A 115,343-nucleotide genomic window follows, 5' to 3' on the forward strand; every position below is an offset into this window, starting at 1 on the left:
TAGACAAGCTATGCTTGCAGACAGAAAATAGCAAATGGCTCCGTAACGGGAGCCATTTTTGATTCTGAAGAGGGGGTATGTAGTGAATCCCATAAAAATTGTTGAATTCGAACTCTTATAACTCCTTGACACAAGCTCGACTTATGTCTTCATCAATGTAGGCCATCCCAAGTTTGTTGAGATAGTCCATGCGATCGGCAGTACGTAATTCTATGTCAGGGCCTGCAATGTTGTTTTCTTGATAGATCTGACCCAAGTGTTCTATGAATTGCTCTCCCGTACTCATCATTAGTAGGCTCATAGCACCAACGTCTGGTCTTACTTTTTCGCGTTGTTGTTCTGATAGGTTCACCGCTAACACGACTGGTAGTTCTGTACCTGCAAAACGAACACTGCGCTCACGAACGGTTTGTTGAGCCCAGTAATACGCGAGCTCTTTACTCTGAGTTAAAAAGATAGGTTGGACGGATTCTGTGTAGTCGCTTCCGATAGTAGCCATGGTTTTTAAGGCAGCTTCGGTGAGTGATGTATCGCCAGAGCGTTTAAGCCCTTGAGTTTTAATTGAATCAAGTAAGGCAGAAGATGTGCCGTGATACCAAGTCTCACCAGTAGCGAAACCATTTTCTGACAGCAGTGTTTTAGCATCTTGTAGGTGTGTCGGTATTGAAGTCATAGGCACTCTCAATAAATAGGAAAATCATCAAACAGAATGTGATCAGTTTAAACAGAATTTTTCAGGGCAACAGTGGTGTGGAACACAAATCTGAGGCTTTGAGATGAAGCTGGCAGTACTAGCTTCATCCCAAAACCTCCTCCCTCCCGGCACCTAACAGGGAAAAGGGAAGGGGAGATTTTAGAGGGGAAACGCTGTTAACGATTAATCAAATTGATTAGACGTATTCGCTTCACCCGCTGCTTTTAGTGCATTTTCGCCAGCAAAGTATTCTTTGTGGTCGTCACCCATATCTGAACCAGACATGTTTTGGTGTTTAACACATGCGATGCCTTGGCGGATTTCTTTACGTTGAACATTCGCAACGTAACCCAACATGCCTTGGTCGCCGAAGTACTCTTTCGCAAGGTTGTCAGTAGACAGCGCTGCAGTGTGGTAAGTCGGTAGAGTAATCAAGTGGTGGAAAATACCTGCTTCACGTGATGCGTCCGCTTGGAATGTACGAATCTTGTCGTCAGCACTTGCAGACAGTTCAGTTTCGTCGTATTCCGCGCTCATTAGGTTCGCACGATCGTAAGCTGATACATCTTTACCTTCAGCAACCAATGCATCGTAAGCTTGCTGACGGAAGTTTAGCGTCCAGTTGAATGATGGAGAGTTGTTGTAAACTAGTTTCGCGTTAGGGTGAACTTCGCGAACGCCGTCCATCATCTCTTTGATTTGACCGATGTGTGGTTTCTCAGTTTCAATCCAAAGTAGGTCAGCACCTGCGTTGATTGCTTCGATACAGTCAAATACACAGCGGTCTTCACCAGTACCTTGGCGGAATTGGTATAAGCCTGAAGGTAGACGCTTAGGTCGAACTAGCTTGCCGTCACGGTTGAAGCAAACATCACCTTCAGCCATATCAGCAACATCAACCTCTTCAACATCTAGGTATGAGTTGTAGACATCACCTTGGTCGCCAGGCTCTTTTACTACAGCGATTTCTTTTGTTAGACCAGCACCTTGTGAATCGGTACGAGCAACAATGATGCCGTTATCGATGCCTAATTCAAGGAATGCGTAACGAAGTGCGCGAAGTTTTGCGTGGAAGTCAGCGTGTGGAACCGTTACTTTGCCGTCTTGGTGACCACATTGTTTCTCATCGGCTACTTGGTTTTCGATTTGTAGACAACAAGCGCCTGCTTCAATCATCTGCTTAGCCATTAGGTAAGTCGCTTCTGCGTTACCGAAACCAGCATCGATATCGGCAATGATTGGCACCACGTGTGTTACGTGATTGTCGATTTTGTCTTGGATAAGGTCTTGTTGGTTAACGTCGCCCGCTTCACGTGCAGCGTCCAGCTCACGGAATAAACCACCCAGTTCACGAGCATCAGCTTGGCGCAGGAATGTGTATAGTTCTTCTACTAGGCCTGCAACTGATGTTTTCTCATGCATTGATTGGTCTGGAAGTGGACCGAAGTCTGAGCGAAGTGCCGCAACCATCCAACCTGAAAGGTAAAGGTAGCGGCGATCTGTCTTGCCATCAAAGTGCTTCTTAATAGAAATCAGCTTTTGTTGACCGATAAAACCATGCCAGCAACCTAAAGACTGAGTGTATTGAGAGCTGTCTTTATCGTAAGCCTCCATATCCGCACGCATGATATCTGCCGTGTATTGCGCGATATCCAGACCTGTTTTGAATTTGTTTTGAGCTCGCATACGAGCAGCAGATTCAGGGTTAATTGCATCCCATGGAGCACCTGCAGCGCTTTTTGCAACTTCAATCTTTTCGATATCTTGTGTAATTTGCGACATAACTATTCCTTAGTTTCACGTGGGGTATGGTTGCCAAATTGGCTTGGATTAAAACTTTGCTATGGACAAAGAATAACCACGCATGTGATAATTTTGTTAATTTATAGTTATTATATTCGGTATTTTTCTTATGAATATTGCTCGTATAGACCTTAATTTACTTGTGTATTTAGACATGTTGCTACGTGAAAGAAACGTTACACGAGCGGCAAATCAATTGGGAATAACTCAACCAGCCATGAGTAATGGCCTTCGTCGATTACGTGATCTGTTTGAAGACCCACTGTTGGTGAGAACCAGTGAAGGAATGGTTCCTACCGAGCGAGCGCAAAAGTTGCAGCCGCTGGTTCGCAACATCTTGGCGAATGTAGAAAAGACGCTACAGCCCACCACTGAGTTTAGGGCTGAAGATAGCGAACGTGTGTTCCGTATCATGGCGAGTGATTATGCTGAATCAACCCTTATTCAGCCGCTATTAAAAAAACTGAGTGAGATAGCGCCGAAAATACGACTGGATATAATGACGCCAAGTGATGTGAGCTATCAGGATGTAGAACAAGGTACTGTTGATATTATTATCAACCGTTTTGATGATATTCCACAGTCCTTCCATCAGATGAGCCTTTGGCACGACGGGTTTTCTTGCCTATTTAGCTGTGACAATCCAATAGCCGACAACTTTGATATTTTATCTTATTTAAAGGCGCAACACATTTGGGTAAGTAAGACGGGTATGGGAACTGGAGTCGGGATCAATCCAAGTGAAGCGCAAAAGCTCGGTTGGATAGATGAAGCATTAATGCGCATTGGTAAAACCCGCAATATCACGGTGTTTACCCGACATTATCTATCTGCGATTCTCTTTGCTCAGCAGAAAAACCTTATCCTTACTATTCCAACTAAAGCCGCGCAATTGCAGCGCAACAATCCTAATTTATTAATCAAACCAGCCCCATTTGCGATTGAACCTTTCGAGGTGAAAATGGCGTGGAGCCCATTGTTACAAACCAATCCAGACCACCAGTGGATGCGTCGCTTGATTAAAAGTGTCGCCAATGAAATAGAAAGCGGTGTGACGGAGTAACATAGTTTGCAGGGTATTTTTTATATGAATATTCAGTATAACAGGCATAAATTAGCTAAATTTACACCTGTTAAGTAAGTTTAAACTAGTTATTTAAATTTAAGTCAGTTAAGTAAATATATTGAGTAGTCATCAGTTAGCTTGAGAGAGATTTTATGAGCAGTCGTATTCAACAGGGAAGCTTGAACATTGATAGCACCCTCTACCAATTAATTAATGAGCAGGTCATTCCTGGAACAGGCATTATCGCTGAAGACTTTTGGCAATCTTTTGCAGCGATCCTTAAAGATCTGGCACCAAAAAATCGTGCTTTGCTTATCAAGCGTGAAGATCTTCAACATCAGATTGATGCTTGGCACCAAGAGCGTGCTGGTCAAACACTCGACGCAGCAGAGTACAAACAGTTCTTGCAGCAGATTGGCTACCTAGTGCCGGAAGGTGAAGACTTCCAAGTTACCACTGCAAGTGTAGAGCCTGAAATCGCAACACAAGCTGGGCCGCAGCTTGTGGTGCCTATCATGAACGCGCGATTTGCACTTAACGCAGCAAACGCGCGCTGGGGCAGTTTATACGATGCGCTCTACGGCACAGATGTCATCAGTGAATGCGATGGTGCAGAGAAAGGTGGAAGCTTTAACCCTGTTCGTGGCGCTAAAGTAGTGAGCTATGCTCGCGGCTTCCTTGATGACGCCGCACCGTTGAATGGTGTTTCTCATAAAGACGTGACTAAGTACAGTATCAGCAATGTGAACATTGGCAACATGCTGACAGCAACGTTAGATAACGGCGAAGAAGTCACTCTAATTGATCGCAATCAGTTTATAGGTTACCAAGGAGACGCAAGCGCGCCTTCTTGCATTCTGCTGAAGCACAATAATCTCCATATCGAAATTCAGATCGATCCGAGTGCGCCAATTGGCAGCGTTGATGTGGCTGGAATTAAAGATGTGTTGGTGGAATCGGCTCTCACCACCATTATGGATTGCGAAGACTCTGTCGCTGCGGTTGATGGTGAAGACAAAGCACTGGCTTACCGTAACTGGTTAGGTTTAATGAAAGGTGATTTACAAGAGTCGCTTGAGAAAAACGGCAAAACTATCGTTCGTAACCTCAACCCAGATCGTCAGTATACCAGCGTGACGGGTGGCGAGATCTCGCTGAAAGGCCGTAGCATGTTGTTCATTCGCAATGTGGGCCACCTAATGACCAACCCTGCGATTATTGATGCGGAAGGTAATGAAGTGCCTGAAGGCATTATGGATGGCATGGTGACATCGCTCATCGCAATGCACGATTTAAAGGGTAATAGCCCGTATCAAAACTCAACCGCGAACAGCATTAATATTGTAAAACCTAAGATGCACGGCCCTGAAGAAGTGGCTTTCACCAATGAGTTGTTTGGTCGAATTGAAGATGCATTAGGTTTAGATCGCTTTACGATTAAAGTCGGCATTATGGACGAAGAGCGTCGTACCTCTGTGAACTTGAAAGAGTGTATTCGCGCAGCCAAAGATCGTGTCGTGTTCATCAACACAGGTTTCCTAGACCGAACGGGTGATGAAATCCACACCAGTATGGAAGCAGGACCATTCGCTCCGAAAACACAACTGAAAACCATGACTTGGATTGGCGCATACGAAGATCAAAATGTTGATCTTGGCTTAGCTTGTGGCCTGCAAGGTAAAGCTCAAATCGGTAAAGGTATGTGGCCAGAGCCAGATAATATGGCGAAGATGATGGACGCGAAAATCGGACATCCACAAGCGGGCGCGAATACGGCTTGGGTACCATCGCCAACGGCTGCGACTTTGCATGCTTTGCACTATCACAAAGTGAGCGTACCAAGCCGCCAGAAAGAGCTTAGTGAGCGAGTGAGAGCCAATGTAGACGATATTTTGACTATTCCGCTACTAGGCAATCAAAAGCTGACCGCGAAAGATATCCAAAATGAATTGGACAACAATACGCAAGGTATTCTTGGTTACGTAGTTCGTTGGATTGACCAAGGAGTAGGTTGTTCGAAAGTGCCAGATATTAACGATGTAGGGCTAATGGAAGACCGAGCGACGCTGCGTATTTCAAGCCAACACATCGCTAACTGGTTACGCCATGGTATTTGCGATGAAGTCCAAGTAATGAAAACCATGAAACGTATGGCGGCCGTCGTTGACGAGCAAAATGCAGGCGATCCGAGTTACCGCAATATGGCACCAGATTTTGAAAACAGCATTGCTTTCTCAGCAGCTTGCCAGTTGGTATTTGAAGGTTGTGCTCAGCCAAGTGGTTACACCGAGCCTGTATTGCATGCTATGCGACTGAAGTTAAAAGCACTTGCATAAAACAAGGCTGCTAAATTGTTAGATAGCTAGAAAACAAAATAGCAAAGCAACGTAACCGTGTTACAGAATAACTAAATAACAACGTCACTTAATAATAAAACCACTAAGAAAAGAAACATCCATTTAAACCGAGCCCAAGGTGCCGCGCTTTATAGCGCGGCTTTTTTTTGAGTGTTCACGGGGAATGGAAAGGGAAGAAAAGAACTGACTTAGTGATGAAACGTATTACTACTAACCTCATTTTCCACCAAAGCATAGATACTTAATATCCATGTACTCGTCGATGCCTTCTTTAGCGCCTTCGCGGCCAATACCTGACTGCTTAACCCCACCGAAAGGTGCAACCTCTGTTGAGATGAGGCCGTCATTAATGCCAACCATACCGTATTCAAGTGCTTCTGCTACCTTCCACACACGGTGGATATTCTGGCTGTAGAAGTAAGACGCTAAACCATAGATCGTATCGTTCGCCATTTCGATCAGCTCTTCATCGCTATCGAACTTCATAACAGGAGCGACAGGGCCAAAAATCTCTTGTTGAACGATGTCCATGTCGTGCTTCACGTCTTTAAGAATGACAGGTTGAATGAACAAGCCCGCAAGCTCTTGCGTTGGGGTTACAGGCTGGGCACCTTGTTCAATGGCGCGGTCAATCAAACCTTGGATGTTCTGTTTCGCTCTTTCACTGATCACAGGGCCAATGTTGATGCCTTCGTCTAAGCCGTTGCCAATTTTGAGTTGCTGCACCGCTTGGTCGAATTTAGCCACAAACTCATCGTGTACTTTGCTGTGAATATAGAATCGATTAGCACAAACACAGGTTTGGCCTGCATTACGGAATTTCGAAGCCATTGCGCCTTGAACCGCAGCATCGATATCGGCATCGTCAAACACAATAAACGGAGCATTACCGCCAAGCTCCATCGAGGTGCGTTTGATTCCTTTTGCAGCTTGAGCCATTAAGATACTGCCGACACGGGTAGAGCCTGTAAAAGAGATCTTTTTGATCAATGGGTGTGAGGTGAATAGCTCGCCAATCTGTTCTGGGCTGTCACCCAATACAACTTGAAGCAGATTTTTAGGAATACCCGCTTGGTAGGCCAGTTCAACAACAGCAAATGCTGAAAGTGGCGTTTCGTCAGAAGGCTTAACAATAAAACTACAGCCAGCCGCCAGTGCAGGCGCGGCTTTACGTGTGATCATCGCTATCGGGAAATTCCACGGTGTGATGGCACACGCCACTCCGATCGGCTGCTTGATCGTCACTAAGTGTTTTCCTGCGACTGTGCTTGGAATTGAATCACCATAGGTACGCTTTGCTTCTTCAGCGAACCATTCGATAAAGCTTGCACCATAAACCACTTCGCCCGTTGCTTCTTCCAACGGCTTGCCTTGTTCGATCGTCATTAAGTGAGCAAGGTCGTCCTTGTTTTCAAGGATCAGTTGATGCCAAGCTTTCAGTATCGCAGCGCGAGATTTAGCCGGAATTTTTGCCCACTCTTTCTGTGCAATATGAGATCGCTCGATAGCTCTGTCTAATTCTGTCTCAGATGATATAGGAGCATGTCCAATAAGCTCACCCGTTGCTGGGTTGGTTACTGCTACTGCTTTATCCGCTTCAGTCACCATAAAAGAGAGTAAGCGCTGGTTATTAATTTCTAGCATGTGATTCCTTCTTGATGATTACTAACACGTATTGATGCGGTTATTGAGTTGATGTCTATGGCAGTGCTGATGATTCGTTTTAGCCTACCAATGTTATTCTTGCGCCCAGTTGTCTGCTTCTATCTTCGCCAATGCTTTCGCGGCTTTTTGAAGAGCAGGTAGGAACTTGATCGCTTCGTCTGGTTTCACTCGAATCACTGGTGCTTGGATTGCCAAACCGAGATTGGATTGACCGGTTGGTGATGGAATGAGTACTGCGATACACACCAAACCCGGTAGAAACTCTTCGTCATCAATCGCAAAGCCTTGGATCTTAGCTTGTTCGATGTCTTGCTCTAACACTGAGTAGTCGGTGATGGTTTTCACTGTGTACTGAGTCAGTGGCACGTTTTCGATCAGTCTTCTGCGCTGTGATTTCGACATGTGAGCCAAAAACAATTTGCCTGTCGCTGAGCAGTGCACAGGAACGCGAGAGCCAGGTTGCAAATGGAAGCGAAGTGGCGCTTCGGTTTCTGCGCGGTCAAGGTAGATGATCTCACCGCTTGATAGTGCGGTTAGGTTGCAGCTCTCTCCGACTTCTGCTCGAAGGTTTTCAAGAATCGTGCGCCTCGCGCTGTGCATGGTGCTGTTGAACAGTAAGTTTTCAGCCAACTTTCTGAGTCGAATGCCAGAGCTGTAATGCTTTTCGTCGCCATCTCTTTGAATGATACCCGCGGATTCTAATTGTTGCAGCATGCGGTGTAGGGTGGGTTTCGGTAGTCCTGTTTCTTCGACGAGCCCTTGAAGAGAAATAAACTCGTCTTTTTGCGCTATCACCTCTAATAGTGCAAAAAGTCGGAGAGTGGGCGTATCTCCTTGAACTTGTGGTGTTTCTGTTTGCATACAGTGATTCATCCTTGCGATATGTCTATGTGTAAGAGTGTACATATCAAATCAATATTCTTCAATTATCTGAATAAAATTTGACCTTTTTTATTATTTAAATAATATAAATACAAATTATGGAACAATTAATCTCAATAAGTGGAATTTTAAAATGAAAGCAATTGAACGGATTATTGATAAGGCGCACTTAGATCGTAAGCGTGTGGTTTTGAGTGAAGCTGAAGACCCTCGTGTACTCAAAGCGGCACGATTAGCGATAGATAAACAGCTCGCTTATATCACGCTGGTGGGCGACGAAAAGGCGGTTATCGAAGCCGCTCAGCTGCATTATATTAACCTTGCGGGTATTCATATTGTTTCACCACAAACATCAGCACTTAAAGCCGTGTTGGCTGAACGGCTCTATGAGTTAAGAAAAGCCAAGGGCATGACTTATGAAGATGCATTGGAGAAGGTCACAGACCCACTGATTTTTGCCAACTTGATGGTAAGGGAAGGACTGGTTGACGGCACGGTTAATGGAGCGGTTTATACCACATCAGATGTGGTGAGAGCCGCGCTGCAGATCATTGGGTCTGCACCAGACAGTGAATTGGTCTCGAGCTTTTTTCTGATGATGTTGTGTGAACCTTTCCATAATCTTAAAGGTGGCATGATTTTCAGTGATTGTGGTTTGGTGATTAACCCTAATGAAACTGAACTTGCATCGATTGCAGTGGCGGCATCAAACAGTGCACAAACGCTGTTGATGGAAGAACCGAAAGTCGCAATGCTCTCCTTTTCGACCAACGGCAGTGCCAAACACGAATCGGTCGATAAGGTTCGTAATGCCGCTCAACTCGTGAAACAACGTTGTCCCGGTATTGCGGTTGACCAAGATGTTCAGCTTGATGCAGCGATTGTCACCGAAATAGCGGCTAAAAAGTTGCCAGATTCAGAGGTCAAAGGCCAATCGAACGTGTTGGTATTCCCCAATTTAGAAGCTGGTAATATTGGTTATAAGCTTGCGGAAAGGTTGGGTGGGGCAGTTGCGATTGGTCCGTTGTTGCAAGGGCTGAATCAGCCTGCCAATGACTTATCCAGAGGGTGCAGCGCCGAAGATATCTTCAATGTAATTGCAGTGACTGCCGTGCAAGCACAACAAGGTAAAACGGCAAATCCAATGACGGGTGTTGAAGCTGATGCTCAAGAAGCTCCAGAAGATCAAAACGCTACAGAAGATCAAGAAGCTAAAGAAAGAGAAGAATCAGAATTTGAGTTTAGATACTAAGACTCAATACCTAAAGCTCGCTACATACTAAGTAAAAAAACTAATTAGGATTACCAATGGAGTTACCTGTTTTACTCGCCATTCTTACCACTATTGCGGTAGGTACCTACTTCCAAACGGTCACGGGTTTTGGCCTCGGTATCATCGTGATTGGTTTAACGGTCAGCCTTAATTTGGTTTCCTTACCAGTTATAGCCGCTGTGGTCAGTATTGTGACCTTGTTCAATTGCTTGGTTGCGTTGATGGGTAAGCCATTGCTTGGGGAACTCAAGATTTTGGTGGTGTTAGTTATCGGTATTATCCCCGGCGTGTCTATGGGGGTGTTCTTGCTAGACGAGTTGAGCGATTCGGCCACGAATATTCTCCGAGGACTATTGGGTGCGATGGTGTTATTCGCAGGTTTGAGCTTTATGTTCAAACCTAAAACCAGAAAGGACCGTTCGGCAACGGTATCTTTCTTGTTATCTGGTTTTAGTTCTGGGCTCGCGGGTGGGTTATTCGGTATGGCAGGCCCACCGATTGTTTACCATCTCTATCGACAACCTTTTACGCTCGATCTGGTGCGAAGCACACTGCTGATGGTGTTCGCGTGTACGTCGATGTCACGTACTGTCAATGTCTATGCGGCAGGCGACATGGAACCGAGCATACTATGGTTATCAGCGATCGCGGTTCCCTTGGTGGCGCTTGTCACGATGTTTGCTCGACGTTTTCCACCGCCGTTGTCCAATGATCAACTCAGAAAGTTAGTGTTTATTGTGTTGATGTTGATTGGTGGGTACTTGATGGCGGTCTCTGCATGGTCGTTGTTTTTGGCTTAGAACGTTTTCTTTATCAAAATTATCTTTGAACGAGGAGGGCTTGATTCTCGTTTAATGCTTGATGACACCCTCCTCACTGGCACGTCAGCGCTTTAGCATCTCGAAGATACTTCTAGATAACCCAAACAAGCAGCTCTCCTGCACATCTAAAGTGATGTTACTTCGGTAGTACGGGCTTAAATCGACACTCATTCCCACACCATGAATCTCGATATGGTTTTTGTTTGATTCACGCTCAATCACTTGTTTGAGATGGTTATCCAAATAGAATTGATCATTGGCGGTGCTGGTGGCGGTATCCATCGGGCAGCCGTCTGAGAACACGATTAAAACCTTTCTTTGTGCATTGTGCTGTTGCAACCGCTGGCTAGCGAACTGAACCGCTTCGCCATCAATCCCTTCTTTAAAGATGTCGGCTTTGCGAAGGCTCGCAATGCCAAGGCGAGACCGTCTCCAATGGGTATCAAAATCCTTAAACACGATATGGCGAACTTCGTTTAAACGGCCTGGGTGTTTCGGCTGACCTTGCTTGAGCCACTGTCGATAGACCTTGCCACCATTCCAGTTGTTGGTGGTGAAGCCAATGATCTCAAATGGGATATCAGCCAATCCTACGGATTTGAGAATCGTATCCATCAACAAACTTAGCTTGTGACTGTGTTTCTGCATTGAACCTGAGCAGTCCATCAAAAACGTGATGGCACATTGATGAGATGCGCCGATGTCAGGTTGATAAAAGACAGTGCGATCCAATGGCGACGTGATGAGCTTGGTTATGGTTGTGGCGTTAACAATGCCTTCTTCTAAATGATCCTGACGTCGGTTCGTTTGTGGAGTGGCAACAAAGCGAGTGAGCATCGCGGCTAAACGGCGAGTGTTGACTTGTCTCGCCATGATGTCATCAGTGAGCTTTTGCCTCAGATCGAGTAACAGAGCGTGCCTGACGAGTTTATCTGCGGCGACCACGTGGTCAAATTCTGAATTAAAGACCTGATAATTGGCGCCCGACAGTTCGAATACCTTGCTACTGCCTGTGATGTCGGTATCGACGTCTTCATCTTGAATGTCGCCATCAACAATCAATGCAAGCTGAGCAAGGATCTTAATGTCTTCTTCAACCGTAGGTGTCGGCGAGTTATTACTCTCTTGTTCTTGGTTGATAAGCTCTTGTGCTAAAGAGGCTAGCTCATTGGCGCAGTGTGCAAACTGTTGTTGGTCGCTTCTATGTTGCTTTAAGCGCCTCAGGCTGTGCCCAAAAGTAGGCACGATGCCGGCACGTGTCGATTCAATGGTTTCAGCAATCGGTTCCGAAACGGGAACACCGGTTAAGCGAGTGTGGATAACCTGCATCAATGTGAAGAGCAGAATGCCAATGCGAGATTCAGTAAAACCATTCTGATGATATTGGTCGCTCCAATACGCAAAGTTGAATTGAATACTGTTGGTTACACCTTTTAGATAAGATGGAACTTGAGATTCAATTCGCACCTGTTCGCAGAAGTCGTAAAGCAGACGTTCGACTTCGTTTTTCGGTCGCAATGAGTAATGAAGTTCAGCATCAGAAAGCAAGAGTCGTAGTGCTGATGAATCGATCTTACCTTGCATCGAAAGCTTGCTGTTTTTCAGCTCATGACTAGATACAAAGGTCAGATCGTTGGTGTGCGCGGACTGGTAATAACAAGGGATATTGCCTTTATAGAGACGCTCTCCTCGATAATTCAGGCTCAACTCGCCACTGATCGCTCTGGCGACAGACACACCAAGGTCGAGGATCTTTTTCTGCTGGGAAGAGACATTGGCCATGGTTTACGACTCCGAGTGCGAATAGTTTTGAGTATGTGTTTCCAAGGCTTCCCCAAAGCAACGGAAATAGTATTCGCTTACCAACTCTTTCTCTTCGTCTTCGCAGCGATTTAAGAATGACAGCCTAAATGCGGTGGCTACATCGTCGAATATTTGGATGTTTTCGGCCCAAGTGAGTACCGTTCGTGGCGACATCACCGTTGAAAGGTCGCCAGCCCGAAACCCGTTGCGAGTTAACCCTGCCGTTGCGATCATTTTCTCAACCAGTTGTCGGCCACTTTCATTATTCAGATCTGGAAGCTTGGATAACACGATCTTGGTTTCATGTTGTGGGTCTAAATAGTTGAGCGTGGCAATGATGTTCCAACGATCTAACTGGCTGTGGTTAAGCACTTGAGTACCCGAATACAAACCCGAAAAGTTCCCCAAACCGAGCGTGTTACAAGTAGCAAACAGGCGGAAAGAGGGGTGAGGAGTGATCACTCGGTTTTGTTCCAAAGAGGTGTATTTTCCGTCTTGCTCTAACAGTTGTTGAATCACAAACATCACATCTGGTCGTCCTGCATCGTATTCGTCTAATACCAATGCGATGGGCTGTTGAATGCTCTGTGGAAGAATGCCTTCTTTAAACTCTGTCACTTGCATTCCATCTTTAATAACGATGCTGTCTTTACCAATGAAATCCAATCGACTTAAGTGTCCGTCTAGGTTGATCCTCAAACACGGCCAATTTAATCTCGCGGCGATTTGTTCAATGTGAGAAGACTTGCCCGTTCCGTGTGTACCTTGTATCAACGTACGGCGATTAGAGGTGAACCCCGCCAATATCGCCAGCGTCACTTCAGGATCAAAACAGTAGTTAGGATCGACTTTTGGCACATACTCTCCCACATGTTCAAACGCCATCACCGTTAGGTTGCTGTCGATGCCAAAGCACTCTCTAACACTTACCTGTCGCGTTGGTGTCAATTCCGACTCTTTCATCATTCTTCCCTCTATATAACCCATTACTTGTCGATGTTATTGCGCTATGTCGTCGATTATTAACAGCTCCAGTTAAGTTAACGGCACTTTTTGTACTAAAAACTATCAATAATGTGATCCAGTTTTGTTAATTAGAATGAATTGTTCCAATTTAATATAAAAAGTTGACGCACAAAAAATCTACAACTAAGGTGAAAGTGAATTCAAAAAAGAGACAAATCATTCCGAAAAATGAAATTTTGGTTAACTCAAGGAGAATGGAAGAATGAGTGAGCAAGAAAAACGTACGGTTGTTTCCGGCACAGTAACAATGACACCATCAGAAGCGTTCGTTGAAACTATGGTTGCTAATGATGTTACCGACATGTTCGGCATCATGGGGTCAGCATTTATGGACGCAATGGATATCTTTGCTCCTGCTGGCATTCGATTGGTCCCAGTAGTACACGAGCAAGGTGCTGCTCACATGGCAGATGGTTACTCTCGTGTATCGGGTCGCCACGGTGTGGTTATCGGGCAAAATGGCCCGGGTATCAGTAACTGTGTGACTGCGATTGCAGCGGCGTTCTGGGCACATAGCCCGGTCGTCATTGTGACGCCAGAGACAGGCACTAAAACAATGGGCTTAGGTGGTTTCCAAGAGTGTAACCAGCTTCCAATGTTCCAAGAGTTTACTAAGTATCAAGGACACGTAACGCACCCAGACCGTATGGCGGAATACACAGGCCGATGCTTCGACCGTGCGATGAGCGAAATGGGTCCGACTCAACTGAATATTCCTCGTGACTACTTCTACGGTGAAACTCAAACTGAGATCCCCAAACCCGCGCGTTTAGACCGTGGTCCGGGTGGTGAAAAATCTTTGAATGAAGCGGCAGACCTGATTGCAGAAGCGAAATTCCCAGTCATCATCTCTGGTGGTGGCGTGGTAATGGCTGACGCAGTTCAAGAGTGTGCAGCATTAGCAGAAAGGCTGGGTGCGCCGGTTGTGAACAGCTACCTACACAATGACTCGTTCCCTGCTAGTCACCCATTATGGTGTGGCCCTCTAGGCTACCAAGGTTCGAAAGCAGCAATGAAATTGATGGCTCAAGCGGATGTGGTTATCGCTTTGGGTACACGTCTTGGTCCATTTGGTACTTTGCCTCAACATGGTATGGACTACTGGCCGAAGAACGCGAAAATCATTCAGATTGATGCAGACAACAAGATGCTTGGCCTTGTTAAGAAGATCTCTGTTGGTATCTGCGGCGACGCGAAAGCAGCTGCGGTTGCTCTATCTGAAAGATTAGAAGGCCGTGCACTGTTGTGTGATGACAACAAAGGCGCTCGTCAAGACACCGTCGCTACAGAGAAAGCACTTTGGGAAAAAGAGCTTGATGAGTGGACACACGAACGTGACTCTTTCAGCTTGGATATGATTGAAGAAAACTCACATGAGACTCCGTTCTCTGGTGGTGAATACCTACACCCACGCCAAGTACTGCGAGAGCTAGAAAAAGCGATGCCAGAAGACGTAATGGTCTCGACGGATATCGGTAACATCAACTCAGTGGCAAACAGCTACTTACGCTTTGAAAAACCACGTAGCTTCTTTGCTGCAATGAGTTTCGGTAACTGTGGTTACGCATTCCCGACCATCATTGGTGCGAAAGCAGCGGCACCTCATCGCCCCGCTATCTCTTATGCAGGCGACGGTGCGTGGGGCATGAGCCTGATGGAAACCATGACATGTGTTCGCCATAACATTCCAGTGACAGCCGTGGTATTCCACAACCGTCAATGGGGTGCAGAGAAGAAGAACCAAGTCGACTTCTACAACCGACGCTTTGTTGCTGGTGAACTGGATAACCAAAGCTTTGCAGAAATCGCACGAGCAATGGGTGCTGAAGGCATCACGGTTGATAAGCTAGAAGATGTAGGTCCGACTCTACAAAAAGCCATCGACATGCAAATGAACGAAGGCAAAACAACCATCATTGAAATCATGTGTACTCAGGAATTGGGCGACCCGTTCCGCCGAGATGCACTATCAACGCCGGTTCGTTTCCTAGATAAATACAAAGATTACGTATAAGTCATAGGAAGTTTGTCCGACCAAAACAGTCTCGTGAATGCAAGATAAAGAGTTATCGAGAATGTGGTCGGGCAAACGAATTAAGTTCTAACACTAGGTATTAATTTAAAACTGGATGATGAAACAGAATGGTTAAACGACCGAGTCTATTTTAAAGATTATTAATAGATTTATTACGTAAATATTGGGTAATATATTTTTATTATTTCGTTTTAAATGTTAGGGAATTAATGAAATTATTAAGGTGAATAGGTTGACGATTACAGTAATATAAGCTTATCAATAATTATTATGAGTTACTTTTAAATAGTAATTATCGATAAATAGATAGAGTTATGAGTCTTTAGTCTATGTGTTTTATTAGATGTCAGTATTATTTAATAAATAAAAATTTATTTTTTATATTGTCGGTTGGTTGGAACCAAATATGAACAACAAACTTTATATCAGCACACTCGAGGAACTGTATAAAATAATCGAGTCATTAATGACTGAATGCAGTGATCAACGTGGTTTGATTTATAACGTATGTGATTATGAAAACAGTAATCTGATGCCAAGTTTAGGCCGTTAAAATCGTAGGAACATACGCCGTGTCGAACAAGAGCTGCTTGCTACGGTGAGACTTTACGGTGGTCACTCGCTGAGTTCTAACGATATAAATGACTGGTTATTGATGTGTTTAGCCAAGAAACTGGGCTTTCCCACCCGTTTACTGGAATGGACTGATAACCTGTTAAATGCGCTGTGGTCGGTGTGTCATAGCCAAAGTAAAGACTGCATAAATATAATTAAAGCTGTTGATTATCAGCGGGTTAGTTTCTTTATTTCACCGTGTGATCTCAACAAAACACAGATATTTAATGTGGCGGATTGCGATAAACAAGAGCCACGCAAGGACAAGTGGTATTCCATTCACCCATTTAAGGAAGGTGGCAATGATGCCATTCAGCCTTTGTACGATGAGAAAGAATATTCAAACGGTCTAGTGTCCGTTCATATTCTTCCATCAATGAAAGTAAACCTGATAAAGGAGTTAATATCCATGAATGTTTTAAATGAACCGACAGAATATGTCGAAGAGAAACTAACAGATTTAAAAAATGAAGCACATGTAGATAACAACCAAGTAATAAATAAAGGTGATGGCAGTATCGAATTACAAGTTAATACTCATGATCGTCAACTTGAACAGTATGGTCGAAAGTATCATCAAGACTTTGATTTCGACTAAAGGCTAACACGTTCCAATTTAATTATATCTCTAATATCGAGATTGAAAACCTGAGTAAATAAAATTATAACACTAATTAATTTATAAAAAGATGAAATCTGTGAGCTTAGAGATTGTTTATAACCTAACTCGAAGTTAGAGTGATGAACCTTGTTATCAGGTTGTTAAATTTTCGCAGATCTAGTTTAAACACTCTAATAAAAAAGTGGCGCAAAGCTACTGAAATTTAAACCAATAACGAAAACATAAAGGATTCTGGAATATGAATATGCAAACCAATGCACCGACATGTGTGCTGGAAAACCAAGTCGACACCGCTTTTTTACAGTCTTTCAGTGATGCGTGGAATAACCATGATATTGAGGCGCTCATGTCTTTCATGACGGAAGACTGTGTATTCCACACGGTGGCAGGCGAAGGCTTGCTTGGAAACACAATCGAAGGGTACGAAGCGGTTCGAAATAGCTTTGAATTGGTTTGGCAGAACTTTCCAGATGCGGCTTGGAGCGACCCTGTGCATTTTGTGTGTGGTGACCAAGCAGTGAGTGAGTCAACGTTTTCTGCAACGAACCCGGATGGCAGCGTCATCGAAGCTCGCATGGTCGACGTGTTTACCCTGAAAGATGGAAAAATCAGCGTAAAAAATGCCTTCCGTAAAACACGACCTCTTTTAACTCCTAACAACACTCCCAAGAGCTAGACACGAAACCACAACCCGTTCACGTGTTATGACTAGGAGAGTCGAATTATGAGTTTAGTAATGGAACAACCGGCAGCCGATGTGGCGCCAAAGGTGAAAAGCACCCAAGCAAAAGAAAGTACCCAAGCAAAAGATAAATACGATCCAAAATACGATCCACTAAAAGATAAAAACCCAGGTCACGGTAAGGAATACGCACCAACGTACTGGGTAGATACCGCAGGCGCACCACCTGAAGATGATGGCCCAATCACGTCAGACATGGATGTCGATGTGGCGATTATCGGTTCAGGCTTCACTGGCCTAAGCACTGCGATACATCTTGCTGAAATGTACGGTATTAAAGCGACAGTGATTGAAGCCAACCGTTTGAGTTGGGGCTGCAGCACCCGAAATGGTGGTCAGGCACAGTGTGCTTCAGGGCGTTTGAAGCGTTCTCAGTGGATTGAACGTTGGGGATTAGAAACTGCGCTAAAAATGCACCGCGAATGCGTCGATGGCATGAACACATTTAAGTCTCTAATCAAAGACATTGATTGTGACCCGCAGCCGGGTGGCCACTTATATGTGGCTCACCGTCCAAAAGTGATGGCAACACTCGAGAAAGAAGCCAAGTTGCTGCGTGACACGTTCGATTACGATGCGCAGATCTTAGATGCGGAAACCGTAAAACGTGATTATGTTGGTGATCAAGAAGCGGCAGGCGCGATGCATGAGCCCGAAGGGATTGGAATTCATGCAGGTAAATTGGCGTTTGGCTATCTAAGAAAGGCGCGAGCACTCGGTGTAAAAGTGCATCCAGCTAGCCCTGTGATGGGTTGGGAAACTCGTGGCGGTGTACATTACCTGAAAACACCAGGTGGTGTTGTGAAGGCTCGCTCTGTCGGTGTTTGCACCGGTGGGTACACCAGCCAAGGTTTGCATTCCGAGCTTAAGAATCGCCTATTACCAGTGCTTTCTAACTCGATGGTGACACGTCCGTTAACTCAAGACGAAATCGCCGCGTGTAACTTCAAAACCAATCAAGTGATTACTGATACTCGAATTCTGCGCCACTACTACCGTTTGCTACCGGATAACCGAGTACAGATTGGTACACGCAGTGCCATCAGTGGCAAGAACGCACCTGAAAAGAAATATGAAGACATGTTGAGAGCGGATTTAACCCGAAAATTCCCTTCTCTCGATCAGATCAAAATCGATTATTCATGGTGGGGATGGGTGGATGTTAGCCACGACATGATGCCGAGAATTTATCAGCCGAATCCAAAGCAATCCATCTTCTACGCACTGGGTTATGGCGGCAATGGCGTGATGTATTCCGCTCAAGCAGGTAAACGCCTCGCTCAGTGGATCGCAGGTGAAGGCCACAAGTTGGACCTACCGATATTTGAATCAAAACTTCCGTTCCCCAACGTGAGGGAAGTGGTGGAATCAGAGATGTTTGCACCGTTTCGCAGAATGGGGCAGCGGTTCCTTTATCAGTGGTATTCGTTAAAGGATGAGAAGCTGTAATCGCGACTCGAACATTGTTTCCAAAATAGGGAAATAGAACTACGACCAGGAAAGTTGTACCAGGTCACCTTGTGAGCAAAGTACAGGCAGGAAGTCTGTACGATAGGAAAGGTTAAGACTATGAAATTTATTAAAAATAAAATTATTGCTGGTGTCACCATCGTAGCAACAGCGGTGCTATCTCATACTGCGGCAGCAGCGAATTTTAAAATGGCTATCGGCGATGCTGCTGGTGGTACGCAGTGGGAATTGGCGACCTCGTTTTCTGAACTGATGGAGCAAAAAACAGACGGTAAAGTGAAAATCGATCTTTTCCCGAATGGCCAATTAGGCAATGAGCAAGACACTGTCAACGATGCGGCAATCGGTCTTCTCGACTTCTCTGTACTGGCGATCAACAACGTAACCCCTTTCTCTCCAACTGTTGGTCTACTGACCATGCCTTATGTGATTCAAAGCGCAGAAGAAGCGGTTCTACTTACTCAAGGCCAAGTTGGCCAAGACCTCATCGATAACACCATTCGAGATGCTGGAGTTCGCATCGTTGGTTGGGCTTATTCCGGCTTTAGGGTTTTGACTAACTCGAAAAAGCCTGTCGCTTCACCAGAAGATTTGAAAGGGCTCGTGATTCGTGTTCCCCGTAACGAAATCATGATTGCTTCTTACCAAGCGTGGGGTGTAAATCCAACGCCAATGGCATGGTCTGAGACTTTTACAGGCTTGCAACAAGGTGTGGTTGATGGTCAAGACAACCCATATATCACTGTTCATGCCATGAAGTTCAATGAAGTACAAAAGTACGTAACAAACCTCCGTTACATCTTCTCACTTGAGCCGCTAATAGTCAGTGAAACGGTGTTCCAGCAACAGACTCCAGAGATGCAAAAAATCATTCTTGAAGCGGGTCAGGAAGCGACAGAGCACAGCTTTGCTTACCTGGAAAATACTGAAAACAAGATCCGTGAAGAACTACAAGCAAAAGGCATGGTATTCACAGACCCAGCAGACAATGAGCAAGAGTGGATCAGCGATGTAACGAAATCAGTTTGGCCTAAGTTCTACTCAAGCATTGGAGGCAAAGACAAGCTAGACGACGTTCTTGAGTTACTAGGTAGAAAGTAACGATTAGATACGCCCTATTTACTGCTCTCCGCTACTTAATCACCTAGCGATAGAACAGTGAGATAGGGCATTTACATGGCTTTACTTGTTGATCTGTTCAGTACCTGATCTTTTTAGGACCGTGAGCGACTGGTTGTCATGTGGAAATCAACATTGGAGGTTATATGTCAGTCGCTAAAACAATAAAAAAGCACTTAAACAACATTGAGGAATATACCTGTTGTCTGCTGCTCGCAAGCTTTGTCCTATTGCTGTTCACACAAATCCTTACTCGTCAGTTCTTTGATTACTCTATCCCTTGGGGTGACGAAGTCGCGACTTACATGTTCGTTTGGTTTGCCTATCTAGGCGCTGTTGTGGCGGCCAAAATGTCAGCCCACAACCGAGTGAGCTTCCACTTTAAATTCTTTCCGCCAATTGTGCAGACCGTGAGTGAAAGCATTGCTGACTTCTTATGGCTCTGTTTTAACGGTTACTTTGTTTACCTCAGTTACGACTTCGTGTTTAACAAAATGAACCTGTTTTGGAAATCTCAAACAACAGGCATCCCGATGAAGTATTTCTACATGATTTTACCTATCGCGTTTTCCCTAATGATGATTCGAATTATCTGGAACAACTACGAGCGTTTATTCAAAGGCGCAACCAACGAAGATCCAGAAGTCAAAGAGCTGCGCAAAATGACGGCACAAAAGTCCGCGCAATAGTCATCACAGAGAATAGTCGTAATAGAGAGATGTAATAATGGAATCCTATTTAACTCTAATTTTATTTGGTGGCTTTTTAACGCTGTTAATCCTAGGCGCACCAATTACAGTATCACTGGCCGGCGCTTCGATGGCGGCCTATATGTTGCTCGACAAAAATCCCATCGCTTTAGTACAAATCGCGTTTACCTCGGTGGGTAACTTCCCCTTAATGGCGCTGCCAGCCTTTGTTCTTGCGGGTGCATTAATGGAGGCTGCGGGGATCTCCAAACGTCTGGTGGATATCGCCGAAAGCTTAGCCGGGCCCGTAACGGGTGGCCTTGGCGCGGCAACGGTTATGGCGTGTCTTTTCTTTGGCGCTATCTCGGGTTCTGGCCCTGCAACAACGGCAGCTGTAGGCATGTTAATGGTGCCCGCGATGGTTAAGCGTGACTACGACAAGAGCTACGCATCGGCAGTTACGGCTGCATCCGGGGGGTTGGGCATTATCATCCCGCCATCCATTCCTTTGGTTATCTTCGGTATTTCTGCAATGGGCTTAATGGCGCCACCAGAAGCCATTGCTCAACACGGCCAGTTTGCTTCTTTATCGATTCCAAAACTGTTTGTCGCTGGGGTTGTGCCGGGTTTCATTATGGCGTCGACGCTGGTGGTGACTAACTATTTTATTGCTAAACGCGAAGGCTACAAGGGGCTGACCGAAACGTGGTCGTTTGGTGATGTAAGGCATTATTTGCGCCGTGGATTATGGTCGATCTTAGCACCGTTCTTGATTCTTGGTGGTATCTACAGCGGTATGTTCACACCAACAGAATCAGCGGTTGTGGCTATATTCTATTCGTTGTTTGTGGGGCTTTTCATTCATCGAGAGTTGTCGTTTAAAAGCGTGATGAAATCTTTGTCGACCACCACATGGATCACAGGGCGTGTATTGTTAATCCTCTTCGCCGCTACTGTGTTTGGACGCTTGTTGATCGAGCAAAAAATCCCAGTTGTTGTGGCGGAATCGCTACTCAGTTTTACCGACAACATGTACATGGTGTGGGCACTAACGATTACCTTGCTGCTGTTCATCGGCATGTTCATGGAAACCTTGGCGGCGATCATGATCATTGTGCCTGTTCTACTGCCAATCATGTACATGTTAGGCGCGGATCCTACCCATGTTGGTATCGTGGTGGTGTGTACGCTCTCGATAGGTTTTGCGACACCTCCGCTGGGTGAAAATATCTTTGTCGCCTCGGGGATCGGTGGCTCTACAGTCGAGCAGATCACCGCCAAGATCCATCCCTTTGTACTTGCATCTGTCGTGGGCGTTTTCGTTATCGCTTTCTTCCCACAAATCACACTTTGGCTACCGTCCTTAGTCGGCTATTAGGAGACACAACGATGAATTTATCCAGAATAATCCTTATTGGCTGCGCCTTGTTTGCTGTAGTGAGTGGCATTGGATTGCGTGCTGAGCATTCAGAAGTCGAGAAAGAAACTAAGCCAGTCAATGTGCTCGATATTTCTGAGCCACATGTGGTCAGTGACGCTGAAAGAAGAGCTAAAACCTTGCTTGCGAAAGCGGTGGTGCATGTTCAAAAAGAAGGTGATGACAGCGTGAAAGACTTCATGAGTGATGCCGAATATATAGACGGTGAGCTCTATGTGTTTGCTCTTGGTATTGATGGCCAATTCCTTGCCAGTGGCGGTTCTTCGATGGTGCTGGTGGGCGACAGTGTGTTGGATACACAGGACGTTTACGGCAATCCTTTTTTCCGTGAAATGATCACCAAAGCAGTACATAACGGTTTTGGTGAAGTGAAGTATCACTGGACCAATCCAACCGACCGCATGGGAGAGCCGAAAACCACTTTCTTTGAGCGAGTGGGAGATGTGATTGTCGCGGTGGGTTATTACCCAGAACGTTCCAGTGCTGCAGAAGCTAAGCGGTTATTGGCGAGAGCGATGACCGCGATAGTGGAATCAGAACAAGAGAGCCTGGCAGAGTTCAATGATGCCGAGGGCAGTTTTGTGGAAGGAGACTTGTATGTGTTTGTGATGGATATGCTCTCTGGAAAGCTGCTGGCGCATGGCGTATCTCCTGAGCTTGTTGGGCGGTCACACAGCGAGATTTTAAGCCCTGACGATAAACCGATTCTTACTGAGATGTTGAATCTCGCGAAAGAAAATGGTCGCGGAGTTTACAGCTACCGATGGTTAAACCCTCAGTCGAGTAAAGTTGAAACCAAGCATACTTACTATCGAGTCATCGACAATAAGTTGGTCGGGGTCGGTTATTACACAAATTCAAACAACACGTAAAATGGTTTCTAGCGAGCCCTCAGCCCAGTGAAATAAAGGGCTAGGGGCCCAAAATATCAGTGTGTGTAAAAAAGCAATTTAGTAAAATTAACAGTGTGAAATTTTTGTTGTGAAATTGTTTTATAAATACAGGTAGTATGAAATACATGGAAGCCACACAGTAAAGAACAATTTTTAATAAGGTCAATCAGGATGTTTGACCTAAATGAAATTCAAAGCCGTACGAGGGATAGACTATGAATATGCTGACACTAGACAAAACAGAACTTCACAGAAACCATTCAACATTTATTGCTGAAGCTGTCTTTGCCGTCGAAATGGTGAAAGCAGACAAGCAACTCGAAAAACAGAAAATGGCAAAACAGTTGCTTGATACTTTATTTCCTCTAGAGGCAGGCTCGCACGAAGACGCAGTGAGCTATGAGATTGACTACAGACACGTTCAGGTTTACTTCAAAAACGGTGAACACACAGGTCTGAAACGCGCTAAGCACTTTGTGGCTTACACCGGTGATAAATCTAAACCTTCTGCAATCTTGTTCCGTGACGAGAGCGGCACGCACGTTGAAGTGACGATAGGTGCTCGCAAAGGTACGGGTCACCTAGAATTGGTTGATATACAAGATATTCAGCTAGAGACATGCACCACGTTTGGCCAAACTGAGGCTAGTTGTTCTTCAGGAATCCGTCACTGGGTGAGCCTGGTGAAAGGCGATGAAATCGGTCGACCGAATGCATCGAGTGAAGACAAAGAATTCACGGCGAAAAATGGTGAAGACTACAACCTAGGTTTTTGCTTTGCGATCTAACGCTCTTTAGTTCGGCGATTAAAATACCTGAGCGCTGCGATACGTGGCGCTAATATCGCACTATCGATTTCTCTTTACCTTTGGTAATTTCCCCGCCCCTATAGCGGGGCTTTTTTATTAGAGGTATAAGTAAATTAAGCGCTTCTTAAAGTTATCTGACAAAAGTTTTCAAGAGTTTACTTTCATATATTTCTTTGTGTAAGTGGTTGTAATTAATCGATTTATTTGTAAGTTTGAGCCTTTTTTTTATAAAGAGAACGACCGAGGATGACTATGCTCTGAGTGACTATTGAGCAAAAACTCAGTCAAAATGCTTCGTGCTGTGCTATTATGCGCGGCCTGGGATTGAGCTATTAAGTCCATTTGTCGCCTCTCAAGGTGGTTTTTATCACGTTTATTTAAGTGGTATGGCGAGCCAATCAAGTAGTAGTTGGATATGGAGAACGTCCTTATATTCGTTGATTCGGATATGCGAACATCATAATTTATGAGTTTTAAATCAAAAAAATACAGTATTGATTCTACTGACTATCAAGTCGGTCAAGATAACGTCAGTAAATGGGGCATGGATGTCCATAACACAGTTTTCGTAGCCTCGGTTGGCTTATCTCTTCTCTTTATCATCACTCTTCTTGCTCTTCCTCCTGCGGATGCTAAAGCTGCTATTGATTCTATTAAGGGTGCTGTTCTATCAAAGTTTGACTTCCTGTTTATGTGGGGAGCCAACATCATGCTAGCGTTCGCTGTGGTTATCGCGTTTTCACCGTTGGGTAAAATTCGCCTAGGTGGTGAAGAAGCTACGGCGGACTACTCAATGCCATCTTGGATTGCGATGTTATTCGCTGCAGGTATGGGGATTGGACTTATTTTCTGGGGTGTTGCAGAGCCAACCGCCTTCTTCACGAACTGGTTCGGAACGCCATTGAATGCAGAACCCTTCACTGAAGCAGGCCGCGAGTTAGCGCTAGGCGCGACAGTATTCCACTGGGGCTTTCATGCGTGGGCTGTCTATGGTATGACGGCGCTTTGCCTAGCATATTTTGTTTACAATAAAGGCCTACCGTTATCAATGCGCTCTGTGTTTTACCCAATACTGGGTGAGCGAGTGTGGGGTAAAACTGGTGATGTGATCGATGTGCTAACCGTACTGGTTACTCTGTTTGGCCTAGCGACTTCATTGGGCTTAGGTGGTACACAAGCGGCAAGTGGTATCAGCCATGTGTTCGGCTTGGAAAATAACATCTTCCTTCAGCAAGCTATTATCGTGTTGATTATGGGCTTGGCGATCATTTCTGTTCTGCGAGGCATGGACGGTGGTGTTAAGTTCCTAAGTAACCTGAACATGGTTATTGCGTTCGTATTCCTGGGCCTTATCGCAGTATTGAACTTTACAACTGTGCTTGATTCAATGGCGACGGCAGTAACGGGTTACGTGAAAAATATCGTAGCGTTGAGCCAAAGCTCTGGCCGCGAAGACACAACCTGGCTGCATGGTTGGACTGTGTTCTACTGGGCATGGTGGGTAGCGTATGCACCTTTCTTCGGTATGTTTGTAGCGCGTATTTCTAAAGGCCGTACGGTTCGCGAATTCTTACTTTGTGTACTGATTATCCCAACATTGGTAACGTCAGCTTGGATGTCTATTTTCGGTGGCGTGGCTATCGAACAAGTGATTAATCAGGTGGGGCAACTTGGCCTTGACCAAGGCATCACAGACGTATCTCTAAGCTTGTTCTACATGTTAGATGCTTATGAGTTTGGTAGCATTCTGTCTGTTATCGCTGTCGTGTTGATTATCGTATTCTTCGTTACAACGTTAGACTCTGGTTCTATCGTTATTGATGGTATGACGGCGGGTGGTAAACTTGAAGTACCAGTGAAGCAGAAAGTGGTTTGGGCGGTTATTTCAGGTGCCATCGCGATGGTAATGCTATGGATTGGTGGAACTCAATCAATCCAAGCACTGCAATCTATTACTATTATTGCAGCACTGCCGTTTACGATCATTCTTCTGATTGGTTGTGTGAGCTTGTTGAAAGGCCTACTGACGGAAGTGGGTAAAGGGCAAGAAACCGTTAGCCCCGCCTCTGAGTAAACTGCGACGCAGAAATAAGCAGCTAATGCTTTAATTTTACTTAACATTATTTCAAAGCTCTCTTGTACTGTGTGCAAGGGAGCTTTTTTATGGTTCAAAGAAACAAGAAACAAGAAACAAGAAACAATAAAGATAAAAAAGAGCCATAAGTGAATAGTCACTTATGGCTCTTTTAACTCTTACTCTTAGGAACGCGGTTCTAGCTATTAGTTAATGTGCGCTTACGCATCCAATTCGTGCTGAATAACGTAATCCAAAGCACCGACTACCGCAGCAACTTGAGCGTCGTTACACTCTTCGTTTGTCACTTTGTCGCTGTCCGGGTAAACCTCTGTGGTTGTACCGTACTTACAATCAGTCACACCGCCACATAAGCCAAGCTTCTTCATTGGGTAGTTAATCACACCATGTTGGGTAACTTCAGAACCAATGATCTTGCCGTCTGCATCTGCTGGTGCAATGTGCGTTACTTTTTCAACTGAAGCAATTACCGCCGCTTGGAACTCAGGCTGTGGGTTTTCTGTATCGCCAACCGTGTAGAAACCGTCTGGGATCATACCTTCGATGTACTCAATGCCATCACGCGCTGCGAGTGCTGGTCGGAATTCTGTTTCATCAGAATCCGTCGTTTCATGTAGATCAACGTGAACCAACACTTCTGGTAAAGAAGCGACTAATGCACGTAGGTTTGCTGATTCTTCTGATGGCGTACCGTCGTAGAAAGAGCGGTTTGGATCGACAGCATTTGGGTTCCAACGGTTGATCACTTCGTAACCCCAAGGGCTTACACAAGGTGCAACAACAATGTTGAAGTGCGCTGTATACTTTTCCGCTTGAGTGGCAGCGAATTTGATCGCGCCATGGACACCACTGGTTTCGTAACCGTGAACACCACCCGTTACAAGAACAGTTGGTTTTGATGAGTCCCATTTCTTACTCTTAATAGCGAAAAGCGGGAAGCGAGCTTCGTCGTAGCTCAGTGCGCCGTATTGCTCGATGTCAAAGCGGTCTGCTAGTGCTTTAATCTTTGGTACGACGTCTTGTTGGTATTCACGCTTAACCGTTCTTTGAGCAAACCATGCTTGACGCTCTGCTTCTTGCCATTTTTTTCCTGGCTCACCAATAGGGTAGGTGTAAGTACTTTCCATTGTTTTATCTCTGTCAGGGACGTTGCGATGAAGTGAGAATAATCAGCGCAGCGGGATCGTGCAACTTTTATTGAGTGAGTTTATGCTTCGAACGATTGGTATTCTAAATACTGTTTCTAAAAGTCGTTATTCTTGGAAGCTTTAGGCTGTTAAGAAAACAAAAAACCTTCACATATGTGAAGGCCTTGATAATTCAACAATATAATTTATGAGCTGAAACAGCTTAAAACTCTGTTTACTTAACTGTCCAAGCAATCGTCTCACCGCCACGAATTGGCACCACGATGTCTGAACCGAAAGGCATTGTTTCAGCAACATTCCACTCTTCTTTTACTAGAGTGATTGTGTCTGTGTTGCGTGGAATACCGTAGAAGTCAGGACCGTTGTGGCTTGCAAACGCTTCTAGGTTCTCAATCTTACCTTCTAAGTCGAACACTTCTGCGTACAGTTCAACCGCCGCGTGCGCAGTGTAAGAACCGGCACAACCACATGCTGACTCTTTTGCGCCTTTTGCGTGTGGTGCAGAATCTGTACCCAAGAAGAACTTCTTGCTGCCGCTTGTTGCAGCTTCGATAAGCGCCAATTGGTGCGTGTTACGCTTCAGGATAGGAAGGCAGTAGAAGTGTGGCTTAATGCCACCAACCAGCATGTGGTTACGGTTGTAAAGCAGGTGGTGAGCGGTGATGGTTGCCGCTACGTTGTCGTTTGCGTTTTTAACAAAAGTCGCTGCATCTGCTGTCGTGATGTGCTCTAGAACGATCTTCAGGTTAGGGAAGTCGTTTACAATCGGTGCTAGAACTGTGTCTAGGAACTCTTTTTCACGGTCAAAGATATCAACATCGTGAGCCGTTACTTCACCGTGTACAAGCAGCAACATGCCCACTTCCTGCATTGCTTCTAGTACGTGGTAGATGTTTTTAGCAGAGGTTACGCCTGAATCAGAGTTTGTTGTTGCGCCAGCAGGGTATAGCTTCGCCGCTACAACAGCGCCAGACTCTTTCGCCTTGCGAATTTCATCAGGTGTTGTGTTGTCTGTCAGGTAAAGTGCCATTAGAGGCTGGAACTGTTCACTTGGCTGCTCTGCCATGATGCGTTCACGGTAAGCAAGCGCCATTTCGGTATCGGTTACCGGTGGGACGGTATTTGGCATGATTAACGCTCGACCATTGTAACGGCTGATATCGCGAACTGTATCTTTTAGTACGTCGCCATCGCGTAGATGAACATGCCAGTCGTCAGGACGAGTAATCGTAAGTTGTGTCATTGAAGGCTCCCACCAATTGAAGTGTTATGTAGTTGGAGCCTAAACTCGGCGAAATCTGTGAAAGCAATCGCTTACGTTTAGGCGACAGGATGATAGTGGAAAAGCACTTTCATTTCATCCTATTTTTAACTCTTCATGGTTAGGAGCTTGTTTTTATAGGGTTTTAATTCGCTATTTATTCCTGGATATGGGTTAGCGGGTGGCCACCCACAGACCGTGGATCATTCCTGGTACCCAGAAGAAGAAAGTAAGGATGATGTTAATTAGTAAATCTTTACCCGCACCACGAGCGAAGAACACACCAACAGGTGGAAGCAGTACACATAAAATAATAATGACGAGTTTGTTCATGATAAATCCTTTTTTATTCAATGACAGTTCAATGCGATAAACGTGTTCAAATTATAGAACGTATGGAAAGAGTTAGTGTATTGGTGTCTTTATGTATATAAGACAGTCGTTTAAACATCTCAATATATTAGCTTAGTATCAAGTGTTTAATACCTGCCAGTTTATCTATTTATAACCATTTGCTAGCATTGGGACAAACTACAAAACATTGGAATCGTTATGTCGCAGCTATCTTCAGGTCAAAGGGCGTTAGATCAAAGGGCTTTGGAGCAAGAGCCTTCTGATCAAGCTCCTTCTTTATCTCAAATCAATGTGTTTCCGGTAAAATCAGTGGGCGGTATCTCGCTCTCTTCTGCTTGGGTCGAAAAGCAAGGCCTTACTTTCGACAGACGCTTTATGCTCGCATTGGCTGACGGTTCAATGGTCACGGCACGTAAGTACCCGAAAATGGTCAAGGTATCTTCAAGTTTGCAACCAGACGGTTTGATTTTCACTTACGAAGGTAAAGAGCCGCTACGCCTAAAGTATGCGGATTTCAAGATGCAAGAAGCGCCAGCAACGGTTTGGAAAGATAGCTTCACCGCATATACCACCAATGATGACGCCGATGATTGGTTTAGTGACGTATTGGGTGTTCGTGTTGAGCTATTGTTCTCTGGTGAGCAATCGAATCGTGTTCGTGAAAAGCTCGGTCATAACGTAAGTTTTGCTGACGGCTATCCAATGTTGGTGATCAGCCAAGCATCGCTTGATGAGCTGAATCGCCGCAGTTCTGAAGTTCATTCGATGGATCAGTTCCGCACTAATTTTGTTGTTTCCAATACCGAAGCCTTTGCTGAAGATGGTTGGAAGCGTATCCGAATCGGCGAGGTTGAATTCGAAGCAGTGAAACCTTGTGAGCGCTGTATTCTAACCACGGTTGATGTTGAACGTGGCGAATTCAGAGCAACAAAAGAGCCGCTCAATACCTTCTCCACATTTAGAGCTAATGAACGCGGTGGGGTTTTCTTTGGTCAGAATCTTGTGGCTAAAAATGAAGGCTTAATCAAAGCCGGTGATGTGGTCGAGGTGCTCGAGACCAAAGAGAAAGAGCTTTATGAAGACACTTGGGTTGAGTCACTGCATCTAACTTGTGTTGAGCGCGAAGAGATCGCACGCGACTTTACAACCTTTTGGTTAGAGCCTGCGAAAGAAAACCACTCACTGCCACTTTACCAGCCTGGCCAACACCTACCGATTGAAATGGTGATTGATGGCAAAAAAGTGTCTCGTCGGTATACGCTATCTTCTAGCCCGTCACGAGCGGGTCGTTTAGCGATTTCAGTGAAGCGAGTGGATGACGGTCAAATCTCCAACTGGCTAAATGATCATTTCCAAGTGGGCGATACTTTAGTCGCGCAAAACCCAGACGGTGCGTTTTACTTAGAAGAGAATCCAACTCATCCATTACTGCTGTTGTCTGCAGGTAGTGGCATTACCCCAATGTTGTCGATGCTGCGTTATTTAGCCGACCACGCTCAGATTGATGATGTGGTTTTCTATCATCAATGCAGCAACGAACAAGATATCCCTTATCAAGCTGAGATTGATCAGATCGCTAGCGAACATGCAGGCCTACGTGTGATTTATTCGTTAAGTCAACCAAGCAAAGAGTGGGATGGTTTATCAGGCCGTTTGAGCATTTCGCATATCGCTAAGATTGAAGAGCTACATAAGCGCCAAGCGTTTGTGTGTGGCCCTGATGGCTTTATGGATAACGCAAAGAAACTGCTAATTCAAATGGGCCTAAACCCTCAGCATTACCACCAAGAAGCGTTTGGTATCGCTCAGTCAACTGAAGAAGCGGTGAAACAACTGCAGTTAAGTGTGAACGGCTACTTATTCGAAGGTAATAACCAATCAACTTTGCTAGAGCAAGCTGAATCGGCGGGCGTGCCTATTGCTTCCAGTTGTCGTGCGGGTTTCTGTGGCGCTTGTAAAGTGACTCTTGAGTCTGGACAAGTTCACCAACCCGATGTGCCAGCACTACAAGAGCACGAGCGTAACATGGGTCAGATACTAGCGTGTTGCAGCGTTCCTCAAACTGATATCGAAGTTGTGGATTAAAGACTCCTCAGTTCAATAAGAAAAGCACATTAAATAAAAAGACCGGGAGTTCACGAAAAATGAACTTCCGGCCTTTGATTCTGAGGCTAATTCAGAAAATTAATCGTAGATCGTTGGGATTGGTTGACGCTTGTGCTGTGTCGCTTTGTAGATGCTTACTAAGCGATCTGACACGTCTTGAGGGACTTCTTTGCCTTCAAGGAAATCATCAATTTGATCGTAAGAAAGGTTCAAGGCTGCTTCGTCGGCTTTCTGTGGATCAAGCTCTTCTAGGTCGGCAGTAGGAACTTTCTTAACCAGTGTTTCTGGGGCACCTAGCGTTGCTGCAAGTTCACGAACCTGACGTTTGTTCAGACCAAACAAAGGTGCTAAATCACAGGCACCGTCACCGTGCTTAGTGTAGAACCCCGTGATGTTTTCCGCCGAGTGGTCGGTCCCAATCACAAGTCCGCCAACGTAACCAGCAATTTCGTATTGTGCGATCATGCGAGCGCGAGCTTTTACATTACCTTTCACAAAATCGATCTTTGCAGAGTCTGTTGGTAATAAGCCTGTGCCATCTAAAGCAACGTGAGATGCAGTGTGAAGCCCATCAACTCCCGCTTTAATGTTGACAGAAACGGATTGAGAAGGCTGGATGAAAGAGAGAGCAAGCTGAGCTTCATCTTCATCTTTTTGCTCGCCGTAAGGCAGGCGAACCGCAATGAATTGATAGTCGTTACTGCCTGTGCTCTCGTTCAAGCTGTCGATGGCCATTTGAGCCAACCGGCCACAGGTCGTTGAGTCTACACCGCCACTGATACCAAGGATGAGAGACTTGCAGCCTGACTGTTGAAGTTTCGTTTTAATAAAATCCACACGACGAGTCACTTCGAAGTGAGGGTCAATTGAAGGTAGTACGCGCATTTCGTCACGAATTAACTGTTCCATTCGTATTCCTTTCCTGCAAGCAAATTAAAAATCTAGTGTTATCATACCTAAATCATCTGATTTAAAAACCTCTTTGCACAAGCTTAGAAAGAGAAGGCAGTAATAAATAATGGAAAAAATAGCCATTTTCGGTAGTGCGTTTAATCCGCCGAGCTTAGGGCATAAAAGTGTGATTGATTCGTTAGCCCATTTCGACAAAATTCTACTCGTTCCAAGTATTGCCCATGCTTGGGGAAAAGAGATGCTAGACTTTGATACTAGATGTCAGTTAGTTAGCGCATTTATTAACGATCTGTCACTGGACCAAGTTGAGCTATCGTTGATCGAAAAGAGCTTGTTTACCCCAGGTGAAAGCGTGACGACTTATGCAGTGCTTAGTGAACTCCAAAAACAACACCCAGAGGCAGAGCTAACGTTTGTCATTGGACCTGATAATTTCTTCAAGTTTTCATCGTTTTATAAATCAGATGAGATTACTGAGCGATGGTTCGTAATGGCTTGTCCTGAAAAAGTCAAAATCCGCAGCACAGACATACGTAATGCGCTGATAAGTGGAAGCGATGTGGCAAACCTGAGTACTAAGTCAGTTACAAAGATGTTGCAAGACGGTGGGCTGTATCAGATAATGTGAGCTCATTAATAAGAGGTCAGAGGACTATGCTAAAGAGCACGATACCAGCGGCGTTGATCATAGCTGCATGCAGTTTGCCTGCGTATGCTGAATGTGATTTTTTTAGCTTAGATTCGATCATGCTGACCTCTGATAGTGAAAACAATTGTTTGGACTTTTCTACGAGCATCGAATCTTTTGGCCAACGTATGATGGAAATCAGTGGGCTGAGCGCTGAGGAAGCGGAGAGTACACCTGATTATTGGACTGACTGGGTACTTCAAAGCAAAGAGGCACCATTTATCACACAAAGCCTAGAATCAAATTATGTTGGTTTGGGTATGTGGTTTCCTGAAGATCTGGAAGACGAACAGTATGAGATGTCTACCGAAGAGTGGCTGCTAAATCATGGCTTACAACTTAGTATTGGTTTTGGCGAAAAAGTCCAAGGGCAACCTCGGATGCGTTTTGATTACCGTTGGCATGATTCAAGTGACGCCGACCTAATGATGCAAGTTGAGTTACCTTTCTAACGAATGATACGGCAGTTTTGCTCTGAATCTTGAGCAGACATTAAAAAGTTAAAAAAGCCGCAAAACTGAAGTGCCTCCATAAAGTGGACATTTCTGTTAGCGGCTTTTTAGTATCTTGTTATTTTTGGCTTGGTTTACAGACTGGCTTGAGGTGGAAATAAGTACTCTCAACGATTGAAAAACGGTAGGCCCGCTTCCCCCTTGATTATAGGTATTCACCAAACACTAGCATGCACAGTTGTTCGAACTCTTCTTCTTTCCCTGAAAATAAGTCATCAATTACAAGCGAACGTTTTTGGCCAGACTGCATGCGCTTCTTTGCTTCTCGCATCACCATTACTAGGGTGTGTTCTTGCGGTAAGTTTGAATCATCAATGCTCCATTGATTGAATCGTAGAGACAGGGCACTCTCATAAAGCAGTGGCTTAAACGACAATACCTCTTGTTTCAGTACAGAAAGCATATCTTTACATGCTTGATCGGTATTGTTGGCACTTGAAGCGTGGGACTTGGTCAGTTCCAACTTTTCGAGTAGCGCTAAAGAGAGGTTAGTTTGCGTGATGTAACCCGCTTGTCTTGGAAATGAGTCCGTCAAACGAATAGAGAAGTCAACACGGTTAATCTGAGTGTTTGGAAAGTAGGTCAGTGATGTTAAGCAGTCGTATGGAATCCAGATGCTTTGGCCTGGCTCAACGGCATACTCTTGTTTACCCAGCTTAATCAAAACCAAGCCACTTTGAACAGATACAAGGCTATGTTTAAGTACTTTCTTGCGTGGTGTGATCACCAAGTGTGAAAAGTAAGCCGATGTATATTCAATAGCGAAGTTCATAGATAGTACCTTAATTTTGGGGCGTCAAGATTACCGTTAATCTTAAAGAATGCCAACAGTAACAGGGGATTTTCAATATTTCTGGTCTGACCTTGTCAAAAGTATGGGCTCTGTAGCTGCGATAAGTCAAAACAACGCGTAGAATGAGCCAGCTTTTTATTATATGAATTAAAAAATGACCTCTCCAACCGATCCATATGTTGATATTCGTCCTTACGGCGATAATGAAATTCCAGCGGCATTAAACCGTCTAATTAATGATGAAGAATTTATCAGTGCGATTCTGCACTACCGTTTTTCAAACCATGCGTCTTGGTTCAAAGCATTAATGAGCCCCATTCTGCGTGTGTACTTAAAAATGAAATGGAGTAAGCTGACGAGCGTTGAAACTATTCAGATTGAAGTGAAAAAGTACTTGCGAGACACGTTAGCGAGAACTACAGATGGTGTGACGTACACTGGTGTAGAGTCATTGGATGCGAATCAAGCTTACCTTTTTGTATCAAACCATCGTGACATTGCAATGGATCCGGCGTTAGTAAATTACGCTTTGCATCAAAACAATCATCAGACTTGTCGCATCGCAATTGGTGACAATCTGCTAAAGAAGCCATGTGCGACGGAATTGATGCGCTTGAACAAGAGCTTCATCGTAAAGCGTTCTTTGAAAGGGCCACGTGAAATGATGAAAGCGCTAAGCCAACTGTCTTCTTACATCAAACACTCTCTAGAAACAGGTAACTCTATCTGGATTGCTCAAAAAGAAGGCCGTGCAAAAGACGGTAATGATTTTACTGAGCCTGCAATTTTGAAGATGTTCCATGTTGAAGGGCGCAAGCAAAAAATAGAATTTCCTGAATACGTTAAATCACTAAAGATTGTCCCTGTGGCTATTTCTTACGAAAACGATCCGTGTGACACGGCTAAAGCCGTCGAGCTTTTTGAAAAAGACGTCAACGGTAGCTACGAAAAGGGTGAGTTTGAAGATATTGAAAGTATCATTCAAGGCATCATTGGTAACAAAGGCCGTGTTCATGTTGGTTTCGGTCAGGTTATCGACCAAGATTTTGCGACGCCGGAAGAATTGGCTGAAGAGATCGATCGTCAAATCCACGAAAACTACAAACTGTTCCCAGTAAACCTGTTGGCAGCTGGAAAAGAAGATGAGTCGATTACTGCTGAAGTGAAGCAAGAGTTTGAAGAGAAGCTATCAAGCCTACCAAAAGGTGCTCGCCAGTACTTTATTGATAGCTATGCGAACCCAGTGAAGAATATTGGTTAGTTAATGCTCTTGTTAGTTTACGTATACAGAGATAGCTCTAGCAGATGAGTTAATAGCTAGAGTTGAAAAAAGGAGCTTTGAGCTCCTTTTTTGTTCTCTGTGTTTGCTCACGTATAGACCAAGCCTTTATAGTTTTAGCCTGAGTTAGCGAGCGACTGCGCCACCGAGTTCTAAGTTTGTTGGCCAAGTAGTAATGATGTTACCACCTAGATAAATATTGCCTTTGACTGTCATGGTGTCAGGAAACGCCGTAATAGCAGAGCCACCTATATATAAGTCACCATCAATAATGATTCCGTTAGGTAGCTCTGTTAAAGGCGTACGAATCACACTCAGGTCTCCTTTCACTCTAAAACCATTCGGTAGCCTTTGCAGTGGGGTGTCAGTAAGGTTAATAAACCCACCCACTCTTACACCTCTTGGCCAGCTGGTTATTTGGCTACCAATCAGATCAGCGTAACCTTTTATCTTAACCCCGGTAGGAATTCTGGTTAATTGGCTGTTAGATGCTTTCAGGCTGCCGTTCACTTCCAATCCTTTAGGTAGGCGCGCAATTGCCGTGTTTTCTATATTGAGATTGCCATCAATGATCAGTCCCGTTGGTAGTGATGTATAAGGCTTGTTTCGTAGATATAAGTTTCCGTAATTATCGAGATGGTTCAATATTTGAGAGTGATCGAGCGGTTCGGCACTGACATTTGTTATGGTTAAGGCACCAATAATAAGTGCAATTATTCTGAGCATAACGGGCTTCTTATTACGATAGACGTTAACATTATAATGGAAAAATTATTCTCGCACAGTGTTTTACCAATTTGATGGTAGATTAAATTGAATCGAGTGGTTAAATAGGGGGAAGTCAACAATGGCAGGTAAATCAATGACTAGAGTAAAAAAACAAATAATTAAGGCCTTTCTCGTCGCGGCTTCAACGTTTGGTTCAATGTCTGTGGATGCGAACAAAGTAATTTCAACACCCGCAAAGGCCGCAGTATTGGTGACTCAAGGCGGTCAACCGCAACGTGTTTGTTATTACGATGATAAGGCTTATAGTATTGGCTCTGTTTTAGAGATCGGCGGAGTTGTGATTAAATGTGCGGTCGAAAATGATTTTGAGCAAAATGGTGCGCTTAGGTGGGTTGAAATAATAAAAAAAGACGAGTAATAAACTCGCCTTTTTATTTTATGAATATAATTGCTTATATTAGCGTACTAGAGAGCGGCTCTTCAGTTCGAAAATAATCTTCTCAGCGCTGACTTCAAATTTAAAGCGCGCTTGCAATTCAGTGCTATCTTCTGTCATCTCTGACGCTTCAAACTCAACGTTACTAGACACTTGCTTTGCCAACTCAACGTACTTAGCAAACTCAGCTTCAATAAGGTCTTTGGAGTTACCGTAAACCGTTAATTCAGCAACATCGTCGCCTTCTTTTATGATGAATCCGATTTCGCCTGCACAGCCGCAAGCCTCACATACATCGTTGTTGCCCATATCTTGGCTCATAAATAATCCTCTTACAAAGTCTGAGGTTATTCTAGCGAGCAATTTGAACGGTATCTACAAAAATTGAAACCTTTGAACTAATTCGTTGTAGTAGGCTATGTTGTTTACTTGAAGGTAAATAAATATAAACATTTGTGATAAAAATACATATGTGATCTTTATCATGTTTTTTTGAGGATTAATGTTATTAATTCGTCAGAATATCATTCACTTAGTTGCGCTAGAAATGATTTTATAAGATTATCTATTGATTGATAGGTATTTATAAAATGAATTTTTTGTAGAGTATTTCATATTCTAAGTCGTTATTTAAAACTATCGACTTAGGGTAGTAAGGTGATTTTTGAAGAGCAATTAAACAAAGTGTCTACAGAGATATCAATGTAAAATTGTTCGTACAAAGTATTTGTGTGAGTTTAGTGAAAAATACTTGCGAAAAAATACCTTGCTCACATAATACTGATAACGATTTTCATTCTTACTTCAACTCATCGAGTTAGATGGATTTACAAAGAGAAGAACCTGAATATGCCAAAGCGTAGTAAAGAAGATACAGAAATCACAATCCAGAAGATTATGGATGCCGTCGTAGACCAGTTACTAAGGTTGGGCTACGACAAGATGTCATACACGACGTTGAGTCAGCAAACGGGTGTTTCTCGTACAGGTATCAGCCACCATTTTCCAAAGAAAACAGACTTTACGGCTGCTCTAGACGGGCGAATCTTCAAAATGTTTATGGAACATATTGATTCCGAAAATGGTCTTGATGCATTCTCTGCAAGCTGGGTTAAGTCTCTAGAAGACGCTGAATTTATAGCAATCTTACGTTTACTTTTCCATCATATTGTTACTGCTGAAAGTGCGCATGAGTTCGCTGCAAACGGTATTGATCGTCTTTACAAGCTGACAGAAACTCAGTTTGGTGATACTAGCGGTAAAGAATTAGAGTGGCTAATTGGTAAATCATTGATCCGTATGAGTAGGTAATGGTCATATGGATTCAAAGAAGCTCCCTGGGGAGCTTTTTTGTGCCTGTTGTTTGAGTTCGGATTCCTCAACCTATGCCACTCTCTTAAATCTGTTTTCTTCTCTTGAGCTTCCCTATTTGTTCTAGGATTTAAAGTGTTTATGTCAGGTGTGAGTAATCAAAGCCCCGAATGAGTCGAGGCTTTGATGAACCAATACTTTGGAATGGAATGAGAATTAGCAATAGTTATTGAGCTGGATGAACCTGAGGGAAGCTCATGGTTGGGTGTTTTTCAACAATACTTCTGTAGCCATAGACATCCTCAATCATCGAGGGCTGAAGTGCCTCCCAAGGGCTGCCATCGCAAACTAAGTTACCATCTTTCAATACCACGAGTCGGTCGGAATACTGAGCGGCTAGGTTTAAGTCATGCAAAACTACGATAACTGCGGCATTGTGGTTGTCGGCTAACTCTCTCGCGATCTTTAAGGTGTTGTGCTGGTGGGCAAGATCTAGTGCTGATGTGGGTTCATCAAGCATCAAGATACATTGGTCACCAGAATAGTGAAGCTGGGTTAACACTCGAGCCAAGTGCACACGCTGTTTTTCACCACCAGACAGAGAAGGGTAGAGCCTTTCACTCAAGTGAGTCACATCGGCAATCTCCATTTTTTGGCTAGCGATGCTAGTGAGCTTTTTGTTGGACTCTTGCAGAGGGATGCCACCGAGTTCGACGACTTCATGTGCCAGGAATGGGAAGGTCAACGTGCTGTGTTGAGGAAGCATCGCCAAGTGTTTAGCCAGCTTGTGAGAAGGCCACTTGTCTTTGGTGTATCCAAAATATTGGACATCACCCGTGCTCGATATCTCTTGGCACAAAGCTTTAAGCAGCGTGCTTTTACCTGCGCCATTTGGCCCAAGCAGTGTGGTTACCTTTCCCGCTTCAATCTCAATAGAAACGCCATCTAATATCACTTTACTGCCGAACTTCACTTCGATATCGGTCGCTTTTAAAGCTGAAGGAAACATTAAAGGATTCTCCCTTTCTGTTGAAATAGTAGATATAAAAAGAATGGAGCGCCGATAATCGCAGTGACGATACCCACTGGTAATTCTGCTGGTGCAAGCACCATACGTGAGAACATATCTGCGGCGGTTAATAGCAGTGCACCAAGCACTGCAGACAGTGGCAACAGAACTCGGTGATCGGGGCCTGCCAACATACGACCTAAATGTGGGATCACCAGTCCAATGAACCCAATCATACCAGACAAGCTAACCGTAATTCCGACACCAGCAGCCGTGAGGAGAATCAGCTTTCGTTTGAGCTTTTGTACTGGAATACCAAGATGTTGCGCTTCTGACTCACCTAATAACAAAGCATTTAGCGACATCGCTTGACGGTAGAACACAACAAATAATCCAACGAGAGCCACAGCAGCAAGTAAAATGCCTGACCATTTTGCGCCTGCCAATGAACCCATCGACCACAACGAAAGATCACGCAGCATTTGGTCATCAGCAATGAAATTCAAAAAGCCAATACCAGCTGCTGATAGCGCGCTTATTGCTACACCTGCTAGCAACATGATGGTCACTGAAGTACCGAATTTGCCAGTACCAAGTTTGTAAACCAGCAGCGTGGTTAATGCGCCACCCAGAAAGGCAAACACAGGAACGGCCGCAAAATTCATGAAGGCCGGGTATTGCAATGAGAGTTCAGAGAAAAGAACAATAGCCAACGCTGCACCTAATGCCGCGCCTGCAGAGACACCGATGATCCCCGGCTCAGCAAGCGGGTTGCGGAATAGCCCCTGCATAACCGCACCACACAAAGCGAGGATTGCGCCAATCAGCATGCACAAGATGGTTCTAGGTAAGCGAATTTCTTGAATGACTAAGTTGATGTGAGGTGCTAAGTCATTGTTTGGTTGAATTAAGCTTGTGGCGCTGTCGGCTAAGCTGATGTTCATTGGCCCAACAGTGATCGAGTACAGCGCGACAAAGGCTAGGGTAGCACCTAGGCCTAACATCGATGTTTTCAGTGGGACGGATCGTAACAACATAAAGGGCCTCAATATACATTACCCGCTTTAATACTCCTCACCGGCTCTACGAAAAGTGAGTTGGCGATGAGTATTAAGCAAGCAATAGGAATAGGGTAGTCGCGTTATAGCGGGTAGATAAGTGCGTTTAATCGTTTCGCTTCAGAAAGGCTTTCAAGGCCAAGCCCTCCAACCAAAGCACTGCCATTTACGGTAATGATTTGCTTGTTCATGCCCGCAGGCGTTGCCGCTAACATAGGTAGCGATTTCAGGATGGCATCCGCGCCGCCCATTTTTTGGTAGCTACGGCCACTGACTAGAATCACATCGGGCTGCATTTCTACCAGTGACTCCATCGATAGTGGCTTGTAAGACGTTAGGCTTTGAGCTGCAGGGTTCACACCGCCAGCCAACTCAATGATCGCATTTGGTGATGTTTCACCACCGGCAACGTTCGCATTACGGCCTTCATGCAGTAGTAGGAACAGAACTTTTTTTGCTTCGTTGCTGGGGATTTGGTTTTCTTTTAGTGCCGCAATCTTCTGATTTACTTCTGCTTTAATTTGTTCTGATTGATCTTCGGTATGGGTAATCTTGGCGATTTGATCGATACGCTTTAATAGCCCTTCAACGTTTGCTTCGGTGTTAACAATCTCGACATCGACACCTGCAGACCTCAGTTGAGAAATCGCATTGTCTGGCCCCATTTCATCTGAGCCAATCAGTGTGGTTGGTTCAAGAGCTAGCAAGCCTTCAGCAGACAGGTTTCTGTGGTAGCCAATCTGTGGTAGATTTTCGGACTGAGGGAAGCGACTGGTCACATCAATACCTACCAATTGTTTTTCAGCGCCAAGCGCTAAAACTAGTTCTGTAATGGCACTGCCTGCACTGATGATTCGAGGTTGTTCAACGTCATTTGCCATCGCGATTGGCGCAGTCAAGGCCAAGCTCATAGCGGCAGCTGAAAGGAGATGTCTCTTGGTCTTTAATTTGTTGAGCACGTTTAAGTTGTTCATAATAATTTCTTTATGTTTTCTTTTAGTATCGCGAAGATACTCAGTGAGCAGTCCGTTCGTATTGTGAGTTCGAATCGATAGAGAGGCTTAGCTCTGGCTATTTAGTCTTATCAATCAAGAGTGAAATCTCGTGAAAATTGAGTGTTGTCTAACCATCATCAGTCAGTAATTGGGTCGCAGCTATTCCGTTTTCTTGCAGGAACGACAGTAACTTAACTAGGTTCTCAACGTTGGCGGCCTTATCGGCGCCAATAGTGATCGGCTTTTTATCCGTTGACCCCGTCTCTTCTAGCAATGCAATTTTGAAGTTTTCCCAGTCGATATATTCTTGGCCGTTAATCCCCCAATAAGGTTCGTGGTCTAAAATATTGACGTTAATCGAATCTTTATGGACCTCGGAAACGTTTTTAATATCAGAACTAGGCAGTTCAACTTCTAGTGACTCCAGCTTTACTGATGCCGTAAGCAGTAGAAAAACCATGACGATAAATATGATGTCGAGTAGCGGTGTTAAATCTGGCGCTAAACTCTGTGTGTAAGATGATTGAGGCGTTTTAATCATGCTTGACTCACATCACCAACAGCGACTTTGTTTATTGGCTTGCCTTTAGTATCGTCTGATGGGTTTGCTTGAATCGACATGCCTTCTAGCCACACATTCACATAGTTCAGAGTATGTTCTAGTTGAGCGAGCACTCGATCGGCCCAAAGGCCTAATAGCTGTGCGCCTGAAATCGCCGGAAGCGCGATCATCAAGCCAGCTGCAGTGGTTCTCATAGCCAAGCCTAACCCGTCTGCTAGATCGTTTGGCGTAATACTCCCGGTCGTAGCTGCTACACCTTTGAACATTTCAATAAGGCCAAGCACCGTACCAAGCAAGCCAATTAGCGGGCTGATCACGCCAATCAAACCAAGTAGCCTTAAACCTGCGTGCAGCTGGTGGCGTTTTTCTTGTAGCCATATCCCTGCTGCATCTTCACGTAACCCTTTCGAAAAAGAGTGGTGAGCAAGCAACATCGAGACGCCCTTGTATAGCAACGGTCGTTTAGCTGAAATAGACTGAGCGAGAGCTTCGATGTCTTTGCTGTTGGTTGGTGAGATCTGGTTGAGCTCGCGACGAATGGCGCGTTTGCCAACACCAATACTTAGCATCACTTGGAAGATACGCTCAGCGATGATCATTACGGTAAGGGCTGAACAGATAAGAAGAGGCCAAGTCATTAAGCCCAGCTGTTCTTGTAAATAACTGATTTGTTGCATGATTATTCCAATTTAAAACGAACGGGTAGTTGTACGCGGTGAGCAATCGCTCTACCATTGACAGTGTGAGGTGAAAATTTCCATTGTTTAATGGCGTCTAAAGCGGCGTTGTCGAGTATTAGCAGACCTGATGAATTGATTAATGCTTGTTTAATTTGTTTACCTTCTGCATCTAACCAGACCTCATAGATAGCGACGCCTTCAATACCACGACGTACTGCCTGTCTAGGGTAGTTCGGCGGTGTAGGGCGTTCAGAGAAAGAAGGCTTAGTCACTAGTACCGGCTCTTGGTTTGATACGCCTTGGTTTACTTCCTGAGGTTGGCTCGCAGACTCGTTCATATTCTTATCTACTTTCTTGTCGGCCAGCTTCTCTGGTTGAGTGGCTGGTTGTGGGCGTTTTTTCTTCACGACCTTTTTCTCAGTCACCGGTCTCTTTTGAACCGGCTTTTTCTCGACTTTCTTTTCCACAACCTTTTTCTCTACTTTCTTGGGTTGAGGCTTATTGGTGATCGCTTTTTTCTTTGGTGTAGGTTTGGCTTGCTCTGTCTCAACGGCCTTTGGCTCGACAGGTTTAGGTTCTGCTTGTGAGACCGTTTCTTGGGGTGGTTCTGGTTCAACCGGTTCTGTAACGGTTTTTTTTTGAGCCGGGGAAGGCGTGCTCTTTGGAGTGAAGTTGATCGATACCGTGTTCGATTGGCTACCTGCAGGCATGGCAAATACTTTGGACTCTTGAGCAACAAATAATAGCGCCGCATGAATCACTAACGATGCACCGCTGGCAATAACATATCTAGGAACGTTCACATTCAATCCTTAATCCACTCCAAAATCTGTATCGGATTATTGCTTACAATCTAAATAAGATCAATTATCAATTGCATTATCATTTGCGTCTATCTATGATTCTTTCAGTTTTAGCGAATCGTTTTTCAGACTTTGCTATGTAAGTGTTTAGAGAGGTTATATGAGTCTTGATGTTTATAAGTTGGACGAATCAATTCTAGGTGTGTCGAGCCCTGATCCGCTTCGTTTTGCGTTTACAAAATTCTGGGCAGTAAGCCTCGCTTAATATCGAACCTTTTTAGTTTGTAACTTACGTAAATTACTCGTTTATACGGAAACATATTCAATGACAGATACAACATTAGAACTAACAGAAACTCTAAAACAACGTGTCGCTCGCGCTATTGAAGAAGAACCAAAACTGCTTCCTACCGCGGTTGCTGAGAAGTTAGGCGTTTCAGAGGTTGAAGTCGTTGCTGCTTTTCCAAATGACATGGCGGTGATGTTAGATGGTAGCCGTGCTCAGGAGATTCTAGAAGGCCTAGTGGGTTGGGGCCCTGTGACCACAATCATGCATTCATTCGGCTCAATCTTCGAAGTAAAAGCGCCGTTCCCGAAAGGTAAAGTAGCGCGTGGTTATTACAACCTTATGGGCAGAGAAGGCGAGCTCCATGGCCACCTCAAGCTCGACAACATCAAGCACATTGGCTTAGTGAGCAGGGCGTTCATGGGGCGTGAAAGTCACTACTTCGGTTTCTTCAGTGAAACGGGCGAGAACATTTTTAAGATCTACCTAGGCCGTAATGAAAAGCGTGAGCTAATTGCCGACCAAGTTGAACGCTTCAAAACGTTAAAAGAACAAGCTTAAATTCAATTAATAGCAAGCTTAAATAAGATTGCCTATTAGCTTAAACAGTACATCAATGCTCGAGGATCGTTGAGTTCGCTAATGAGCGCTCAACCTTGGGCAAAAATAATAAATCAGAGAAAGTGAAGAAAGGAATTACCCATGGAACAGCAAGTAAAACAAGAACGTCTACAAGGTCGTCTAGGTCCAGAAATTAAAGAATTTCGTCAAGAGCGCCGTACCCTTCAACTTGCTACGGTTGATGAAGAAGGCCGCCCAAACGTAAGTTACGCCCCTTTCGTTCAGAACCAAGAAGGTTACTTTGTTCTCATTTCTGATATTGCTCGTCATGCTCGTAACTTGAAAGCAAACCCTCAAGTGTCTTTGATGATGATTGAAGACGAAGAGGGCTCGAAGCAGCTTTATGCACGTAAGCGTTTAACGTTTGATGCGCAAGCGAGTGTTGTAGAACGTGAAACCGATCTTTGGACTCAAGTGATCGGCCAAATGCAAGAGCGTTTTGGCGAAATCATCGATGGCTTGAGCCAGCTTCAAGATTTCTCTCTATTCAACCTTAAAGCAGAAAACGGCCTGTTTGTGAAAGGCTTTGGTCAAGCATACCAAGTGTCTGGTGATGATCTGGTGGATTTCGTTCACCTGCAAGAAGGCCACAAAAAAGTATCTAACGAGTAATCTCGTTTAACCTATTTCTTAAAGAGCCCTCCACAGAGTGAGGGCTTTTTTATGTCTAAAAATCGTCGTTAGCACGTCGAAGAGTTTTGTAATTACTTTGTAAATATATGGAGCGTTGCAAATACAATGGGCGCAGATGTCAGAAAAAGCAGACTAAATCAAAGAGTTTGCTATATTGGCGTCTGATTACTATTTATGTGTAAGGATCACTACGTGAAACCAGTAAGTCGAGATTGGGACGAGTTCTGTTACCCTTTTATTTATGAAGACAGTCCTATCTGTGATTTTGAGATTCTGTCGGACGAACTATGCTGCCGAGTTGGGTTGGTGTTGTCTTTGGAGCTGGAACCACAAGTTCGCGATATCTTGCAACGCCTGCAACCAAACATCTACCACCTTAATGGATCTGTACGTGGGAAATTAGCGATCACTGAATCCGAACTGGTCGAGCTAAAGCAAGATTACCACCGTATCCGTGAGCAGTTAGAAGGTGGTTTCAAAGGCTTTGTGTTACCCGGAGGGCATCGAGTGTCAAGCGAGCTTCACTTATGTCGCTGTCAGGCTAAAAAAGTCGTGCGAGCATTGGTGAGTATTGAGCATCATGAAAGTAAAAAGTCACCTGACCCGGTTCTTTTTAAATACGCTAACTTAGTCGCGAACACACTCTATGCATTGGCGTCTTTTACCAATCATGTCAATGAAGCTGAAGAAGTGGAGTTTGTGAGTAAGAGTTATTCTATGCCAAAGAAATCTTAAGAAAGAGTTCTACACTGATTCATCTCTAAGCTAAGAAGCTAAACCATTAAGCATGATGCTAGGTTTAGCTTCTAAAGTCGCGCTCAAGCGGGTGTAGAGGCGTCGTTTAAGACTTTTGCTCCGCGTAGCATAGCTTCGATTAATTCGCCCGCGTTGAACTTCTCAAGTGCTTCATGTGCACCCACCTGATTGGCACGGTCAACACAGATTTCACTTGATAGTGAGGTATGCAAAATACAGTAGGCATGACTTAGGGCGTTGTCATTTTGAACTTCAAACGCAAGTTCGTAGCCATCTAACCCTGGCATCTCAATATCACTCACTAATAGATCAATCGCGTTGCCTGCGTTGGCTTGGTTGCGCATCAAGTCAATCGCATCTAAGCCGTTGTTACAAATGCGGTAAGGGATGTTGATACTATCTAAGGCATCAGATAACTGTTTTCGTGCGATCAAAGAATCATCAACCAATAAGATATTCAGCGCTTTGAGGCGTTCCCTTTCAACATCGGTAAGCATCGGAATATGCGCATTCTCGTAATGTGGGTAGATTTTAGAAAGCAATAACTCCACATCGAGCATCTGAACAATACGATCTTCAAAGCGTGTAATGCCGGTAACGAAAACATTGCGACCAACGCTCGCTGGTGGTGATTCAATGCTCTTCCAATCACATTCAATTATTTTATCAATCGAACGAACCAAAAATGCGACTACCGTCCTCAAACAATCGGTGACGATGAGTACACAGCTTTGGTATTCAGTGGGTGCTATTGGACGAAAACCTATTGCTGCTGACATATCAATGACAGGTACGGTAAGTTCTCTGATGGTCACTGTGCCGATGACGTGATGATGAGAATAAGGGATTTGAGTCATCGGCTGAAAAGGCACGATTTCTCTTACCTTAAGCGTGCCAATAGCAAAACTCTGAGTTAGGGATAATTTGAACATCAACATTCCCTGTGACTGGCTAGCTTTACTGATCGGTTTCGCCATAAGTGGCTCCTGCTTTACTACGTACTTAGTTTATAAGGAATAATTTAAAGGGAAATAAGGGTGGCGGCAAGTCGCTATGCGGTTTTTAAGCGCTTTAACGCTGCTGTTTTCGGTTATAGAGTGAAGAATGGCAGTTCTTGGGGTAAAATCATGAAAAATGCTCGCTGTCGATAGTTTTATGTCGACAAGTCGGTAGCGTTAAACAGATATACAACCGTCAGTGGTTGGTGGTTATTTAGTCAATAAATGGTTCAAAAAATCGAGTGTTGAAGTAATCGTCTCATACAAACTGACAGTAACAAATTGAGAATTATCATGGCAAGAACAGCAGCAGCGCTTCATATTTTGGTGAAGCATAAAGAACAAGCAGAAGACATCATTAAACAGCTTAAAAAAGGTGCTAAATTTCAAACACTAGCGAAGAAGCACTCAACATGTCCATCAGGCAAAAAGGGCGGCGACCTAGGCGAGTTCAAGAAAGGTCAAATGGTGCCTCAGTTTGATAAGGTTTGTTTCTCTGGCGAGACGCTTGTACCACACCTTGTAAAAACAAAATTCGGTTGGCACGTTGTAAAGGTTCTCTACAGAACCTAGTGTAAGATATGTGTTTGATAGAATAAAAGGAGCGTATATACGCTCCTTTTTTGTGACTGTTTGGTGCATTTAAAAGCACAATGGCTGAGCGTTCATCCCTGACGTTATACGATAATTGGGGCTACGCCCTCGCCTATCCACCGTGACTAATTGGTAAGAGGATGAGGGGTTTTAATGAGTAAGTCATATAATAAATGCCATTCTTAAGGAAATTTAAGCAGCTTTGCCTTTTTAGTCTTTGTCTTTATCTAGAAAGCTGTAACTGAGTTTGGTAGGAGAACAACATGGAGAGTTCAGCTATGTTAAGCAATCCAGCGACAGATGTCATATTGCATGCTTTTGACTGGTGCTATGCTGACGTAATGAAGAACGCCCCACAGATCCAAGAGTTGGGTTATAAATCTGTTTTAGTTTCACCGGCAATGAAGTCGTTACGTAGCCCTAAAGGCTGCGACAGAGAGTCTGGCACTCAATGGTGGCAACGCTATCAGCCACAAGATTATCGTGTGATCGATAATCAGTTGGGTGACACACAAGATTTTAAAGCGATGGTTGATGCGTTAAAGCAGCATGGGCTTCGTACCTATGTGGACGTAGTGTTCAACCACATGGCAAACGAATCTGGTATCCGCAGTGACTTAACGTATCCTAATCTTCAAGATATGGCGTCTTACCAAAAAGACGCCGAATATTACGAATCAATACGCTTGTTTGGTGAGCTTTCTAAGCCTTTATTTGATGAAAACGACTTCGTGGAAGCGTTTGGTATCAAAAACTGGAAAGATACGTGGGAAGTGCAGAATGGGCGTATTACTGGCGGAGCCAGCGATCCTGGCTTACCAACGTTGTTAGACAACGACAATGTGGTTGCACAGCAGCGAGCGTATCTAAAAGCCTTGAAAGAGATAGGTGTGAAAGGTTTTCGTATCGATGCGGCAAAGCACATGACACTTTCCCATCTGTGTAGGGTGTGGACCGATGATATCTGTGAAGGAATGCACATCTTTGGTGAAATCATTACTGATGGTGGTGCGACCCAAGAAGAGTATGAGCTATTCCTTGAACCATACCTGAAGCACACTCGCTTAGGCGCTTACGATTTCCCTTTATTCAATACCATCTTCAAAGCCTTTGAAGAGCAGGGCAGCTTTAAGTCTCTGATCAATCCTTACTGTTTTGGTCAGGCGCTATCGAATATGCGAGCCATCACTTTTGCTGTGACTCATGATATTCCAAACAACGAAGTGTTTTTGGAATATGTGATGGATGAAGTTGACGAACGCTTGGCTCACGCCTTTATTCTTGGTCGAGATGGCGGTGTGCCGCTTGTCTATAGCGAATTAAGTACCAGTGGCATTCTGGATCAGAATGGTCAGCCTCGTTGGTTTAATGACTGGCGAGCGCCATATATGAGAAGCATGATTCAATTCCACAACCATGTTCATGGCGAAACGATGCGTGTGGTTGAAGCGAATGATGACTTGTTGGTATTTGTCCGTGGTGATAAAGGCATTGTTGTGATTAATAAATCTAAGCGAAGTAAAACAGCATCACTGACTTGGACTGGTGCAGTGACCGATTTGTTGTCTGGTGAAGTGTTCGAGTGCGTTGGCAAGGATTTAACCATTAAGATTGAACCTAACCAGTGCATGATGTTGACAACTAACTAGGTCGAGCCTGTTATGATACCAATCGTAGTAAATAACTGGTCATCCTAGCTTGTAAAACGCTCGATAACTTCGTTATAAATTTTGATTGTAGAATAACTACTTATCGGAACTCTTTGTCGAATAGAGCCGCCTTGTTCTCAAGCCTTTTTCCTGCGCTATTTATGATCACTTACTTATGTGGTTGGTATGAGTTAAGCCCAATCGGTAAGTAAAATAAGATTGAAAAGAAAGCCCCGCTACTGGTAATCAGTAAGCGGGGCTTTTTATTTGAAGCTGTTTATTGGTTACTAAGCAAAGCGTTAGTTAAACTGACAGGCGATTAAACCGTGAACTTGTTCAATAGTTCATCCTGTGCTTGAACATTGTCAGTTTGTACCTGCATTGCCGTGTTTGCTTCTTGAGCCGCGTTTGATACTTGCGTTGAAAGGTCTTTGATCTTAACGGTGTTGTTGTTGATCTCTTCCGCGACCAAGCTCTGTTCTTCTGCAGCCGAAGCAATCTGAATATTCATATCAGAAATACGCTGAATTGCGTCACGGATGCGGTCAAGTGAAGAATTCGCTTGTTGAGCGCGTTCAACGGCGTCAGTCGCTGTGTCTTTACTCTGATTCATCGCGTTAGATACTGAGCTTGCACCAGCTTGGAGCTGCTCAATCATGTTGCGAATTTCAGTCGTCGACTGTTGGGTACGTTGCGCCAGAGTACGAACTTCGTCGGCTACGACAGCGAAACCACGACCTGATTCACCAGCACGTGCGGCTTCAATCGCTGCGTTCAATGCCAGCAGGTTCGTTTGGTCTGCAATGTCGTTGATGACTTTAAGAATTGTTTCGATGTTCGCGGTTGCTGATTCAAGTACCTGTACTTCTGCAACGGCTTGGTCGATACGAGCTGATAAGTTATCAATCGCTTGAGTGGTGTCACTGACTACAGAAGTTCCGTCTAACGTTGCTTCATCTGCTTCACGAGCCGCCGCCGCCGCGCCTTGAGCGTTGTTTGCTACTTCTGTCGCGGTAACCGCCATTTCGTTCATTGCTGTTGCTAGCTGTTCCAGCTCTTGCAGTTGAGTGTTCATTGCGTTTGCTGATTCGCCCGCACCTTTAACCGTGATTTCAGTACCACGCTTAATCTCGATACCAATCGCTTTCGATTGAATTATTTGGTTCTGCAGATTTTCAGTAAAGGTATTGAAACCTTTTGCTAGGTCAGAGAACTCTTTATCTGTATTCGTATCTAGGCGTTTGGTTAAGTCACCTTGTCCGCTTGCGACATCTTGAATCGCGTGGTTAAGTGCATCAAGTGGGCGCATTAACACACGTATTAGAATCGTCAGTGCGATGATACTGAGAATTACCGCTATCAACGAATAGATCATCGAGCTGTTCTTGAGATCTGCAACGGCTTGGTAAGCGATCTCTTCATCAAGAATTGCGCCAATATACCAATCTTCACTTGGGATGTGCGTGAAGTTCACTCGGAACATTTTGCCGTCGACTTCAATTTCTTGAGAGCCTTCGCGAATGTTAGCTTGTGGCATGTAGCTCGAGAGCGTTTCACCGTTGTTTTTAGCATTCGGATGGGCAATTGTCGTGCCGTCGGCTGTGACCAGGAATAGGTAGCCCGCATCAAACAAGTTCACTTGGTTTACTAAAGTAGCAAGGTTGGTCAATTCTAGGTCGTAGAACATACCAGCAGTGAAGCGGCCGTTGTCTTTAACTGGCGTACCCACTGAGATAATGACTTTCTTACTTGATGCATCCACATAAGGCGCGGTAACAACTAAACTGTTTTTGGATTTAGCATCAATGTACCAAGGGCGAATTCGTGGGTCGTAATCAGGGCCGGCGTCCCAACCGTCATCATTTTCAATGACGAAACCGTTTGCTTCATAACCAAAACCAACCGCAAGGAAACTGTTTTTAAGTTTAGGCTTTTCTAAGATTTCTTTTACGTAGGTACGATCTTGAGGGTTGATTTCGATGACTTCAGTCGTCGATTGCGCCAACGCTTTCTTGGCGTTCATCTCTGAGACTACGGTATTCCTGACTCCAGAGACCATTTCTTCTAGGCTCGCATTGACGTGGTTTTCTACAGCACTTCTTACGGTGTAAAGTTGTTGTATTGAAAGCAATGATACTGTTACTAGCAGCAAGGCTGATGATGCAGCAACCACCTTATGGCTAAATTTCATTGAATATTCCCCTTCTCACAGGCTTTGCGAAGACTAAAGTTAATCGTGTTTTTCTAATTATATATATCGACGAAACTGAAATTTACTTGAATGTAAATTCACAAAATAGACTACAAAAATATAACAATTCACACAACATGAAAATCATTCAATCAAAGTATCGTTATTTTTATTATTCTATTCAATGATTTAAAGCTCAGTTCAGCCTGAGTTAGTTAACTTGAGTATTTATTAGTTAGACGTTTATGCGTGTGATTTTTTATTAAGAAAATAGGAAATGAGTCAATTCATATGAAATTAAATGATATGCCAGTTTTATATTTTGATAAGATTTAAAATGGGGATATGAATATATTCAGTAAAAAAAGCCTCACAAAAGTGAGGCTTTACAAAACTGTGTCTTTACTGATTTACATCAGTAGTCTCTAATTTAGAATATTAAATGAGCTACACCAGCGATAATTGGAAGTGTGATTAAAGTACGCAGAATAAAGATAATAAATAGCTCAAAGATGTTTACTGGAATCTTACTTCCGAGAAGCAGAGCGCCCACTTCAGACATGTAAATCAGTTGAGTGACTGACATAGCGGCAATAACAAAGCGAGTCATTTCATTGTCAATAGAAGCGGCAAGGATTGCTGGAATGAACATGTCCGCAAAACCAACGACGATAGTTTCAGACGCTGCTACCGCTTCTGGTACACCAAGTAGATCTAAGAATGGAATGAAAGGCTGACCTAGGATTGAGAACACAGACGTGTATTCCGCAATTACCAATGCCATGGTACCGAGACCCATAACAACAGGTAATACACCAAATACCATATCTACGGCGTTACGCACACCTTCAGAAAATACTGACTTAGCAGACTTAACCTGTGATGCCTTATTTACCGCTAACTCAAAACCCCAAGAAAATGTTGAGTGGCCAGCAGGGATCGCGTCAGCATCTTTGTTCGGCTTGCTACCATCAATGAAAGTATCTTTCTTCATGCTTAGTGGTGGAAGGCGAGGGATGATAACAGCTGCTACAATGCCAGCTAAACAGATCGCTGCGTAGAAAGGCAGGAATAGGTGTTCTAGCTCTACTTGTGCAATAACCACAAGGCTGAATGTAATAGATACTGCTGAGAAAGTGGTACCAACAACTGCTGCTTCACGTTGAGTATAGAATCTCTGCTCGTATTGTTTACTTGTCAGCAGAATACCAACACTACCGTCTCCTAACCAAGAAGCCATACAATCGATAGCACTGCGGCCCGGTAGGTTGAAGATCGGACGCATTACTTTACTTAGCAAGGTACCAAAAAGTTCTAATAGACCAAAGTTCAGTAGTAGGGGCAGTAGTAAACCAGCAAAGATAAATACGGAGAAAAGTGTTGGAAGCAAGCCCTCTAAGACTAGGCCGCCCGTATTTTCTTCCCAAATAATTTCGGGACCTATTTGGAAAAAAGTCATCAGCGCTGCAGCACCACCAATGAGGCGAACCGACAGCCATAAAGGAGAGGGGTTGAACAGACCGTTTAAAAATGAACTGGATGTAATGAATGTAGGCTTGAAAATCGTGCTCAATACTGAAGTGACAGACATAAAAGCAACGATCGCAGTGATAATAGAGACTAGATATTCACCGAAAACCGCTTGGATTGATTTCGCCAAGATAGCGACAGGGATGGTGAGATCACCTTGATAGCTGATTGGCGCCATGAAAAGGAATAAACCAATCAATGATGGGATTAAGAAAACCCAGAAACTGCCTTTAGATTTCTCTGTTGGATCAGTATTCGTGTTGTTAGACATGTTATTGTTCTCGAATTTCTACACGTAAAAAAGCCACATCCTTGGCATTTTTATCCACTAAACATCCGTATTTTCTTATAGGATGCAAGATTACCCAGTATTAATATCGCTTGCAATACTATTCATCAAATATCGCTAAATATTCAGGATGCTTATTCTGCGACTCTGCGTTACTTTGGAATAAAGTGTTGTGAATGTTACGTATCTTGAGGATATATTTCCAGATATTTATTAGTTAACTGGGGCTTCAGTTCGATAAGTTAAATAGAGCCAGTAGCTAAACGCAATAATAAAGGCAAAAGAGGCAGGGAAAGCCAGGGCTAATATTTCGAAGTGTTGGAATAAGCAAGCGCCAGTTAAGCCTCCAAATAGAAAACCGACGACGATGAACATCAGCAGTTTGGCTTTACGGCGATCAAAGGGCATACCTTTTAGGCGAGCGCCAATCATGATTCCAAGATCGGTAATGATTCCGCTCATGTGCGTAGTACGAATGATTGCGCCACTATAGGTGGTGATCATCGCATTCTGTAAACCACATGCGGCTGAAGCGAAGTATTGGCCAGAGGTGTAGCCTTGTAATAGTGCCCAAAGTGCCAAAAACAGCAACCCACCTTCAATACACAGTGCGACACCGTAGCGGCGTCCTAGCTTCAGAGCTTGGTTTTCAATAAAGAACCCGCTGAAAGCAGCGCCTAACATAAAGCTCATAATCACCAATAAAAGGTGCACGGAAGCCGAAGTTGGAGTGAGCAGGCTGCTGCCTAGTAAAGACATGGTGCCCGAAACATGGGATATGGCTTGATGTTGGAAGCCAAGTAATCCAATAGAATTAACGCTACCGGCAAGGCCTGCTAAGAGTAAAGCACCGTATTCAACCCAACGAGGTAGCTTAGAAATCATGTGGTTCACTCCGGGTTAAATAGAGGAACAAGATTATAACGCTCGCAAAAAGATACGCTAGTGTTGTAGGGCATTCATGTTTGATCTTAGGCAACAGTATTGCAGTTTGTTTCGATGAAGCATTGTTATAATGCGGACTGTCGCTACTAAGATACTGTAGCTATTACACAGCCTGTCGCTCAAAAGAAGTTTGTCGTTATAAAAAGTGCACCGTTATATAAAGACAAAGATAAGGATAAAGATCAGTTACAAGCTAGTTGTAATGGCTCATTTGGTGCTCAAACTTAACCCAGCCGTATTTACGTTCTTCATAAACGGAAAAGCTAGGAAGTGGAAAATCTTGTTCTTTAAATAGCCCGAGTGGGACGACATAAAAATCGACGGCGGCAACGGATTGTAAAAGCATGGTGGTGCCACACTGAGGGCAAAATTGATAAGTGACTTCACTGCCCGTATCGCTGATGCGTGAAAAATAGGTCACTTCTCCGCTCAGTGTGACCTGTTCAATTGGGAACCGAGCTTGAACGCCGAACACACTTCCAGTACGTTTCTGACACTCATAGCAATGACATACAGAGGTTCGCTGGGGCTCACCTCGACATACTAGGTTGACTGCTCCACAGCGGCATTCACAACTTCTGATATTTCTATCTTTAATATGCTTGATATCCATCTATGTTTCACTTCTGGTTAACCCTGTATTGATAATTATACTAAAGCCCTTTATGGTCTGCACAACTGGATGAAAACAAAAGAATACAATTGCTCATGAAAAAGAAAATCTTACCTATACCTCTGATTTTACTGATTCCTATCGTCATGTTATTTGTGGTCATATTGGCGGGTGTTTATCGCTTTAGTTTAAGTGATGAAGAGATTTTGGCGAAGTTTCCTTCTTCACAAGTCAGTTATGATCCCGTGGTTGAAACCGTTTTTGATTTGAAGACCACTAACCCATGGACAATTAAAGTTCCTGAAACCAACGCATACGCCTTTATTAATGAAGTCGACGTGCCAAAAGCAATCGCGTTTGGTCGTTATGACTCTGGTGTTGAGCGCGGTGTAGCAACCGTCGATACAAAAAGCCTGGCAGCCGTGACGCTAGGCGAAGCGAATTTCTTTGTTACACCTATGTGGATATCGAATCAAGGCAGCGGCGTATTCTATTACCTTGGCCTCTTTAAGCATGACCAGCAACGAAGCCGTGTGGTGTTGGTTGACCAACTTTTCTTGGGTGATCGCGTGAAAATTCAGACTTTAGATGCTGCCCAACAGTCAGATTCAAAATCACAGAATAAACTCACAGGGCAAGGTTTTATCGGTTTTACTCAACATTCTGCGGAACAATCATTTGCAGAAACCCCTTCTGAAAAGGTGTTAATGAGTTTTTCTTTTGATACACAATCAATTGGTAAGTAATAACATTTTTGCGAGCACAAGGATGTGTTGTTTATGTGAGTCAAATTACATATTATCTTAATAGATTGAATGAAATTTAGACACTCTTTGTGTCTGCTTACTTTTACAAATGGAGCTTGCGAATGATTAGTAAACGTTTTTTTAAGACGAAAGACGAAGTTGAAGTGACCTTTGAGCTAGAAGCTCAAGAAGCGAACTCAGTATTCATCGTTGCTGACTTTCTTGATTGGAAAGCCACGCCAATGAAAAAAATGGCGAAAGGGAAAGTGTACAAATTCAAAACTCGCCTACCTAAAGATGGCGAGTTTCAATTTCGCTACTTAGTTGATGGTCAACAATGGGTGAATGACGAGAATGCTGACCGTTATATCCCTAACGAATTTGGTCAAGACAACTGTTTGGTATCGACGATTCCAGCCTAATTTCTGGACACTTATTGTAAGCATAAGGCTGTGTTTTTCGGTTCAAATCGTTTTACTTTAATAGTGAGAAGGGATTGGTGAGTTAAGGTCGCGATTTGCTTAATAACAGCAATTAATGCGCGGTGTTTATTAATTGTTCGATACAAAATAACGTAGATAAATAAAAAGCAGTAGCTAGCCGTTTCTGCTTTTTTATTTCTCAATTTAGCTGTTAATTTTATTTATAGTGAAACGATTTTTCACTTTTTATAACTCAATGACTTAGCGGGATAGAGCAAGATTCGCATCATATTATTGCAATGTATTGATGATTTATGCGTCCGAAAAGCATATCCTATGCTTTTATATCGTAGAAAGACTTGTTTACCGTGTATTCAAAAATATTTCCCTCTCCGTTTGCTGAGCTTTCACCTGTAAAAAAAGTAGCTATTTTAGGACTGCCACTTATTGCAGCGATTGGTGTTGCTCTGCAATCGTCACAATCGGATCTGACGAAAACGATCGATCTTGATTTACCCGACTCAACCGTTATTGAGTCTATTCTGTTACCTTCTTCTGTTGCTGTTGTTATTGAGCCGCCGACGTTTGAGTATCAAATTCAAACGGGTGATAACTTGAGTAGCATCTTCAATCAGCTTGGATTTTCTTATAAATCTATGATGAGCGTGATGGAGACCGATTTGAACTTTCTTGCGTTGGACACGCTTCGCCCAGGTAACACATTGCGCTTTTGGCGTGATGAGGCAACAGGCGAGCTTTCCAAAATGGAGCTTAAATTTAGCGTTGCTGACAAAGTTGTTTATCGACGACTTGAAGATGGCAACTATGAATTCGAAGATATCTCTATTCCTGGTGACTGGAAGCAAAAGCCTCTAGTGGGTAATATTCAAGGCAGTTTCTCTATGTCGGCAAATAAAGCTGGCCTGAACAGTATCGAGATTGATCATATTGTTACTCTGCTTAAGGATAAGCTGAATTTTAGCAGAGATTTACGTGCAGGCGATCAATTTGAAGTGCTTCAGAAAGCACAATTTGTCGATGGTGTTGCTACCGGAAAACGTGAAATTGAAGCCATTAAGATCATGAATCGTAACCGTGTGGTGTCTGCGTATTTACATACCGACGGACAATATTATGATGCTAATGGTGATAGCTTACAACGCGCGTTCCAACGTTACCCTGTGAGCAGTGGTTGGCGTCAAAGTTCTCAATTTAACCCTAAGCGCTTGCACCCAGTGACAGGTCGAGTTTCACCACATAATGGTACGGATTTCGCGACGCCAATTGGTACGCCAGTTCAAGCAACGGGTGATGGCAAAGTGGTGATGACTCGTAAGCATCCATACGCGGGTAACTACGTGGTTATTCAACACAGCAGCACTTACAAAACGCGCTATTTACATTTGAGCAAGATCCTCGTTCGTAAAGGGCAAACGGTATCTCGTGGTCAGCGTATTGGTTTGTCCGGTAAAACTGGCCGAGTGACTGGCCCGCACCTACATTACGAATTGATCGAACGCGGTCGTCCTGTCGACGCGATGAGAGCGAATATCCCGATGGCCAATTCTGTACCTCAAAAAGAAAAAGCAACGTTTGTGGCCGCTAGAGATGAGGCAGATAAGTTATTAAAGAAAGCTCTGGAAACTCAGTCTAACAATAGTTAACTGATGTACTCCTTTGTATTCCCAAAAGCCACGAATTCTTTACTAAATATGTAAGTATCTAGTAATGCTTCGTGGCTTTTTGATCTTTGGATAAGGTATAGCTCTGGCCTAGCTTTTTAGGTCATGAGAGATTCTGAGTGAATAACATAACTGATGATAGCTTCTGGTCGCATAGGCGGTGAGTAGAGGTACCCTTGGATCTTGTCACATCCCATGGCGTGCAATTTTTCTAATTGCTCACGTTTCTCAACGCCCTCTGCAACTAATGACAAATCAAGCCTATGAGCCAATTGAATAATCAGCCAAACAACACTCTCAGATGTCGAATTCGTTAGCAGGTTTCGAATAAAGGTTGCATCAATTTTGATGCAATCGATAGGGTAACTGTGGATGTAATTCAAACTCGAGTAACCAGTACCGAAATCGTCTAACGCGATCGAAAAGCCTTGCTCTCGTAGATAGTTGAGTGCCGATTTTGTCTCTTTGGTGGGAGATAGCAGCACCGTTTCAGTTAGCTCGATAACAAACTCATTTGCTTTAAAGTTATGTCTCTCAATGGTTCGAGTGAGATAGGAGATGTAACGCTTAGAATCGCTAAGCTCATGAGCCGAACAGTTTATCCCAAGCTTAATTTTATAGCCTAACCCCTTTTCTAATGTTGTTTTTGCGCGACAAACCAGATCGATAATATGTTCACCCAGTTCAACAATAAGACCAGACTCTTCTGCGACTTTGATGAACTCCATTGGCGATACATTGCCATGCTTAGCCGTTTTCCAACGAGTGAGTACCTCGAAGTATTCCCATTGCTTTTCACTTTGACCAACGATTGGCTGCACAACCACGTACATTTCATTGTCATTTCCATTCGGTGTAAAGCTAGGTGAAGTTGCACTTTCAAGTTCATTTCGTAAAGCCGCAACCAACTCCGTTTTTCTTTGATAGCGAGATATTAGATGGGTGTCATAACATTGAATGTGAGTATCTTGTCTTTGCTTGCACTCTTTTAGAGCCAAACTGGTGTTAAAAATTATTTGTTCTACGTCTTTGTTGCTCCCTTCCGAGCGAGCAATACCAATGCTGATGTCGAAAGCGACTTTCATATCGACGCTATTGTAACCCTTTTTTATTTTGGCCAATATCTGCTCACAGATAAAAATAGGGTCTGAATGGTAGGTAATGAAGGCAAATTCGTTTCCTGCCGTCCGGAAAGTCAGATTGTTCTCGGGTATGGTTCGGCGTAAGGTCTCTGCTACGTACTGAAGCACTTTATCGCCAATATAATTACCGTGCATATCATTAATGGCTTTGAAACTATTTACGTCGAGCAAGGCTAATGTGAATGGGGTGCTTCTCTGTTGAGTAATCGATTCCAAAGTGTCCGATAAGCAACTTCGGTTTAGTAACCCAGTTAAGCTATCGTGTGATACTTCATAACTGAGTTGATTGACCAGTTGCTCAGAACGCTCGTTGAACCATATTTCCCTTAGTGTGTGGATGACGATGTTTGCGAAAAGTTGATGGTGTTTAATCACGTTTTGCAACTGATTCGGGTTAAGAGGAGAAGTAAACGTAGAAAACAGCACACCCATGACCTCGCCACTCTGAGTTCGAGTAGGGATTGCAATTGAGTTCTGTGAGGTGATTTCCTGCTTAAATGCCGATGTAGGCAACGACTGAATGATATATTGAGCGAATGAACAGTCTGGGTGCTGTTGATGGACAGCTTGTTGGTAGATGTGACCGTGACGTGCGTTGATTTTATCATGTAGTACATGGTCCGAATGAGCTATAACCAAAGGAACCATCTGATCTGGAAAGTACTTTTTCTCAATGATGGTGGTGTATTGAGTGCCGAACATTTGGTGCAAAATGAGCACGGCCGACTCTAGAAGGTCGATACCTTCTAATTTAAGTAAACGACCAATGCGTTCTGCATCTATCATGCTGTTATGCGTATGTTGAGTCATAGTCACCATCCGTAGTTAACCAGAACCTATTTGTAAGCTGTATATGTGCATACTTGTATAATATTTATGCGTCTAGTTTATTATTGGCCGTGTTGTATAACTTTTCAAATTTAAATGTGATTTATTTCACAGAGCCAGAGTACTGCGCTCTTTGTCTAATCGATCTTTCAGATGGTCCAAAAACAGCTTGGTTCGTGTATGTGAGTAATCAAGCTTAGGGTAGTAAGCGTAAACCATCACTTCATCAGCCGTGATATTTGGCAATACTGGAACTAATGTCCCTTGCTTGAGCTCTTCTTTTATCATCGCGTTAATGGTCAGAAGTATTCCCATTCCTCGTTTGGCAGCATGAAAAAGTGCTTCTGGGTTGGTGGTTGCAAAGTTCCCGTTCAAGGTAACCCTTTGGCCTTTGGTTAGCGTTACTTCTCGAATCGGGCGCTCGCCCCAGATCAATGAGTTATGCCGTTCTAAATCCTGCTCGCAGGTAGGGTGACCATGTTTTGTTAGATAGTCGGGTGATGCATAAAAGCTGGCTTTGTGTTCGAAAAGCGGGGTTTTCTTAAAGCTTAATGAATTGAGTTGTTCTAGCTCACGACTGATCACGAGATCCAAGCCTAGTTCAGGTAATTGACCCGGAGTCGTGGTGATAAGTTGTACTCTTATGTCTGGATATTTCTCCAAAAAATCATCTAAGTACTGAACTAAGAATTTAGAACCAACCGCAATGGTAGCCCCAACTTTTAATAGGCCAGCAGGGGTTTGGTTAACCGAGCGAGTTTCATCAATAATGGACTGCCAACTATCGAGCTGATCTTTCGCTCGTTGATAGAAAAGTGCACCGGCCTCGGTTTGGCTGATAGATCGAGTGGTGCGCTTTAAAAGTTGGGTGCCGATGCGCTCTTCTAGCCAGTTTACTCTTTTGCTGATCGCTGAGCTGGTGGTATTGAGTTTGCGCGCCGCGCCATTGAAGCTGCCTTCTTCCACCACTTTTACATAACTTTTTACGTTAAGAATCCAATCCATATTATTTCCTATCTGGACCTAATTAAATTCCAATTTGGTTAATTATCAATTATTGGTTTTGAATGTAAACTTATTTTATGAATGAAAATCGAACGAATAGGGAATTTTTTGAGCCAATTGATCTTTAAAAAAACGCCGTTATTTTTAGCGATGATGATCATTGCTACGGGACAAGTAGGTGTGAGTATCTACTTGCCAGCACTGCCGTTAATTTCTTCTGACTTAAGTGTTACTCAGGTAGAAGTACAACTACTCGTCACGTTGTTTCTGGTTGGGTTTGGTTTGTCTCAGCTATTTTACGGGCCGATGTCTGATGCGGTAGGAAGAAGGCCTATCTTCTTGTTGGGTCAGGGGATTTATCTGATTGGTACCGTTGTTTGTTTCGTATTTTCCGACAATATGATGGCGTTGGAAGTCGGCCGGTTACTTCAAGGTTTAGGGGCGGGTAGCGCCTCGGTTCTAGGGCGAAGTGTGCTTCGTGATAGCTATGATGGTTCTCAGCTTACCAAAGCGTTGTCTTATATCTCCATTACCGCTTCGATCATGCCAATTATTGCGCCGGTATTTGGTGGTTGGATTTCATTTCATCTCGGTTGGCAGGCGGTGTTCCTGTTCGTTTTATTGTACTTATTAGCGATATTCACGCTGGGTTACTTTGTTCTGCATGAAACTTTGCCATACAGAAAGAGCCGTTTTGATGCCTGCCAGGTGGTGAAGAACTACGGGCACTTGTTGACCAATCGCCAAGTGTTGACCAGTGCCAGTTATAACTGGATGAGCTATATGGCGAGTTTGGTTTCGTTGTCGTTGTTTCCATTCTTAATGCAAGAGCAATTGGGTTTGACTGCGGCCGAATATGGTTCTTTGATGATTGTGCCTTCAGCAGGGTTATTGATTGGGAGCGTGACGTTAAACTTACTTCATCGTAGGTTTAGTACACCGCAGCTGATGAGCCTTGCGATTTTGATTGTTATGGCTTCAGGAAGTTGGTTGCTTACGCATGAGCTAACAATTTTCAATCTAGTATGGTCATTTACTTGGTTGGCGATAGCTCAGGGAATATCGTTCCCGCTTTCTATCAGCATGTTGCTGGAGCCTCATAAAAATCAAGCGGGTGCAGTTTCTGCTCTGTCAGGCTCAATTCAGATGTGTTTGGCAGGTTTATTAGGTGGATACTTGGTTGAAAGTTGGGTGAAAAATCACCTGCAACTCGGCGTATTTTACTTGGTCATTGGGACTATTATGGGAGGAGTGCTTTGGTCTTCAGTCAGAATGGACAAGAAATTTGGTGCAACAGAGGTTGAATACAGTTCAACAACGAGCACTCCATAGTTCATCGTTAAAGCGTTGTATTTATGTTGATGGTTTCCTACAATACTTCGGTCCACTTAATAGGTAAAAAACATGCAGCAAAATGAATTTGAAGTACTGGTAAAAGCTATTTGCGCACTAGATGGCCTGCCTCAAGCGCTTGAGCTATTGAAATCTAATGAGGACACTGAAGTCGCTGAGGCTGCCGCATCACTGACTGGTCAATTTGCGCTAGCGGAAGTAGAAGGTGAAAAACGTATTTACCACGTGACGCTTCAAGAAAACGAACAGGGTGAAGAGCAAGAGTACATCGAACATGTTATGAATGAAGGCGATGACTTAATCAAATTTGCAGCTTGGTTCTTTGAAACTATGTTCGAATTAAAGCAAAAAGACACATACCAAATTGCGGGTAAAACTTACAGACAGCCAAAGCGCAGCTAGGTTTCTAAGCAATTAGGTTTCTAGAAAAACTATTTTTAAAGCAGCTCTCTTGAGCTGCTTTTTTATGGATGTTTAAATGAATATTTTGATTGTAATTTAATGTGTCTGTTACATTAAAGTGTGATTTAAGTCTTGTTTTTGGGCGTTTTAAGTGTAGAATCCGCGAACAATGAAGTTGATTAAGTGCGGAGATAAGCATGAACTACGAACTAGGCAATGTATACCTTGGTCAAATTGCAGCAAAAAACATGATGCACGAAGCGTTATACGGCAAGCCAAAGCCAAAGAAACCATCGTTCTTTAAGCGAATGAAGCAGAAAATGGCTAAATAAGCACTTTCCCAAACGGAATTTTAAAAGGCCTTAAACTCATTGCAGTTTAAGGCCTTTTTCGTTTTAGCTATCGATGACTTTTATGGCTCTGTTTTGTTGTGGATAGGTACAACAAAACACTGATTAGTTAATTATCGGAATTCTAACTCTCTCTAAGCAAGATCAGCTTGCCGATTGATTAGATAAATCGACAACATTGTTTGGAATTGAATCTAGACCATTTTCTTTCATCCATGTTTCTAAGTTGTCTGCACCGCCGATGTATGTTCCATCAAGCCAAATCTGAGGAACGGTCACTGGTGTTTTCTCACCAATGTGCGCTTTCACCTCTGGGATCATACGATATAAAGCGGCGCTGTCTTTTACGACATCGTAGTATTGGTATTCAACCCCCGCTTCATCCAGCATTTTTTTTGCCTTAACGCAGAATGGACAGGTCGCTTTGCCATAAACGATATTGCCCTTTAGGTTGTCTCGTTTGGTCCACTCTTTGATGACTGACTGAATTAGCACGCCACGATTAAGCGCTTCACCTTGGCTGACGACCTTACCTTCAACAACAAGGATAGGTGCATGCCAAGAACCGAGTTTTAGCGGTTCCCACCAGTGAGATAACCAATCTTTCACTTCTAGTTCTACATCGACATCGGCTAATTCATTCTCAAAAGTATCCTCTAGAATGTCTTTGGTAAGGGTACATTCTCCACATGGGATGTTTACTTTAAATGGCCCCCAGCTGCCTGCCCAACGGTATAGTGTAATCTTGACTGGTTTCTTCATGGTTACGGTCTCGCTTAAAGTTCTCTTATCAATATAGAACGGGCTGTAGAAGTATTTATTTCATTGGCCTTAAAGTTTATTAACTTTCGCCGGCTTTTTTGTTTCCCAGTGAGTAATAAACGCAACAGATGCAATAATAATTGCCGCCCCTAACCATAAGCGCCCTGGTGGAACCCAGCTGAAGACCAGCCAACCAGCCAGTACATTGAGTGGCAATTTCGCGTGATCAAACGGTTGAACAAAAGAAGCGTCAGCGACGGAATATGCTTTTACAATCGCCCATTGAGCCAGTGCCGTCATTACACCGATAACGATTAAGATAACCCAAATGGTCCCGCCGCTTGGTGTTTGCCAATCAGGCACGGCCAACAAGATGTTAAATGGCGTGATCAATAGCAAAAGGTAAACCACCATGGTCGAAGGACTGTCTTGTGAAGAGAGCTTTTTCACCATCAGTGAATAGCATGCCCAAAAGAAAGCCGCGCCAACCGGCAGTAACGTTGCCCAGCTAAAATCTTCGGACCATGGTTCGAGAATAACCATAGCACCGGCGAAGCCTGCCAAGGTTGCGCCCCAACGAGCTGCGCCCACTTTCTCTTTGAGGAAAAGCCCAGAACCTATGGTTGCAAACAATGGCGAAGTCATGAGAAGAGCAATACCTTGCCAAATAGGTACAGGGTAAGCTAACGCCCATATCCAAAGCTGAATACCGATAACCGATAAAAAAACACGAAATACATGCAGTTTGAGGTTATCGGTTCTGAGCGCGCGACGAATGCCTAACGTTTTTAAGTAAGGAAGAATGGCGAACAACGCGATGGCGTATTGAATGACAGCGACGGTGGTAGAGGTCAGTCCGAAGTGAATGCTCGCGATTTGGGTTAGGCTATTAATCACGGCAAAGGCTAAACCAGCGGTTAGCATCCAGCTAGCGCCTTGGATCGGATGGTGTTGTGACATGATGCTTCTAATTGTTTGATATGGTTTGTCGTATGATACGGATTTAACACCACGAAACCAGAAAAAGCATTGCTGAAGTTGGTTAGAATATTTGAATAACAAAAAAGGTTGAGCAAATGCTCAACCTTTCTATTTATAGCTAAAGTAAATCTAGATTAGAAGTCGTAACGTACACCTAGACGAAGTGTATCTTCGCCTTGAGTGGTTAGGCCTGTCGTCGCATCTTTCACTTCGTCTAAGTTGTTTAGTTGGTAAGCAATGTATGTGCGAATTGATTTGTTGAATTTGTAAGTACCCGTTAACTCGAAGAAGTCAGCGGTATCTACGGTTACGTTTTGAGACGCATCTTCTTCTTGTTTTTGGTAAAGAGCTGCGAGTTCAAACTGACTGGTTAGTTTGTACTTCGCGGCAACTTCTACACCAGAGAATTCAGTGTTAGCCTTGTCGTCAAGGTCGCCCATCGTATAAGTTGCACCTAAGTACAGGGCATCCAATTTATAGTTAATACCAGCGATTACCGCCGTTGCTGAACCATTTCCAGCCCCGTTGTCATTGCCTGAATAACCAAGGCCAAAACCTAACCCCATAGGTAGAGTGTAAATACCAGAGACACCGTAACCGTTTGTATCTTTGTCTTCACCAGCAATTAAACTTCCTTTTAAAGAAAGAGCATCAGCATCGTAAGCATATACAAACGTGTTGTTGACTTGCTCGTCGCCGGCATTAATGAAGGCTTTTTGATCACCAGAGAAAATGGTAACGTCCGACATTTCTGAAATTTGAGCTGCTGCTGTATCTTGGCGACCTACCGATACTGCACCGAAGTCACCTTCAAAGCCCGCATACATATAACGTTGCTTAAAGTTATCGGTTTCATCATTGTCAGCTGAGGAGTTTACGCTTTGTTCTGCTTCGTAGAAGCCAAAGCCAGATAAGCTATCGTTGATTTCTGTATTACCACCAACATTTAAGCGAACACGGCTCTTGTTTTTCATTGAACCGTCTATTTCAGCACCACCTGAACCGATGAAATCACCACGGAATTCTGCACGACCGCCAATTTTAAGTTCAGTACCATCAGAGCTGTAAACGGTTGCTGCTAGAGATGAACCTGAAACTAGTGCCGCTACCACTGCAGAAGCTAGAACTGCCTTTTTCATAATCACTTACCTTATATTTTAAATATCCGCGAGCAATGTGCCCTTCGTTTCGATATGAAGCTAATTTAGAGCAGATAAATTAAGCTTTCATTTCTATAGAATTACATTTTCGTGAATGAGGAACTTTTTAAGTGTTGATTTTATTGCACTTTTACTTCAATTGGTTGAGTGGTTTGTAAATAGACATACAAGCTTGAAGTTTTGCAACCGTCTCTTTGAAGGGCTTACTTTGAAATATGTGAGAATAATATGAACGGAGTTTACGTATCGAGTAGAGCCTGCGGATCAATTAACTGCTTGTACTGGTTACGATATCCTCTATGATGCAAAAACTTAAAAAGAGAATATATTTTGCTCAACAAGACGGAGAAAGTTGGATGAAAACAGAGTACTTAGGCGATGTTCTACAAGGTAGACAGGTTATTGGCTCCTTGAATGTTGAAGACCTACCCGTTGGAGCGCATCAGTTTTGGTTCCAAGTGACCAGTGATGGGCTCGGGCAACCTAAAAACATGCCAGTTTCTGTTTTCAAAGGCAGCCAAGATGGCCCTAAGCTTATGGTTACCGCTGGTATTCATGGCGATGAACTCAATGGTGTACTGGCTGCACAACAAATTATTAGAGACTTGGTGGGTAAAACACTGAAAGGTACGGTGACAATTGTGCCTACGGTGAATTTGTCTGGTTTGCTAAATCACAGTCGTGACTTCATCTCTTCCGACCCGGGTTCATGCCCTGCCAACCTCAACCGACTCTTTCCTGGTGATGCCCACGGACTAGCAGCGGAACGCTTTGTTGCGTCACTGTGGGAGCGCTTACTCAAGCACAATGCAACATTTGCCGTTGACCTCCACACCCAAACTCGTGGTGCGGTATACCCACTTTATGTTTTCGCTGATTATCGAATCGAGCAATGTTTGGAGATGGCGAGACTGATGCAACCAGATTGTGTTCTTAATGATCCCGGCGACCCTGGGATTCTTGAAACAGTTTGGAATCGCAGTGGTATTCCGAGCATCACTGTAGAAGTCGGGATGGGTAAGTTTACTCAACCAGACATGATTCAAAGAGCGGTAGATGGCGTATTAAATATGCTCTCCTATTACGAGATGCTTGAGGTCGATGGACAACATCCGTTAGAGACAAAGCAACTGCCAAGCATGGATTGGATTGAAGGCAACAACGTTGTGTCCATTCGCGCTGATATTGGTGGTTTTGTTCTGCCTCAGGTCGAGCTTTTGCAAAGCGTGGAGCAAGATGATCTGTTAGCCATCCAATATGATGCGTTTGGCAATGAATGTCGTCGTTATCACGCGCCGTCTTCTGGTCGTGTACTCAGTTATAACGTGGATGCACTAAGAGAGCCGGGTGCGTTGGTGTGCCGCTTATTGAGCTAGTAATAAGTTAGACAGTGGCTAGGTTTGCCATTCGAAACGCATAAAAAAGCCTACTGCGGGTTAACGCAAGTAGGCTTTATCAATTTCATCTTCAATTTTTGCTAAGACTCACAACCTTTCTACACTCGATTAGAAAGCGTCATCCACGATGTCTTTTAGTCGGTCGTAAGGCACATAGCCTGGTAAGACCTGGCCATTCATCATCAGCGTTGGTGTGCCTGTTAAACCTAATGCGCTAAAGGTTTGATGATTTGTCATCAGTGTGTTGCTTTGGTCTGAAGTGGTGTTCAGTTGTGCTTCTGTTCCTGTTTTCTTTGCCACAGCTTGCAGTGAAGCCTTTGTATGGAGGCCGCTTTTCGCCATCAATAACCTATCAACTTCAGTAAAGGCTTCGCGGTTATCTTTCCAAACCTTCATAGCGTATAGAGCGGCATTAGTATTGAGGTTGTCTACTTGTTGTTGCTTAAACGATACATATACATTAATAATTTTGATATCACTATTTTCAGAAGCTAACTGAACCAAACCTTTTTCCAAACGTTTACAGAATGGGCAATTATAGTCGGTAAAGTTAATGATTACCGATTTTCCATCTGGGTTTCCTGTGATTGGGTGCGCGTCATTGCTGTACAGCCAGTCGTGGCTTTCCGCTTGGGCTTTCTGCACTTGTGCTTGGCTCGCGACATACTGCTCTAAACTGGTATGCAGACCCGAAATAGTAGAAGGGTTCTCTTTTAGAAACTGATTAATTTCTTCAAGCTGTTGAGTTTGCTCTTTATTTAACTCGGCAAAGGCATTAGCACTCATTAGTGAACCCAAAATCAGTGTGCTTATCAGATGTTTTTTCATGTTATTTGTTCTCTCATTCTTGATAATTGTGCGCGTTTATTGGGTCGCGCTCGCGATAATTATATTGTTTGTTAAATTGGCTTAATCGATTTATTTGCTTTGCTCTGCTTTTTCTTTGTAAGCGAGTTATGCTAAATAGGTTCTGATCCAAAGCCCAATAGGGGAAGTTACGCCCGTTGCGATACTAGTGATCTTTCCGTCTTTGATGATGACGATGCTTGGAGTGACATTAACGCCCCAACTTCTGCTGATTGAGCCAGAAAGATCATTGATAACAGAGAAGTCATACTCTTTTGCATCCAAGTAGCGCTGGACACGTTCGTCTGGACCAGACGATAGAGCGACCGAAACCACCTGATGGGAATCGCCGAAGCTATTGACGGTTGGGCTTACAAATTTGCAGGCACCACACCAAGTCGCCCAAAAATAGACAATGACTGGCTTACCATTTTTGCTTAGCTCGATAACATCAATATCTTCGCCTTGGAGCGATTGACCCACAATTGGAATCGCATCGCCCTGAGGCATGCTTCTGCTGTGATAAAAGTCCATGGCAAATGAAACTACGCCAACGATCAGTATCATTGAAACTAGTTCCTTTCCCCACTTCTTAAGACGACTTGGCTTTTTGGCCTCACCCTTTATAGCGTTGTCTTCAGTCGCGCTAGATTTCTCTTCATTGTTGGGAGTCTTCATCAGTTATCTCGCAGCGTCGATGGCTTGAACGACAGTGTCACTGTCGAGGAGCACAGGCAGTGGAATACCGCTTTTATAACTAGGACCATAGACGATATTAAATGGCACACCAAATCGCCCATTACTTTGTAAGTATTGAGTGACACTTTCACTTGGTGTTGTCCAATCGCCTTTCATCAAAACAATGTCTTCTTGCTGTAGGTGGCTGTGGACAGGATCTTGAAGGATGACACCGATCTTGTTGGCTTTACAGGTGATACACCAATCAGCAGTCACATCAACAAAGACCGTTTTGCCTTCATCAACTAACTGAGGGATTTGTTTCGCATCCAGCTTTTGCCAAGCGAGATCGTCAACAATGGGTGTCGCCCAGTTCTCAGCGGTGACACTACCGACGATCAATGCAGCACCAAATACCAAGGTTGTAGTTGCCATAATAGGAATAAGTACCTTGCGACCCAGTTTCATGCCAATCCAAACCAATACTGAAATCACGATAAACAGTGACAGCAGGATAGTTGGGAATTTACCAATGAATGGGCTCAGAAGGCTTGTTAACCAAAGGCTGGTAATGAACATCATTAAGCCAAAAAACAGCTTAACTTTGAACATCCACGCGCCCGGCTTTGGTAGCAGTTGGGTGAGGCTAGGGAACAGGGCGAAAATAAGCCAAGGTGCACTCATGCCGATGCCAAGTGCGATGAAGATAGCCCATAACTCTTGGTAACTTGCTCCGAGTGCATACGCGACAGCGGTTCCTAAGAATGGCGCGCTACACGGCGTTGCTAACAGCGTCGCAAACATGCCTTGAACAAAGTGGCCTGAATGTGAGTCATCGCCTTTGGTTGCCATCCAAGTGTTTAAACCTGATGGTAGTCTGAATTCGAATAACCCAAGCAGGTTAATTGAGAACAGCAAAGTGATGATCAGCATGAACCCGATAAACCAAACATTTTGGAATTGGATTCCCCAACCAATCGCATTACCCCCCATTTTTAGAGCGGTCATACCTAGGGCTAGCAGCGCAAATGATGTAATGACACCTGATGCAGAAGCTAAGAATGAGAGTCGAATATGACGATTAGATGCCCCTTGGTTTTGAATGATGCTGTTTAGCTTCATTCCTAATACCGGCAACACACATGGCATGATATTGAGGATCAAGCCACCAATTAAGGCAAAGCCAATCATCGCAATAAAGCTGGTGTTACTTGATTGATAGGCAATAGGCTCTGAGCCAACCTGCGCCGTCATCTCTTCAGCAAAGTTAATATCTGAAACCGTGACGCTAACCGTGCGATCGGTTAAGTCGACGTCACCGAGCCAATTACTTACATCGAATACAGCAGTCATTGTGTTGTTATTGATATGAACGGTTGGCTGAGAGAAGAAGTCATCAATCACTTCTTGCCCATCAATCAACACCATCGGCTTATCCCAGCCTTCTTCACTCATGAGCTGAGTCACTAGTTGTTGCTTACTCTTATCCCAGAACAGACCGTTCACCGACGTGCGGTTAGCTTCGCGTGGAGATTGGCTCATGCCTTGATTGAACAAGAACATGGCTTCTTCATCGAGCGCTAATGCTTGTGGGTCGATCGGCAGTTTGATGTCGTAATCGGTTAACACACAGATATTGGTACACGACGGAAAGGTAAACGACGCCCTGAATATTGCAGGCTTCGTGTTGTCTTTCAGGGTTAACGTGACAGGAAAGCTAACGTGCTTTTTGTAGCCTAGCGTCATGACGCCAAGCTGCTCGTAGTACTTAGGTATTGGCCAATGCCACTCTACTGACTCAATGTTTGTTGAATCAGACCAGTCCCAGCTTGGTGGTATACCACCTTCGCCAGGGCTACGCCAATAGGTTTTCCAGTCGCCGTCGAGCACGACATCTAACACGGTTTGAATCTGAGAACCGTCATCCGACTGTTCACCCGTCGACATCATTCGCATTTTGACTGGTGGATGTTCAGGCGCGCTGAGCCAGCCCGTAGTCTGTGCTAAAGCAGTAAATGACGTCATAACCAAAAGGGCAGTGACTAAGGTTTTCGCGCATGTACGCATAGAGAATGCCAAAGAATCGACAAACTTAGTTATTAGTGTGTTGTACACAAATGTATCTCCAAAAAATAAATAAAAGGGTGTAGTAGCCCGGTTATTTACTCTCTAAATATACAGTGCGTTAGATGTAAGCGGTGTTTCGTAGGTCGAGAAGAGAGATGGTTATCTCTAGATAATCTCGATATGTGAGGTGACAAGCTGTATGCGACAGCGATAAATAAAATAAAAGGGGTCAGCCAACCTGTTTTAGGTGTGGAAAAGTTGAGCATTTTCGAGCTCAGACTGCATGAGTTCGAATTAGACTCCGTTAGTGCTTTAGATGCTTCTGAGCCAAACACGCTGCCATATAGTGCTGATATTCTCTCTAATGATGCGACTACCACTTGTGGGCCATTCGTTTCTGCACCAACGATTACTGATTGGCCAATAAGGAAGTTGGAAACTGTTACTTTCTTTGCCGATAGCGTGCTCGCCAGACAAGTTACGATAACCAGTCCGGTAAGAAGAAGCGCCCAAAGCGATTGCCTTTGTTGGCGGTTCTGTTGGGATAAAAAAAGCAGTTGTGTATTCAGCAAATCAGTCAGTAATCGAATCAGTTAGTATTTAACACGGGTTATAAGCAGGCTAGCTTAGATAACTTTGCCTCGTGCCACAAGTCATAAAATTGTTAAAGTGGCAAGGCTAGGTAGAGGCAAAGCCTAACGTCTAAGGCACCAAAGTCCAACTTAAGTTCATAATAATCTGTTCTTTTTTCTATGAGTCGTGTTTATATTTAAATGGCATCAATATAAGCGGTGAGGTGCGATATTGATATGTACTAAAGTGCAATAGATATGAGGTGCTTTAAGCGTCAGACATGAAAAAGCCCAATCGTTCGTTAGTAATCACATTGGGCTTTTTCAATTGGTTTTTAGTGCTTCGTCGCGACTAATTAGAGCGCCTTAGTGGGTACGACGAGGACCGTTCCGTACTAGGTCTTTGCCATTATCAAACACTTCTTGGGTGATCCAACGTGCAAGTAGAACTTTGTGGCTGCTATTGAATACAGCGACGAAGTGGCGGCCATCTGCGTTATTGGTTGCCATACCTACGCCTTCAACCCCTTCAAGGCCTAAGCCGCCGGCTTCCACTGAAATTAAGAATTTTTCTAGCTCTTCTAGAGACTCAATAAGATCAAGTTCGTTATTCATTTATATGCTCTCTTGCTGTGAGCCAACATCCAGCTGATGACGTTTTAGTGCATGCGTTTAAGTGGTGATATTGGCCGTTGTTCTTTGTGGGGGCGTACTCTACAGATCATAAGAAGGGATTGGAACTCTCAAATATTAGATGCCGACTAATTTTTTGCAAACTTTTAACATAATATACGTTTAAATGTTTGTTATTCATCTTCTTTTTACTACTATTGATAGGGTCGATGTAGACAATGGTAAGGATTAGTATGATGAAGGTTTGGCGTTGTCTATTGTTAATGTTGACGTTTGTAGCATTTGGCAGTTTTGCGCAAAGCGTTGAAAAAATAGCAGCAGTACAAGAGCAGTTATTGCTTGATTTAGCAACACTAGAAACGGCGCATGATGCTGAGAAACCATTTCTGGAAGATATATTAAGGCGTAAGAACCAAAGCTTACGAGAAGAGATTATTTCCCAGTTATCATCTGATACAAAAGAAGGGCTTGATGTCACTCTTGCTAAGCAGGTTGAACTCTTACAAAAATTGCTGGCATTGAATGAAGTTAAAATTGCTTCAATGACCAAGGAAAGCCTTTCCGCTGAAAATGATGTTCAAAAGCGTCTCGAATTACAAATCCAAAGACGAGTCCGAATGATGGACACTTACTATCAGCAGTTGGCTAAGACACTAAATTGGTCGAAAAATCGTGGTGTAGATGTCACTGTCCATGAAAGTGAGTTAAAAACGGCGCTAATCGCTCGTTCTCAATATCTTACTAATGCCATTTTATACACGGACACACAGCGTCAAGACTTAGAGGCGCGTTTGTCTTTTGTTAGTGAAGAAGACAAAGCCGCCATTAAAACCGAACTTGAACGCTTTAGTGAACGTATTAGTACCATGGTGGCGAGCTTAGAAAAGACCATCACTTTAATGGAACCGTTTGGCGTGGATATGACTTCCTACAAGCGGGTACTACTGACGACGACAGGTGATATCAATGTCGATGTGTTAGAGGTTGATGTAGCGCTCGAATTGTTGGATGGGTGGCTTCGCTCGTTGAGCTCATGGGCTTTTGAAAACGCCCCCTCTTTTATTGTCAAACTCGCCTTATTTTTAGGCATTTTGTATGTGACTCGTTTAATTTCCAATATTACTCGTAAGACGGTCCGGAAAAGTGTGTCGCACTCAAAAATGGACTTTAGCTTATTAATGCAGGAGTTCTTTGTATCAATCGCATCTAAAGCCGTTGTTTTTATCGGTTTGCTTATCGCACTCTCTCAAATTGGGATTGAGCTAGCTCCGTTACTCACTGGTTTTGGTGTCGCGGGCATCATTATTGGTTTCGCGTTGCAAGATACGTTGTCGAATTTCGCATCGGGTTTGATGATCTTGATCTACCGTCCTTACGATGTTGGAGACATGGTTAAAGTATCAGGCGTTCAAGGTACTGTAAAAGACATGAACTTAGTCTCTACCACTGTTCAAACGATCGATAACCAACGTTTGGTTATCCCAAACAACAAGATCTGGGGGGATGTGATCAACAACATCACTGCAGAACGTGTGAGACGGGTTGATATGGTTTTTGGTATTGGTTACTCCGATGACATCGATAAAGCAAAATCTGTGTTGAACGACATCATCATTGCACACCCTTTAGTGCTAAAAAAACCAGAGCATATGATCAAGCTTCATACCTTGAATACCTCTTCTGTAGATTTCGTGGTAAGGCCTTGGGTTAAGACCGATGACTACTGGGATGTGTACTGGGACGTAACAGAAACGGTTAAGAAACGCTTTGATGAAGAAGGCATCACGATTCCATTCCCTCAACGAGATGTTCATATTTATAATCATGAAGAGAGTTGATTTTTTCTCTAAACGAACAGTTTAAGACTAAGGAAAGTTAATCATAAATGGGCTCCTGAAACGGTGCCTATTTTTATGTGTGTTAGATAGGCAGTGCCAGCACCACTGACAAGAATAAATAAGCTATGATGATAGACGTTCAGCAAATGGTGCACAGAAAGTAAAGCAGTATACCGAGTGCAGGTTGAGGCTAGGAGTAAACGACATGAATGATTCACAGCAAAAAACCAATACAAGAAATACAACGGTAAGAAAAACGACACGAATCGAAAGTGTTATGAACTCTGCGATGTGGCATCTAACTCAGAGGGATATGACAGAGAGTGAGCTGATTGCGAAGCTGAGAGTGAAGACGGACAATCAAGATTGGATCGATGAAACTCTAGGAACTCTGAAAGGCTTTGGGTATCTCAAGTCTGACCAAGTGTTTGCAGAACAATTCGTAGAACAAGCATTCTCTGGTGAATTTGGTTCTCGATATATTGTAGAAAAGTTGAAAAAGAAAGGGTTAACAGACTCAATTATTGCTGATGCGATTCATAAGGTTTCTGCAGACAAAAATATAGATGAGCAAACCATCTTGATAGACAGAATCAACAACTACTATACAAGTTTTAGTATGAGCCGTGAAAAGCTTGTCGCAGCATTACAAAAACGTGGTTTTAGCTATCAACAGGTGAAAATTGCCATTGAACAGCACCCGCAAGCGTATGAACTGAAAAGTAATATCCAAATTAAGGCAGAAAAAGCCGATTTGGAGAAAGAAGTGCTCAAGTATGCTCGAAAAGGTAAAGGCATGACCGCTATCCAACAAGAGCTTAGGCAACGAAAAATCGACACCAGCGAGCTGTCATCGTTAGTTGACCGATTGATTAATGAAGAGCAGCTAGATTTCTATTCTTCGTGTTTAGAACAATTGCAGAAGAAGTCTTATGACCTAAACGATCATAAAGAACGCTCAAAGGCTTACGCCATGTTGAGTCGTAAAGGCTTTTCATCCGAAGAGATCAAGTTTGCATTGAGTGAGGGGAATGAGGCGAGTTGACGAGGGGAAAGCTTTTAGATCGAGTACTAGGTATGCTGAGTATCCGTTAATGATTGCCATTTAGACCACTAAGTCACTGAGTTTCAGCTATAACATTCATGTTTGTATTTACATTGTTGATACTTTAGTCACTATGGTGCAATATCAGTCTATTAGAGTAATGTTTAGACATCGCTAGTGGCCCTATGACAGCGATTGAGCATTTTCACCGTGACTATTTTTAATATTACAGACTTATTATTATCTCGAATTAACGATAACTTCTAGATTATCAATACCATATCTTGAAGGTAATTAGATGTATGAGCAGAGTTCATGATTATATTTTGAAAATAGTGATAACACATTACCAAGATAGAGCGAAGTTATCGCGTTAACCTGAATTATAAAAAGGTGCCAAGTCGTTACATTAATGGGGAATATATAACCTGTGTCATATCTAGATGTTCTATTAACGCTGTTTGGAGTAAGTTTATGAGTATTAAAGACTTAAGTGTCGTAAAAAAAATATGGTTGAGCTATTTAACCGTATTTATTGTATTTGCAGCAGTATCGATTATGTTGGTACTGAGTTTATCGACACTTAATAAGGATATTTCAGTTCTTACAGAGAAAAGTTTACCTTCTGTCGCTATTCTGAAAGGAATCCAAGTAGACATTACTAAAGTGCGAAAAGATGAGTTTTCATTATTACCAAATGGAAATAGCCCTCAAATTGGTGAATGGCTGAAAGATCTAGATCAATGGCGTGCAGATGTACAATCAGGTATTGCTGATTTTGAATCTCTGGCTCTTAATCTTGAAGAAAAGAAGTCGTTTAACACCTTCAAGGATACTTGGAGTCAATATATACAAGAGACTAGGCCTTATAATGACTTGTTGAGTCAGGGGAAGCCTGATGAAGCAAATAAAATCGTGCTATCCAGTTTTTCCACCTATTCAAAAGCACTTAAAAGTTTGGACGATACGCTTGCCTTAAATAATGAGTTGGTCAACCATATTGGTGAAGAGGTTCATGCAGAAGCGCTTGCTACTAAATATAGTGCAGGCATTGGTGCAGTAGTGATTTTCATTGTTATAGGACTGTCTTCTGTCGTACTTTCTCGTGCGATTTGTCGCCCTGTTGATCGTGCATTGGCGTTTGCTTCCAAGATAGCGCAAGGCCAGTTGACCAACACGATTGATGAGAAAGAGCTTACTAAAGATGAGTTAGGTACTTTGTTGAAAGAGCTAGTAACAATGCAAGGCAACTTGCATTCATTGGTTTCTGATATCAGCGATTCCACAATTCAGCTTACAGCGGCGGTAGAGGAAGTGAGTGCTATCTCCTCTCAAACCGCTTCTGGCATGCAGAATCAACAGCTTGAACTGAGTTCTGTTGCTTCGGCAATGACAGAAATGCAAGCAGCAGTAGGGGAAGTGGCACAAAACACCGAGGTTGGTGCGACGTCTGCTTACTCAGCTACCGAGGTGACAAAAAAGGGAACAGATACTCTTCAACGTACCACTGCTGTCATACAGCGAGTGTCACAAATTATTCAAGACTCTGATGATTTAGCACAAGAGCTTGAATCTAGCTCGAATAACATCAACCTAGTTGTTGACGTGATTCGTGGTATCGCAGAACAGACAAACCTACTTGCACTCAATGCGGCCATTGAAGCTGCGCGTGCGGGTGAGCAAGGACGAGGATTTGCGGTAGTGGCTGATGAAGTTCGTTCATTGGCTCAACGTACGCAAGATTCTACCTCGCAAATTGTCGAAATAGTCAATCAACTGCAAGAAAACACCAACAAGATGGGGAGCTCAAGCCGTGATTGCCAAGCCGGGATTGCTCAGTGTGTCGAGCAGGTCAATGAGGCCGGTAGTCAAATCCAAGAAATTGAACAATCGGTAGATAATATAGCTCAAATGAGCACTCAAATTGCAACGGCGTGCAGCGAACAAAATTCGGTTTCTGAAGAGCTTAATCGTAGTGTCGATCAGATTAACAGTACATCTACAGAAATGGCTGAGGGGGCATCGCAAACCGCGGTAGCTTGTCAGCAAATTAGCAGCCTTGCTCATAATCTTAAAGCTAGGATGGAAACGTTTAAGCTCTGACTTATTCCCACATTATCCGCTCAATTTTATATTGAGGCTGAAAATAAAAAGGACGAAGAATATCGTCCTTTTTTGTATTTATGGGTACTCGTTAGTTTTTAGCTTCCTTTAAAACAACGCTTGAATTTCAAGATAATGGCAAATTCATCAAATGTATTCGGTGATGTTGCATATAACGGAATGTAAGTCACAAGCTCACGGTTTACTTTATGGCATATGAGTGCTAATTAATAAACTGTTTTGCTGCTAGTATTAACTAGGGAAAGTTCGCTGATTCTCCCGCCTTTCATTGAATCTATTCATGTTCTCAGGTCAGCGTTTTTGTAAGGAAGAGGTTTAGGATGGATCCTATTTTATATATCGAAGTTGGTGGTGTTGTATGGCAAGTCTTCCCTGATGGCACTTGGCTTCAACTGCCTGCATCACAACTTAAAGTTGAAGGTGTGCAAGTCGTTACTATTGAGCCTCAAAGTTTGGAACAGGCTCAACCCCTCACAGCAATACAAATAGCCGCTGTTGAGCAGGAGCTAGAAGAGGTGGTGACTCAGCTTGTCAACAACATCGAAAGTGCACCTCAACAGCAGAGTCCTGCCTATGATCAACCCAGCGCAAGCGCCTCTTTCATTGCTTATGTCCGCTCTACATTAGACGAAACCCTTGCGAAAGCAGGCTTTGATACGCGCCCTACAGAATATGAAGAAGAAGACACTACCTCAAACGACGGTAACCTAGATGCGCTACTACCTAGCGCAGAACTCACGGTTGATATACTCGATGGCGGTGATGGATACGAAAACCAATTTGAAGTACCAGGTGTTACGATTACGGGCACGGCTGCGGATGTTCGAGATGGACGTACCGTTGTTCTTACCATCACTGATGTTAATGGCAACACGGTTACCACAACGGCAATTACTAATAACGAAACTTATGTTGTAAACGGTGTCGACCTTTCTTTATTGACTGAAGGCGATCTTCAGGTCGATGCGATCATTGCTGATGATTTTGGTAATAGCATTACAGCCAACGATTCCACAATCAAAGATACGCTAGCGACGATTGATGTCGACTTTGATGGTTTTGGTGATGAGTTTTACAACCAATTTGAAATATCGAATGGGGTGCTAGTTGGTACGGTTGCCAATGTTGAAGATGGTCAGACGATAAGCATTTCAATTACCGATAGTCAAGGTCTCACACAAGACTATACAACGACAGTATCCGGTGGAACTTGGACTCTCACCCTTCAAGATTACTCAAGCTTCGCAGAGGGTGGGTTGACGGTTGTTGCTAACACCATCGATATGGCCGGAAACCCTACTACAGCGACTGACACCATTGTTAAAGATACGCTCGCAAGTATTACAGCGAGTGTTGACGATGGAGGTGATGGCGTTCTCAACAGCTTCGAAATTCAATCCGCCAAATTCTTCGGTACAGTCCAAAATGTTGAGGATGGTCAATCGGTCAACATCCGTATTTCAGACAGTACCACCAATGTTATCGTGCTGACAGCAACGGTTGTGAATGGCGCTTGGTCTGTGGAGGGTGTGGACTTAACAAGTTTTGCTGACGGTAGTATTACCATCGAGGCTGACACGATTGATGTAGCAGGTAACCCGGCTTCTGCAGCAAATAGTGCAGGGGTAGTTGTTATCGATACCGTATCTCCAGTTATTGACATTGATACGCTAGACGGTTTTAGCATTTTGGCATTTCGTAGTGGCCAACTTACAACCATGCAGGGGACAACTAATGTTGCCGAAGGGCTCCCTGTTTACATTGAAGTCAGTGACGGGACTCAGACTCTAGTCTTTGAGGGCGTAGTTGATTCTGCGGGTAACTGGCAGGCGGAGAACATTGACATCTCTACTTTGGATTCGTCTGCAGAATGGACGGTTGACGCAAAAGTTTTCAATACAGTCGGCAACGAAGCCATTGATGGCATGCCGACGATTATTCTTCCTGAATCTGTGGTGTTTTCGGAGAATGTCATCGGTATTTTCGGAGATGAAACACAAACGTCTGATATTCGCATCGATTTTGCAGACTTCTCGTTTGGTGATGATCAAAGTTTAGCTGAGTCAATAACATCTCAGGGCTTATCGATTACCATAGCGGTATCGGCTGACAAACAAAGCCTTGTCGGAACACGAAGCGATGGCCAAATTGTATTCGACGCTGCTATTTCTGGCAGCAGCGTAAACATCAACTTCTATAAGGTGATCGACCAAGAGGCAGGATTAGATTCAATTCAGACAGCTCTGATCATTGAGGGCTTACAGACTGATGCGGACGGCACGACTGAGCTCGTCATCGGTCATTTACCTATTGTTATCAAGGACTCGGATCCACTCATTTTTGATGAGTCTTATGAAGTCATTGAAGGTCAAGTCGTATCAGGAAATGTACTTAACAACGACATCGATCTTGATACCCAGCTAACTATAAAAAGTGTCGAAGTTGATGGTACGACACAAACACTATCAGGTAGCACCCCTGTTTCTTTTGCTTTGGATGAAGGTGTTTTAACTGTTTTTTCAAATGGCCACTGGACGTTTGTCGCCAACAGAAATTTAGACCACACCGTAGCTCAAAACATCACTTTCAACTATGTCGCAGGCGATAGCAGTAATGACTTCGGAAATGGCACTGCAGTCATCGATATTTTTGATGGTGAGGCGGGGTTAGTTGTTGATGGGACAACGACCAGCTCAGAAGGTGACGTGTCTGATGGGGTCCAAACTGTAGTCGGTCAGTTTACCGTTTCCGCTGGCTCAGATAATCCAGATCCCGCTTCGATTGTCTTTAATGCTAATACTCTGGTCCAGTTAGACACTTTGGGCTTGACGACTGGAGGTGAGGAGTCTCCTCTAACCTATACGTTATCGAATGATGGTAAAACGATTACCGCGCAAGCAAATGGAGAAACGATATTCACACTAACGTTGAGTGCAGCCGCTAGTGGTATTGATGTTCTAGCAGATGTATCCCTAGTGTTAGAACAACCTATAAACCACCTGATCAGCAATGATTCCATCACTTTACCGCTTATTATTGATGGGGAAGATTTAGACGGTACTTCTTTAGAACAAGGGCGGTTTGATTGGATTATTGAGGATGGTGCGGACCCTGTTTTAACGTCGATCAGTAATGCCAGCATCGATGAGTCAGACCTTGTTCTCGGCAGTGTTTCTGATACTGGCACCTTCAATCTCAACGTCGGAAGTGACTTTGTCGAGTCTGTATTTTTTGATGTAGGAGATCAGCCGCAGTTATATAGTGGTGGCGAGCAAATTATTTATGTGGTGTCGGCCGATGGAAATGAACTGATTGGTTATGTCGGCTCTGAAAGTGTTGAAAATAAAGCGTTTACCTTGAGTTTCTCGTTACCTTCAGGTGAGGAAGATACTGATGTTACTTATACCTTTGAACTGTTTAAGGGGCTTGACCAAAAAAACATTACAGACGAAATACCGTTTGTTATCACTGCTAGAGATGATGATAACGACGAAACACAATTAACCTTGAACGTCTCGATTACTGATGGCGGAGAACCAACGATTGGTTCAGGGACCGTTGAACTCAGTGAAGTTCCTGTTGCTGATATCACTCCGTCGGGAGTCGGTTCTACAGCAAACGTGAGTTTGGCGGTTACTGCGGGTAATGACCCTCTGGTTTACTTGGGGTTAGATGTGGCGAATGGCCAAGTTGTATTAGGCAGTGATGGTGCTGCTGTTACCAGTAATGGTGAAGCATTGACTTGGCGTGACAACGGTAATGGTACATTTGATGCTGTTCTTGGCAATGGTAATGCTGTTTTAAAAATCCGGCTACCAGATGACTTTACTCTTGAAGCAAATGGTTCAACAAACGTAACGGTTGTTATTGAGTTATATCAGTCCATTGATCATGGATCTGGTTTGAAAGATACCGAGCTGACCATACCAGCTTCTATCGTCACTATCGATTCTGATGGGTCGAGAGACACTCAAGAGTCCGACATTAAAATATACGATGGTAAGGACCCTGCATTCTCAATTGTAGGTAGTATATCTGTTGATGAAGATGGACTCATTGGTGACAACGAACAAGCCGGTACTGAAGAACCGAGTCCATCAATATCCATAATTCAAGGCTCAGACGATATTGCTTCCGTATCAATTGATACTGATGCATTTGATGCACTTGGTTACAGCAGTGCCGGAAAAGCGATCTCCCTTCAGGCTGCTGATCCTGATGGTTGGTATTACGGGCAAGACTCTGACGGAAGCAACGTATTTAGAATTCGTTTTAATACTGACGGGACGACAGAGTTTGATCTATATGCGCCACTTGATCACGACTACGGTAACAACGGTGAAAACAATCTCGCCCTCAATTTTGAACTTACAGTTAATGATGCGGATGGAGACCGTTCTGATCCCGCTATTTATTCTGTCAACGTAAAAGATGATGTTCCGTCTGCTCGAGATGGTTCTATTGAAATGGTTGAGGGTGATAACCTCAATGGGCAGTTCTTAACCGAAGAATTTTCAGGCGCAGACGGCGCAGAAATTATTAGCTTCACTTATCGAAATGTCACCTATACGTTTGATAACGCAGGTACACCAATTACGATCAATTTGATTAATGATTATGATGGTGGGTCGACTTACGGGCAGTTTACGCTTTCACCTGATGGTAGTTATCAGCTGATCACCAATCCAAACGTATCGACAGACCCCGCTGATCCTAAGATCGTTGATGACATCGATTATCTGGTGCGAGATGCGGATGGCGATGAAGTCATTAGTAACGCTGAGCTTATACTGGATGATAACGAAGGTTTTATTCGTTATGAAGATTCTCAAACCACAGAAGACAACGATGCCATTATCGTTGTGAGCGTTTCTACTGGAGACGTTGACCAAAGTGAAACTGTTACGGCCATTGAATTCTCAGAAGATTCTTTGCAAGGCGGTAGCCTGTATTTAGATGGTGTATTACTTCAAGTGGTTGATGGCAAGGTGACGCTTTCAGGTAATCAGCTAACGGCGATTGACAGCCAGTTTACTGGCCCAAATGGTCAATTGACTTATCGACCTGCACTTCATGAATCGAATACGACTTCAACGGTTATTCTAGCAATCAACGCCATCATTAGTACCGATACGGTTCCAAAGGAACTTACAGCCGATATTGCGGTTTCTGTTTTGCCTGTGGCTGACGCGCCGGATTGGTCTGATTCGGTCTTCACCTATCAATCTGTTGAAGATGACGCAGATCCAATTAAATTAGATATCACCGCTCAGTTGGTTGACCAAGATACATCTGAAGAATTGTCTTACACCATTAGTGGCATTCCAGATGGTCTGAATATCACCTTGAACGGAAATGCAGTTAAAGAGGGTAAAGAGTACACTCAGCCCCAAATCGACAAAATGGAAATTAGAGCCGATGAAAACCTCGCGGGTCGATTTGAATTTGATATTACTGCGATTGCGACTGAAGCGGGGAATACCTTTGCTGAACCAGATGATAAAACGGCCGATATCGTCAATACCGTCGTGGTTGAGATTTCACCGGATGCTGATACTCCACATGTATCGGTTAAGGACTACAAAGGCCTAGAAGATGAAACCATCTTCCTCAAGAACGTGATTGATGGATCGCTAACGGATACCGATGGTTCTGAATCGTTAAGCTACCAAATCGAAGTGCAAGACGGTTGGTCTATTCAAGGCGGACTATTTGAACTGATTGGCCCTAACACTTACTTAGTGTCGGCTGGTGCGATTGAGAACGATGTCGCTTATTTAGTACCAAAAGAAGACATCAGTTCATTTACCGAAGATCTGTTTATTAAGGTTACGGCGGTAGCGACGGAATCGACCGTTGATTCATTAGATCCAATTAACGTGACCGCGCTTAGCGATACCAAAACCATCAATATTTTCCTCAAAGGTGTCGTCGATGAGCCTATTGTTGTGGATGGCGGCAATGCACACTGGGAATATGACAGCGATACCAAAGTTATCAGCAACCAATCTGTTCTCAATGAAGATGGTTTGATTCGTCTCGATTTTGTCGTCCAAACCTCAGATGACGATGTTTCAGAAGAGATTAATATACTGCTGACCGATATTCCTGACGGCACCTTGCTGGTGGATTCATTCGGCGAGCCAGTGTCGTTAACCATCGCCTATATTGACGATGTTACTGGCCCAGTATTTCAGGTCTCTAACGCTCAACTGAATGGCCTGTATCTCAAGCCGGTTCCTGACTTTAGTGGTGAATTAGAACTCACCGTTATTGCTATCTCAACTGAGCCCGATGGTGATTCGGGCGAGTTTCCGATGACTCTTAAAGTAGAGGTAGCGCCGGTCGTTGATCAAGAAGACGGTCAAATCGTTAACACTCAAGGTATCGAAGACAGTCAAATAGGTCTGAACCTTGAGCCTTCAGTGAATCAGGATATCGACGGCAGCGAATCCTTGACGGGTTATACCATTGATAGCCTACCTGCAGGTCTCACTCTTTATTTTGATGGGAGTGTTATTCAGGTTCCAGCTTCAGGCTTAGATTTGGACACTCTACTGGATTCGACAACTCCAACGCTTTCGGATCTTCTAAGCAGCGGTAGGCTTTCTGTTACAGCGACAGAAGATTTAAGCGGAACATTCTCACTTCCTATCACCTATGAAGTCACGGATATCTCTCCATCTGATGCCACGGATATTAAAGATATTAGCGGTTCCATTAGCGTGACTGTAGATGCTCGCGTCGAGTTAGACACTCGATTAGAAGGCTCTACAGAGCTATTACAGAGTACAGATGGCTCGCCTGTTGATATATCTAACGCCGTGACGTTCGTCGACGCGGACATCGATGGGTCAGAGTACCTCGATTATATTTTGATCGAAATTCCAGACGGCTATTCGTTGATTGTTGAGCACCCTAATGGTGCCGCGCAAGATAGCTCTGGGAATTGGATTATATCGGCGGATGGGCTAACGAGTGACTCTTTCCAAGAGCTTGCAGCGTACATTTTAGATAATGCGACGATTTCCAGCCCAAGTGATACTCCGGTACTGGATATTGTGGTTCGTGCTCGTGTGATTGATGGTGAAGATGCCAGATATATTGATGCGACTTTCCCGCTGCAAATTACTGGTCATGACGGCGGTGGCGGTTCTTGTGACCCTGTTGGCCCACCGAGCCCGATTCAACCCGATGGCGAAATTAAAACACCTGAAGGGGAAGATATTGATCTCACTGGCTTGCTAAACACCGATGTTGGCAGTGATCCAGACAATGAAATCTCTTTCTATATTCCTGCCGATTCACTTCCTGAAAGCGTTGAGATTTCCGGTGATGGTGTTATTGCTGAATACGATGCTTCTGGTGAGATCGTCGGTTATTCAATCACTGCAGATGGACTCTCGAAACTAACGTTAACGGGCTTGGATGAAGATTTTGCAGGGTGTATTGATTTCACCATAGAGACAATTGAGACTTCACCATGTAGCGGTGATACGGTGACGACGGCCCAAACCATTAGTATCCAAGTTTTGCCTGTGGTCGATGACATTACGGTTGAAGCCGACTCCACAACCATTCAAGAAGATATCGCGACAGACCTTAACCTTGAACTGGTTCTTGGTGATAGCGTTGAAGATGGACAATTAATCACTGGTGAAGGCAATAGCGCTACCGGTAAAGAAACCGTTAACTCTCTAACGGTGAGCATTTCGAATGGAGCGACCTTGTCTGAAACTCCAACAGACACCGGGCTGTTAGTTGACAATGGCGACGGGACTTGGACGGTCACGGACCCTAGTCGTTTGAGTGATGTGTTAGTCACGCCACCTGAGCATTACAGTGGTGAAATCACCCTCACTGTGACAGCAAATATTACCGATGAATCGGATTGCGTGACAGAAACGGATACGCAAGATAAAACGACGGTCGTGACTATTACTGTCGAGCCAATCGCTGATGCGGCGAACTTGATAACAGAGGATATTATCGGAGATGAAGATAATTACATTTCATTGTCATCACTGAGAGCAGAGCTGATTGACCAAGATGGTTCTGAAAATATGTCGCTTTCGTTGAAGGGAGTTCCTGAAGGCGCAGTTGTCGCGATTAAAGTAGGAGACACCTATGAGTTGGTTCCAAACAACGGCGCCGATGGCGGTACCTTTAATGGAAGCCCTACTTACGAGTGGCAGCTCGATCCAAGTCAGTTAGCTAATCTAGTTATTCTGCCACCAAGAGACTTTAGTGGTGATATGAATCTGTCTCTAGAGGCTATTACTCAAGAAGTTGGTACTACGGATATCCGTTATACCCAATCTGAATTTACTGTAGGTGTTAATCCTATAGGTGACAAAGTTGAATTATTCGAGTTGCCAGAGCAACTATCAGGTAGTGAGGATGACGGCATTGTTATACCGCTCGATGCCAATAGTTTTGAAACCAACAGTGATGAGTTTTTAGAGATTACGGTAATAGTGAATGGAACTTCGGATCCATCAGGTTTAGTCGGGCTAGATCGAATTCGAATTGGCTCTGAGACCTCTTCATTTATTTCTTTAGGTAATGGTAGTGTACAAGCAACGATCCTCGTTGCTGCTAGCTCAGTGGATGAGCTCGAATTCTTTGCTGGCGACGCGTGGGGCAATCTCGACATCACGATTACTGGTCAAACTGTCGACCAAAATACGGTGCTTGGTGACTTGGTCAAAGATATTGGAGATCCAAGTTCACAAGATATGACCTTGGTTATCACACCAGAACCTGACGCTCCGTTACTGAGCGTTGAATATCCATCAATAGTCGCGGAAGCAAGCGGCACGATTCCTCTTGGTCTAGATCTTTCTCTAGTTAACCCTGCCGATTCTGAGGAAGGTTTTATTACCATCTACGATATTCCTGCAGGTTTGACGTTCTCACACGGATCGATGGTTGATGGTCAGTATGTGGTGGATTTAGCGGATGTGTCTAATTTAGCAATTACTGGCGGTTATGATGGCGTTGATCCATTTGAACTCACCATCGAACCTTCTGCTGAAATAGGCAACAACCAAGCGGTAGGGTTGCCTCAAACGGTATCGGTTGAATTTGTTGCTGACGGCGACTCTACCATTACCGCGACAGACGATAACGACTTACTGATTGGCGGTACCGGCTCAGATAATTTTGTATTTGAATCATCAGGTTTGGGCAGCGCTGAGGCACCAAGCTACGATGTAGTTCAAGATTTTGATGCATCTCCAAATACGGATGCAATTGACCTCTCGGGTATTTTGGGAAGCCTAGGGCTTAATACAGGGCTAGGGGCAACACAATATCTAGATTTAGAAGAATCTGGTGAGGGCGTGACCATTTCTATTAAGCCAAGTGGAGATGATGACGTTCAACAAAACATCTTATTAACCGATGTTACGTACGACGATCTGTATCAAGGCGACAGTAGCAGTGCATTAGAAGCACAAATTTTACAAAAAATGATAGAAGACAATAATTTAACGCTGTAAGTTAGATGTAAGGTCTATAAAAGGAAGTTTAGATTGGTAGAACATAAAGACAGCTGGCTAGGTTGTGTTGAGTGGTTATGTGAGCATTTTAATGTTCGAAGCCACCCTTCCAAAATAGTGTCTGGCCTACCTTTAGTCGAAGGAAGGCTCAATGAGTCCCTTTTCCCAAGAGCGATTGAGAAATCGGGCTTAACTCTGAGCCACGTAAAAAAAGAATTACTGACTCAATGTCAGTTCCCCGTTGTTGCTGTTAATTCTGCCACAGGGAGTCCCATTGTCGTCACTCAAGGCTCCGGTGGCGATTTTCAAGTATTGGACTGCGAAATCAATTCAAGGCAAGAAACTTCCTTAAAAGACTTGGTTGCTCGGGTGGAATCGTATGTGTGGCAAGTCGGTGCTCAAGCTCTTGATGATTCGCGTGTTCAGTCACATGAGCGCAGTGACAGCAAATCCAACACTCGCTGGTTATGGCGGGTGGTCAAAGAAGTGAAGCCTTGGTATCGCGATCTGTTTATCGCTTCATTCTTGATCAACTTGCTCGCGCTAGTCGTGCCTCTTTTTACCATGAATGTATACGACCGTGTAGTGCCAAATCAAGCATTTAACACCTTATGGGTGCTGGCGGCAGGCGTTGGTATTGTCGTTATTTTTGATTGGATATTGAGAAGCTCGCGAAGCTCTGTGACAGACATGGCTGGACGCTATATTGATAACAAGTTGTCTTCTCAACTATTCTCTAAAGTCCTTGGTATGAAGTTAGAAAACCGACCGCAATCGGTAGGCGCATTTGCTAGACAGCTTCAAGATTTTGATAGCGTTAAAGATTTCTTCACCTCCATCTCTTTGGTGACCTTAGTCGATTTGCCATTCACTTTGCTCTTCCTGTTTCTTATTGGTTGGCTCGGTGGCGCGATGATGTTCATTCCTGTCGCCATTATGCTGGTATTAATTGTGTTGAGCATTGCGATGAAGGGTAAAGTCGAAAAAACATTCGATGAAACCGCGCGTTTGTCGACACAAAGACAAGCACAATTGTTTGATTGCTTAACAACCCTTCCTGATATCAAGCAAAACAACGCTGAGGGGAGCACCCAAAAGCGTTGGGAACAGACAATTTCATCATTATCTCAATGGCAAACTCAATCTCGTCATTACTCCAATATCGTGACGCACTCCATTCAATCGAGCCAGCAGGTCGTCACTATCACTCTGATCATTTTCGGTGTTTATCAAATATCTGAAGGCTTGCTGAGCATGGGTGGTTTGATAGCTGTAGTGATGTTGAGTGGACGTGCTGCGAGTTCGGTGAATCAACTTTCTCTACTACTGCTGAGGTTCCAACAAACACGTTCGGCCGTTGAAGGCTTGAATCAGATTATGGAGCTACCTCAAGAAGAATCCAAGCACCAAGTAATTGATAAGGGTGACTTTGATGGCGGGGTTAGGTTAGATGAAGTTACGTTTACCTACCCAGAAACACAAAGCCCAGTGTTAAAAGAACTCTCTTTTGAGATAAAACCGGGCGAACGTGTCGGCCTTGTTGGTGCGGCAGGTGCAGGAAAAACCACGCTGTTATCAATTGTTGCTCGCCAGTATCTACCAACAACAGGACAAGCTTTCTATCAAGACATTGACGGGCAATTATGGCCAGCTAGTGTTTTGCGTAGCAGCATGGGGTGGGTTGGGCAAACCACCAATCTTATCTTTGGCAGTATCTACGACAACGTCACTTTGGGTGCAACCAACGTTGATGAAGAAAAGCTAAGGCAAGCGCTGCAACAATCAGGTTTGAATGGCTATATGGGGCGCTTAAGTAACGGCTTAGAAACGCCAGTCGGTGAAGGTGGTAGATTGCTTTCAGGAGGCCAGCGCCAAGCCGTGGCTATTGCAAGGGCGCTTTATCGCTGTCCAAAGTTATTGATCATGGATGAGCCAACCAGCGCGCTAGATAATCAAGCTGAGATACAGTTCTTCAACGCATTGCAAAGTATGCCGAGAGAAACCTCAATGCTGATCAGTTCACACAAGTCTTCATTCTTGATGATGTGTGATCGTGTGATTGTGTTGGATAAAGGCCAAATCGTGGCTGAGGGTGAACCGAAAGACATTCTCTCTCTGCAGAAGAAAAGCATACCGAAAGGAGCGAGCCGTTTTAAAACGGTTTCTGTGGTGAAGGGAGGCCGGCATGAGTAATGATATTCAATGGACTAATAACCACTTGGCATTTCGTTCTCGTAAACTGATCTGGCTAAGTGCGTTATTGATAGTGTCGATTATCGGTTGGGCTATGTGGGCAACATTAGAGGAAGTCGTGATCGGTGAAGGAAAAGTTGTGCCGAGTCTTTCGGTACAAACGATTCAAAGTCTAGAGGGCGGTTTGGTCCAAGAAATCTTGGTGCAACAAGGCCAACCCGTGGTGAAAGGGCAACCTCTGGCCAAGCTAGAAGAGACACGTTTTAAAGCGGCTTTTTTAGAGTCAGCCCAGCAAGCTGACACCTTACTTGCTCAGCAATTAAGATTAAAGGCCGAGCTGTCGACAGTCGTTTTAAATAATGATGCAAAAGAATGGTATGAGCGAGTGGTCTTGGTACCGCAAGATATTGCTGTCGATGTATCAAGCCATCCCGCTTTAATGAACGCGAAAGCTAACTACCGAGAGCGTTTAGGGCAGTTGAAATCGGAACTGGAAGAGGCGGCACTTCGCATCGAGCAACAAGACCAAGCACGTGTCGATACGCTGAATAATATCCAGACTCTTGAAAGCAGCCTCGAGATTGTGATTCGAGAGCGCAACATGTTGAAAGACGTGGTAGCGAGTGGTGCGGTTGCGGAAGTTGAGTTGCTAAAACTGAACCGTGATGTGGTCAAGCTGAAAGGTGATATTGCCAGCTCAAAAGTGGCGGCTCAGAAGCAGAGAGCTGCTTACTCAGAGTCGATAGCGGATCACCGTAGCATAGCGTTAGATTTTCGCGCCAAAGCACAAGGTCAATTGAACGAAGTGGCCAGCAAAATAGCGCAATTGAATGAAAGCCAGCAGGCGATCGCAGACCAACTTAAACGAACGCAAATTTTAGCGCCTGTTGATGGCACAGTAAAAGAGATCTTTGTTCGGACTATCGGTGGTGTCGTCCGTCCGGGGGAGCCTATTATTGAGATTATCCCGTCAAACAGCGAGCTGATTGTTGAAGCAAGAATCTCTCCTCAAGACATTGCATTTGTTCATAAGGGGCTGGATGCCACAGTCAAATTCACGGCCTATGATTTTGTCATTTATGGCGGACTTAAAGGTGAGGTGATTTATGTCAGTGCCGACGCCTTACAAACCGAAGACGGCAATGCTTATTATCGCGCCCATATTCAGTTAAACGAAGACCAACAACAAAACTCTGCTTTTAGCATTATCCCTGGGATGCAAGTCGCGGTTGATATCTTGACCGGAGAAAAAACAGTATTGAGCTATTGGTTAAAACCTATTTTGCGAGCTAAGGCAAATTCACTTCGCGAACGATGAAGTGAATTAGAGCATAAACATAAAAGGAAGTGTAATGCATTCAAAATTCTTACTCTCTTCTTGCTTACTAATGAGTGGGCTGTCTCAAGCCGCCTCATTAGAAGAGTCAGTGGCGTTTGCTATCGACTATAGTCCAGAGATATTGGCGCAGTATTCCCGATACCAATCGGTGATAAGAGACGGAGACGCTGCGGGTGGTTTATATATGCCACAAGTCAACCTTTATGCGGCGGCAGGTTACGAAGAGACGCGCTATAACAGCGGCAGCAAACTTGATACCGATGACCGTGGCCTAACGCGAACGGAAATTGGCGTTAAAGTATCTCAGTTACTATTCGATGGCTTTAAAACCACGTCGAATGTTGATCGACTAACGTACGAAGCAGAAGCTGAACGTTTAACTCTGATTTCACGAGCTGAAAATGTATCGTTAGACGTAGTTAGAAACTACTTAGATATCCTGAAAGCCGAAACGCTTTTGGAGCTTTCTAAACGTAACGTAAAAGAGCACCAAGAAATCTATCAAGACATCCAAGATAAAAAGAGCAAAGGGTTGAGTAGTAACTCGGATCTGGCTCAGATCTCTGCTCGCGTCGCGACCGCGCAATCTTCACTAATTGCCGCTCAGAACAATCTGTTTGATTTACAAACTCAGTATCTACGGCTAGTCGGCAAGCCTGCGGTCAATATGGTTTACCCACGTTTTGATTACGCGTTGTTACCGAGTTCTGCACAGGTAGCCCTTGAACAGGCGATAGAGAATCACCCTGAAATCAAAGCCGCTTTGCTTGATATCGACGCAGCTCGTAAAGAGATGCGTCGCGAGAAAGGGGACTACTATCCAGAGGTGAAACTTGAGCTTCATGCTAATAAAAACGACAACGTGTCTAACCCGCCAGGCGGTGTCGATGAAGATGCTCGACTAATGCTAACGATGGATTATGACTTGTTTAATGGCTTCTCTACTGATTCTAGAGTTGAATCATCGGCTTGGCGAGTTGAAGAGGCTAGGGCGATACGGTTAAGAACGGAGCGTGAGGTTAAAGAGGGTACTCAGCTAGCTTGGAATGCATATAAGATGCTTGAACAGCAAAAATCCCTACTTCAACAGAATGTTGATGCTGCCAAAATCGCAGAGCTTGGCTATATCCAACAATTCAATGTTGGTAGGCGGAGCCTTTTAGATGTGCTGGATGCGAAGGTCGAAGTGTTCTTGGCTCGACGAAATTTCATCAGTACTGAATATGATCAAACATTAGCGGCATATCGAGTACTGAATGCGATGGGCATGTTGACTTACGCATTAAGGATTGAACATCCAGATGAGTGGCAAGGGGAGAATAAGTAATGAGATATTTTAAACTAGCGCTACTTAGTTCTATCTTGTTGATGGGATGTGCGGAAACGCCTGATACCACAATGACTCGACATCAAATTGATGACTTAGCGGATAATGATCGCGATGGTGTGATAAACCAGCGAGACCTTTGTGATGATACGCCAGAAGGCGTACTTGTTGATATTAAAGGGTGTGCCGATTGGAAGATTATCGAAGATGTTGAGGTCTTAAGCGTGGCATTTGATTTTGATAAATATGACCTTAAACCAGAGCACACAACCGTGTTAAATGAGTTAGTGCGTTTACTGGGTGAGCAGCCAGAGACCTCAGTTACCTTGGTCGGCGATACAAGTTCAGAAGGCACCAACGTTTATAACAAAGCACTGGCTAAGAAAAGAACGGGTGTCATTCGAGATGCACTGGTTGATAGAGGTGTCGATGGTGAGCGAATTTTCGAACAAGAATTTACTCAGATAACCAGCTTAACTCAGCACCTTCACAAGCGTAAGCGCAGAACGATAGCGGTGTTAAAAACAGAGAGCATGGAAGTTAACCCATCTTGGAACATATTCACCTCAGAGATGCAACTCGACAGTAACAGCGATGTTGAATCTAAGACACCGATTGATCCAGTAGGGGGCATGTAATGAAGCGTCTATTTAATAAATCGGGCGTGCTGCTTGCTGCTGTGCCTGTGCTTTTTTCGGTATCGGTGTTGGCTAGTGATGTCCGTGATATTGGTTTGGTGGCGATTGAACCGAATATGCAGGGGCTCGTTGAAGACTTGCTTAAAAGCCAAGAGATCGATCTAGAGCTTTTACTGAGTGACAGTGTTCCAGAGCAGATGATCATGCAGCGCTCGCGTGTTGGTATCACTTCTAAAAAGTGGACTGACAAGGAGATGGCTAGATTTGACATGCGTTATGGTTATAGGCCGACAGAGCTGATGTTTACCGCTGATGTGATTGCGATTCTAGCGAATGAGAATAACCCTGCGACGTCAGTTACTGTAGCAGAATTAATAGATGTGTTTGGTTGTTCTAATGAGCTTAAACATCCCAAATGGAAACCAAGCAGTGATATTCGCGATGGTGAAAGCTTAGATACCCACATGTTGCCTTTTGCTATCGACCACAATCTGCAAGGCCATACTACGTTTTCGAGTTGGGTCGAGTGTGGAACTAACGGGGAATATGCGAATACGCAATTCTTAGCGGATCTGCCTGAGCTTGTTAATAAGATTGAAGGCGAAGAAGCGGCAATTGGTTATACCGTTTACTCGGACCAAATCTCGGATGTGAAATGGTTGAGCGTGGTCGATAACCTAGGCGTGAACTACGACCTAAACAAGGAAACGATCCTCTCTGGTCGCTACCCGTTAGCAACGGTTTATTATATGTACCTGAATATTCCGGCGCACCGAAAGGGGTTCACTGAACAAGAGAAGTTCTTTATCGGGCTCACGCTCTCACAAGATCATCAAGCAGTGTTGAACCGTTACGGTTTCATCAGTTTGCCACAGGAAGCGATTCAGCGTAATAAAGTTAGGTTATCGCTTGAAGAACCAGCGATCGAAGGCGGTTATAAGTAATTGATGAGACGTTCTGTACTGAAGTTGACGGCGTGATCTTGTCACTATCGTAATGGTTGTCAATGTGACGGGTTATGTGATTCGGCGATAGAATTTATTTAGCGGGCATGTATGCCCGTTTTTTTGCCTAAAATTTGTGCCTTGATCGGTTGTTTGGTCATTGGTCACGTATAATGTGTGCTCCATAGTAAGCAAAATAAGCACAATTAATGAGAACTCGTCCTGTCTTAATTCTCCCTTTTTTATTGGCTCTGAATGTTATTTCACTTTCCGTACAAGCGACCGAGGCTTGGTGGCTACGAACGGTATTCAACAGCAGTTCAGTTCAAGCGAGTTCCAAACACTATATTAACGATATCGACCTTATGGATTGCGGCGAGATCGAAGGCACTGTGTTGTGCAGTGACCTCACTCAATATTACGACCTGGATGTTTACGTTGAACTGGAGTTGGATGAATCGAGTATCGAAGTGGTTCGCTTAAGCCTACCGCATTCAAAATTAAATTATACGAAGCTTCAGGCTTACCTTCGTCAAGATGGCTTTGCTCTGAGTTCAATTCGTATAGGGGAAGATGAGTTCGATGTCGTCGCTCAACTCGAACAAGCGGAACGTGAAGGCGTAGGTTTTGGTGAGGTAGATAAGCAGCTCGTTGAGTTTATCAATGCGCCACACCATTCATCCGAGCAAATGAGCCTATGGAATGTTCCTAATTCTTCCTCATCTTCTTCTCGTACTTCAGAGCCTTGGGTTCAGTTGCATACTGATGGTGGCGACTTAACTGTTGAACTAAATCGTTTTTAATCGCTCAAATTTATAGATACTCTCGTATTTCATTAGAGCAACAAGCCTTTTGGGTTAACGGTTCACGGGCAGACAGCAAGCTATTCTTCATTTCTGTGCTCGTTTTTCATGTGGCTCTCACATTTTTAGTAAGCGTTTAGTTTTGCCAATTGTTATACGTTGAGCCTTCAGTAAAACGAGCATAGGATACGCTCAGTATTGATAAAGGAGACAACCCATGGTTGCAAAAGTAACGACAGCGCCGCAAGGCTTAGAACTTTCTGAGCTGGTGCAAGGATACTGGCGTACAGCAGAGTGGGGCATGACCCCTAAACAACGCCTGACTTTCCTTAAGCAGCATATTGATCTTGGTATCACAACGGTTGATCACGCCGATATTTACGGTAACTACCAATGTGAAAAGTTATTTGGTGAAGCATTAGCGCTTGAGCCAAGCCTTCGTGATGAGATCCAAATCGTCACCAAGTGCGACATCAACTTGTGTGGTGACCACACTCCTGTTCGTAAGATCAATCACTATGACACCAGCGCGCACCATATTTACCAATCCGTAAATAATTCTCTTGAACGTTTGGGTGTAAGCGAACTTGATGTATTACTGATTCATCGCCCTGATGTACTTATGGATGCGGATGAGGTTGCAGAAGCTTTTGCAGAATTGCATAAGGTCGGCAAAGTTAAACACTTCGGTGTATCAAACTTTTCACCGCGCCAGTTTGAACTGCTGCAATCTCGACTAGGTAAGCCACTCATTACCAACCAAGTAGAAATTAACCCGTTGAACTTCGAAGTTGCCCATGATGGCACCTTAGATCAACTGCAGATGAATCGTATACGCCCAATGGCGTGGTCTTGTTTAGGTGGTGGTAGCATTTTCAATGGCGATTCAGAGCAAGCGATTCGCGTACGTGATGAACTAGAAGCGATTCGCCAAGAAGTGGGTGCAGACAGCATTGACCAAGTTATTTATGCTTGGGTTCGTCGTTTGCCGTCTAACCCAATTGCGATTATCGGTTCAGGTAAGATTGAACGTGTGAAGACAGCCGTTGATGCATTGAAAATTGAACTGACTCGCGAACAATGGTATCGCGTTTGGGTTGCATCTAAAGGTCACGGTGTGCCATAGGAAGCAATTCGAAAATGACTATAAGCCAGCTAACAAAGCTGGCTTTTTTGTGTCTGCCTAACATGTTTCTTCAAAACTGTGATTAAGGTGGAATAATTTTCAAAAACACTCATAATGCACTCTGTTTTTCACCAGTTGGATATTTCCATTGAGCATTTCAAAATTCTCTTCAATCGCCCTTAAGCCAGAGCTTCTAAATACGTTAGATTCTCTTGGTTATACTGAAATGACGCCGATCCAAGCGTTAAGTCTTCCTACAATCCTAAATGGTAAGGACGTTATCGGTCAGGGTAAAACGGGTTCAGGTAAAACAGCTGCTTTTGGTTTAGGCGTGCTGCAGAACCTACGCGTTAAGCGTTTCCGTGTTCAGTCTTTAGTGTTATGTCCGACTCGTGAGCTTGCAGACCAAGTAGCAAAAGAGATCCGTACTCTTGCTCGTGGTATTCACAATATTAAAGTGCTGACACTATGTGGCGGTATGCCAATGGGCCCACAGATTGGTTCACTAGAGCATGGCGCACACATTCTTGTGGGCACGCCTGGCCGTATCCTTGACCATCTAGAAAAAGATCGTATTGACCTATCTGAGTTGAACACGCTTGTGTTGGATGAAGCCGACCGCATGCTAGAAATGGGTTTCCAAGACGCTTTGGATGCAGTGATTGAAGCGGCTCCAAAAGAGCGTCAAACTCTGCTCTTCAGTGCAACTTTCCCTAAACAGATCAAATCTGTTGCAGACCGCATCATGCGTGATCCAGAAATGGTGAAGGTTGAATCAACGCATGATCACTCAAGCATTCAGCAACACTTCTACAAAGTGGAAGGGACTGAAGCTCGTGATGACGCGTTAGAGTTACTTCTTCTTCATCATCAACCAGAATCAGCGGTTGTGTTCTGTAACACTAAGAAAGAAGTACAGAACGTAAACGATGAGCTAAGCCACCGTGGTTTCAGCGTGATCGAGCTTCATGGCGACATGGAGCAGCGTGAACGTGACCAAGCTTTGGTTCAGTTCTCAAACAAAACGATCTCGATTCTAGTCGCGACAGACGTTGCGGCTCGTGGTCTTGATGTTGATAACCTAGATGCTGTATTCAACTTTGAGCTATCTCGCGACCCTGAAGTTCACGTACACCGCATTGGTCGTACTGGCCGTGCAGGAAGCAAAGGCGTAGCTATCAGCTTCTTTAGCGAAAAAGAGATGTACCGTGTTGCTCAAATTGATGAGTACATGGACATGCCTATCGAGCCATCTGAGCTTCCAGCAAAGCCAATTGCCAAGCCTTACTACTCAAATATGGTAACCATCCAGATTGATGGCGGTAAGAAAGCTAAGCTTCGTGCAGGTGATATTCTTGGTGCATTGACGGGTCAAGGTGGTATTGATGGTAAATCAGTCGGTAAGATCAACTTGTTTGCAATGCGTGCTTACGTAGCGGTAGAAAGATCTGTGTCTAAGAAAGCGCTAGGTAAAATAGAATCAGGAAAAATGAAGGGTCGCCAATTCCGCGCCCGAATCCTGAAGTAATTCGAGACTAAAGCCCTTTACTGCAAAGTGCAATATTTACGACAATGCAGTAAAGGGGTTTCCACAGTTGATCTATTCATCAGGTCTGATGGAATAAAGATCGTTGATATGTTTTCCTTCGCTAAGATACCAAGTCATCGCTTCCTGTCGATTATTAGCGAATATCGTAATTGTGGTTATTTTTCCAGCGTCAAAATAGCAAAGCTCATATTCTAATTCGCTTGTATGATGAGGAATAGCGGCCATAGCTTGCCTCCCAAATACTAACCATTATAATCTATGCAAAATACATACCGCTAATATGTATTGCATTGTTCTCAATGAACAATAAAAAGTCGAATAATATCACTGCTAGTCGTAAGTTTTATTTTAATCATTTGCCTAAAGAGACGGTTTAGCAAGGTGAAGTCTCAATTTATCTGAAAGTTTTTACGATAAGGTGCTTTTATAGCTAATGTTATAAGGTCAACAGTAATCTGATAATACCATTTTGGTGTTCGTTGACCAGTAACATATGATGAGAGGGTGTAATGAGGAAATGCCGTTGGTTAGTCGTATTCGTGTGCTTTCTATTTGCCGGGTGTGGGACGAAATTCGCCTATAACAATATCAGTTGGTTTGCGATTAGCTATATCGAAGATTTTGTTTCTCTATCTAATAGTCAAGAATCAGAGCTCGAAGAACGCCTCGATGTATTACAGCTATGGCATAAAGAAACTCAACTGCCGCTGTATATTTCGCAATTAGAAGTGATTCAAAGTATTGCTCGTTCCGATATTAATTCTGCGTTTATCGTTGACCAGGGTGAGCAAATTAAACATCATATTCGTTCTATCGTTAATAAATTAGCTCCCGATGTTTACGGGTTAAGTATGCAGCTTACTCCTAAGCAAGATAACGAATTCTTAAAGAACTTCAGAGAAAAGCAACAAGACTATTACGAAGAAAGATTATCATTGAATGATGAAGATTCGAGGGAGCGATATCGGAGTCGAATAGAAGAGAGACTAGAGCGATGGCTAGGATCGGTATCGAAAGAGCAACAACAGATTATTTTAACTTGGTCTCAAGAGTGGATTAATACCAATGATAGCTGGCGCAAATATCAAAATAACACTTATCAAGATCTATCGATACTGATGAAAAAGAAGACCGATCTGCATATCGCTCAGCCAATTATTATGAACCTGCTTCTGAACAATGAAGCTTATTATCCGCAAGAACTGGAGTCTAAGCTTGAAAAGAATATGCAGACATCAGCGAAGTTTTTGGTGGATATCGCGGCAGTGAGTAGTGATAAGCAATGGTCTTATTTCATGAATGAACTAGAGAGTCTCAAATCAACGCTGGTGACACTGCAGGAGTAGGCTACCAGTAAGCTTCGTTAATAAATGAAAAGGCTGATCGTGTTAACCCCATCAGCCTTTCAGTCATTATCGTATGGTTAGGGTTTTAACCTCGATTACTCATCAGCAGCTTTGGAATCGAGCCTTTAGCGGTCTTAGATATTTTCTGCATCAGTTGAAAGCTCGGCTGTTGAATACCGTGATCACTTTGCAGTTCATCAATCATTAATAACCACAACCGTGCTGTCATTTCTGAATCGGCTAACGCTCTGTGGAAAGTACCGTCGTTGTCGATATTCTTAAACCGCACAAGGTCACCCAGTTTATGGGTCGGCGCGTCTTGGATTAGACGACGAGCAATCAGCATTGAGCAAGCGAACTTACCTGTATAGTCTCGGCCAATAAAGTCGAACTCGGCATCGAGAAAGCGCTTATCAAACGACGCATTGTGAGCAACAAGTTGGCTGCCTTGAATGAAGTCTGCAAACTCATCCATCACTTCACTACAACTGGCCGCTGTGATTAACATACGGTTACTGATCCCTGTATAACCTTCAATGAATCCACTGACACGAAACCCAGGGTTCATGAGTTGTTGGAAGGTGTCGACAACTTCGCCGTTAACGAGCTTAACTGCACCGATCTCAATCGCTCGGTCGCCCATGTTGGGAGATAAGCCTGTGGTTTCGAAATCGAGAACGATAACGGAGTCTGCGCAGTTTGGAGCCATCGTGTTTCCTAATTACTATTGGGTGCTATCGCTTTATATGAGGCGTTTGGCGGTGCTATTAGTGAAGCTATAATGTGTTACTGCTGATAGTGATCTCAGTGTAACCCGTCGAATCATCATGCTCTCTGTTGAAGGTCAAAGTATCGTAACGGTGAACAATCAATTCAGCGGTGGTTGCGATAATCGTCCCTTCAAGCAAATGCCCACCAATCACATCACCATTCTCAGCAGCAACGGATATATGAACATGCTGGTGGGCTGGGGTTAGCGTCGCCATAAGTGACACAATTTCGAACGGAGCTGTGATTAGTTTGGTGTTGCTTGCATTAGCCAAACGAATATTGAGCTGAGAAACACACCCGACACACGACGCGACAGAGCCCGCTGAGATATTGTGCTCTGTCACTAGCTTTTGGAGCTCAAGCTTCAGGTCTTGGCCTCGGGTTAATCTCGTTGCGATAGGAGTGATCATCTTATGGCCTCAATTTTATTTGTATTTCTAAGAGCAAAACGAAGCCACATTAGGCTTCGTTTTATTTTTTTGGCTAACGCGACTTTTGCATTTTCTGTAACTGAAATTACTTAGTCTTGTTGCTGTTCTCTTTTCTTCTTAGGAACGAAGTTCAGCACTGAAATAGGCACTTCTTTGCGTGGTTCGAAACCTTCCACTACACGACGCTCAATCAGGTGACCAAGGCGCTTTTCAATAATGCACAGGTTCTTGAAGTTGTCTTTCGATAGGAAAGAGATCGCTTCACCAGATGCATCAGCACGGCCTGTACGACCAATACGGTGAACATAGTCATCCGCTGGGAATGGGATGTCGTAGTTCACTACGCGGCTTAAGTTATCGATATCGATACCACGCGCAGCAACGCCTGTTGCTACTAAGTATTTTAGGCGACCTTTCTTGAAGTCAGCCAGAATCTTTTCACGAATCGCTTGGCTGCGTCCACTGTGGAAAGCTTCTGCCTGAATGCCACGCTTTTCAAGTTGAGCCACCAACTTAGCCGCGCCGTGCTTGGTTTCGATAAAGATAAGCGCTTGATCCCAATTACCTTCGGTAATCATGTGGCTCAATAGTGCTGATTTACGGTCTTTATCTACCGTTACCAACCATTGCTCAATGTTCGCTTTAGACGCGTCAGTTTTGGCAATTGAAATCTCTTCCGCTTCACTGATTGCACTTTTCGCTAGCGCACGCACTGGCGTTGAAAGCGTTGCCGAGAACAGCAGGTTTTGGATGTCTTGTGGTAGACGTGCGATGATCTTGTTGATGTCTTCAATGAAACCCATGTCTAGCATGCGGTCGGCCTCATCAAGAACCAGAACTTCAACTTCATCAAAGTGAACGGCACGTTGTCCGTACATATCGATCAAACGACCTGGTGTTGCCACAAGAATATCAACACCTTCAATCAGACGGTCTTTTTGGTGCTGGTAAGACACGCCACCGTACATCGCTAATGATGTCAGGTTTAGGAACTTCGCGTACTTAGTAATGTTCTGCTCAACTTGAATCGCAAGCTCACGAGTTGGTGTCAGAATAACAGCGCGAATGCGTTTTTTACGTTGTGTTTCACCTTTACTTAGCATTTCTAAGATAGGGAGAACAAAGCTCGCAGTTTTACCTGTACCTGTTTGTGCAGCAGCAATAAGGTTCTTACCAGAAAGCACAATCGGAATTGCTTTTTCTTGAATAGAGGTTGGCTTTTCATAGCCTTGTTTTGCAACGGCTTTAACAATAGGTGAGCTTAATCCAAGCTTGGAAAATGGCATAAGTTTCTCGGTATGATTTGGCTAAATAGCGATGGAAAGGTTCAACAATCTTATACAAGGATAAGATTAATGGCGGCATTCTACCATGTTGCTTGTGTACCGCTAGTCACATGCACATAAAAAATCCAGTGCGTTTAGGGCACTGGATTTTTTGGTTTTGGCTTATGGTTAACAGTTAAGCAATATCAACCTTTTCAGCTTGGTTCTGTTCTGCCATAGACAGTGCTAAAGCTTCAGCGACTTTAATGCCGTCGATACCAGCAGACAGGATGCCGCCAGCGTAGCCTGCGCCTTCACCTGCAGGGAAGAAGCCCTTAAGGTTGATGCTTTGGTAGTCTTTACCACGCTTGATACATACAGGAGAAGACGTGCGAGTCTCAACACCGGTTAATAGGCCGTCCGGCGTAGAGAAACCTTTGATCTTCTTCTCGAACGCTGGGATGGCTTCACGAATCGCTTCAATAGCAAAATCAGGCAGCGCTTTTGAAATATCAGTCAGGTGGATACCTGGCGTGAATGACGGTTGTACTTCACCGATTGCACTTGGATCGCGACCTTTCAAGAAGTCACCGATTTTCTGAGCTGGGGCATCGTAGTTTTCACCGCCAAGAATATAAGCGCCGCTTTCTAGTTCACGCTGTAAACGGATACCAGCCAGTGCATCACCAGGGTAATCACGTTCTGGGTCGATACCTACAACGATTGCGCTGTTTGCGTTACGCTCTGCACGAGAGTATTGGCTCATGCCGTTAGTTACAACGCGGCCTTCTTCAGACGTTGCAGCAACTACAGTACCGCCTGGGCACATACAGAAGCTGTATACAGTGCGGCCATTCTTACAGTGGTGAACCAGTTTGTAGTCCGCCGCACCAAGGATTGGGTTGCCTGCGTTCTTACCGAAACGAGCTTCATCGATCATCGATTGCTTGTGTTCGATACGGAAACCAACAGAGAAAGGCTTCGCTTCCATGTAAACACCACGATCGTACAGCATTTCAAACGTGTCACGAGCACTGTGGCCAACAGCCAATACCACGTGACGAGAGTTGATCTCTTCACCGTTAGAAAGCGTTAGGCCAGTGATTTGACCATCTTCCATATGAACGTCGTCAACACGAGTGCTGAAACGGATTTCGCCACCAAGTTCAATGATAGAAGCGCGCATCTTTTCGATCATGGTAACCAGTTTAAAGGTACCGATGTGCGGCTTACTTACGTATAGAATTTCTTCTGGTGCACCCGCAGCAACGAACTCTTCAATTACTTTACGGCCGTAGTGCTTTGGATCTTTAACTTGGCTGTACAGCTTACCGTCCGAGAATGTGCCTGCGCCGCCTTCACCAAACTGTACGTTTGATTCTGTGTTCAGAGCGCGCTTACGCCAGAAACCAAAGGTATCTTTCGTACGTTCACGAACTTCTTTACCACGTTCAACGATAATTGGGTTGAAGCCCATTTGAGCAAGCACTAGGCCAGCGAACAAACCACAAGGGCCAAAGCCGATAACCACAGGGCGCTCAGTTTGGTTCTCAACGGCTTTAGCAACGAATTTGTATTCCATGTCTGGAGTGATTTTTACGTGCGGGTCACTGATGAATTGCTCTAGCAGCTCAGCTTCGTTTTCAACAAGAACATCCAGCGTGTAGATCAGTAGGATCTTCGATTTCTTACGAGCATCGTAGCCACGTTTAAAGATATTAAAAGAAAGTACCTGATCAGAGTTAATACCAAGCTTCGCTTCAATCGCGTCTTGAATGGCAGACTCTTCGTGGTCTAGTGGGAGTTTAATTTCGGTTAAACGTATCATTTCGATGTCTCGTTTTTTATAGGTGTCTTAGCTAGACCACTTCTAAACACAGAGTTTGATGAAAACGCTGATGTTGAAAGAAGCGATAAGCTCACAATGGCGCGCATTTTACGAGAAATTGATTTATCTGTCATACTAATTTGGAAACATGGAGCAAATAGACACGATATTAGAGTCGTATGATGTTGAATTTTGCTTTGGGATGAGTATTATCCCCATTCTTCAATTTTGTCTAACTTATAGAGCAGAGCATCATGGCATTTGTCGTAGGCGATAACTGTATTCAATGTAAATACACAGACTGTGTGGCCGTGTGCCCCGCAGATGCGTTCCATGAAGGCCCAAATTTCATGGTAATCAACCCGATCGAATGTATTGATTGTGGCTTATGTGTACCTGAATGTGATGCTCAAGCGATCTTCCAAGAAGATGAGTTGCCAGAAGATCAAAAGATCTTTATCGAAGTGAATGCAGAGCTCGCTGAGGTTTGGCCTGTGCAAACGGAAGTAACAGCACCGATGGATGACGCTGAAAAGTGGAATGGGGTAGCTGATAAGTTGGCAATGCTAGAAAAGTAATTGTTGAAAACAACTCAAATAAAAAGGCGTACTGATTTAATCAATACGCCTTTTTTAATATCTGAACACTGTCGATTGGCTAGTTAGCTTAGAGGTCTAGCTGTGCTGACGACGCATGTTGTCGAGAATGATACCTGTCGCCATTGCAACGTTCAAAGACTCCGCGCCACCGAATGCTGGAATCGTAATCTTATCAGTCACGTATTTAGCCGCGTGGTCACGAATACCGTGAGACTCGCTGCCCATCAACAAAATACCGTTGGCAGTAAACTCAGTCTTATGAACACTTTCGCCTTCTAAGAAAGCACCGTAAACAGGTAGATTCGCTTGCTCTAAGTAAACTGGCAAGTCAGTTTGGCTTACGTGTACACGTCCAAAGCTGCCCATGGTCGCACTGATCGTTTTAGGGTTGTATGGGTCTGCGCAATCGCTGCTCGCAATGATATGCTTAATGCCATACCAGTCTGCCACGCGAATAATCGTACCTAGGTTGCCAGGATCTGAAACGCCATCAAGCGCAATCATCAGTCCTGTTGCTTCTGGTAGTTCAAACGTTGGGATCTCAACAACCGCAATCGCGGCATTGTTGCTTACCAAAGTGCTCGCTTTGGTGAGGTCATCCAGCGAGGCTTCAACACAATCAAACTCAATCAGTGAAGCATGATTTTCAGATAAGAAATCAGCAGTAGCAAAGACGTTCTTCACCACTAAGTCACTATTGAACAGCTCAAGAACGTTCTTTTCACCTTGAACTAGAAACAGGCCGTGGGCTTTACGTTGTTTCTTTTGGCCCAAAGCACGAAGGAGTTTTAATTGGTTTTTTGAAATCATGTTTTTATCCTAGATATAAGCCCGCGCATTATAGAGCAAAGGTTGGATAACCAAAAGCGTGATAGCTCAATGCGATCCATATAAAAAGCAAAAGCGATCCACTTAAAAAAGAAAAGCGCACTAAATAGCGCGCTCTTATGGGATTCACTCACCTAAGTTAAGCTGAACTGCACCCTAATACGGAGCAGGATAGCGCTTAAAGACCGTGTTGATATCAGTCAGGATCTCTTCTGAAAGCGGCTTACTGAAAGCGGCTACGTTTTCTTTAAGCTGTTCCATGGTGGTTGCACCAATAATGGTCGAGGTAACACCGTCGACTTGATTACACCACGCTAATGCAAGCTGACTCGGAGTGAACCCGTGAGCGTTTGCCACTTCAACATAGCCTTTAACCGCTTCATTGGCAGATTCAGTATCACGGAAAATGCCTTTACGCTGCATGTATGTCCAGCGGCTACCTTTTGGTCTTGCGCCATCAATGTACTTTCCACTCAACATACCTGCGGCTAAAGGTGACCACGGCAGGTAAGCGACGTCTTCATGCACACAGTTCTCAATTAAATATGGCCAATCTTTCGCGTGTAGTAGGCTGAATTCATTCTGAATCGAGACCATTCGTGGCAAATCATGTTTTTCACTTAGCTTAAGATACGTGTTAATGCCCCAAGTGGTGTCATCTGAAAGACCGACATGGCGGATCTTACCCGCTTTAATACAGCTCGCTAATGCTTGTAGGATCTCCAACATCTCCGCTTCATGCTGTTTTCGGTCGATATCGCTGAATCGAATGTGATTTGGGATATGTTTGCCAAAGTGAGGTGTGGTGCGATTTGGCCAATGAAGTTGATAAAGGTCGATATAGTCTGTTTGAAGGCGTTTTAATGATGCATCAACGGCTGCAATCACTGCTTCACCGGTTATCGGGCCACCATCTCGAACCCAAGGAAGCCCTGGCCCGGCAATTTTGCTCGCAATGATCAACTCTTGGCGACGCTGTGGGTTACGCGATAACCAGTTACCAATGATTGCTTCTGTTTTGCCATAGGTATCTGGAGAAGGTGGAACCGCGTACATCTCCGCCGTATCGATAAAGTTAATACCTTGGCTTAATGCGTATTCGATCTGTTGGTCGGCTTGCTGTTGCGTATTTTGTAGCCCCCAAGTCATGCTACCAAGGCAGATACGGGAAACGGGAATTTGACTACTTCCTAGTTTTGAATATTCCATTGAATTAGGGATTCCTGTGGTTAAGTTCTCTGGTACTCGCATAAAATCATTTGAAAAGACGGCGAGTGAGGAATGAAAACGAATATGAATTATTAGCACAAAATTGCACGACAAGGTATGGCTGGGGGATGTTTAATGAGTCATTTTTCAGCGCGATAAGCTAGCGTGTGTCATGCGTGAAAATACATTCGCGAGAAATTACGAGCCGAACGGTGAGCGAGAAGTGAAGAACAAGAGGTATTGAGCGAAGGTTTAATGATCCGTTTTTGTTGGGGGCGGGGATGAAAATACATCAAAAATAAAAAAGCTCTACAGGATAGAGCGTAGAGCTTTTTTATAGGGGTCTTTATTGAGTTACGAGGTCGCGTTTGTGTCTAACCCACCCTGGGTCTGCGCCTGTCTTAGAGCTTCTTGCCTTTGAACTTCTTTCTCAGTCAATATTGGTTGAAGCGTTTCCTCAGAGGCTTGAGGAGAGAAAATAAAATACTTATTAATCGTCATAACTGTGTCTCCGTGTAACGTATGACAGATACTGCATGAAGGATAAACCGTGATCATCATCCCCTTTGTACTTTTTTAGGCTGAGAGCGGAGGGCGTAGAATGCGTACAAAGTCATCATTTATCATCCTTATACAGGGTGTAACTGACGAAACCTTCTTTTTACAGTATAGGCGGCTCATTTAACTTCGTTCAACAATGATTTAGAGCAATTACATACGCGGTCAGGGGCGTAAGATGAAAACCTCGTGACTGACTCTACGTAAGTAACTCTTCAATAATAAATTACTTAACTACATTTATTATTAAGTCAGTGAACCAATTACTTAATCCATGGTGAGATGAATTATGGAAAAGCTTGTCGAACGCTTTCTGAATTACGTTACTTTTGATACCAAATCCGATCCCTCTCATCCGCTATGTCCAAGTTCGCCGGGTCAAACCACGTTTGCTGAAGCCTTAAAGTCAGAATTGAATGAATTAGAGTTAGCTAACATTTCTTTAGATGAAAATGGCTATTTGATGGCGAAACTGCCATCGAATGTCGATTACCCAGTGCCAGCGATTGGTTTTGTGGCGCACATGGATACCGCTCCTGATGCTTCTGGTGCGAACGTGAAACCGCAGGTGATTAAAGATTACCAAGGCGGATCCATTGAACTAGGAGCAAGTGGTGAGTGCTTAACCCCGAGCCAATACCCAGACCTCGATGCTCTGCACGGTCATGACCTGATCACGACCGATGGTACGACTCTGCTTGGTGCCGATAACAAAGCGGGCATCGCTGAAATCATCAGCGCGATTGCTTACCTGAAAGCGAATCCAGACATCAAACATGGCGATATTTGCATTGGATTCACGCCAGACGAAGAGATTGGCCGCGGTGCGAACCTGTTTGACGTTGAACAATTTGGCGCCGAGTGGGCGTACACCATCGACGGTGGGCCAGTAGGGGAATTTGAATTTGAGAACTTCAATGCCACGAGCGCTGACGTTATCTGTCATGGCGTGAACGTTCACCCGGGTACCGCAAAAGGTAAAATGGTGAACTCGATGAATATAGCGGCGCAATTCCAACTGATGATGCCAACGCAAGAAACACCAGAATGCACCGAAGGTTATGAAGGTTTTTATCATCTGAAATCGGCTGAAATGGGCGTGGCTCGCTCTGAACTGGGTTACATCATCCGTGATTTTGAGCGTGATGGCGTAGAAGCGCGTAAGATATTCATGCAGCAGAAAGTGGATGAACTGAACGAGCGTCTTGAGAAAGGTCGTGTCGAGTTAGTGCTAACAGACGGCTACTTTAATATGAAAGAGATGGTTGAGCCGCATCAACATATTATTGAGTTGGCGAAGCAAGCAATGATTGAGTGCGATGTTGAGCCAATGATCAAGCCTATTCGAGGCGGTACAGACGGTGCTCGCCTATCATTCATGGGTTTACCCTGCCCGGATATCTTTACTGGCGGTTATAACTTCCACGGTATTCATGAGTTCATTACCATTCAAGGTATGGAACAGGCAGTGAAAGTGATTGTTGAGCTGTCTCAACGTACTGCTTTGTACTACCAAAAATAGCAGCTTATAACGCGATATCTCTTTGTATTTTTGGGACTATTCAATAATACTCTCTTTAAGTATAAGGGAGTACGCGATGAAAAAGTTAGTTTTACTTTGCACCCACCTAGCCGTGGGTGTTGTTGGTTTTGGGCTTGGTGTTTACGCCTTACCTATCTTAATTGAGCCTGATTCTCCATCTTCGAGTTCAGTTGAAGCTATCTCACAACAAGCTATTTATACGGGCGAATTTAGCAAAGATCGCCAAGACAGTGATTTCTTGCATTGGGGAGTGGGCATCGTCTCGGTGTCTGAAAGTGCGATTGCGTTTGAAGGCGAATTGGCTCCGGGGCCTGACTACAAGGTTTATCTCTCACCTAAGTTTATTGAAACTGAGCAAGCCTTCAATGACAGCAAGAGCAAGTTACTTAAAGTCGGAGATGTGAAAACATTCGACCGATTTATGGTAGAGCTTCCCGAAGGTGTTGATTTTAATAGATTTAATACCGTAGTGATTTGGTGTGAAACTTTTGGCCAGTTTATTACTTCTGCCAAGATAAAATGATAGCCTAATAGCTGATATCAGCATGAAAGAGCGTTCTACAATTGAGTGCTTTTTCATAGCGCAGTTTTTCGCTAATCGTTGTAATGCTAAAGGGATAAGTAATGGAAAAGATGTGGCAAGTAATAGACTTCCTACTCACTCATAAGTTTATTTTTAGTGCTCTGATCATTTGCATTATTTTGATCATTCGCCGAATCACTTTGTCTCAAATTCGAGGTGATGTTGCTTTTCTAAGCGAAGACCAACGTAATTGGATGTCACGAACTAAGAACGGTACGGTTGCCGTGGTTGTGTTTACGATGTTTGTTTTATGGAAATCTGAAATCAGCGAATTTGCACTGTCGGTAACCGCTATTGCTGTCGCGATCGTTGTAGCCTCGAAAGAGATTATCTTGTGCTTCACTGGCTCAATTCAACGGGCAAGCTCACGTTCATTTCGAATCGGTGATTGGATTGAGGTAGGGAAAATAAGTGGTGAGGTGATAGAGCATAATCTGATGGCGACTGTGATCCAGGAAATTGATCTTTATCATGGGCAATATCACTTCACAGGTAAGACAGCAACACTACCCAACAGTATGTTTTTCACTTATCCCGTGAAGAACCTTAATTTCATGAAGCGGTACGTCTATCATAATTTTTCAGTGACGGTGAGGGACTTTGTCAACTTGTATCCTATGTTGCCGGATCTTACCGTTAAAATTGAAGAGCATTGTGAAGAGTTTATTGATGTTGCGCGTCGTTATAACGGTATGATTGAGAAACACGCAGGTGTCGATCTTCCAGGCTCAGAACCTCATATCCACATCACTAGCAGCCCTACGGGTGAGCAAGAAGTTCACTTTATGATTTTCTGCCCAACCGAAAAAGCGGTCCACCTAGAGCAAGATATTCGCAAAGATTTTATGGAAGCGTACGCTGAAGAGTTTCCTGTTACCGCTTAATCCTCGTTTTTGTGAATGAAATTAGCCGAATAAAAAGAAAGCCGAGAGCGATATAATCGACTCTCGGCTTTTTTGTCTGTTTCTAATCAATCGAGATTAGTCTAAGTCAGCAATTGGCAACCAATCGACTTGCACGCCAGCTTGTTCGAACATATCTTGGCTAACTTTGATTTTATCTCCCCAACGAGAAAGGAAGTCTTCACTTTGCTCAGGACAGTGAACCGCGGAGATACCCGTTTGGATGATCTTTGCAGCACAGTTTGGACAAGGGAAGTGAGTCACCCAGATTTCACAACTGTCTAAATCACGCTTAGCGAACAAGATTGCGTTTTCTTCTGCATGCAACGTTTTTAGGTATTTCATTTCACGATCATCAGTATCAGCACTATCAGATACGCCATGAGGGTAGCCGTTAAAGCCTACTGAAACGATACGGTTGTGTTTGGTGATGACAGCACCAACTTGAGTGGATGGATCTTTACTCCAAGAGCCAACCAGCTCTGCCATTTGATAGAAACGTTTAGCCCATTTTGAAATCATGAGAATTACCTTAAGTAATTAAATATGAATGCTTATGTTGGAAGATACATGATGTTAGTCAAAACACCTAGTTACTAAGCGCGAGAAAGGTTCATTTGAGGCAAATTTGTTATCTATTTGTAAGTGTTTTATAAGCATCAGGTTGCCCGTTACACGTTGAAACACTTTTCAAGTGATAATTGATACTCCTCGGACATTTTAGACATTTGTGTTACGTAACTTTTATGCTGTTCAATTTCTCATAAGTGACGGTATAACCATGCGTAAAAAGTTAATCCTTACGGCTCTTGCAAGCTCTCTTATTCTTGCTGGGTGTGGGCAAGATGCTCAAAATGCCAAGCAAGCGCCATTACCTCTCGTAGCTGTACAGGATGTTAGCGTCGTTTCTCACCAACAAAGTAAGTCGTACATCGGTCGTATTGAAGCGGTTGAAGACACGGCAATTACTGCACAAGTCTCTGGCTACCTGCAAAGCCGCCATTTCAACGAAGGTCAAATGGTCGAAAAAGGGCAACTGCTTTACTCGATTGAGCCTTCATCATTTGAAGCTGAAGTCGCAAGTGCTAAAGCGGCTGTTGCTCAAGCTAACGCCAATCTTAAGAAGGCTGAGCTAGATTTTAACCGTGGTAAGAACCTACTTCCTAAAGGCAGTATTTCTCAATCGGAATTCGATGCTTTAACTGCAAACTTGTTAGGTTCTCAAGCACAGCTTGAAGCTGGTCAAGCTCAGTTAAATGCTGCTAACGTTCAGCTTTCTCATACTAAGATTGTTGCGCCTTTCTCTGGACGTATTAGTGATACCAAAGTCAGCACGGGTGACCTAGTTTCTCCATCTTCCGGCGTATTAACGACTTTAGTTAGCTTAGACCCAATCCATGCATCGTTCAGCATTAGTGAGCGTGAGCGTATCGAGCTAGGTATGGATCGTATTGAAGGTGACGGTACTGGTGACAGTGAGCGAGTGGAAGTTCAGATCATGCTTGAGAATGGTGAAGCGTTCGAACACCTAGGTCAGCTTGACTTCTTGGGTAACCGTATCAACCTCAATACTGGTACGATCGCGATGCGCGCGATTGCTGATAACCCGAATCAACAACTACTTCCAGGACAACACGTTCGTGTTGATCTACGTGAAAAACAATCTATTGATGTAGTGACCATTCCTCGTCGCGCAGTGCAGACCGACCTCGAAGGTGACTTCGTGATGGTATTGGTTGAAGGCGAAGCTGAACCCGTTGCTGAGCGTAGAAACATCGAGATGGGTCGCCAGGTTGAAGGTGGCGTGATTGTTCGCTCTGGACTAGAGAGGGATGATGCGGTCATCACTCAAGGCTTACAGCGTGTGCGTAACGGTATGTCTGTTCGCATTCAAGCTTCTGCTGAACAAGCTGAGTAAGGGGGCTATTTATGTTAAGTCGTTTCTTTATTCAAAGGCCTAAGTTTGCCCTTGTCATATCCATAATATTAACGCTGGCGGGTGCGATCTCTCTCGCTATCTTACCAGTGGCCGAATATCCAAAAATTAGCCCCCCATCGGTCAGTGTATCGGCATTCTACGCAGGTGCCAGTGCTGAAGTGGTGGAACAGGCGATAGCTGACCCCATAGAAACGTCGGTTAACGGTGTAGAAGATATGATCTATATGTCTTCCAAAAGTGCGAACGATGGTTCATTCAACCTTAACGTGACCTTTGATGTTGGTACTGATCCAGATATGGCTCAGGTCAACGTTCAAAACCGAGTGGCTCAAATCGAATCGAAGCTTCCACAAGAAGTTAGAATGGTAGGTGTAACGGTTAAGAAGCGTTCACCTGACCTGTTGATGGTATTGAATTTCTATTCGCCAAACGGTGAGTACGACGACCAGTTTCTTATCAACTACATCAACTTAAACGTTAAAGACCAGTTAGCGCGTGTTACTGGTATTAGTGAGGTGAATGTACTGGGTGGTGGTGAATACGCAATGCGTGTTTGGTTAGATCCTGAAAAAATGGCTAACCTCAATATCACCACCTCTGATGTGAATCGTGCGTTGGCAGAACAGAACGTTCAGGTAGCGGCTGGCCGTATTGGCGCAGCACCTTATAACAACGCGCAAGAAGTGCAGTTCAACTTGGTAACAAAAGGCCGACTAGAAACGGCTGATGAGTTTGAAAATGTAGTGCTTCGCGCAAATCAAGACGGTTCGACGGTTTATTTAAAAGACGTGGCGCGTGTTGAGCTTGGTAAAAAGTTCTACGATGGCAATGGTAAATACCGTGGTCAAGACGCTTCAATCGTAGCACTGTCACTTCAGTCAGACGCGAATGCGCTGGAAAGTGGCCAAGCGGTAATGGCGATGCTAGATAATCTAAGTAAGAACTTCCCTGAAGGCTTTGCTTATGAAGCGAGTTATGACACCACACTGTTCGTTGCTGAATCGATCAAAGGGGTAGTAAAAACGTTGATCGAAGCTATCTTACTGGTTATTGCGGTGACGTACCTGTTCTTGGGTAGTGCTCGTGCGACCTTGATTCCTGTGGTCGCGATTCCCGTATCTTTGATTGGTACTTTTGCTGTTATGCAGATGACGGGTTTTACCATTAACACGGTAACCCTGTTTGGTTTGATATTGGCGATTGGTATCGTAGTCGATGATGCGATCTTGGTTATTGAAAACGTTGATACCACAATGGCAAAAGATCCAACGATTTCACCACGTAAAGCCACGCTTATCGCGATGAAAGAAGTAACGGGTCCGATTATTACGTCTACTTTGGTACTGTTAGCGGTATTCATTCCAGTCGCGATGCTGCCAGGTATTACCGGCATCATGTATCGTCAGTTCGCTCTGACTATCTGTATTGCAGTTGTTATCTCTTCTATTAACGCTCTAACGTTGTCACCAGCACTGTGTTCATTGGTTCTTAAACAGGGCGGTGGTAACACAGCACGTTGGTATCAAGCGTTTAACCGTGGTCTTGAATCCGTAACTAACAAATACGGTCAAGTTGCAGGTTTCTTAGTCAAGAAAGGCGTTCTGCTGTTCACTTTCTTCGTTGTTGCTTTGGCGGCTGTTACTTACTTCGCGAAAACCACGTCTACGGCATTTGTACCTCAAGAAGATAAAGGCATCTTGCTGGTTAACGTGCAGCTTCCTGACGCGGCATCACTGTCTCGTACAGAAGATGTCACCGAGCAATTGCTAGAGATGGTTGAGCAAGAACCGGGAGTTTATGGTGTGACACTGGTGAACGGCTACGCATTCATGACGGGCGCTTCTGCTTCAAATGGTGCGTCGATGTTCATCAAGCTTCACGATTGGGACATGCGTAACGCATTGGATGGTCAGCATTCTGCGCAGGCTATCTCACAACGTATTAATGGCCGAGCAGCGACTGAACTGCCTCAAGCTATTGTGTTTGCCATGGGGCCTCCTGCAGTGCCGGGCATGGGTGCAGCGTCTGGATTTGAGTTTGTTCTAGAAGATACATTAGGGCGTAGCCGAACTGACCTGGCGATGGTAATGAATGACGTGATTGCTGAGGCGAACAAACAGCCTGAGGTTTCACATACGTTCAGTACTTTCCGTGCCAACGTTCCTCACTACTATGTCGATATCGACCGTGAGAAAGCACAACAGTTAGGTATTCCATTGTCGGAAATTTTCCAAACTCTGCAAGGTAATCTTGGTTCGCTGTACGTGAATGATTTCACCATGTTTGGTAAGAACTTCCGCGTAACCATGCAAGCTGACAGTGAACACCGTAGCAGCATGGATGACCTACAACGATTCCATGTACGTTCGTCTAATGGCGAGATGATCCCGCTAAGTACGCTTGTGACTTACGACCAGATCTTTGAACCAGATGTCGCATGGCGTTACAACATGTACCGCAGTGCCGTGATCCAAGGCCAACCAGCGCCGGGTTATTCAAGCGGTGATGCGATTGCTGCAATGGAACGTGTAGCCGCAGAAGTCTTACCTCAGGGTTATCAGTATGAATGGACAGGCATGGCTTACCAAGAAGTACTAGCCGGTAACCAAGCTATCTTTGCTTTCGCACTGGCTCTGATTTTCATTTACCTGTTTATGGTGGCTCAATACGAGAGTTGGACAATCCCGATCGCGATTATCTTAGTGGTACCGGTTGCAACCTTAGGTTCCTTCTTAGCGTTGAACCTGACAGGTACACCGTTGAACCTCTATGCACAAATTGGTTTGGTTCTTTTAATAGCCTTGGCCGCGAAGAACGCAATCTTGATTGTGGAATTTGCAAAAGTAGAGCGTGAAGAGAAAGACGCACCGATTGAAGATGCGGCGGTGAAGGGCGGTACGCTACGTTTCCGTGCTGTGAACATGACGTCTTGGTCGTTCATCTTAGGTATTTTCCCACTGATCTTCGCTGCGGGTGCCGGGCACGTGAGCCAGAACTCTTTAGGCATCTCACTGATTGGTGGTCTGCTATGTGTGTTACTGGCAGGTACGTTCTTAATACCAGGTTTCTACGCATTCGTGCAACGTAAGCGTGAAAAAGCACACGGTGGCAATACCAAGTTGATTCCACTCGATGATGAATAAACGAGTTATTCATATATAAAAATTAAGACTTAGTGTAGAGCTAGGTCTTTTTTATTCATATTTGGAATGGCAAGTCTTGTTTATATAACAAAATGTTTGTTATGTGACGGAACTAACACTCTAATTGGGATTGTCTAATAAAATGATGTTTTATTTATAAGTGGTTGTTTTAAAATTAAAAAACAATGTTGAGCTAACGGTTGTATGCTCGAAAATGTTTGCACAATAATGTGAAGTGTTTCAAAATTAACGGATTGTATTGAATTTTTTGTGAATTGAGGTTCTGATGAAAGTCATTGATTTATTTAAACACCGAGGCGATAGCATGTCTTCGCAACACTCAGAGTTTATGCAATGGATGTCTCCAGCTCTTAGAGATTACTGGGACGACTTTCTTAATCGTACGCAAAATAGCCATTTCTTTGCGTGGGTTCGTGATCACCATAAACCTGCAGTAAATGAAGATACACCAGAGATGCCGATAGAACAGCCGATCGTGTTAAAGCCAGAAGCGCAGCTTGTGTTTGATGAGCTTAACCAGAAAATCGGGCAAGTCATTCATACTGGCGACTGGATCAATGTAAGTCAAGAGCGTATTAACCAGTTCGGGCTTGTGACAGAAGATATGCAGTGGATTCACACTGAGCCTACTAAAGCAGAAACAGATTCTCCGTTCAAAACAACTATTGCACATGGTTTTTTAACCTTGTCACTGCTTCCTAGACTAACTGACAGTGTTGACCCTGATAAGTCTCAATTCCCGACAGCGAAGATGGTTGTAAACATTGGTCTTAACCAAGTACGTTTCCCATACCCTGTAAAGTCAGGCAGTAACGTTCGTGCTAAAAGTACGCTAACAAAAGTGACGCCAATTAACAAAGGCCTAGAAATTGAACGCGAAATTCGTGTAGAGATCGAAGGCATTCGTCGTCCAGGTGCTGTTATCGTTTCGGTGATTCAACTTCACTTCTAAGCGATATCTATAGATTCCTAAATAAAGAGAGAGCGTAAGGCTCTCTCTTTGTGTTTGTGCCATATCAAATCGATCTTGCCAGCATCATTAATAACATCACTAAAAGCATTTCGCTTACTTAATGCGTATGTAGCCGTACTCTTCGATAAGATCTTGCCCGCGTTTCGATGTCACGAATTTGATGAAATCTTGGCTTTCTTCAGAAACAGAGTCTGTTTTGTGCAGCAACAAGAATGGGCGAGCCAATTCATAGCTGTGATTGGCAATGTTCTTAGATGTTGGCTCTACGCCTTCAAATGTGATTGCTTTAATCGAGCGGTCAACAGAACCAACAGAGATAAAACCAATGGCGTGTGGGTTATGGTTAACAATCGTTTTCACCATGCTGTTGCTGTTCACAACCAAGTTATTTGGGTTGATGTCAGACACTAGGCGGTCATTAATGATTTTCGTTAAACCAAGTAAGCTCTCGAAGCTGTAGCGTGAACCAGAAGACGCTTCGCGAGTCACAACTGCGATAGGTTTATCTGCTCCCCCTACGGCTTTCCAGTTAGTGATTTTTCCTTTGTAGATATCGAACAACTGATCGCGAGTAACGTTACTCACAGAGTTTGAACGGTTGGTCACCACGGCCAGGCCGTCAAAGGCAATTGGAAATACCGTCAACTTCTCGTTTTGTTCAAGCTCGGTTAAGTAGCGTGAGCTCATACCGATGTCAGACACACCTTTATCAACCATGGTAATACCAGCTGTGGAACCAATCCCCTGAACCGCAATATAGTTATTAGGGTGAGTCTTGTTGTACTCCTCAGCTAATACATCCATCACTCGTGACACCGAAGTGGACCCCGAAATATTGGTTTCTTGTGCAAAAGCGGCTTGAGAAGATAGGGCCAAGGACAAAAGAGAGGCAAGCGCGACTCGTAACATAAACAACTCCTAGTGAATAATATATGTAGAGCATGATAAGTCGGTTATGTGACGCTTTTGTGAAATTCCATTTGCTCGACGTATAGCTGTTTGCTTGATGAGTGATAGCTTTCTGGGTTTACGAAAGCAAGATTCGTTTCTGGGAGCAGGGCGGGTATTTTTATTGCGTTTGTTCGCTAAAATGTTTGTTGAGTCCTAAGCTAAGTAGAGGAATTCACTACTTAGAAGTTTCTATGAAGTTACAAGGGGTGTTATGTCCGTCATTCATATAGAGCGGAATCGTCTTTTAATTGGGGCTGAAAGGATCTGTACTTCTCGAAATTGCAGCTTACCCGTAGAGCTAGGCAAGTCTCTATATGAAGAGTGTGAGAGAGGTGTACTGTTTTCTCAGGCGTATTACTTGCTTGATTCATCTCATAGCTATTATATAAATGAGATCGCCCGCGTTACCTTTGATGAGTCGCTATCTTGTTGGTGGGTGACAGTGCCACTTGAAGATGATACGGAAACAGATTCAGTGAATTGGGGACCTTATCCCTATCTTCCTAAATCGAAGGATCTTGATGCAATTCTAACTGAAATAGAAAAAGATCCTAAATCGTACTTCTGGTCATAACTCTTTTGCTTTTTGATGGTGTAATGCCAGAGTGGAATTGTCTGCATAAGCTTTTAATTAAGACACTTCCAGCGAATACGTCCAGTATCATTTTTAGACTCACGGTTTTATTTTTTGCAGTTGTGCTTGCGCTATTACTGCTCGGAAATCTTTTGGTGTTTGACCGTGATGTGTTTTAAATGCGGTACTGAAGTGAGCTGCACTTTTAAAGCCAGACTCATAGGCTACTTGAGTAATCGACTTATTCGATGTTCTGAGTTGTGTTGCAGCATGGGCAATTCGCTTTATCTTCAGTAGATTTGAAAACGACAGATTTTCAGCAGACAAGCGGCGTTTCAGAGTGGCAGGGGACATCTCCATGTAACTGGCTAGTGATTCTAACGAAATGTTGTTTTCAATGTTCTGCTCGATGTAATGTATAACCTTTTGCACCACTGTTAAACTGGAAGCTCGTGCAATGAGGACTAGTAATGCAGGGTACTTCTCTACCATTAGGGATAATAGAGCCAAACTCAGTTGAACAAGTGCATAGTCATTTTGAGAAGCCGAGTCAGCAAGCGATATGATCAGCTCTTTTAAATGAAAGATCTCAGTGTCAGTTTGATTGAACTTAAGGTACTTGCCTGGGAGTTGAGCCGAGTCTAAATCGCTGAACTGATTGATGAAATTTTGGTAAATAGCCGAGTCAAAATCTAAGCAGGTTGCGCTGAATTCACCATTTTCAGTGTTAACTGTGATGTCTTTAATCTGACCAGAATTGTAAAGT

96 protein-coding genes and 1 pseudogene (1 of these 97 cut by a window edge) are annotated in these 115,343 nt (G+C 43.9%); 53 read left to right on the forward strand and 44 right to left on the reverse strand.

Features of this window, described 5'->3' with window-relative positions; translation table 11 throughout:
• Window positions 1-115: 115 nt before the first annotated feature.
• Complete coding sequence (locus tag ACED48_RS01715) at window positions 116-673, reverse strand: hypothetical protein (RefSeq protein WP_017057925.1); 558 nt, start codon at window positions 671-673, stop codon at window positions 116-118.
• 204 nt (window positions 674-877) lie between these two features.
• Window positions 878-2,476 carry an isocitrate lyase gene (locus ACED48_RS01720; RefSeq protein WP_017057926.1) on the reverse strand — a complete coding sequence of 533 codons (1,599 nt, stop codon included), beginning with the start codon at window positions 2,474-2,476 and terminating at the stop codon, window positions 878-880.
• A gap of 130 nt (window positions 2,477-2,606) precedes the next feature.
• Between ACED48_RS01720 and ACED48_RS01725 the strand changes: the two genes are divergently transcribed.
• Window positions 2,607-3,560, forward strand: coding sequence for a LysR family transcriptional regulator (locus ACED48_RS01725; protein ID WP_017057927.1), 954 nt, complete (start codon window positions 2,607-2,609; stop codon window positions 3,558-3,560).
• A 155-nt stretch (window positions 3,561-3,715) separates the two neighbouring features.
• Entirely contained in the window at window positions 3,716-5,899 is a 2,184-nt protein-coding gene (locus tag ACED48_RS01730) for a malate synthase G (RefSeq protein ID WP_017057928.1), read from the forward strand.
• A 237-nt stretch (window positions 5,900-6,136) separates the two neighbouring features.
• On the opposite strand, the gene ACED48_RS01735 is transcribed toward ACED48_RS01730, so the two are convergent.
• A complete protein-coding gene (locus ACED48_RS01735) occupies window positions 6,137-7,564 on the reverse strand; it encodes an NAD-dependent succinate-semialdehyde dehydrogenase (protein WP_017057929.1) in 1,428 nt (475 codons plus the stop codon).
• Window positions 7,565-7,657: 93 nt separating this feature from the next.
• Entirely contained in the window at window positions 7,658-8,446 is a 789-nt protein-coding gene (locus ACED48_RS01740; RefSeq protein ID WP_017057930.1) for an IclR family transcriptional regulator, read from the reverse strand.
• 154 nt (window positions 8,447-8,600) lie between these two features.
• Here ACED48_RS01740 and pta point away from each other — a divergent pair, with 154 nt between their 5' ends.
• Entirely contained in the window at window positions 8,601-9,719 is a 1,119-nt protein-coding gene (pta, locus tag ACED48_RS01745) for a phosphate acetyltransferase (protein ID WP_017057931.1), read from the forward strand.
• Between the two features lie 56 nt (window positions 9,720-9,775).
• Complete coding sequence (locus ACED48_RS01750) at window positions 9,776-10,540, forward strand: sulfite exporter TauE/SafE family protein (protein ID WP_017057932.1); 765 nt, start codon at window positions 9,776-9,778, stop codon at window positions 10,538-10,540.
• Window positions 10,541-10,624: 84 nt separating this feature from the next.
• On the opposite strand, the gene ACED48_RS01755 is transcribed toward ACED48_RS01750, so the two are convergent.
• Complete coding sequence (locus ACED48_RS01755; protein ID WP_017057933.1) at window positions 10,625-12,343, reverse strand: cobalamin biosynthesis protein CobT; 1,719 nt, start codon at window positions 12,341-12,343, stop codon at window positions 10,625-10,627.
• 3 nt (window positions 12,344-12,346) lie between these two features.
• Entirely contained in the window at window positions 12,347-13,330 is a 984-nt protein-coding gene (locus ACED48_RS01760; protein WP_017057934.1) for a MoxR family ATPase, read from the reverse strand.
• A gap of 262 nt (window positions 13,331-13,592) precedes the next feature.
• On the opposite strand from ACED48_RS01760, the gene xsc reads away from it, so the two are divergent.
• The 10 genes and pseudogenes from xsc (at window position 13,593) to ACED48_RS01810 (ending at window position 25,896) form a co-directional block, all read left to right on the forward strand.
• Entirely contained in the window at window positions 13,593-15,404 is a 1,812-nt protein-coding gene (xsc, locus tag ACED48_RS01765) for a sulfoacetaldehyde acetyltransferase (RefSeq protein ID WP_017057935.1), read from the forward strand.
• Between the two features lie 427 nt (window positions 15,405-15,831).
• Window positions 15,832-16,638 (forward strand): annotated as a pseudogene (locus tag ACED48_RS01770) (FRG domain-containing protein).
• Window positions 16,639-16,900: 262 nt separating this feature from the next.
• Window positions 16,901-17,338, forward strand: a complete 438-nt coding sequence (locus ACED48_RS01775) for a nuclear transport factor 2 family protein (protein ID WP_017057938.1) — start codon at window positions 16,901-16,903, stop codon at window positions 17,336-17,338.
• A 48-nt stretch (window positions 17,339-17,386) separates the two neighbouring features.
• Window positions 17,387-18,853, forward strand: coding sequence for an FAD-binding oxidoreductase (locus tag ACED48_RS01780; protein WP_017057939.1), 1,467 nt, complete (start codon window positions 17,387-17,389; stop codon window positions 18,851-18,853).
• A 120-nt stretch (window positions 18,854-18,973) separates the two neighbouring features.
• A complete protein-coding gene (locus tag ACED48_RS01785) occupies window positions 18,974-19,975 on the forward strand; it encodes a TRAP transporter substrate-binding protein (RefSeq protein ID WP_017057940.1) in 1,002 nt (333 codons plus the stop codon).
• A gap of 164 nt (window positions 19,976-20,139) precedes the next feature.
• Window positions 20,140-20,682, forward strand: a complete 543-nt coding sequence (locus tag ACED48_RS01790) for a TRAP transporter small permease (protein WP_017057941.1) — start codon at window positions 20,140-20,142, stop codon at window positions 20,680-20,682.
• A 37-nt stretch (window positions 20,683-20,719) separates the two neighbouring features.
• The gene (locus tag ACED48_RS01795) at window positions 20,720-22,060 is read left to right on the forward strand and encodes a TRAP transporter large permease (RefSeq protein ID WP_017057942.1); all 1,341 of its coding nucleotides are present in this window, start codon (window positions 20,720-20,722) and stop codon (window positions 22,058-22,060) included.
• A gap of 11 nt (window positions 22,061-22,071) precedes the next feature.
• Window positions 22,072-22,992, forward strand: a complete 921-nt coding sequence (locus ACED48_RS01800) for a cache domain-containing protein (RefSeq protein WP_017057943.1) — start codon at window positions 22,072-22,074, stop codon at window positions 22,990-22,992.
• A gap of 236 nt (window positions 22,993-23,228) precedes the next feature.
• A complete protein-coding gene (locus ACED48_RS01805; protein WP_017057944.1) occupies window positions 23,229-23,801 on the forward strand; it encodes a malate synthase in 573 nt (190 codons plus the stop codon).
• A 487-nt stretch (window positions 23,802-24,288) separates the two neighbouring features.
• A complete protein-coding gene (locus tag ACED48_RS01810) occupies window positions 24,289-25,896 on the forward strand; it encodes a BCCT family transporter (protein WP_017057945.1) in 1,608 nt (535 codons plus the stop codon).
• Between the two features lie 221 nt (window positions 25,897-26,117).
• Here ACED48_RS01810 and ACED48_RS01815 read toward each other — a convergent pair whose 3' ends face one another.
• From ACED48_RS01815 to ACED48_RS01825, 3 genes are all read right to left on the reverse strand, one after another.
• On the reverse strand, window positions 26,118-27,044 hold the full coding sequence (locus ACED48_RS01815) for a M14 family metallocarboxypeptidase (protein ID WP_017057946.1): 927 nt from the start codon (window positions 27,042-27,044) through the stop codon (window positions 26,118-26,120).
• A 235-nt stretch (window positions 27,045-27,279) separates the two neighbouring features.
• Entirely contained in the window at window positions 27,280-28,308 is a 1,029-nt protein-coding gene (gene pyrC / locus ACED48_RS01820; protein ID WP_017057947.1) for a dihydroorotase, read from the reverse strand.
• Between the two features lie 192 nt (window positions 28,309-28,500).
• Window positions 28,501-28,659 (reverse strand): YqaE/Pmp3 family membrane protein, encoded by a 159-nt coding sequence (locus ACED48_RS01825; RefSeq protein WP_004731890.1) that lies wholly within the window; start codon window positions 28,657-28,659, stop codon window positions 28,501-28,503.
• A 219-nt stretch (window positions 28,660-28,878) separates the two neighbouring features.
• On the opposite strand from ACED48_RS01825, the gene ACED48_RS01830 reads away from it, so the two are divergent.
• Complete coding sequence (locus tag ACED48_RS01830) at window positions 28,879-30,765, forward strand: hybrid-cluster NAD(P)-dependent oxidoreductase (protein ID WP_017057948.1); 1,887 nt, start codon at window positions 28,879-28,881, stop codon at window positions 30,763-30,765.
• A gap of 99 nt (window positions 30,766-30,864) precedes the next feature.
• On the opposite strand, the gene nadE is transcribed toward ACED48_RS01830, so the two are convergent.
• Window positions 30,865-31,695: an ammonia-dependent NAD(+) synthetase gene (nadE, locus tag ACED48_RS01835; protein ID WP_017057949.1), complete on the reverse strand. Its 831-nt coding sequence runs from the start codon at window positions 31,693-31,695 to the stop codon at window positions 30,865-30,867.
• A 109-nt stretch (window positions 31,696-31,804) separates the two neighbouring features.
• Between nadE and ACED48_RS01840 the strand changes: the two genes are divergently transcribed.
• Together ACED48_RS01840 and ACED48_RS01845 are read left to right on the forward strand one after the other, a co-directional pair.
• Window positions 31,805-32,326 (forward strand): nicotinate-nicotinamide nucleotide adenylyltransferase, encoded by a 522-nt coding sequence (locus tag ACED48_RS01840; RefSeq protein WP_017057950.1) that lies wholly within the window; start codon window positions 31,805-31,807, stop codon window positions 32,324-32,326.
• Window positions 32,327-32,352: 26 nt separating this feature from the next.
• Window positions 32,353-32,838 (forward strand): hypothetical protein, encoded by a 486-nt coding sequence (locus ACED48_RS01845; RefSeq protein ID WP_017057951.1) that lies wholly within the window; start codon window positions 32,353-32,355, stop codon window positions 32,836-32,838.
• 205 nt (window positions 32,839-33,043) lie between these two features.
• On the opposite strand, the gene ACED48_RS01850 is transcribed toward ACED48_RS01845, so the two are convergent.
• The gene (locus tag ACED48_RS01850; RefSeq protein WP_017057952.1) at window positions 33,044-33,670 is read right to left on the reverse strand and encodes a hypothetical protein; all 627 of its coding nucleotides are present in this window, start codon (window positions 33,668-33,670) and stop codon (window positions 33,044-33,046) included.
• A gap of 175 nt (window positions 33,671-33,845) precedes the next feature.
• Between ACED48_RS01850 and ACED48_RS01855 the strand changes: the two genes are divergently transcribed.
• Window positions 33,846-34,952 carry a 1-acyl-sn-glycerol-3-phosphate acyltransferase gene (locus ACED48_RS01855; protein ID WP_017057953.1) on the forward strand — a complete coding sequence of 369 codons (1,107 nt, stop codon included), beginning with the start codon at window positions 33,846-33,848 and terminating at the stop codon, window positions 34,950-34,952.
• A gap of 144 nt (window positions 34,953-35,096) precedes the next feature.
• Here ACED48_RS01855 and ACED48_RS01860 read toward each other — a convergent pair whose 3' ends face one another.
• On the reverse strand, window positions 35,097-35,696 hold the full coding sequence (locus ACED48_RS01860) for a hypothetical protein (protein ID WP_017057954.1): 600 nt from the start codon (window positions 35,694-35,696) through the stop codon (window positions 35,097-35,099).
• A gap of 121 nt (window positions 35,697-35,817) precedes the next feature.
• Between ACED48_RS01860 and ACED48_RS01865 the strand changes: the two genes are divergently transcribed.
• Window positions 35,818-36,117, forward strand: a complete 300-nt coding sequence (locus ACED48_RS01865) for a YnjH family protein (protein WP_017057955.1) — start codon at window positions 35,818-35,820, stop codon at window positions 36,115-36,117.
• 39 nt (window positions 36,118-36,156) lie between these two features.
• On the opposite strand, the gene ACED48_RS01870 is transcribed toward ACED48_RS01865, so the two are convergent.
• Window positions 36,157-36,456, reverse strand: coding sequence for a YfcZ/YiiS family protein (locus ACED48_RS01870; RefSeq protein WP_017057956.1), 300 nt, complete (start codon window positions 36,454-36,456; stop codon window positions 36,157-36,159).
• Between the two features lie 528 nt (window positions 36,457-36,984).
• Between ACED48_RS01870 and ACED48_RS01875 the strand changes: the two genes are divergently transcribed.
• The gene (locus ACED48_RS01875; protein WP_017057957.1) at window positions 36,985-37,446 is read left to right on the forward strand and encodes a TetR/AcrR family transcriptional regulator; all 462 of its coding nucleotides are present in this window, start codon (window positions 36,985-36,987) and stop codon (window positions 37,444-37,446) included.
• Window positions 37,447-37,672: 226 nt separating this feature from the next.
• Here the strand turns inward: ACED48_RS01875 and ACED48_RS01880 are convergent, their stop codons facing one another.
• The 6 genes from ACED48_RS01880 to ACED48_RS01905 all read right to left on the reverse strand — a co-directional run bounded on the left by ACED48_RS01880 (window position 37,673) and on the right by ACED48_RS01905 (window position 42,553).
• Window positions 37,673-38,455 (reverse strand): heme ABC transporter ATP-binding protein, encoded by a 783-nt coding sequence (locus ACED48_RS01880; protein WP_017057958.1) that lies wholly within the window; start codon window positions 38,453-38,455, stop codon window positions 37,673-37,675.
• Entirely contained in the window at window positions 38,455-39,492 is a 1,038-nt protein-coding gene (locus ACED48_RS01885) for an iron ABC transporter permease (protein WP_029627210.1), read from the reverse strand. The genes ACED48_RS01880 and ACED48_RS01885 overlap by 1 nt, the downstream gene beginning before the upstream one ends.
• Window positions 39,493-39,596: 104 nt before the next feature.
• The gene (locus tag ACED48_RS01890; protein ID WP_017057960.1) at window positions 39,597-40,487 is read right to left on the reverse strand and encodes a hemin ABC transporter substrate-binding protein; all 891 of its coding nucleotides are present in this window, start codon (window positions 40,485-40,487) and stop codon (window positions 39,597-39,599) included.
• Between the two features lie 148 nt (window positions 40,488-40,635).
• On the reverse strand, window positions 40,636-41,049 hold the full coding sequence (locus ACED48_RS01895) for a biopolymer transporter ExbD (protein WP_017057961.1): 414 nt from the start codon (window positions 41,047-41,049) through the stop codon (window positions 40,636-40,638).
• Entirely contained in the window at window positions 41,046-41,747 is a 702-nt protein-coding gene (locus tag ACED48_RS01900; RefSeq protein ID WP_017057962.1) for a MotA/TolQ/ExbB proton channel family protein, read from the reverse strand. The genes ACED48_RS01895 and ACED48_RS01900 overlap by 4 nt, the downstream gene beginning before the upstream one ends.
• A gap of 2 nt (window positions 41,748-41,749) precedes the next feature.
• On the reverse strand, window positions 41,750-42,553 hold the full coding sequence (locus tag ACED48_RS01905) for an energy transducer TonB (RefSeq protein WP_017057963.1): 804 nt from the start codon (window positions 42,551-42,553) through the stop codon (window positions 41,750-41,752).
• Window positions 42,554-42,878: 325 nt separating this feature from the next.
• On the opposite strand from ACED48_RS01905, the gene hutX reads away from it, so the two are divergent.
• From hutX to ACED48_RS01920, 3 genes are all read left to right on the forward strand, one after another.
• The gene (gene hutX, locus ACED48_RS01910) at window positions 42,879-43,400 is read left to right on the forward strand and encodes a heme utilization cystosolic carrier protein HutX (protein ID WP_017057964.1); all 522 of its coding nucleotides are present in this window, start codon (window positions 42,879-42,881) and stop codon (window positions 43,398-43,400) included.
• A 141-nt stretch (window positions 43,401-43,541) separates the two neighbouring features.
• A complete protein-coding gene (hutZ, locus tag ACED48_RS01915; protein ID WP_017057965.1) occupies window positions 43,542-44,072 on the forward strand; it encodes a heme utilization protein HutZ in 531 nt (176 codons plus the stop codon).
• Between the two features lie 213 nt (window positions 44,073-44,285).
• A complete protein-coding gene (locus ACED48_RS01920; RefSeq protein WP_017057966.1) occupies window positions 44,286-44,828 on the forward strand; it encodes an ATP:cob(I)alamin adenosyltransferase in 543 nt (180 codons plus the stop codon).
• Window positions 44,829-44,911: 83 nt separating this feature from the next.
• On the opposite strand, the gene ACED48_RS01925 is transcribed toward ACED48_RS01920, so the two are convergent.
• Window positions 44,912-45,826 (reverse strand): chemotaxis protein, encoded by a 915-nt coding sequence (locus ACED48_RS01925; RefSeq protein WP_017057967.1) that lies wholly within the window; start codon window positions 45,824-45,826, stop codon window positions 44,912-44,914.
• Between the two features lie 282 nt (window positions 45,827-46,108).
• Here ACED48_RS01925 and ppiC point away from each other — a divergent pair, with 282 nt between their 5' ends.
• Window positions 46,109-46,420, forward strand: a complete 312-nt coding sequence (gene ppiC / locus ACED48_RS01930; protein WP_261383044.1) for a peptidylprolyl isomerase PpiC — start codon at window positions 46,109-46,111, stop codon at window positions 46,418-46,420.
• A gap of 284 nt (window positions 46,421-46,704) precedes the next feature.
• A complete protein-coding gene (locus ACED48_RS01935; protein ID WP_017057969.1) occupies window positions 46,705-48,090 on the forward strand; it encodes an alpha-amylase family glycosyl hydrolase in 1,386 nt (461 codons plus the stop codon).
• A 319-nt stretch (window positions 48,091-48,409) separates the two neighbouring features.
• On the opposite strand, the gene ACED48_RS01940 is transcribed toward ACED48_RS01935, so the two are convergent.
• The 4 genes from ACED48_RS01940 to ACED48_RS01955 form a co-directional block, all read right to left on the reverse strand.
• Entirely contained in the window at window positions 48,410-50,281 is a 1,872-nt protein-coding gene (locus tag ACED48_RS01940) for a methyl-accepting chemotaxis protein (RefSeq protein ID WP_017057970.1), read from the reverse strand.
• Between the two features lie 430 nt (window positions 50,282-50,711).
• Entirely contained in the window at window positions 50,712-52,082 is a 1,371-nt protein-coding gene (locus ACED48_RS01945) for a YjiH family protein (protein WP_017057971.1), read from the reverse strand.
• Window positions 52,083-52,313: 231 nt separating this feature from the next.
• Window positions 52,314-52,985 carry a YoaK family protein gene (locus tag ACED48_RS01950; protein WP_017057972.1) on the reverse strand — a complete coding sequence of 224 codons (672 nt, stop codon included), beginning with the start codon at window positions 52,983-52,985 and terminating at the stop codon, window positions 52,314-52,316.
• Between the two features lie 253 nt (window positions 52,986-53,238).
• A complete protein-coding gene (locus tag ACED48_RS01955; RefSeq protein ID WP_029627212.1) occupies window positions 53,239-53,658 on the reverse strand; it encodes a GFA family protein in 420 nt (139 codons plus the stop codon).
• A gap of 95 nt (window positions 53,659-53,753) precedes the next feature.
• On the opposite strand from ACED48_RS01955, the gene ACED48_RS01960 reads away from it, so the two are divergent.
• The 3 genes from ACED48_RS01960 (at window position 53,754) to ACED48_RS01970 (ending at window position 56,490) form a co-directional block, all read left to right on the forward strand.
• The gene (locus ACED48_RS01960; RefSeq protein WP_017057974.1) at window positions 53,754-54,404 is read left to right on the forward strand and encodes a hypothetical protein; all 651 of its coding nucleotides are present in this window, start codon (window positions 53,754-53,756) and stop codon (window positions 54,402-54,404) included.
• A 122-nt stretch (window positions 54,405-54,526) separates the two neighbouring features.
• The gene (locus ACED48_RS01965; RefSeq protein WP_017057975.1) at window positions 54,527-54,826 is read left to right on the forward strand and encodes an isoamylase early set domain-containing protein; all 300 of its coding nucleotides are present in this window, start codon (window positions 54,527-54,529) and stop codon (window positions 54,824-54,826) included.
• Window positions 54,827-55,194: 368 nt separating this feature from the next.
• Entirely contained in the window at window positions 55,195-56,490 is a 1,296-nt protein-coding gene (locus ACED48_RS01970) for a peptidoglycan DD-metalloendopeptidase family protein (protein ID WP_017057976.1), read from the forward strand.
• Between the two features lie 116 nt (window positions 56,491-56,606).
• Here the strand turns inward: ACED48_RS01970 and ACED48_RS01975 are convergent, their stop codons facing one another.
• Complete coding sequence (locus tag ACED48_RS01975; RefSeq protein ID WP_017057977.1) at window positions 56,607-58,460, reverse strand: bifunctional diguanylate cyclase/phosphodiesterase; 1,854 nt, start codon at window positions 58,458-58,460, stop codon at window positions 56,607-56,609.
• A gap of 126 nt (window positions 58,461-58,586) precedes the next feature.
• Entirely contained in the window at window positions 58,587-59,483 is an 897-nt protein-coding gene (locus ACED48_RS01980; protein ID WP_017057978.1) for a LysR family transcriptional regulator, read from the reverse strand.
• A gap of 108 nt (window positions 59,484-59,591) precedes the next feature.
• Here ACED48_RS01980 and ACED48_RS01985 point away from each other — a divergent pair, with 108 nt between their 5' ends.
• The 3 genes from ACED48_RS01985 to ACED48_RS01995 all read left to right on the forward strand — a co-directional run bounded on the left by ACED48_RS01985 (window position 59,592) and on the right by ACED48_RS01995 (window position 61,570).
• Window positions 59,592-60,815: a multidrug effflux MFS transporter gene (locus ACED48_RS01985; RefSeq protein WP_017057979.1), complete on the forward strand. Its 1,224-nt coding sequence runs from the start codon at window positions 59,592-59,594 to the stop codon at window positions 60,813-60,815.
• 72 nt (window positions 60,816-60,887) lie between these two features.
• Window positions 60,888-61,238 carry a hypothetical protein gene (locus ACED48_RS01990; RefSeq protein ID WP_017057980.1) on the forward strand — a complete coding sequence of 117 codons (351 nt, stop codon included), beginning with the start codon at window positions 60,888-60,890 and terminating at the stop codon, window positions 61,236-61,238.
• 197 nt (window positions 61,239-61,435) lie between these two features.
• Window positions 61,436-61,570 carry a hypothetical protein gene (locus ACED48_RS01995; protein ID WP_017057981.1) on the forward strand — a complete coding sequence of 45 codons (135 nt, stop codon included), beginning with the start codon at window positions 61,436-61,438 and terminating at the stop codon, window positions 61,568-61,570.
• 162 nt (window positions 61,571-61,732) lie between these two features.
• On the opposite strand, the gene ACED48_RS02000 is transcribed toward ACED48_RS01995, so the two are convergent.
• From ACED48_RS02000 to ACED48_RS02010, 3 genes are all read right to left on the reverse strand, one after another.
• Window positions 61,733-62,350: a glutaredoxin domain-containing protein gene (locus ACED48_RS02000; RefSeq protein ID WP_017057982.1), complete on the reverse strand. Its 618-nt coding sequence runs from the start codon at window positions 62,348-62,350 to the stop codon at window positions 61,733-61,735.
• Between the two features lie 69 nt (window positions 62,351-62,419).
• Window positions 62,420-63,310 carry a DMT family transporter gene (locus ACED48_RS02005; RefSeq protein WP_017057983.1) on the reverse strand — a complete coding sequence of 297 codons (891 nt, stop codon included), beginning with the start codon at window positions 63,308-63,310 and terminating at the stop codon, window positions 62,420-62,422.
• A 155-nt stretch (window positions 63,311-63,465) separates the two neighbouring features.
• Window positions 63,466-64,470 carry a porin gene (locus ACED48_RS02010; protein ID WP_017057984.1) on the reverse strand — a complete coding sequence of 335 codons (1,005 nt, stop codon included), beginning with the start codon at window positions 64,468-64,470 and terminating at the stop codon, window positions 63,466-63,468.
• A gap of 377 nt (window positions 64,471-64,847) precedes the next feature.
• On the opposite strand from ACED48_RS02010, the gene ACED48_RS02015 reads away from it, so the two are divergent.
• A complete protein-coding gene (locus ACED48_RS02015) occupies window positions 64,848-65,867 on the forward strand; it encodes a succinylglutamate desuccinylase/aspartoacylase family protein (RefSeq protein ID WP_017057985.1) in 1,020 nt (339 codons plus the stop codon).
• 129 nt (window positions 65,868-65,996) lie between these two features.
• Here the strand turns inward: ACED48_RS02015 and ACED48_RS02020 are convergent, their stop codons facing one another.
• The 4 genes from ACED48_RS02020 to ACED48_RS02035 all read right to left on the reverse strand — a co-directional run bounded on the left by ACED48_RS02020 (window position 65,997) and on the right by ACED48_RS02035 (window position 70,666).
• Window positions 65,997-66,716 (reverse strand): DsbA family protein, encoded by a 720-nt coding sequence (locus tag ACED48_RS02020; RefSeq protein WP_017057986.1) that lies wholly within the window; start codon window positions 66,714-66,716, stop codon window positions 65,997-65,999.
• A 126-nt stretch (window positions 66,717-66,842) separates the two neighbouring features.
• Window positions 66,843-67,412: a protein disulfide oxidoreductase gene (locus ACED48_RS02025; RefSeq protein ID WP_029627213.1), complete on the reverse strand. Its 570-nt coding sequence runs from the start codon at window positions 67,410-67,412 to the stop codon at window positions 66,843-66,845.
• Between the two features lie 3 nt (window positions 67,413-67,415).
• Entirely contained in the window at window positions 67,416-69,479 is a 2,064-nt protein-coding gene (locus ACED48_RS02030) for a protein-disulfide reductase DsbD (protein WP_032547978.1), read from the reverse strand.
• Between the two features lie 938 nt (window positions 69,480-70,417).
• Window positions 70,418-70,666, reverse strand: a complete 249-nt coding sequence (locus ACED48_RS02035) for a hypothetical protein (protein WP_017057989.1) — start codon at window positions 70,664-70,666, stop codon at window positions 70,418-70,420.
• Between the two features lie 251 nt (window positions 70,667-70,917).
• Here ACED48_RS02035 and ACED48_RS02040 point away from each other — a divergent pair, with 251 nt between their 5' ends.
• The 12 genes from ACED48_RS02040 (at window position 70,918) to dbpA (ending at window position 95,092) form a co-directional block, all read left to right on the forward strand.
• Window positions 70,918-72,522, forward strand: a complete 1,605-nt coding sequence (locus ACED48_RS02040; RefSeq protein ID WP_029627215.1) for a mechanosensitive ion channel family protein — start codon at window positions 70,918-70,920, stop codon at window positions 72,520-72,522.
• Between the two features lie 205 nt (window positions 72,523-72,727).
• Window positions 72,728-73,567, forward strand: a complete 840-nt coding sequence (locus tag ACED48_RS02045; RefSeq protein ID WP_017057991.1) for a RecX family transcriptional regulator — start codon at window positions 72,728-72,730, stop codon at window positions 73,565-73,567.
• Window positions 73,568-74,041: 474 nt separating this feature from the next.
• On the forward strand, window positions 74,042-75,670 hold the full coding sequence (locus ACED48_RS02050; RefSeq protein WP_017057992.1) for a methyl-accepting chemotaxis protein: 1,629 nt from the start codon (window positions 74,042-74,044) through the stop codon (window positions 75,668-75,670).
• Window positions 75,671-76,011: 341 nt separating this feature from the next.
• On the forward strand, window positions 76,012-85,194 hold the full coding sequence (locus ACED48_RS02055; protein WP_017057993.1) for an RTX toxin: 9,183 nt from the start codon (window positions 76,012-76,014) through the stop codon (window positions 85,192-85,194).
• Window positions 85,195-85,227: 33 nt separating this feature from the next.
• Complete coding sequence (locus ACED48_RS02060) at window positions 85,228-87,387, forward strand: type I secretion system permease/ATPase (protein ID WP_017057994.1); 2,160 nt, start codon at window positions 85,228-85,230, stop codon at window positions 87,385-87,387.
• Window positions 87,380-88,705, forward strand: coding sequence for an HlyD family type I secretion periplasmic adaptor subunit (locus ACED48_RS02065; RefSeq protein WP_017057995.1), 1,326 nt, complete (start codon window positions 87,380-87,382; stop codon window positions 88,703-88,705). Before ACED48_RS02060 ends, ACED48_RS02065 begins: the two co-directional genes overlap by 8 nt.
• Window positions 88,706-88,739: 34 nt before the next feature.
• Entirely contained in the window at window positions 88,740-90,053 is a 1,314-nt protein-coding gene (locus ACED48_RS02070) for a TolC family outer membrane protein (RefSeq protein ID WP_017057996.1), read from the forward strand.
• Entirely contained in the window at window positions 90,053-90,691 is a 639-nt protein-coding gene (locus tag ACED48_RS02075) for an OmpA family protein (protein ID WP_017057997.1), read from the forward strand. Before ACED48_RS02070 ends, ACED48_RS02075 begins: the two co-directional genes overlap by 1 nt.
• Window positions 90,691-91,635: a PstS family phosphate ABC transporter substrate-binding protein gene (locus tag ACED48_RS02080; protein ID WP_017057998.1), complete on the forward strand. Its 945-nt coding sequence runs from the start codon at window positions 90,691-90,693 to the stop codon at window positions 91,633-91,635. Before ACED48_RS02075 ends, ACED48_RS02080 begins: the two co-directional genes overlap by 1 nt.
• Window positions 91,636-91,844: 209 nt before the next feature.
• The gene (locus tag ACED48_RS02085) at window positions 91,845-92,438 is read left to right on the forward strand and encodes a hypothetical protein (protein ID WP_017057999.1); all 594 of its coding nucleotides are present in this window, start codon (window positions 91,845-91,847) and stop codon (window positions 92,436-92,438) included.
• A 217-nt stretch (window positions 92,439-92,655) separates the two neighbouring features.
• On the forward strand, window positions 92,656-93,564 hold the full coding sequence (locus tag ACED48_RS02090; RefSeq protein ID WP_017058000.1) for an aldo/keto reductase family oxidoreductase: 909 nt from the start codon (window positions 92,656-92,658) through the stop codon (window positions 93,562-93,564).
• A gap of 148 nt (window positions 93,565-93,712) precedes the next feature.
• Window positions 93,713-95,092: an ATP-dependent RNA helicase DbpA gene (gene dbpA / locus ACED48_RS02095; RefSeq protein ID WP_017058001.1), complete on the forward strand. Its 1,380-nt coding sequence runs from the start codon at window positions 93,713-93,715 to the stop codon at window positions 95,090-95,092.
• Between the two features lie 72 nt (window positions 95,093-95,164).
• Here dbpA and ACED48_RS02100 read toward each other — a convergent pair whose 3' ends face one another.
• Complete coding sequence (locus ACED48_RS02100) at window positions 95,165-95,338, reverse strand: hypothetical protein (RefSeq protein ID WP_017058002.1); 174 nt, start codon at window positions 95,336-95,338, stop codon at window positions 95,165-95,167.
• A 284-nt stretch (window positions 95,339-95,622) separates the two neighbouring features.
• Here ACED48_RS02100 and ACED48_RS02105 point away from each other — a divergent pair, with 284 nt between their 5' ends.
• Complete coding sequence (locus ACED48_RS02105) at window positions 95,623-96,459, forward strand: DUF6279 family lipoprotein (protein WP_017058003.1); 837 nt, start codon at window positions 95,623-95,625, stop codon at window positions 96,457-96,459.
• A gap of 85 nt (window positions 96,460-96,544) precedes the next feature.
• Here the strand turns inward: ACED48_RS02105 and ACED48_RS02110 are convergent, their stop codons facing one another.
• The 4 genes from ACED48_RS02110 to ACED48_RS02125 all read right to left on the reverse strand — a co-directional run bounded on the left by ACED48_RS02110 (window position 96,545) and on the right by ACED48_RS02125 (window position 100,754).
• Entirely contained in the window at window positions 96,545-97,168 is a 624-nt protein-coding gene (locus ACED48_RS02110) for a PolC-type DNA polymerase III (protein ID WP_017058004.1), read from the reverse strand.
• Between the two features lie 67 nt (window positions 97,169-97,235).
• On the reverse strand, window positions 97,236-97,640 hold the full coding sequence (locus tag ACED48_RS02115; protein ID WP_017058005.1) for a PPC domain-containing DNA-binding protein: 405 nt from the start codon (window positions 97,638-97,640) through the stop codon (window positions 97,236-97,238).
• A gap of 110 nt (window positions 97,641-97,750) precedes the next feature.
• On the reverse strand, window positions 97,751-98,947 hold the full coding sequence (locus tag ACED48_RS02120) for a DEAD/DEAH box helicase (RefSeq protein ID WP_017058006.1): 1,197 nt from the start codon (window positions 98,945-98,947) through the stop codon (window positions 97,751-97,753).
• 175 nt (window positions 98,948-99,122) lie between these two features.
• The gene (locus ACED48_RS02125) at window positions 99,123-100,754 is read right to left on the reverse strand and encodes an NAD(P)/FAD-dependent oxidoreductase (RefSeq protein WP_017058007.1); all 1,632 of its coding nucleotides are present in this window, start codon (window positions 100,752-100,754) and stop codon (window positions 99,123-99,125) included.
• A gap of 254 nt (window positions 100,755-101,008) precedes the next feature.
• Between ACED48_RS02125 and fdxA the strand changes: the two genes are divergently transcribed.
• Window positions 101,009-101,332 carry a ferredoxin FdxA gene (fdxA, locus tag ACED48_RS02130; RefSeq protein WP_017058008.1) on the forward strand — a complete coding sequence of 108 codons (324 nt, stop codon included), beginning with the start codon at window positions 101,009-101,011 and terminating at the stop codon, window positions 101,330-101,332.
• A 96-nt stretch (window positions 101,333-101,428) separates the two neighbouring features.
• On the opposite strand, the gene ACED48_RS02135 is transcribed toward fdxA, so the two are convergent.
• From ACED48_RS02135 to ACED48_RS02145, 3 genes are all read right to left on the reverse strand, one after another.
• Window positions 101,429-102,163 (reverse strand): RNA methyltransferase, encoded by a 735-nt coding sequence (locus ACED48_RS02135; RefSeq protein ID WP_017058009.1) that lies wholly within the window; start codon window positions 102,161-102,163, stop codon window positions 101,429-101,431.
• A 174-nt stretch (window positions 102,164-102,337) separates the two neighbouring features.
• Entirely contained in the window at window positions 102,338-103,390 is a 1,053-nt protein-coding gene (locus ACED48_RS02140; protein ID WP_032547975.1) for an aldo/keto reductase, read from the reverse strand.
• 354 nt (window positions 103,391-103,744) lie between these two features.
• Entirely contained in the window at window positions 103,745-103,891 is a 147-nt protein-coding gene (locus tag ACED48_RS02145) for a hypothetical protein (RefSeq protein ID WP_017058011.1), read from the reverse strand.
• Window positions 103,892-104,237: 346 nt separating this feature from the next.
• Between ACED48_RS02145 and pepT the strand changes: the two genes are divergently transcribed.
• The 3 genes from pepT (at window position 104,238) to ACED48_RS02160 (ending at window position 106,958) form a co-directional block, all read left to right on the forward strand.
• Window positions 104,238-105,470: a peptidase T gene (gene pepT, locus ACED48_RS02150; RefSeq protein ID WP_017058012.1), complete on the forward strand. Its 1,233-nt coding sequence runs from the start codon at window positions 104,238-104,240 to the stop codon at window positions 105,468-105,470.
• A gap of 76 nt (window positions 105,471-105,546) precedes the next feature.
• On the forward strand, window positions 105,547-106,014 hold the full coding sequence (locus ACED48_RS02155) for a DM13 domain-containing protein (protein ID WP_017058013.1): 468 nt from the start codon (window positions 105,547-105,549) through the stop codon (window positions 106,012-106,014).
• 101 nt (window positions 106,015-106,115) lie between these two features.
• Entirely contained in the window at window positions 106,116-106,958 is an 843-nt protein-coding gene (locus ACED48_RS02160) for a mechanosensitive ion channel family protein (RefSeq protein ID WP_017058014.1), read from the forward strand.
• A gap of 96 nt (window positions 106,959-107,054) precedes the next feature.
• Here ACED48_RS02160 and ACED48_RS02165 read toward each other — a convergent pair whose 3' ends face one another.
• Entirely contained in the window at window positions 107,055-107,498 is a 444-nt protein-coding gene (locus ACED48_RS02165) for a dCMP deaminase family protein (protein WP_017058015.1), read from the reverse strand.
• 259 nt (window positions 107,499-107,757) lie between these two features.
• Between ACED48_RS02165 and ACED48_RS02170 the strand changes: the two genes are divergently transcribed.
• The 3 genes from ACED48_RS02170 (at window position 107,758) to ACED48_RS02180 (ending at window position 113,031) form a co-directional block, all read left to right on the forward strand.
• Window positions 107,758-108,894, forward strand: coding sequence for an efflux RND transporter periplasmic adaptor subunit (locus ACED48_RS02170; RefSeq protein ID WP_017058016.1), 1,137 nt, complete (start codon window positions 107,758-107,760; stop codon window positions 108,892-108,894).
• An 11-nt stretch (window positions 108,895-108,905) separates the two neighbouring features.
• The gene (locus tag ACED48_RS02175) at window positions 108,906-112,058 is read left to right on the forward strand and encodes an efflux RND transporter permease subunit (protein WP_017058017.1); all 3,153 of its coding nucleotides are present in this window, start codon (window positions 108,906-108,908) and stop codon (window positions 112,056-112,058) included.
• Window positions 112,059-112,344: 286 nt separating this feature from the next.
• Entirely contained in the window at window positions 112,345-113,031 is a 687-nt protein-coding gene (locus ACED48_RS02180; RefSeq protein ID WP_017058018.1) for a MaoC family dehydratase, read from the forward strand.
• A gap of 114 nt (window positions 113,032-113,145) precedes the next feature.
• Here the strand turns inward: ACED48_RS02180 and ACED48_RS02185 are convergent, their stop codons facing one another.
• Window positions 113,146-113,961 carry a phosphate ABC transporter substrate-binding protein gene (locus ACED48_RS02185; RefSeq protein WP_017058019.1) on the reverse strand — a complete coding sequence of 272 codons (816 nt, stop codon included), beginning with the start codon at window positions 113,959-113,961 and terminating at the stop codon, window positions 113,146-113,148.
• A gap of 253 nt (window positions 113,962-114,214) precedes the next feature.
• On the opposite strand from ACED48_RS02185, the gene ACED48_RS02190 reads away from it, so the two are divergent.
• The gene (locus ACED48_RS02190) at window positions 114,215-114,577 is read left to right on the forward strand and encodes a DUF3024 domain-containing protein (protein ID WP_017058020.1); all 363 of its coding nucleotides are present in this window, start codon (window positions 114,215-114,217) and stop codon (window positions 114,575-114,577) included.
• Window positions 114,578-114,676: 99 nt separating this feature from the next.
• Here ACED48_RS02190 and ACED48_RS02195 read toward each other — a convergent pair whose 3' ends face one another.
• Window positions 114,677-115,343: the 3' portion of a helix-turn-helix transcriptional regulator gene (locus ACED48_RS02195; RefSeq protein WP_017058021.1), read on the reverse strand. 158 nt of this gene lie beyond the right edge of the window; 667 of the gene's 825 nt are visible here — the last part of the coding sequence; its start codon lies off the right edge, out of view — the gene reads right to left on this strand; its stop codon occupies window positions 114,677-114,679.

The sequence above is a fragment of the Vibrio sp. 5S239 genome (assembly GCF_041439575.1).
Lineage (GTDB): Bacteria > Pseudomonadota > Gammaproteobacteria > Enterobacterales > Vibrionaceae > Vibrio > Vibrio kanaloae.

What these genes read in the sequence shown, in the direction of transcription:
- ACED48_RS02110 (WP_017058004.1), bottom strand. Translation starts at nt 97,168, where the DNA reads ATGGCTCCAAACTGCGCAGACTCCGTTATCGTTCTCGATTTCGAAACC.
- ACED48_RS01880 (WP_017057958.1), bottom strand. Translation starts at nt 38,455, where the DNA reads ATGTTTCCTTCAGCTTTAAAAGCGACCGATATCGAAGTGAAGTTCGGC.
- ACED48_RS02055 (WP_017057993.1), top strand. Translation starts at nt 76,012, where the DNA reads ATGGATCCTATTTTATATATCGAAGTTGGTGGTGTTGTATGGCAAGTC.
- ACED48_RS01945 (WP_017057971.1), bottom strand. Translation starts at nt 52,082, where the DNA reads ATGTCTAACAACACGAATACTGATCCAACAGAGAAATCTAAAGGCAGT.
- ACED48_RS01720 (WP_017057926.1), bottom strand. Translation starts at nt 2,476, where the DNA reads ATGTCGCAAATTACACAAGATATCGAAAAGATTGAAGTTGCAAAAAGC.
- ACED48_RS01725 (WP_017057927.1), top strand. Translation starts at nt 2,607, where the DNA reads ATGAATATTGCTCGTATAGACCTTAATTTACTTGTGTATTTAGACATG.
- ACED48_RS02100 (WP_017058002.1), bottom strand. Translation starts at nt 95,338, where the DNA reads ATGGCCGCTATTCCTCATCATACAAGCGAATTAGAATATGAGCTTTGC.
- ACED48_RS01940 (WP_017057970.1), bottom strand. Translation starts at nt 50,281, where the DNA reads ATGAAATTTAGCCATAAGGTGGTTGCTGCATCATCAGCCTTGCTGCTA.
- ACED48_RS01870 (WP_017057956.1), bottom strand. Translation starts at nt 36,456, where the DNA reads ATGAGCCAAGATATGGGCAACAACGATGTATGTGAGGCTTGCGGCTGT.
- ACED48_RS01815 (WP_017057946.1), bottom strand. Translation starts at nt 27,044, where the DNA reads ATGGAAAGTACTTACACCTACCCTATTGGTGAGCCAGGAAAAAAATGG.
- ACED48_RS02140 (WP_032547975.1), bottom strand. Translation starts at nt 103,390, where the DNA reads ATGGAATATTCAAAACTAGGAAGTAGTCAAATTCCCGTTTCCCGTATC.
- ACED48_RS01975 (WP_017057977.1), bottom strand. Translation starts at nt 58,460, where the DNA reads ATGACTCAACATACGCATAACAGCATGATAGATGCAGAACGCATTGGT.
- ACED48_RS02190 (WP_017058020.1), top strand. Translation starts at nt 114,215, where the DNA reads ATGTCCGTCATTCATATAGAGCGGAATCGTCTTTTAATTGGGGCTGAA.
- ACED48_RS01845 (WP_017057951.1), top strand. Translation starts at nt 32,353, where the DNA reads ATGCTAAAGAGCACGATACCAGCGGCGTTGATCATAGCTGCATGCAGT.
- ACED48_RS01755 (WP_017057933.1), bottom strand. Translation starts at nt 12,343, where the DNA reads ATGGCCAATGTCTCTTCCCAGCAGAAAAAGATCCTCGACCTTGGTGTG.
- ACED48_RS02050 (WP_017057992.1), top strand. Translation starts at nt 74,042, where the DNA reads ATGAGTATTAAAGACTTAAGTGTCGTAAAAAAAATATGGTTGAGCTAT.
- ACED48_RS01840 (WP_017057950.1), top strand. Translation starts at nt 31,805, where the DNA reads ATGGAAAAAATAGCCATTTTCGGTAGTGCGTTTAATCCGCCGAGCTTA.
- ACED48_RS02045 (WP_017057991.1), top strand. Translation starts at nt 72,728, where the DNA reads ATGAATGATTCACAGCAAAAAACCAATACAAGAAATACAACGGTAAGA.
- ACED48_RS01795 (WP_017057942.1), top strand. Translation starts at nt 20,720, where the DNA reads ATGGAATCCTATTTAACTCTAATTTTATTTGGTGGCTTTTTAACGCTG.
- ACED48_RS01825 (WP_004731890.1), bottom strand. Translation starts at nt 28,659, where the DNA reads ATGAACAAACTCGTCATTATTATTTTATGTGTACTGCTTCCACCTGTT.
- ACED48_RS02105 (WP_017058003.1), top strand. Translation starts at nt 95,623, where the DNA reads ATGAGGAAATGCCGTTGGTTAGTCGTATTCGTGTGCTTTCTATTTGCC.
- ACED48_RS01935 (WP_017057969.1), top strand. Translation starts at nt 46,705, where the DNA reads ATGGAGAGTTCAGCTATGTTAAGCAATCCAGCGACAGATGTCATATTG.
- ACED48_RS01785 (WP_017057940.1), top strand. Translation starts at nt 18,974, where the DNA reads ATGAAATTTATTAAAAATAAAATTATTGCTGGTGTCACCATCGTAGCA.
- ACED48_RS01735 (WP_017057929.1), bottom strand. Translation starts at nt 7,564, where the DNA reads ATGCTAGAAATTAATAACCAGCGCTTACTCTCTTTTATGGTGACTGAA.
- pepT (WP_017058012.1), top strand. Translation starts at nt 104,238, where the DNA reads ATGGAAAAGCTTGTCGAACGCTTTCTGAATTACGTTACTTTTGATACC.
- ACED48_RS02025 (WP_029627213.1), bottom strand. Translation starts at nt 67,412, where the DNA reads ATGAAGACTCCCAACAATGAAGAGAAATCTAGCGCGACTGAAGACAAC.
- ACED48_RS02005 (WP_017057983.1), bottom strand. Translation starts at nt 63,310, where the DNA reads ATGTCACAACACCATCCGATCCAAGGCGCTAGCTGGATGCTAACCGCT.
- ACED48_RS01895 (WP_017057961.1), bottom strand. Translation starts at nt 41,049, where the DNA reads ATGATTAAAACGCCTCAATCATCTTACACACAGAGTTTAGCGCCAGAT.
- pta (WP_017057931.1), top strand. Translation starts at nt 8,601, where the DNA reads ATGAAAGCAATTGAACGGATTATTGATAAGGCGCACTTAGATCGTAAG.
- ACED48_RS01780 (WP_017057939.1), top strand. Translation starts at nt 17,387, where the DNA reads ATGAGTTTAGTAATGGAACAACCGGCAGCCGATGTGGCGCCAAAGGTG.
- ACED48_RS01865 (WP_017057955.1), top strand. Translation starts at nt 35,818, where the DNA reads ATGGCAGGTAAATCAATGACTAGAGTAAAAAAACAAATAATTAAGGCC.
- ACED48_RS01790 (WP_017057941.1), top strand. Translation starts at nt 20,140, where the DNA reads ATGTCAGTCGCTAAAACAATAAAAAAGCACTTAAACAACATTGAGGAA.
- ACED48_RS01830 (WP_017057948.1), top strand. Translation starts at nt 28,879, where the DNA reads ATGTCGCAGCTATCTTCAGGTCAAAGGGCGTTAGATCAAAGGGCTTTG.
- hutZ (WP_017057965.1), top strand. Translation starts at nt 43,542, where the DNA reads ATGGAACAGCAAGTAAAACAAGAACGTCTACAAGGTCGTCTAGGTCCA.
- ACED48_RS01750 (WP_017057932.1), top strand. Translation starts at nt 9,776, where the DNA reads ATGGAGTTACCTGTTTTACTCGCCATTCTTACCACTATTGCGGTAGGT.
- xsc (WP_017057935.1), top strand. Translation starts at nt 13,593, where the DNA reads ATGAGTGAGCAAGAAAAACGTACGGTTGTTTCCGGCACAGTAACAATG.
- ACED48_RS02135 (WP_017058009.1), bottom strand. Translation starts at nt 102,163, where the DNA reads ATGATTTCAAAAAACCAATTAAAACTCCTTCGTGCTTTGGGCCAAAAG.
- ACED48_RS02075 (WP_017057997.1), top strand. Translation starts at nt 90,053, where the DNA reads ATGAGATATTTTAAACTAGCGCTACTTAGTTCTATCTTGTTGATGGGA.
- ACED48_RS01960 (WP_017057974.1), top strand. Translation starts at nt 53,754, where the DNA reads ATGAAAAAGAAAATCTTACCTATACCTCTGATTTTACTGATTCCTATC.
- pyrC (WP_017057947.1), bottom strand. Translation starts at nt 28,308, where the DNA reads ATGACACAACTTACGATTACTCGTCCTGACGACTGGCATGTTCATCTA.
- nadE (WP_017057949.1), bottom strand. Translation starts at nt 31,695, where the DNA reads ATGGAACAGTTAATTCGTGACGAAATGCGCGTACTACCTTCAATTGAC.
- ACED48_RS02035 (WP_017057989.1), bottom strand. Translation starts at nt 70,666, where the DNA reads ATGAATAACGAACTTGATCTTATTGAGTCTCTAGAAGAGCTAGAAAAA.
- ACED48_RS02015 (WP_017057985.1), top strand. Translation starts at nt 64,848, where the DNA reads ATGAAAACAGAGTACTTAGGCGATGTTCTACAAGGTAGACAGGTTATT.
- ACED48_RS01990 (WP_017057980.1), top strand. Translation starts at nt 60,888, where the DNA reads ATGCAGCAAAATGAATTTGAAGTACTGGTAAAAGCTATTTGCGCACTA.
- ACED48_RS02030 (WP_032547978.1), bottom strand. Translation starts at nt 69,479, where the DNA reads ATGCGTACATGCGCGAAAACCTTAGTCACTGCCCTTTTGGTTATGACG.
- ACED48_RS02180 (WP_017058018.1), top strand. Translation starts at nt 112,345, where the DNA reads ATGAAAGTCATTGATTTATTTAAACACCGAGGCGATAGCATGTCTTCG.
- ACED48_RS02020 (WP_017057986.1), bottom strand. Translation starts at nt 66,716, where the DNA reads ATGAAAAAACATCTGATAAGCACACTGATTTTGGGTTCACTAATGAGT.
- ACED48_RS02040 (WP_029627215.1), top strand. Translation starts at nt 70,918, where the DNA reads ATGATGAAGGTTTGGCGTTGTCTATTGTTAATGTTGACGTTTGTAGCA.
- hutX (WP_017057964.1), top strand. Translation starts at nt 42,879, where the DNA reads ATGACAGATACAACATTAGAACTAACAGAAACTCTAAAACAACGTGTC.
- ACED48_RS01805 (WP_017057944.1), top strand. Translation starts at nt 23,229, where the DNA reads ATGAATATGCTGACACTAGACAAAACAGAACTTCACAGAAACCATTCA.
- ACED48_RS01800 (WP_017057943.1), top strand. Translation starts at nt 22,072, where the DNA reads ATGAATTTATCCAGAATAATCCTTATTGGCTGCGCCTTGTTTGCTGTA.
- ACED48_RS01955 (WP_029627212.1), bottom strand. Translation starts at nt 53,658, where the DNA reads ATGGATATCAAGCATATTAAAGATAGAAATATCAGAAGTTGTGAATGC.
- ACED48_RS02155 (WP_017058013.1), top strand. Translation starts at nt 105,547, where the DNA reads ATGAAAAAGTTAGTTTTACTTTGCACCCACCTAGCCGTGGGTGTTGTT.
- ACED48_RS01730 (WP_017057928.1), top strand. Translation starts at nt 3,716, where the DNA reads ATGAGCAGTCGTATTCAACAGGGAAGCTTGAACATTGATAGCACCCTC.
- ACED48_RS02120 (WP_017058006.1), bottom strand. Translation starts at nt 98,947, where the DNA reads ATGCCATTTTCCAAGCTTGGATTAAGCTCACCTATTGTTAAAGCCGTT.
- fdxA (WP_017058008.1), top strand. Translation starts at nt 101,009, where the DNA reads ATGGCATTTGTCGTAGGCGATAACTGTATTCAATGTAAATACACAGAC.
- ACED48_RS01850 (WP_017057952.1), bottom strand. Translation starts at nt 33,670, where the DNA reads ATGAACTTCGCTATTGAATATACATCGGCTTACTTTTCACACTTGGTG.
- ACED48_RS01860 (WP_017057954.1), bottom strand. Translation starts at nt 35,696, where the DNA reads ATGCTCAGAATAATTGCACTTATTATTGGTGCCTTAACCATAACAAAT.
- ACED48_RS02165 (WP_017058015.1), bottom strand. Translation starts at nt 107,498, where the DNA reads ATGATTTCAAAATGGGCTAAACGTTTCTATCAAATGGCAGAGCTGGTT.
- ACED48_RS02065 (WP_017057995.1), top strand. Translation starts at nt 87,380, where the DNA reads ATGAGTAATGATATTCAATGGACTAATAACCACTTGGCATTTCGTTCT.
- ACED48_RS01980 (WP_017057978.1), bottom strand. Translation starts at nt 59,483, where the DNA reads ATGGATTGGATTCTTAACGTAAAAAGTTATGTAAAAGTGGTGGAAGAA.
- ACED48_RS01925 (WP_017057967.1), bottom strand. Translation starts at nt 45,826, where the DNA reads ATGGCGAAACCGATCAGTAAAGCTAGCCAGTCACAGGGAATGTTGATG.
- ACED48_RS01965 (WP_017057975.1), top strand. Translation starts at nt 54,527, where the DNA reads ATGATTAGTAAACGTTTTTTTAAGACGAAAGACGAAGTTGAAGTGACC.
- ACED48_RS02170 (WP_017058016.1), top strand. Translation starts at nt 107,758, where the DNA reads ATGCGTAAAAAGTTAATCCTTACGGCTCTTGCAAGCTCTCTTATTCTT.
- ACED48_RS02010 (WP_017057984.1), bottom strand. Translation starts at nt 64,470, where the DNA reads ATGAAAAAGGCAGTTCTAGCTTCTGCAGTGGTAGCGGCACTAGTTTCA.
- ACED48_RS02160 (WP_017058014.1), top strand. Translation starts at nt 106,116, where the DNA reads ATGGAAAAGATGTGGCAAGTAATAGACTTCCTACTCACTCATAAGTTT.
- ACED48_RS01900 (WP_017057962.1), bottom strand. Translation starts at nt 41,747, where the DNA reads ATGCAACAAATCAGTTATTTACAAGAACAGCTGGGCTTAATGACTTGG.
- ACED48_RS02080 (WP_017057998.1), top strand. Translation starts at nt 90,691, where the DNA reads ATGAAGCGTCTATTTAATAAATCGGGCGTGCTGCTTGCTGCTGTGCCT.
- ACED48_RS02115 (WP_017058005.1), bottom strand. Translation starts at nt 97,640, where the DNA reads ATGATCACTCCTATCGCAACGAGATTAACCCGAGGCCAAGACCTGAAG.
- ACED48_RS02085 (WP_017057999.1), top strand. Translation starts at nt 91,845, where the DNA reads ATGAGAACTCGTCCTGTCTTAATTCTCCCTTTTTTATTGGCTCTGAAT.
- ACED48_RS01950 (WP_017057972.1), bottom strand. Translation starts at nt 52,985, where the DNA reads ATGATTTCTAAGCTACCTCGTTGGGTTGAATACGGTGCTTTACTCTTA.
- ACED48_RS01875 (WP_017057957.1), top strand. Translation starts at nt 36,985, where the DNA reads ATGCCAAAGCGTAGTAAAGAAGATACAGAAATCACAATCCAGAAGATT.
- ACED48_RS01995 (WP_017057981.1), top strand. Translation starts at nt 61,436, where the DNA reads ATGAACTACGAACTAGGCAATGTATACCTTGGTCAAATTGCAGCAAAA.
- ACED48_RS01775 (WP_017057938.1), top strand. Translation starts at nt 16,901, where the DNA reads ATGAATATGCAAACCAATGCACCGACATGTGTGCTGGAAAACCAAGTC.
- ACED48_RS01740 (WP_017057930.1), bottom strand. Translation starts at nt 8,446, where the DNA reads ATGCAAACAGAAACACCACAAGTTCAAGGAGATACGCCCACTCTCCGA.
- ACED48_RS02000 (WP_017057982.1), bottom strand. Translation starts at nt 62,350, where the DNA reads ATGAAGAAACCAGTCAAGATTACACTATACCGTTGGGCAGGCAGCTGG.
- ACED48_RS02070 (WP_017057996.1), top strand. Translation starts at nt 88,740, where the DNA reads ATGCATTCAAAATTCTTACTCTCTTCTTGCTTACTAATGAGTGGGCTG.
- ACED48_RS01855 (WP_017057953.1), top strand. Translation starts at nt 33,846, where the DNA reads ATGACCTCTCCAACCGATCCATATGTTGATATTCGTCCTTACGGCGAT.
- ACED48_RS01890 (WP_017057960.1), bottom strand. Translation starts at nt 40,487, where the DNA reads ATGAACAACTTAAACGTGCTCAACAAATTAAAGACCAAGAGACATCTC.
- ACED48_RS02175 (WP_017058017.1), top strand. Translation starts at nt 108,906, where the DNA reads ATGTTAAGTCGTTTCTTTATTCAAAGGCCTAAGTTTGCCCTTGTCATA.
- ACED48_RS01760 (WP_017057934.1), bottom strand. Translation starts at nt 13,330, where the DNA reads ATGATGAAAGAGTCGGAATTGACACCAACGCGACAGGTAAGTGTTAGA.
- ACED48_RS02090 (WP_017058000.1), top strand. Translation starts at nt 92,656, where the DNA reads ATGGTTGCAAAAGTAACGACAGCGCCGCAAGGCTTAGAACTTTCTGAG.
- ACED48_RS01885 (WP_029627210.1), bottom strand. Translation starts at nt 39,492, where the DNA reads ATGTTGTTACGATCCGTCCCACTGAAAACATCGATGTTAGGCCTAGGT.
- ACED48_RS02125 (WP_017058007.1), bottom strand. Translation starts at nt 100,754, where the DNA reads ATGATACGTTTAACCGAAATTAAACTCCCACTAGACCACGAAGAGTCT.
- ACED48_RS02185 (WP_017058019.1), bottom strand. Translation starts at nt 113,961, where the DNA reads ATGTTACGAGTCGCGCTTGCCTCTCTTTTGTCCTTGGCCCTATCTTCT.
- ACED48_RS02145 (WP_017058011.1), bottom strand. Translation starts at nt 103,891, where the DNA reads ATGACGATTAATAAGTATTTTATTTTCTCTCCTCAAGCCTCTGAGGAA.
- ACED48_RS01810 (WP_017057945.1), top strand. Translation starts at nt 24,289, where the DNA reads ATGAGTTTTAAATCAAAAAAATACAGTATTGATTCTACTGACTATCAA.
- ACED48_RS01715 (WP_017057925.1), bottom strand. Translation starts at nt 673, where the DNA reads ATGACTTCAATACCGACACACCTACAAGATGCTAAAACACTGCTGTCA.